Source organism: Sphaerisporangium sp. TRM90804 (assembly GCF_029846175.1).
Classification (GTDB): domain Bacteria; phylum Actinomycetota; class Actinomycetes; order Streptosporangiales; family Streptosporangiaceae; genus Sphaerisporangium.
Genome location: NZ_JARWAC010000003.1, coordinates 57,672 through 141,713 on the forward strand (window position 1 = coordinate 57,672; position 84,042 = coordinate 141,713).

Below are 84,042 nucleotides of genomic sequence, written 5' to 3' on the forward strand. Positions count from 1 at the left end.
TCCGAGGAGGAGCGCCACCGCACCGTCGTCGCGTTCAACGCGACCGACCGGCCCTTCGACGCCGAGTCCACCGTCGTGGACGGCTTCCTGCGCCAGGCGGACGCCAGGCCCGGCGCCGTCGCCGTCCGCACGGCGACCGCGTCACTGACCTACGGCGAGCTCGCCGGCCGGGCGCACCGCATCGCGGGCTGGCTGCGGGCGCACGGCGTCGGGCGCGGCGACTTCGTCCCGCTCCACCTCGACCGCCGGCCCGACGCGATCAGTGCCATGATCGGCGTCGCGCTCACCGGGGCGGCCTACGTGCCGCTGAACACCGCACTGCCCCCCATGAGGATCAACTCGGTGGTGGCCCGCCTGGCGCCCAAGGCCGTGATCACCTGCCAGGCCTGGGAGGACACGCTCTCGTTCCCGGACGCCGCCGCCGCGCCCGCGCTCCTGGTGGTCGACCCCGGGGTCGACGAGCTACCGGCCGCGCCCGCCGTCCCGGCCCGGCCGGCCGGCGACGACGTCGCCTACGTGATCTTCACTTCCGGCTCGACCGGCGAGCCCAAGGGCGTCGTCGTCGCCCACAGGCGCCTCGCCAACCTCGTCGACTGGATCAACCGGACGCAGCGGATCGGGCCCGGCGACCGCGTACTGCTCGTCACCTCCTTCAGCTTCGACCTGTCGGTGTACGACGTCTGGGGGTCGCTCACCGCCGGGGCGTCGATCCGCCTGGCCGACGAGGCGGAGCTCGCCGACCCCGAGCGGCTGGCCGACATCCTGTGCGGCGAGCCCGTCACCGTCTGGGACTCCGCCCCCGCGGCGATGCAACGGCTCACCCCGCTGCTCGCCGCGCGCGGCGACGAGCTGAAGCGCGCCGCGCTGCGGCTGGTCATGCTCTCAGGCGACTGGATTCCGGTCACCCTGCCGGCCGAGCTCAGGCGCCGCTTCGCCGACCCGGTGATCCTGGCCATGGGCGGCGCGACGGAGGCGACCATCTGGTCCAACTACCACGTCGTCGGCGAGGTCCCCGCGCGCTGGCCGAGCATCCCCTACGGCAGGCCCATGCAGAACTGCCGGTACTACGTGCTGGACGCCCACGGCGAGCCGCAGCCCACCGGGGTCCCGGGCGAGCTGTACATCGGGGGCGTGTGCGCCGCGGACGGCTACTTCGGCGACCCCGGGACCACCGCGGAGCGGTTCCTGGACGACCCGTTCGTCCCGGGCACCCGCGACCGCATGTACCGCACCGGCGACATGGTGCGGCACCTGGGCTCCGGCGAGCTGCAGTTCCTCGGCCGCGAGGACGACCAGGTCAAGATCCGGGGACACCGGATCGAGATGGGCGAGGTCGCGGTCGCCGCGCGCGCCCACCCCGCGGTGAAGGAGGCCATCGTCCGGAACGTGCGCGAGCCGGACGGCGCCAACGCCCTGGCGCTGTACTGGCTGCCGCGGTCGGCCGAGGCCAGGCTGGAGCACGCGGGGCTGCGGGCCTTCCTCGCCGACCTGCTCCCGGCGTACGCCATCCCCTCCTACTCGGTCCGGCTCGACCAGATCCCGGTCACCGCCAACGGGAAGGTCGACTACGCGAACCTGCCCGACCACCGCGCCCCGGCGGGGCCCGCCGAGGCGCCCGCCACCGCCACCGAGGCGGCCGTGGCCGCCATCTGGCAGGACCTGCTGGGACGCCCGGCCGCCGGGCTCACCGAGCAGTTCTTCACCGCGGGCGGCCACTCGCTCGCCGCCGTGCGGCTGCTTACCCGGCTGCAGTCGGAGTTCGGGTGCCGCGTCCGCATGCCCGACTTCATCGCCGACGCCACCATCAGGGGGCTCGCCGCGCTCGTCGACGCGGCGGCCGCGGCGCCCGCCAGGCCGGCGCTGCGGCGCGCCCGCCCGGCGGGACGGCCGGTCTCCCCCGGTCAGCGGCGCATGTGGTTCCTGGCCCAGATGGAGGGGCCGAGCCCGACCTACAACATCCAGCAGGCGGTGGACCTGCGCGGCGCCCTCGACCCTGGCACGCTGCGCATGGCGCTGGCCGACCTCATGCTCAGGCACGAGGTGCTGCGCACGACCTACGCCGAGTCCGACGGCGAGGTGACGCAGCACGTGGCGGGCGTCGACGAGATCCAGCCCGTCCTGGAGGTCGTCGACAGCGCCCCGGACACGGTCGGCGCCCAGGTGCTCAAGGCGTCGCGTCACCTCTTCGACCTGGCGGCCGAGCCGCCGATCCGGGCCTGGCTGTTCACGGTCGCGCCCGACCGCCACGTGCTGCTGGTGCTGACCCACCACATCGCCAGCGACGGCACGTCCGAGGGCATTCTGCTGCGGGACCTGACGGCGGCCTACGACGCTCGGGCGGCGGGCCGGGCCCCGGGCCGGCCGCCGCTGCCGGTGCAGTACGCCGACTACACGGTCTGGCAGCGCGACGTGCTCGGCTCGGCGGACGACCCCGGCAGCCAGCTCAGCCAGGAGCTGGCGTACTGGCGGCGGGCCCTCGACGGGCTGCCGTCCGCGCTCGACCTGCCGTTCGACCGGCCGCATCCGGCGGTGCCGACCCACCGCGGCGACCGGGTGACGTTCCGCCTGGACGCCGGGCGGCACCGGGCCCTGCGCCGGATCGCGCAGGACAACGAGTGCACGCTGTTCATGGTGCTGCAGGCCGCCACCGCCGCGCTGCTGCACCGCCTGGGCGCCGGGGACGACCTGCCGATCGGCACGGGCGTGGCCGGCCGCACCGACGGTGCGCTGGACGACCTGATCGGCTTCTTCATCAACACCCTGGTGCTGCGCACCGACGCGTCGGGCGACCCCTCCTTCACCGAGCTGGTGCGGCGGGCGCGCGCGACGGCCCTGGACGCCTTCGCCCACCAGGACATCCCGTTCGACCGGGTGGTCGAGGACCTGGCGCCGTCGCGCTCGCTCGCGCGCTCCCCGCTGTTCCAGGTCATGCTCATGCTGCGGACCGACGTCGTGACCTCGGTCGCGATGGCCGGGACGACCGGCACGGTCGAACCGGTCAACGCGCGCACCGCGAAGTTCGACCTGCTGATCAACGTCTCCGAGCGGTCCGAGCCGGACGGCGGCGCCCTCGGGCTCGACGTCATGCTGGAGTACGCCACCGACGTCTTCGACGCGGCCACGGTGCGGCGGATCGCCGACGGCCTGGTGCGGCTGCTCGACACCGTGATCGCCGACCCCGGCGCCCGCCTGGCCGGCATCGACCTGCTCGACGACGCCGGGCGGCGGGAGCTGGACGCGTGGAACGCCACCGCGCGGCCGGTGCCCGACGTCACGCTGCCGGAGCTGCTGCGCGCCCAGGTGGAGCGGACCCCGGACGCCGTCGCCCTGACGTCGCAGGACGGCGACCTGACCTACGCCCGGCTCGGCGAGCGGGTGAACCGGCTCGCCCGGCTGCTGGCGGCCGAGGGCGCGGGCCCCGAGCGGGTGGTGGCGCTGGCGCTGCCGCGCTCGGCCGACCTCGTCACCGCGCTCCTGGCGACGGTGCACGCCGGTGCGGCGTACCTTCCGCTGGACCAGGACCTCCCGGCCGACCGCATCGCCTACATGCTCGGCGACGCGCGCCCGGCGCTGGTGGTCACGACGGCCGAACGCGCGGGGCGGCTGCCGGGCGGGCACCGGCTGCTGGTCGTGGACGACCCGCGGGTGCGCGAGAGGCTGGCGGCCACGCCGGCCGGGCCGGTGCTCGACGACGAGCTCCTCAGCCCGCCGTCGCCCGGCCACCCGCTGTACGTGATGTACACCTCCGGCTCCACCGGCCGCCCCAAGGGCGTCGTGGTCCCGCAGCGCGGCGTCGTCAACTGGCTGACGTGGATGCAGGCCGAGTACGGCCTCACGCCCGACGACCGCGTGCTGCTGAAGACGCCCGCCGGGTTCGACGTCTCCGTGCGCGAGTTCTTCTGGCCGTTCCTGCACGGCGCCACCCTGGTCGTGGCCAAGCCCGAGGGGCACAAGGACCCGGTCTACCTGGCCGAGCTGATCCGGCGGGAACGCGTCACGACGGCGCACTTCGTGCCGTCGATGCTGGCCGTGTTCCTGCAGGAGGCCGCCGCGTCCGGCTGCACGACGCTGCGCCGGGTGCTCTGCAGCGGCGAGGCGCTGCCGGCCGACCTGGCCGGGCAGTTCCGTGCCGCCTTGGACGCCGAGCTGCACAACCTGTACGGCCCCACCGAGGCGTCGGTGGAGGTCAGCTCCTTCCGGTACGACCCCGGCGCGGAGGCGACGGCGGCGAGCGTCCCGATCGGCCGGCCGGTGTGGAACACCCGCCTGCACGTGCTGGACGCCCGGTTGCGCCCGGTGCCGGTGGGGGTCGCCGGCGAGCTGTACCTGGCGGGCGCGCAGCTCGCCCGGGGGTACGCCGGCCGCCCGGGACTGACCGCCGAGCGGTTCGTCGCCGACCCCTCCGGCGGCCCGGGAGAGCGGATGTACCGCACCGGCGACTGGGTGCGCCGGCGCGGCGACGGCTCCGTGCAGTTCCTCGGCCGCGTCGACGACCAGGTCAAGATCCGCGGGTTCCGCGTCGAGCTCGGCGAGATCGAGGCGGCGCTGCTCCAGGACGACGCCGTCGCGCAGGCGGTCGCCGTGGTGCACGAACGCCGGCCGGGGGACCCCCGGCTGGTCGCCTACGCCGTCCCCGCCGCCTCGGCCGCCGCCGACCCGGCGGACCTGCGCGCGCGCCTGCGGCGGCACCTGCCCGAGTACATGGTGCCGACCACGATCACGGTTCTCCCCGCCCTGCCCCGGACGGCGAGCGGAAAGGTGGACCGCAAGGCGCTGCCCGCCCCCGACCTGCCGTCCGAGGGCACCGGCCGGGCGCCGCGCGACCCCGGGGAGGAGACCCTGTGCTCGTTGTTCGCGGCGGTGCTGGGGCTCACGCGGGTCGGGATCGACGACGACTTCTTCGACCTCGGCGGCAACTCCCTGACCGCGATGCGCCTGGTCAGCCGGGCGCGTTCGGCGCTGGGCGTCGAGATACCGGTGCGGGCGCTGTTCGAGACCCCCACCGTCGAAGGCCTGGCTGGGCACCTGGGCGCGCGGGCGCCGCGACGCCCCGCCCTGCGGCCGATGCCGCGGCCGGAGGAGGGGCCGTGATCCCGCTGTCCAGCGCCCAGCGGCGCATGTGGTTCCTCGACAAGCTGGAACCCGGTGAGGTCTACACGATTCCGACGGTCCTGCGCCTGTCCGGCGTCCTGGACGTCGCCGCGCTGCGGGCGGCCCTGTGCGACGTGGTCGCCCGCCACGAGGTCCTGCGCACGGTGTACCCGCAGGACACGCGCGGGGTCCCCTTCCAGCGGATCATCCCCGCCGCGCGGGCGCGGCCCGAGGTCGAGTCGCGCGAGGTCGTCCCGGCGGCGCTGGACGCCGCGCTGGCCGAGTACACCGCGCGCGGCTTCGACCTGGCGGCCGACCTCCCGCTGCGCGCCGGGCTGTTCACGCTGTCGCGGACCGAGCACGTGCTGGTCCTGCTCCTGCACCACATCGCCGCGGACGGCTGGTCGATGGCGCCGCTGGCGCGCGACCTGTCCACGGCCTACGGGGCGCGCCGCGAGGGGACGGCGCCGGGGTGGCTGCCGCTGCCGGTGCAGTACGCCGACTACGCGCTGTGGGAGCGCGAGATGCTGGGCGACCCCGGCGACCCGGGCAGCGTCCACGGCCTCGCGGTCGCGTACTGGGCGAAGCGGCTGGCGGGGGTGCCGGAGCGGCTCGAACTACCCACCGGCCGCACCCGCCCGGCGAGCGCCACCGCGCGCGGTGGCGCCGTCCACTTCAGGCTGGACGCGCCCCTGCACCGGGCGCTGCTCGCACTGGCGGGCGAGAACCGGGCCAGCCTGTTCATGGTGCTGCACGCGGCCCTGGCGGCGCTGCTGTCGCGGCTGGGCGCGGGGACCGACATCCCGATCGGGACCCCGGTCGCCGGCCGCACCGACGAGGCGCTCGACGACCTGGTGGGGCTGTTCGTCAACACCCTGGTCGTGCGGGCCGACACCGGCGGGGACCCGTCGTTCCGCGAGCTGCTGGGCCGGACGAGGGCCACCGCGCTGGACGCGATGGCCCACCAGGAGCTCCCCTTCGAGCACCTGGTGGAGGCCCTCAACCCGGAGCGGTCGGCCGTGCGCAACCCGCTCTTCCAGGTGATGCTCGTCGTGCAGAACCACGCGGCGGCCCGCTTCGACCTGCCCGGCCTCACCGTGCGCCGGGAGCCCGATCGGACGAGCACCGCCAAGTTCGACCTCACCCTGTCGGTGACGGCCCCGCCGGAGCCGGACGGCCGCGCGGCGGCGCTCGACGCCGAGCTGGAGTACTCACTCGACCTGTTCGACGCGGAGGGGGCGGCGCGGATCGCCGACCGCTTCGTTCGGCTGCTGACCGCCGTCGCCGCCGATCCGGACCTCCCGCTCGGCGAGCTGGAGATCATGTCGGCGGCCGAGCGGCGCCGGGCCGCGACCGGCGGGAACGACGCCGGGCCGCCGCCACCCGCGGCCTCGCTGCCGGAGCTGTTCCGGGCCCAGGTGGAGCGCACGCCGGACGCCGTCGCCGTGTCGGGCGGCGGCGCCGAGCTGACCTACGCGCGGCTCGACGCGCGGGCCAACCAGCTCGCGCACCGGCTGCTACGGCTGGGGATCACCCCGGAGACGCCGGTCGCGGTGCTGATGGAACGCTCGGCCGACCTCGTCGTCGCCTCCCTGGCCGTCCTGAAGGCGGGCGGCTGCTACGTCCCCCTGCACCCGGGGAACCCGCCCGGCCAGCTCGCGTGGGTGACGGCCGACGCCGGGGCCCCGGTGCTGCTGACCGACCGGGCCTTCGCGGCGCGGCCGTTCCCGCACGCCGCCGAGGTGGTCGTGGTGGACGCCGACCCCTCCCTGGCACGCGAACCGGCCGGCGATCCGCGGGTGCGCGTCCTTCCCGGGCAGTTGGCGTACGTCATGTACACCTCGGGCTCGACCGGGCGGCCGAAGGGCGTCGGCGTCGAGCAGCGGGCGGTGGCCGCGTTCGCCGCCGACCGGCGCTGGCGCGGCGGCGCGCACCGGCGGGTGCTGATGCACTCGCCGTACGCCTTCGACGCCTCGACCTACGAGATGTGGGTGCCGCTGCTGGCCGGCGGCCGGGTGGTCGTGGCACCGCCCGGGGACCTGACGCCGCACGTCCTGGGCGGCCTGCTGGCCGAGCGGCGCGTCACCGGGATGTTCCTGACGGCGGGGCTGTTCAGGGTGGTCGCCGAGGAGCTTCCCGCGTGCTTCTCGGGCCTTCGCGAGGTGTGGACCGGCGGCGACGTCGTCCCGCCCGGCGCGGTGGCCCGGGTGCTGGAGGCTTGCCCGGGCACCACGGTCGTGGACGGCTACGGCCCCACGGAGACCACGACGTTCGCCACGAGCCACGCGGTGCGCACGGTCGCCGAACTGGAGGAGAGCGTGCCGATCGGCGGCCCGATCGACGCCATGCGCGCCTACGTGCTGGACGAGAGGCTGCGCCCGGTGCCCGACGGGGTCGCGGGCGAGCTGTACCTGGCGGGTGCGCAGCTCGCCCGGGGATACGCCGGCCGCCCCGGGCTGACCGCCGAGCGGTTCGTCGCCGCTCCCTTCGGCGCGCCGGGGGAACGCATGTACCGCACCGGCGACCGGGCACGCCGCCACGCCGACGGCACCCTGCGGTTCCTCGGACGCGTCGACGACCAGGTCAAGATCCGCGGGTTCCGCGTCGAGCTCGGCGAGATCGAGAACGCCCTCACCCGCCGTCCGGACGTCGGACAGGCGGTGGCCGCCGTCCACGAGCACCGTCCGGGAGACCACCGGCTGGCCGCCTACGTCGTGCCCGCCGCCGCGGCCGGGCCCGACCCGGGCGACCTGCGCGCGTACCTGCGGCGCCACCTGCCGGAGCACATGGTCCCGGCGACGATCGTGTCCCTGCCCGCCCTGCCGCTGACCGGCAACGGGAAGGTCGACCGGAGGCGGCTGCCCCGGCCCGTCCCGGCCGTCGCGGCCGGCGCGTCCCGGCGGCCGGGCACGCCCGCCGAGGCCGCCATGGCGCGGATCTTCGCCGACGTGCTGGGCGTGCCGGAGGTCGGCGTCGAGGACGACTTCTTCCGGCTGGGCGGCCACTCGCTGCTCGCCGCGACGCTGATCACCCGGGTGCGCGCGGCGACGGGCGCGCCGCTGGGCATCCGCGACCTGTTCGACGCGCCCACCGCCGCCCTCCTGGCCCGCAGGCTGGGCTCCGGGGCGGGCGGCGGCGACCCGCTGGCCGCCCTGCTGCCGCTGCGCGCCGAGGGCGACCGGGCCCCGTTGTTCTGCGTCCACCCGGCCGCGGGGATCGGCTGGGTCTACTCCGGGCTGCTGCGCCATCTCGACCCGGGCACGCCGCTGTACGCGTTGCAGTCACGCGGTCTCACCGACCCCGCCGCGCTGCGCTGGGGGATCGCGGACATCGCGGCCGACTGCGTGCGGCTGATCCAGTCGGTCCAGCCGTCGGGGCCGTACCACCTGCTCGGGTGGTCGTTCGGCGGCGGCGTGGCGCACGAGGTCGCGGTCCTGCTGCAGTCGGCGGGCGAGCGCGTCGACCTGCTCGTCGTCCTGGACGGCTACCCGGCGGTCGAGGCCGCCGGGCGCGACCGTGCCGTCTCCCCACGCGATCCCCGGGTGCTGAGCCGCCTCGCCGGGTCGCTGGGGATCGACGACGTCGGAGAGGAGCCGAGCCTGGAGGTGTTCACCGCGACGGTCCGCCGCCCGGGCAGCCCGCTGGAGAACCTGCCGCCCGAGGCGGTGACCGCGCTGACCGAGGTCTTCGCCCGGAACTGGCAGATCGCCGGGTCCGTCACCGGCGCCGCCTACCGGGGCGACCTGGTGGTCTTCGCCGCGATGAAGGAGCGGCCCCCGGACGTGCCGGACCCGGGGGTGTGGCGGCCCCACGTCGACGGGAACGTGGTCGTGCACGAGACGCCGTCGACGCACGGCGCCATGATGCGGCCGGACGCCCTGGCGCACATCGGCCCCGAGGTGGCGCGGCTGCTCACCGCGCTCCGCGAGGAGCGGCCGCTCTCCCCGCCGCGGGCCGACCGCACGCCGGCCGCCGGGCCCTGCGCCGGACCGCCGGGCGAGGCCGCCCGCCCGGCCACGAGCCGGGGCCCGCGACAGGCGCCGGCGGCCGCGCCCACCACCCACTAGCCCACTGAAGGGATCATGCGCTCCGACACCTCCTGGCGGACCCCCGACTTCCGCGCGCTGTTCACCGCGACGGTCTTCAACCAGCTCGGCACCAACATCGGCTACGTCGCCATACCGCTCATCGCGGTGTCCGCGCTGAACGCCGGCCCGGGCCAGGTCGGCGTGCTGGCCACGCTGACCACGGTCTCCTTCCTGCTCATCGGCCTGCCCGCGGGCGCCTGGGTCGACCGGATGCGCCATCGCCGCGTACTGATCACCGCCGACCTGACGCGGGCCGCGCTGTTCACCTCGGTGCCGGTGCTGTGGGCGCTGGACGCGCTCACCATCGAGTACCTCTACGTGATGGTGCTGCTGAACGGCTGCGCCACCGTCTTCCTCGAAGTGGGCTCGCAGACGATCCTGCCGCAGCTGGTCGGCCACGACGGGCTCGTGCGGGCCAACGCCTCGGTGATCAGCATCATGGCCTTCGGCAACGTGGCCGGGCGCGGCGCGGGCGGCGGGCTCGTGCAGCTTCTCGGGGCGCCGGTGGCCGTCGTCTGCACGGCCGCGAGCTACCTGGCCTCGGCGCTGCGGCTCACCGGCATCCGCGCGTCGGGGGAGCCCGCGCCGCCCGACCCCGGCCGGCCCGTCCGGCTGGGGGCGCAGATCGCCGAGGGGGTGCGGCACGTCTTCGGCGACAGGGAGCTGCGGGCGCTCGTGCTGACCGGGGCGCTGATCAACCTGGGCGTCCAGATCGTCAACACCATGCTGCCTGTGCTGTTCGTCCGGGAGATCGACCTGTCCGCGGGCGTGCTGGGCCTGTTCTGGGCGGGCGGCGGGGTCGGGCTGTTCCTCGGCTCCCGGTTCGCCCGCCCCATCGCCGGGCGGCTCGGTTTCGGCCGCAGCCTCGGCATCGTCGGGCTGTGCCTGGCCCCGGCGGGCCTGCTCGTCCCGCTCGTCGACCAGGGCCCCTGGCTGTGGGTGGCCGGGGCCGGCTGGCTGCTGGCGACGTTCAAGACGGGCATGGACAACGTGCTCGGCGTGAGCCTGCGGCAGGCGCTGACGCCGGCTCCCCTGCTCGGCCGCATGAACGCCACCTTCCGCTTCCTGCTCACCGGCGCGCACGCGGTCGGCGCCGCCCTGTCCGGCCTCATCGGCGAGCTCGTCTCGGTGCGGGCCGCGCTCTGGACGGGCGGGGTGGTGCTGTCGCTGGCGTTCCTGCCGGTGTTCCTGTCGCCGGTTCGCGCGCGCCGGGAGATGCCGCGGCAGCCGGAGGCCGAGCCCGTCCGGCGTCCTGCCTGACGCGGCGCGACGGGGTGCGGCTCGCGCGGCGCCGATGGCGCGCGGGCCGCACCCTCACCGGGCGCCGGTGTCAGGGGGCCGGGACGGTGTCCACCCAGCGGGTGGCGGAGGAGCGGTAGCCGTTGACGCGGCCCACCACGGTGGCGGGGGCCACGACCTCGTTCTTGGCGTGGTAGAACCAGTCGACCTGCTGGACGTAGCTGCGCTGCGTCGAGCTGCCGACCAGGCCGCCGCTGATGAACCACAAATTGAAGTTCACCGACTGCACGGTCTCCGGGTAGTAGATGTCACCGTGCTCGGCGAACAGCGCGCCGTCGATGTAGTACCTCATCGTGCCGCCGGAGACCTGCAGCACCAGGTCGTGCCAGCCGTCGTAGCTCGCCCTGACCTCGTTGTGGACGTTGACCGCCTGCCACGGCTCGTTGCGGTAGGTCTCCCACGAGGTGGCGTACATGATGTTGCCGGGCTCGCCCCAGCCGCCGTTGGGCAGGTACTCGAAGTCCTGCTCGCTGTAGCTCGGGTCCAGGTCGAAGGCCAGCGGGGTGATGGTGAAGAAGGTCTGGACGACGTGGTCGCCGTCGGGGCCGCTCACCGGGGCGTCGGAGAACTTGACCCGCGCGGCGTAGGTGCCCTCCAGGAACTTGCGCTGGTGCAGGAACTCGGCCTGCTGCGTGCCGGCGGCGGTGCCGTCGCTGACCGCCTTGAGCTGCATCGCCTGGTTGCCCGTGCCGATGGACGGGAAGGTGATGTTGTTCTTCGGCCAGCTCGCGCCGGGCACGCCGGGGCCGCCGGCGTTGGTGCGCACCGTCCACCGGTGGCCGGCGATGTTCGGGTCGTCGGCGCTGGTGTAGTTGAAGTCGTCGAACACCACGCCGGCGTTGCCGCCGGGCGGCGGCGTGACGGTGGGGGTGGGCGACGGCGACGGGCCGCCGCCGGCCGGCGAGGTGCCCCACACCAGGGCGCCGTCGTGGTACACGGTGACCTTGGTCCAGTCGCCGTAGGTGGTGCGGGCGGGGCCGAAGGAGTAGTCGTCGCTCTGCCTGGTCGTCTGCCAGTCGGTCCGGTGGAAGCGGAGCTGCAGGTCGCCGGTCTGCGCCCGGGGCGCCAGGGTGCCCGAGGTGAAGCCGACCTCCAGGTAGCGGTCGGCGGTGGCCGTCCCCGGCGAGATCGCGCCGAACGTGCCGGTCACCGTGGAGCAGGAGATCACCGCCCACGAGCAGGCGAAGCGGTACTGCTGCGAGGGCGAGTCGGCCTTGAAGTAGTAGCGGATCCTGACGCCGGCGAGCGGCACGGCGGTCGTGCCGTCGTTGACGAGGTTGAACCACGGCTCCACCTGGTCGGCGGTGGCGCCGGTGGCGCCGGTTCTGTACTGGAGCCGCAGCGACTGCGCGGCGCCCGCGGGCGCGGCGGTCACTCCGGCCGTGGCCGCGATCAGGGCGGCCACGAGCCCGCCGAGGAACAGCTTCCTGCGCATCTGTGATCCTTTCACTGGTGCGGGCCGCGTGGCGGGGGGTGACCACGCGGGTCGGAGAAGCCTTCAGGGGACGAGCGGCCCGATCTGGACGCCCTGGGCGGCCAGCCGGGCCAGGTGCGGGTCGAGCCGCTGGAGGAAGTCGGGGTAGTCGTTCGGCGACCCCCACGCGACCTCGGCGAACGCGCACAGCCGGGGGAAGGCCATGTACTCCACCTGCCGGGGCGTGGGCATGTACTCGGTCCAGATCTGGCACTGCACGCCGAGCACGCCCGGGTCGGGCGTGAAGCCGTACATGTCGGCGAGGGTGACGACGCCCGGCTGCGCGGGCGGCTGGCCGGGCGCGTCGGAGGGGTAGTAGTCGAGGTAGGTGCGGGTGTGCGGGGCCAGGACGATGTCGGTGCGGTCCGGCCGGGGCTGCTCGTCGCGCCACACCATGACCGTCGTGCCGGGCACGGCGGGCCTGTCGGGCTCGTCCCAGCAGATGAGCTTGCGCCCGTGCCGCTCCAGGTGCGACGCCATGCGGCCGATGAACCAGGCGCACGCCTGTGCGGGGCCCGGCAGGCCCAGCTCGGCCAGCCGGCGCAGGGCGCGCGGGCTGCGCTCCCACTCGGCCGGCGGGCACTCCTCCCCGCCGACGTGCACGTACGTGCTCGGGAACAGCTCGACGACCTCGTCGAGCACCTCCTGGCAGAACCGAACGGTCGACTCCTCCAGGTTCAGGACGTGCTCGCTGATCCCCCACTCCGACCAGACCTCCAGCCGCCGTGAGGGCTGGTTGCCCAGCTCGGGGTAGGCGGCGATCGCGGCCTGGGCGTGGCCGGGCATCTCGATCTCCGGGACCACCGTGACGAACCGCTCGGCGGCGTAGGCGACGATCTCCCCGATGTCCTCGCGCGTGTAGAACTGGCGGTCGTCGCCCGCCGACGACGGCCCCCGGCGGGCGCCGACGCCGGTCAGGCGCGGGTGGCGCAGGATCTGCAGCCGCCAGCCCTGGTCGTCGGTGAGGTGCAGGTGCAGGACGTTGAGCTTGTGCTCGGCGAGCAGGTCGATCAGCCGCAGCACGAAGTCCTTGGGCATGAAGTGCCGGGCGACGTCGAGCATGACGCCGCGCCAGCCGAACCGGGGCCGGTCCTCGATGGTGCCGTACGGCACGGCCGCGCCGAACTGCGACAGGGTCTGCAGGCCGTAGAAGCGGCCGGCCCTGCCGCCGGCGGCGAGCCGGATGCCGGCCGGGCCGACGTCCAGGCGGTAGCCCTCCTCTCCGAGGGACGGGTCCTGCGGCGCGAACCGCACGAGGTCGGGATGGAACGCGACGGAGCCCCCGAGGACGGCCAGCTCGCGCGGCCGCGGAATGATCACGTGTGGTTCTCCCCTTCTCGACTTCGGTGGTGACGGTCCCGGCTTGCGGGCGTGGGCGGTGACGGGCTCGGCCGCGTCCGGTGGCGGGGCGGCTCAGCCCTTGACGGCGCCGGCGAGCGCGCCGGTGGTGACCTTGCGCTGCAGGGCCAGGAAGATGAGCAGGACGGGCAGCATGAACAGCGCCGCGGCGGCCATGGTGGCCCCCCAGTCGGTGCCGAAGACGTTGCCGAACGACGACAGCCACACCGGCAGCGTGCGGTCGTCCTGGTTCTTGATGATCAGCGCGTTGGCGAAGGCGAACTCGTTCCAGGCGGTGATGAAGCCGAAGAGCGAGGTGGACATCAGGCCGGGTGCCAGCAGCGGCAGGACGACCCGGCGGAACGCGACGGCGCGGCTCGCGCCGTCCATCATCGCGGCCTCCTCCAGCTCCGGCGGGATCGCCGCGAGGAAGCCGCGCAGGGTCACGATGGTGAACGGCAGCGTGGCCATGAAGTACAGCAGGGTCAGCATCGAGAGTTTGTCGAGCATGCCGGTGTCGCGGGCGATGACGAACATCGAGATCAGCAGCGCCTCCCAGGGCGCCATCTGGGCGATGAAGACCATGAGGACGAAGGCCCGCCTGCCGCGCCAGCGCAGCCGGGCCACGGCGAACGCGGCGAGCAGGGCGACGGCCAGCGAGAGAAGCACCGCCGAGATCGTGACCAGCAGGCTGTTGCGCCAGAAGTGGCCGAACCCGTCGCTGGACACGGCGGTGGCGAAGTGGTCGAGCGTGGGGTGGGACGGCCAGAAGGAGGGGGTGTCGGACTGGATGTCGGCGGTGGGGGTGAAGGCGGTGACCGCCATCCAGTACACCGGGAAGACGGAGACGACGATCACCGCCAGCGCCGCCAGGTTGAGCGCGGCCCGCGCCGCCGGCCGGCGGGCCGCCGCGCGCCCGGCGCCGAGGCCGCGCCGCGCGCCGGGCCTCGGGGCTGGGCCGGAGGCCGGGCGGGAGCCGGGCCGCCGGGCGGCGCCCGGCGCCGGGCGGGAGCCGCTCACCGGACCTCCGCTTCGTGCCTGAGGATCCGGCGCAGGTGCGTGATCAGGGCCGCGACGAGGATCAGGACGGTGAGCGTGGAGATCGCCGAGCCCAGGTCGTACTTGTGCAGCGACTGGGCGACCTGGAACGCGTAGATCGGCAGGGTGGTGGTGGCGCCGTCGGGCCCGCCCTTGCTGACGGCCCAGATCTGGGCGAAGCACTTGAACACCCAGATCACCTCCAGCGAGGTGATCAGCCCGAACAGGGGCCGCAGGATCGGGAAGACGACGTGCCGGAAGGTCTGCGCGCCGCCGGCGCCGTCGATGCGCGCCGCCTCTCGCAGCTCGCCGGGGATGGTGGTGAGCCCGGCGTAGAGGGTGAGCGCCGCGAAGGGGACCGACTGCCAGACCACCAGCATGACCAGGATCGCGAACGTCGAGGTTCCGTCGGCGAACCAGGTGTGGTCGCGGAACGAGTCCAGGCCGGCCGCGACCAGCAGCCAGTTGACCACGCCGAGCCGCGACTGGAAGAGCCACTGGAAGATCGTCGTCGCCGCCAGCACCGGGGTCGCCCAGGTGAGCACCAGGGCGCTCAGCACGGCCAGCCGCATCCGCCGGCCGAGCCGGACGGCCATCAGCGCCGTGAGCGTCCCGATCACCATGATCAGCACGACGTTGACGGCCGTCCAGGCGAAGGTGCGGCGCACCACCGCCCAGAACTCGGGGCTGCCCAGCGCCTCCCGGTAGTTCTCCAGCCCGACGAACACCGCTCCGCCGCGAATCAGCTCCCCTGTCCTGAAGTGCTGGAAGGAGATGATCACGCTGCGCAGCACCGGGTAGGCCAGCAGGAACAGGGTGCCCACGACGGCCGGCGCGATCAGCAGGTACGGCCACAGCGCGGCCGACCGGCGCGGCCGCCACCGGCGCCGCCGGAGGGCTCCCGGCGGCCCGCCCCCCGGCGCCGTCCGCGCCCCGGGGGGACGGCGGCCGGCGAGGGGGGCGTCCGCGCCGGGTCCGAGGCCGGGGGCGGGCACGGGGGGCGAGACGGACACGACGGCCTCAGGACCTGGTGTTGAGGATCGTGGTGATCGTCGCTGAGGCGGCGGCGGCCTCCGTGGCCGGGTCCGCGCCGGTGAGCACCTTGGTCATGTACTCCTTGACGACGTTCTTGGCCTCGACCGCCGCCCAGTTGGGCGAGTTCGGCGTCGCGTGCCCGTTGGCGGCTCCGGCGGCCATCGCGGCCGTGCCCTCGTCGCCGTCCAGGACCGACGCCAGGGAGACGCGGTTGGGCACGTAGCTCATCTCCTCGGCCATCTCGCGCTGGAACTTCTCCCCGGCCAGCGCCTTGACCACCTCGTAGGCGGCCTCGGGGTTGCGCGACGCCTCGGGGATGATCAGGTCGGAGCCGCCGGTGAACACGGCGCCCGGCCGGTCGGCCGTCTTGCCGGGGATCGGGAAGAACCCGAGCTTGCCGGCCAGGGCGGGGTTGGCCTTCTCGATCGCGACCGCGCCGCCCGGCGTGGAGATGAGCTGGGCGACGTCGCCCTTGGCGAACACGTCGGCCTGGGGCGGGCGTGACTCGTCGGAGTCCTTCGGGCCCTCGCCCAGTGCCTGCAGCTTCTTGTAGAAGTCCATGCCGGCCAGCGCCTGCGGGGTGTCCAGGGCGCCCTTCCAGCTCTCGCCCCGCTTGACGGCGAGGTCGCCGCCCTCGTCCCAGATGAAGCCGGACAGGGTGTACCAGTTCTGGCCGGCCAGGTAGATGCCCTGGTCGCCGCCCCTGTTCAGCCGGGCGGTGACCTCCAGCCACTCCTCGCGCGTCCTGGGCGGCTCGGTGACGCCGGCCTTGGCGAACAGGTCCTTGTTGTAGATCACGACGCGGTTGGCCGCGTACCAGGGGATGCCGTACTGGCGTCCGTCGATCCTGCCCGGCTCGGCGAGGCCGGGCAGCCAGTCGGCGCCGCCGAGGTCGGCGACCTTGCCGGTCAGGTCCCTGACGCCGCCGCTGGCCGCGTACTCGGCCACCTGGGTGTTGCCGACCTCGATCACGTCGGGCGCGTCGTTGCTGGCCAGGCCGCTGGTCACCTTCTGCCCGATGCCGTCCCACTCCTGGATCTGGATGTCCAGGGTGACGCCCGGGTGCGTCCGGCGGTAGTCGGTCGTGAATCGTTCGAGCAGGGCGTCGGAGAAGCTGTCACGCATCACCCAGACGGTCAGGTTCGCGGCGGCCGAGCCGCTCCCGGCGGCGCCCGCCGGCCCGGTGGACGGTGAGGAGGAGCCGCACGCGGTCAGGCCGGCGGCGAGCGCCAGCACTCCCGTCGCGGCGAGAAGGCGGTACCTCACGGGCTCTCCCACTGGTCAGTTATTGGTAAGCAATTTCCCCCGTGGGAGCTAGAGTGGTACTTACCAGTAGGCCCGTCAACCCCTTGGCGGACCCAATCTCGGTGGCATTTGGGCGAGATTGGTAAGACGCTGGTAAGGTCGCTGGCGTGACTCTGAACATGCGGGCCGGGCTCAAGCGCGATCGCGTGCGCGACTTCCTGCTCGACTTCATCGCCGACAAGCTGCCCGGAGAGGCGATCCCGTCCGAGCGCGACCTGTGCAAGGAGCTCGGCGTGTCGCGGCCCACGCTGCGGGCGGCGATCGACGACCTGGTCAGGTCGGGGCTGCTGGTCCGCGAGCACGGGCGCGGCACCTTCACCGGGCCGCACCGGGTCACCCAGGCGCTGTCGGCGACGCCGAGCGGGTCGTTCTACGTGCCGCCGGCCGAGGGCACCTGGCTCAGCCGCATCCTGGAGTTCGGCCCGGTGCCCGCCGGTCCGCAGCTGGCGACCCGGCTGCGGCTCTCCCCCGCCGCCCCGGTCCTGCGGGTGGTCCGGCTGCGCGTCGTGGACGACGAGCCGATGGCGATCGAGCGCATCCAGCTCCCGCACGCGCTGGTCGACGGCCTGGTGCCCGCCGACATGGAGTCCGGCTCGTTCTACCGGCTGCTGCGCGAGCGGTTCGGGGTGGACGTGCGCAGCGCCGTCCAGACCATGGAGGCCACCGTCACCGACGAGACCGAGGCCCGGCTGCTGCACGTGCCCCAGCACTTCCCGGCCCTCGGCGTGGAACGCACCACCCGCGACGCCGACGGCCGCATCGTGGAGTTCGTCCGCTCGATCTACCGGGGCGACCGCTACCGGGTGACGTCCGAGCTGCACTTCGACGCGGAGTCGGGCTGAGCGGCGGTCAGCGCGGCGGCCGGCAAAGGCCTGCCCTGGAAACAGGAAATATCGATCAATGCTTGTCGATATACGGCTTTGTATTGCATTAGTGTCTCAAAACGGCAAATACAGTGTGCGTTGTCCGAGGATTCCACCACGACATGGGCCCCCGAGGTTTGCCGGGCGGGGCGTGTCTGGGAGGCAGGATGGCATCGCTGCTACGCCCGCGTTCGATCCGGGCGCGCTACACCCTCGCCGTCACCGCGTTCTCGATGATCGCGCTCTCCGTCATCGGCGGCTGTCTCGACGTGCTGGTCCGCAACCGGGTCCAGGCCGATCTCTTCGACACCACCCAGCGGGTCGCGGCCGAGTGGATCTCCACGATGCGCGGCGGCGACGTCGGGCGCGTCGCGCCCATCAGCGACGAGGTCGACCTGCTCCAGGTCGTCGACTCGGCGAACCGGGTGATCGGCGCGAACGAGCACGCGGCGGGCCGCGCTCCGCTCAGCGGCGTGCGCCCCCCGGTTCAGGACCGGATCCAGCACGTGACCGAGCGCCACCCCGACCGGCACGTCATGCTCACCGCCATCCGCCTCTCGCCCGCCGAGACCCTCAACCTGGGGCTGGACCCGCAGCGGGAGTCCCCCGTGGTCTACGCGGGCCTGGAGGTGCCCGCCATCCTGTCCACCCCGACCCTGGAGCTCTACACCGGCGCGGGCGTGCTGGCGCTCGCCGCGGCCGCGGGTGTGACGACCTGGCACGTGGTGGGCAGGACGCTGCGCCCGATGTCCATGGTCCGCGCCCGGATGTCGGAGATCACCGAGAGCGATCTCAGCCTGCGGGTGCCGGAGTCCTCCCGGCAGGACGAGATCGCGCTGCTCGCCTCCGCCGCCAACCAGACGCTGGCCCGCCTGGAGTGCGCCGTGGAGCGGCAGCGCCAGTTCGCCTCCGACACCTCCCACGAGCTGCGCACCCCGGTCGCCGGGCTGCGCACGCGGCTGGAGGAGGCGCTGCTCTACCCGGGCGAGGTCGACCCGCGCGCCACCATCGAGGCGGCGCTGTCGACCACGGGGCACCTTGAGGCGATCATCAACGACCTGCTGGAGCTGTCGAGCCTGCGCGCCGCCGCCCGCCCGGCGACGACCGAGCCCATCGACCTGGGCGCCCTGGTCAAGAGCGAGGTGGCGGCCCAGCCCTGCGGCACGCCGGTGCGCGCCCGTCTCGCGCTGGGCCTGCGGGTCGACGGCAACCGCGTCCAGCTGGTACGCGTCCTGGACAACCTGCTGGTCAACGCCCGCCGCCACGCCAAGGCACGCGTCGACGTCTCCGTCCGCCCCCTGGACGGCCACGCCGTGCTGACCGTCACCGACGACGGCGACGGCATCGCCCCCGAGGACCGCGAGCGGGTCTTCGAGCGCTTCACCCGCCTGGCCGAGGCTCGCCGCAAGGACGCGAACGGCAGCGGCCTCGGCCTGGCCATCTCCCGCGCCATCGCCGACGCCCACCGCGGGAGCCTGCGCATCGAGGACTCCCCGCGCGGCGCCCGCTTCGTCCTGCGCCTCCCGATGAGCGACGCCCCCTCCCCCGGCGGGCCCGCCGACTCGTAGGCCGTCATCCCCGGGACGGGCGCCGTCGCGAGGAGGCGCCGCGAAGGGCTCCGGGCCACGGCGGCAGGCCGCCGTCGAGGGCGGTACTCCCCGGCTGAGCTGGGATTTCCCCCTCCGGTGGGCGGGGTGGCAGCAAAGTGCCAGGGGCGGGCAGCTTGCTGCCGTCCATTCATCTGGTTCCGGGGACTCGAAAAGCGGAGAGTTGGTTGTGCGAGAAGAAAACACAACAAGCCACAGAAAAGAGACAAGAAATGAACGCCACCGCCACCTCCGCCCGTTTCTCCCTCACCGCCAAAGTCTCCGCCACCGTCGTCTCCGCGGCCGTTTCCCTCACCGCCGCGATCGGCCTCTACGCCGCGGTCGTCCCAGCCGCCGACCTCGGCTCCCCCAGCCGGATCGTGGCCGGGACCACCTGGGACACCCACTCCGACGACGACGGCACCACCTGGGACTCCGCCAAGCTGCTGGCCGACGGCGAGCTGCCCGCCGACGACGACGGCACCACCTGGGACTAATCAACAGGAGATAAACACACCAGAATTCCCTATAACCATCGAAACCAACGACTAGAAGCCGATAAAAGCCAGAACCCCGACTACGAACCACGGAAACACCCCCGGCAGAGCCGGACGCGAGCCCGTTCCACCCAGGCGTGAAGCGACACCGCCACAGGAAACGCGGCACCTCCCCACCGCCGGTCATCGCACCACCCCACCACCCACCTTCCCGGACCTTTCACGCCCTCAACCGGCCGATCACGGCCCGAACCGCTCCCCCGCCCCCGAGTCCCATCACTTTCCGCGAAAGGCGACAAACATGATCACCTCAATCGTCCGCACCGCCGAGAGCCAGGTCTTCTGGGCCGACCCCCGCCAGGAGCCGATCGACGTTCTGACGGGTGTGCTCAGCCAGCGGGAGCTGGAGCGGGCGTTGACCTACCGCCGCGACGCCGACCGGCGGCGGTTCCTCACCGGGGCCTGGCTGTTACGCACCACGGCCGCCGGACACCTGGGCATCGCGCCAGAGAAGGTGGTGGTCGACCGCCGGTGCCCCGACTGCGACAAGTACCACGGCAAGCCGGTCGTCGTGAACGCCCGCACCCCGCTGCACGTCTCGGTCTCCCACTCGGCCGACCGCGTGGTCGTCGCGCTCACCGAAGCCGGCCCCGTCGGGGTGGACGTCGAGCGGATCCCGACCGCTCCGGTGGAGGAGCTCGTCCGGATCGGTCTGGCCGCCGAGGAGCGGGAGATCGTGCTCGGCCTGCCCGAGGAGCTGCGCCACGCCGCGTTCACCCACTACTGGGGCTGCAAGGAGGCCGTGCTGAAGGCCACCGGCCACGGGCTGCGCGTCCCGCCGGCCAAGGTGCGCGTCAGCCGCCCGTTCGACGGGCCCCCGGCCCTGCTGTCCTGGCCGCTGGACCTCCCCGTGGAGAACGTGCGGCTCAGCACGCTGGAGCCCGGTGACGGCTACGCCGGCGTGGTCGCCGTCCTCACCGACCGGCCGCTCGGCGTCACCGAGACCGACGCCACCGCGCTCGACCGCATTCCGTTCCGCCTCCCGGCCGCCCAGGCCGCCTGACATTCATTGACAGAGCTTGTAAGACCCTGTTGGACTTACGGAAAGTCACGGCCGGCGTGAGCCCCGAGCCGGGCACATAACGCATCGTCGCGGGTGTCCTTCCGTAATCTTCGGGGCAATCTATAAATGAGAGGAAGCTGACCTGCCGTGAAAAATCATTTCGTCCTCATTCCGGGCCCGTGGATGGGCGCCTGGGTCTGGGAGCCGGTGACGCGGGGCCTGCGCTCGCTCGGCTACCAGGTACACGCCCTGACGTTGTCGGGCCTCGCCAGCCCCGACGCCGACATCTCGGCCGTCGACCTGGACACCCACGTCGACGACGTGCTGTCGGCGCTGGAGCGCGACGACCTGCGCGACGTCATCATCGTGGCGCACAGCTACTCGGGCATCGTGGCCGGCCAGGTCGCCGACCGGGCGCCCGACCGCGTGGCCCACACCGTGTTCGTCGAGGCGTTCCTCCCGCACGACGGCAAGTCCATGCTGCACGCCTTCCCCGAGCGCCAGCGGGCCGACGAGCTCCAGCTGATCGCCGACAACGAGGGCCGCTGGCCGATCCCCGACGCCGCCGTGGTGGCCGACGGGCAGGATCTGTCGCTGGAGCAGGCGCAATGGCTGGTGGAGCGGTTCGTCGGCCATCCCGGCCACACCCTGTCGCAGCCCGCCGTCCTGACGCGCCCGCTCGCCCAGCAGCGCGGCACCTACGTCGTCTGCGCGAAGGAGCACTTCGCGGGCAGGATCTCCCCCGACATCGCCGCCCTGCGCTCGGAGCCCAACTGGACCTTCCACACGCTCGACACCGGCCACTGGCCGATGGTCTCGGCCCCCGACAGCCTCGTGGCACTGCTCTCGGGCGTCGCCTCCGGGAGCGAATGACCGGGGGCCACGCGCCGCTCCCCGGCGCCGCCTCCCCGAGTGGGTGACCGGCGGTCACCCCGACCGAGAGCCCGGACCCGGGCCGGTGAGCACACCCGGTACCGCTCCGGACCGCAATACCTCACAAAAGCCGCAAGTCGGCAAAATGCTAACTTGATTACCCGAGTCGGCATTCTTCCCCATAGCCGACCGGCCGCGGAAACGCCGCGAATCTTTCATTACCGGCCATCCCCTTTCGGGGAACGGCTCCGGCCGCGGGACGGCGACACCGCCGAAGCACCCGCCGCCGTCAGAGCGGCCACCATCGCGGCGGCAGTCCACCCCGCGGGCGAGCCCGGCGAGGGCGGCCGTGGTCGAAGACCGACCAGAAGACGCCCGCGAAGGCCCTCGCGATCTTGATCTCCCCGACGCCGTTCGGGTGCAGCCCGTCGTAGGCGTCGCTGTAGGGCTCGTACAGGGCGGCCAGGTCGACCAGGGCGATCCTCGAACGGCGCGTCGACAGCGCCGCGAGCGCGCCGGGCAGCGACCTGTTGTACCAGGCGATGACGTCGCCCAGGTGGGGGTTGTCCGCCAGCGGCGTGCGGTGCACCACGTTGGCGAAGAGGAACTGCACGCGTGGATTGGCCTCCCGCGCCCGTGACACGAACGCGACGGCGTCCGCCAGCAGCTCCCGCGGGTCGGAGACGCCCCACGCCAGGTCGTTGAAGCCCAGCGCGACCATCAGGTAGTCCGGCCGGCAGGCCGCCACGGCGCCGCCGATGCCCTCCTTGGCCTCACGCATCAACCGGCCCCACCGCGCGTAGTGGTTGTCGTCGAACAGCACCCCCGGCTGGTAACCGCCCCGCACGGGCTCGGCGGCGAGCGCCGTGCCCGCCGGGCGGACGGGCCCGGGCCTGGATGCCGCGTGCGCGGCGCCGGCGGGTTCGGCCGGGGCGCCGACGGGGTGCCATGCGAAGCCCGCGGGCTCGGGCGCCGGGCCGGGGAGGTGACCCGGCCCGCTCTCCTCGTCGACCCAGGTGCCGTTCCACGGCCCGACGAAGCGGGCCGTGACGTCCTGCTGGGCCAGGTGCCGCGAGAGACGGTACCGCCAGGTGTAGTCGCCTTCGGCTCCCTGGCTGATCGAGTCTCCTACGATCATGATGGTGGGGATCGTCCCGGGGATGACGTGCCTCCAGTGGCTCGCGGCCGGGACGGCTCAGCCGCGCGGCGCGCTGTGCTCCGCCGCCCTGCGGGCGGCGGGGGCTCGGAGGAGCCGCAGCAGCGGGGGAACGTACAGGAAGCCCAGGACCGCCAGGCCGGCCAGGAGGATCAGGGCCGTGAAGACCCACTCGTTGGAGCCGCCAGGCCCGTAGACGTAGTTGGGGCGGCCGACGTCGAAGGCCAGCGTGCGCTGCCCCTCCCGGAGCATCTCGCGGTCGGCGCCGTAGAACGCGACGGCCGGCCGGTGGATCGTGCCGTCCTCGGAACGGAACTCGCCGTTCCAGGTGCAGCTCTCGTGCCCCGGGTGCTGGATGCAGGCCACCGACCGCGCGGTGAAGACGCCGGGCGAGCCGTCGGCGCGCGCCGCCCGCAGCACCGGGCCGACGTTGGGGACGACGATGGCCATCAGCGAGAGCGCGACGAGCGTCAGCGCCACGGTGAAGGCGGGGGAACGGCGGCGTCGCGGCCGCTCCCCCGCCGTCACGTCATACACCAGCGAGGACCGGGGCGCACGAGCAGCGCATCTTGGCGCGCTCGGCCGGGCGGGGCCGCAGGTGGTACACCATGGCGATCACCATGGGGATGAAGACGATGGCGTTGTAGAACAGGTGCAGCTCGACCCGCGGGATGAGCAGCTGCAGGATGCTCGTCGGGACCGGCTTGCCCGCCAGGTTGGCGCCCGCGAGCTTCTGGATCAGCAGGAGCAGGTGCTCGAAGTGGTGCCACACCTGGATGCCCAGCGAGATGTTCCACCACGTGCGCGACCGGCCGACGAAGCCCTTACGCAGGATGATCAGGCCGATCAGCATGACCAGCGCGTAACCGTAGTGCATCCACTCGGAGGTGACGAGCCACGGGAAGGGGATGCCCAGCACGCCGCGGGCCTCCGGGACGGTCATCCCGAGGACGTAGATCTGTACCGCCTGGGCCAGGTGCTCCGCCCAGTGGGCGATGACGATCACCATGAACGCCCCTAGCGCGGTCTTGTGATAGCGGCCGTTCAGGCCGGGTGCTTCGACTCCGCGTCCACTCGCCGACGACGCCTCGATGGCCATGCGCAACCCTCTCTCGACCCCTGCTGTTTCCTAAGCCAGCCCACTGCGCGGCGTACGGGCCTTCGCCGCCATCGGGTCGGCGATTCGCGGAACCGCGGTCCCATCGTCACTGAGCGACCCGGACGCACGCTTCTCTCACTGTGCTGACTTCAGTGGCGATTGTCACCCCCTACAAAGGAGGGGAATCCAGTTGTCGTTGGTGGAATGGGGCAATGCCTCTAAAGGGGTACATTTCCGTGCTTGCGCTGGGGTGCCGGCTTGCGCTTGTTGCGCAGCATCGCCAGCCCCCGGGCGACCGCGACCCGGGTCTGCACCGGGTCGATCACGTCGTCCACGAGCCCGCGCTCGGCCGCGTAGTGCGGGTGCACGAGCTGCTCGACGTACTCGGCGACGAGCTCGGCCCGCAGCGCGGCGGGGTCGGGGGCGGCGGCCAGCTCCCTGCGGAAGATGACGTTGACGGCGCCCTCCGCGCCCATCACGGCGATCTCGTTCGTGGGCCAGGCCAGCGACAGGTCGGTGCCGATGGTGCGCGAGTCCATCACGATGTACGCCCCGCCGTACGCCTTGCGCACGACGACGTGGATGCGTGGGACGGTGGCCTCGCAGTAGGCGTACAGCAGCTTGGCGCCGTGCCGGATGATGCCCGCGTACTCCTGGTCGGCGCCGGGCAGGAAGCCCGGGACGTCGATCATCGTCACCAGCGGGATGCTGAACGCGTCGCAGAACCGCACGAACCGGGCCGCCTTCTGGGACGCGTCGGCGTCCAGCACGCCCGCCAGCACCATGGGCTGGTTGCCGACCACGCCGACCACCTCGCCGTCGATCCTGGCGAGCACGCAGATCACGTTCGCCGCCCAGCCGGCGTGGATCTCCAGGTACTCCCCGTCGTCCACCAGCTCGGCCACGACCTGCCGCATGTCGTACGGCTTGTTGGGCTCGATCGGGACGATCTCGGCGAGCCTCGGCCGCACGTCGCTGGTCGCGTCGCAGGGCGGCTCGGCGGGCGGCAGGTCGAGGTTGTTGCTGGGCAGCATCGAGATGAGGTAGCGCACGTCCTCCAGGCAGCTCAGCTCGTCGTCGTGCACGAACGTGGCCACCCCGGACTTGCGGCCGTGGATGTCGGCCCCGCCGAGGTCGGCGTGGGAGATCTTCTGACCGCTGACCGCCTCGACGACGTCCGGCCCGGTCAGGTACATCTGGGCGGTGCCGCGCACCATGAAGGCGAAGTCGGCCAGGGCGACGGTGTAGGCCGCGCCGCCGGCGCAGGGGCCGAGCACGACGCTGATCTGCGGGATGACGCCGGAGGCCTGCACGCTGCGCTGGAAGATGCCGCCGTACCCGCTGAGCGCGACCACGCCCTCCTGGATGCGGGCGCCCCCGCTGTCGATCAGCCCGATCAGCGGGGAGCCGGTGGAGATCGCCAGATCCATCACCTTGTGGATCTTGGACGCGTGGGCGGCGCCGAGCGAGCCGCCCATCACCGTGAAGTCCTGGGCGTAGAGGAACACCCGGCGGCCGTCGATCGTGCCCGACCCGGTGACCACGCCGTCGGTGTAGGGGCGGTTCTCCTCCATGCGCATGCCGTGCGCCTGGTGGCGGCGGTACATGTCGAACTCGGTGAACGACCCCTCGTCCAGCAGCGCGTCGATGCGCTCGCGCGCGGTCCGCTTGCCGAGCGCGTGCTGCCGGTCGACCGACGCGCGGCGGCCCGCGACGATCGAGTCGCGCAGCCCGTCACGCTCCTCGCGCAGCGTCGCCATCGACCGCACCGGGCCCGCGGGCTCCTCGGTGGGACGACCGCGTGGCCCGTCCTTGCCCGGTCTGGGCACGGCGACCGGAACGAAGTCGATCTCCGGAGCGCCCGGGGGCGTCTCCTCCGTGGGGTGGTCGAGGCTCGGGCTTGTCGCGGTCCGCTCGCTCATTCGCGGCATCTCCCGTCAGTGCGCTGTTACAGACGACAGGGACGGCCGGGCACGACCCGCCTGGTGGGCGGACAGATGGCCGCTTTCGAGCAGCCAGCGCACCGTGTCCCCGAAGGTCTCGGCGAGCGGCCGCGGTTCGATTCCGTACGTACCGGCGTTCTCGGCCACCCGGGTGGCGCAGGCACAGGTGTAGATGGCCCCGTACTGGGCGGGGATGTCCCACGGCCACACCCGCTGGACGAGGTCGGCGAGCAGCCCGACGGGGATCATCGCGCGGGCGGGCAGCACGATGCCGGGCAGGGAGCGCCCGGTCACCTCGCGCAACTCCTGGACGAACCGCCGGATGGTCAGGTAGCGGTTCGGCCCGAAGTGGCGGTCGGGCCCGCCGCCGGGTGAGTCGACGATGCGCGCGTGCAGCGCCGCGGTGTCGCGCACGTCCCCGACGGGGAACCCGCCGAGCGGCCGGAACGGCATCAGGCCGCGCAGGATGTCGCGCACGCGGGTGGTCTGGTCGCCGAGGTTGGGGTCGTGCGGGCCGAGCAGGGCGGGCGGGTAGGTGATGACCACCGGCGCCCCCTCGTCCTGGTGGCGCCGGGCGACCCTCTCGGCGGCGGCCTTGGAGGCCATGTAGGTCTCCCTGGCGCGGCCGACGGGCGAGCCGGTGTGCAGCACCCGGCCCCGCGCCGGGAGCAGCGCCGCGACGCTGGAGACGTGGATCACCGTGCCGGCGCCGGCCAGCCGCGCCGCGCCGAGCACCAGCTCGGTCCCGCGCTCGTTGACCCGCCGCATCAGCTCGTGCCGCCTGCTGTCGAAGGAGTACACCGACGCGGCGTGCAGCACGGCGTCGGCGCCGCGGACGGCCCGGGTCACGGCGCCCTCGTCGGTGACGTCCCCGACCTCGAGGTCGACGGCGCCGGGTGGGACGGCGAACGGGGCCAGCGCGCGCTCCACCTTCGAGGCGTCCCGCACCAGCAGGCGGACCCGGTGGCCCATGTGCACGATCGCCGCGACTGAATGGGCGCCGACGAATCCGGTGCCGCCGGTCACACTCACCAGCATCAGACCATCTCCTCCAATTCACACCAGTCAAAAGCCTGCGGCTCCTCGCTGTCATCTCCGAGTGTGCTTCACCGGTGATCAGGCGCGACGGCGTCGGCGGGGAGGTGTCCATGGGGCGGCGGTGGCAGGAACAGGACATCCCGCGGCAGCTTGCTGACTTTCACATCCCTGGCCCGCGGCGGCGAAAAGGCGGAAAGTTGGTGATGCAGGAGAACGTCCACGACAAACGGAGAAGAGAACGACGAGAATGAGGAACCTCGGCATGCCGCCGGCCGCTTCCGGCGGGCCCTCGGGAGCGCGTGCGAGACCGCTGCCCAGCCGCGCTCAAAGCTGGAAGAAACAGGGCTTGAGCTGGAGAAACGCCTCACCTCGTGCGGCCGGAGCCGCAAGGGGGACGGAGGCCTGTCGCCATGCTTTTTGAATTGACACTGAGGAGGAGCAAGGGAGAGCTATCGATCAATTCGCCGGTCGACGGGATCAGGATATTGGCGCTGATGCCCGGGCGCTGGCGAAAGGATTTACGGCAGTCGACCGGTGACATCATCATCCGTGTTTATACCGATGACACGGTGACCAATGCACAGATTCGTGCGGAAGTGCGAGGTATTCTGACCAATCCCGAAGTCAGCCATTGGGAACTCGTGAGCTGTAACACCCTGACCGTCGGCGACCACACTCCGAAGCTGAACCAATGGGTGGCGTCACGACGACATGGACAGCGTGCCCAATGGAACTGAGCGGAAGCGGGCCGGCCCGGCCCGTGCGCGCGCCACCACGGCGGCCCGCGGCGGTCGCCGCGGGCGTCCGCCGTCAGATCCAGTTCTCCTCCTTGGCACGGAGCGCGGCCTGGAAACGGTTGACGGCGCCGAGCCGGGCCATGAGGTCGGCGACATAACGGCGGTAGGTACGCAGCGAGACGTCGATCTCGCGCGCCGCGATCTCGTCCTTGTCGGCGGTCGCCATCACCCTGAGCACCTTCTTCTCCAGCTCGGAGAGCAGGGGGGCGTTCTCGCTCGGCTGGGTGTACTCGTGGAAGTCGGTGGCGGCGTCCCACACGCCGTCGAAGTAGGTGACGAGCTGGGAGACCAGACCCGGCTCCCGCACGAGCAGCGCGCCGCGGGAGCTCTCCTTGGGATGGATCGGCACGATGGCCACGCTGCGGTCGAAGATCACCATACGGTCCATGGAGTCCTCGGTGATGTGGATCTGGCCGCCGAGCGCGGTCACGTCACGCAGGTACTGCACCATCAGCGGATCGTCGAGCGCCTTGGGGTGGTAGACGGCCTTGACCGCGAGCCCGCGGCGCAGGGACCGGGTGTCCAGCGGGAGCGCCGTCTCGATGGCGCCTCGCGACAGCGGCCCGCCGGGGTGCAGGCACAGCGTCTCCTTGTAACAGAAGAAGCCGAGGTCGTCGAGGCGCGCGCGCACGCGGTCGAGGCCCTCCACCCGCTCGATGTCGAGGTTGGAGCGGGTCTCCTCGCCGAGCTTCTGGTCCTCGACGAACATGCCGATGACGTCACGGGCGGCCAGGACGCGGCGGATCTCCGCGTTCAGCTCGTTGAGCCGCTGCTCGATGAGCCGTTCCACGCCGATGCGCGGTTCGGTGGCGGTGACCTTGTGGCGGTCCGACAGATCGAGAAGGGAGAGCCTGCCGAGGGTTTCGACGGCGGCCTCGATCGTGTCCTGGTCCATGCCGAGGGCCTGGCGCACGGCGTTGATGCCTTCTCCGCGATTGCGAAGAAAGTACCGATAGATATCAACCGCTTCGGGGGATATGCCGATGACCGAGACGTCTATGGCACACCTCCTGGCATGTCCCTCGCCCAGGGGTCGCCTCCTGGTGAGGCACCCCGCGCCCGGCTCACAGATATGCGTATTCACAAATTATCAGTGGCCGGATGGTTGGAACACCTTCCTATATGCTCCGCTTCACTCGCCGGCGAGCTTGGCGAGGATCCGGTTGAGGTGCGCGCGATCCTCGCTCGGCAGCCTGCCGATCACCCGCTCGTGCACCTCCGCCGTCACCGGATGCAGCACCTCGGCCAGCAGCGCGCGGCCCTGGGCGGTGAGCTCGACGGCGTAGGCCCGGCGGTCGGCCGGGGCGCGGGTGCGCTCGACCAGCCCGCGGTCCTCCAGCACGTCGATGATGTGCACCATGGTCGAGCGGTCGACGGCGAGCCGCCGCCCGATCTCCTGCTGGGAAAGCGGCCCGGCGGCCTCCAGCACACACAGCACGCCGTAGTCGCGCCAGCGCAGGTCGTCGCGCTTGAGTGCCTGCTCCAGCTCGACGGTGAGCTCGCGCGCGGCACCGTTGAGCAGCCAGCCGGTCGACTCGGCGAGCAGTCGCGGGGCAGGCGGGAGCTCCCGCCCGTCTTCACCCATGGCTTCGCCCTCTCTCAAGGCGCGGCCCTTGTCAGGCTCGGCCGTGGCCCTCCGCCGAGTCCGCGGCCACCACACCCACGATGCCACGGACGATGTCCCAGGTTGTACCGGCGTCACGGCCGTATCGGTGTTCGAACACGGGTCTCCTCCTACCCGAGGGAAGCGTGACGATGACCCCTCACCGGCCCCCTACTCCCCCTCACCTTCTTCATCAGCATCACAGACCATCAGCGTGCCTGTCAATCAGTGAAGCTGACGATTTATGTCACAGTGTTGCGTCACCCATGCCCGCGTGTGACACTCGTGTCCATCAATCGGCGTGCTTAACTTTGCGCATTTACCGCACTAAAACGACATGCGGCGCGTTAAGGGGATGATGTGAGCACTGAATCACCCAGTACCCATCTCCCCCCGCCGAACGGGGTCTCCAACGCCACAAGCCTGCTCATGAGCAAGGCGAACGACATGTTCGTCCAGATCCTGGAGTCGGCCGTGGAGCCGTTCGGGCTGCGCTCCAAGGACTTCATCGTGCTGACCGCCATCGACACGATGGGGCCGCAGTCGCAGCAGCAGCTCGCCAGCACGCACGGCATCGACCGCACCACCATGGTGAGCGTCGTCGACGGCCTCGAACGGCTCGGGCTGGTGCAGCGGGCGCGCAATCCCGACGACCGGCGCAAGTACGCCATCGGGCTCACCAGCGAGGGGCAGGCGCTGCTGCGCCACAAGGTCGCGCCGGCGATGCTGGACGCGCTGGACAACTTCCTCGCGCCGTTCTCCCCCGACGAGCGCGAGCTGTTCAACAAGCTCCTGTGGCGCCTGGTCTACGAGCGCGACTCCCCCGGCGAGGACGAGGCCGGCGAGCGGGCTTAGGCCACCGCGGCGGTCACGGCACCGGGCAGGGCAGCGTCGTGCCCGGCAGGATGGTGCGGTAGACGGCGGCGCCGGGGCACACGACCTTCACCGGCTCGTCCGCCGCGCCTGCCGCCACCAGCACCGGCTCGTGGCCGAACCGGCGGCAGGCGATGTCGGCCCAGCTCGGCGTCCACTCCCACCGGGCGGGCTCCTCCACCGCCGAGGGCTCGGCGTCCACGGCCGAGCGCTCCAGGTGGGCCAGGTAGTCCGACTCGCGGTGCCACACCGTGAGCCGGCGCAGCGAGTCGGCCGTCGGGAGCGTGGTCCACGGCTGGGCCCGCGCGGCGATCGCCCGCAGGAAGGCCTCGCCGACCGCGGCGCCCGCCGAGCGGGCGGCGGCCGTGGCGATGGTGGTGCCGTCACCGCTCACGCCCACCACGGCGATCGGGAAGCCCGGGCCGGGCAGGACGAAGGCCGCCACGCGCAGCCCGAGCAGCGTCACCTCCGGCACGACCCCGTCGGGGAGCAGGCGGGCGAGGTGGGCGGAGACCCGCAGCAGCGGCATGCGGGGATGCGACCACCAGCGGGTGACCACGTCGTGGGCCAGGAGGTCGGCGATGCCGCCGGAGGCGCCGTCGGGGCGGCCGTCCACCAGCCCCACCAGGGTCGGCTCCACGCGGGAGTCGCGCTCACCCGTCCAGACGACCTCGGCGGGCAGCAGGTAACGGTCCCCGCTCAGCAGGCCGACGCCGGAGACCCGCCCGCCGGTGTCGTCGGGCGGCTCGGGCATGAAGTCGGCCAGGTACAGCTCCCTGGCGCCGCCCAGCGGGCGCAGCTGCGTGCCGCCGTCGGCGATGAGGTGCAGGGCGTCGACGGCCGAGGCGCGCACCTCGGCGCGGGTGCGCGCGGCCTCGGCGGTGAAGCCGGCCGCGACGGTGACGACGCCCGAGGCCGGGCGCCGGGCGTACGCGAGGTGGACCGCGCCGCCCAGAGACTCGGCGATCCCCTCCAGCGGCACCGGGGACCACGGGGCCCCCACCTTCTGGAAGGTCTCAGGTGTGGGGGCCATCAGTCACTCCTCGCGACAGACCGGACCTGGGGAGGTCCCGTGGTGAAGCCCTTCGGGCCGCGGCCGCTCGCCGAAGGGGTCCGCCAACGGGCGGGGCCGCGAGCCGGCGTGCAGCGCCCGGGTCCTGTCGCGGTTCGCCGAAGGTGCTGACACACCATTAATGGAACACGCATGAGAAAGGGCCCGTCAACCAGGACGGGACCATTCAGCATTATCGAAGAAAAGCCCGCACCGCACGCCCGGGCGGGAAATCAGAAAACCGCTCCTCGTGATTCTTCGATATCCTCCGCCGTGGTCGGGCCGTACCGGCCGCCGTTCGCGGGGGGCGGCCGCGGCGGTGGCGGGAAAAGGGCGCGCGGGGGGGAAAGCGGCGGCGCCCGGCCGCCTTCGGGTGAATGCCGAAGACGGCCTGGCGTGTACCCCGCGTCCCGAAACCCCGGGCGCTCGGGTGCGGCCGCCAGGCCGTCGACGTCACGTTCCGGCGCGCGGCCCGCCGGAGCGCGTTCGTGGCCGATCCGCCGGGAGGGCGGTCAGGCGGCGCCGCGAGGGCTGTTCTGGTAGCCGGCGAGCTTCCACTCCCCGGCCTGCTTGACGACGACCCAGGTGGCGCGGATCGCGCGGTCGTCGGCCAGCTCGGACTGGCCGGGCGCCAGCACGCCGCCCTGCGTGATCACGATGGCGGAGTCGGAGGTGAGGAACCGCAGGTCCAGCGGCGTGCCGGTGACCTGGGTGCCCTTGTACGGGCCCTGGAAGGCACCCGCCATGAAGGCCTCGATCTCGTCGGCGCCCTTGCGGTAGAAGCCGGGAAGGATCATGGTCCCGTCCGCGGTGAAGACGTCCGCGAAGGCCTTCGCGTCGTGGTTGGCCCAGGCCGCGATGATGCGCGCCGGGACGCTGACCACAGCGGCCTTGTCGGCTTCGGTGATCTCGATGGTCGAGGTGGTTGTCGCCATGTGGGTCTCCCCTTCTCCTGAGCAGTCGTGCAGGAGATCGTGTGAAGGACGCGAACCGGACAGAAGGCCCGGATCAGATGTAGAGGGTGTTGGGCTCCTGGCCGCACAGGACGCGCCCGTACAGCTCGGCGTTGGTGTTCGGGTTCATCAGCGCGTGCAGGCTGACGGCCTGGATGTCCCGGGCGATCCGCTGGATCGGCACGTCGCTGTAGATGGACGAGCCGCCGCTGGCCGAGGCGAAGATGTCCACGGCCTCCTTGGCCAGCCGGACCACGGCGCCCATGTCGGCGCGTGCCCTGGCGCGCTCCTCCAGCGTCCACTCGCCCTCGCCGGCGGCGCGGGCGTCCACGAGGGTGGCCAGGCGGTTCCCGTGGAACTCGGCCTGGTCGAGCTTGATGCTGGCCTCGGCGACCTGGTGGTGCGTGATCGGCGCCTGGGCCTGGCTGTCGTAGCCGGTGTAGGTGATCTTGCGGTCGGGCAGGCGCTCCAGGAAGGTCTCCTTGGCGGCCCGGGCCATGCCGATGGTCGTACCGACCGACGAGGCCGAGGCGACCGGGAGCAGCGGCGCCCGGTAGATCGCGCTGCCGGCGTTCGCCTGCGAGGCGCCCTGGCCCATCAGCACCGCGGGCAGCGGCAGCACACGGGCGGAGGGGATGAACAGGTCCTGCGCGATCGTGCTGACGCTGCCGGTGCCCTTCAGGCCCGAGGTGTGCCAGTCGTCGACGATGTGCAGCTCGGAGATGGGGACCAGCGCGATGACCGGCATCGGCTGACCCTCCGGCGGCACCAGGACCGCGATGACCTCCTGCCAGTGCGCGTGGTGCGCACCGCTGATGAACGCCCACTTGCCGTTGACGACGATGCCGCCGTCCACGGGCGTGGCCATCGCCGAGGGGCTCAGCGTGCCGCAGATGCGCACGTCGGGGGTGGAGAAGACCTCGTCCTGCACCTCGTCGGGGAACTGGGACGCCATCCAGGTGGGAATGGTGTACACCGAGGCCACCCAGGAGGTGGAGCCGTCGCCCCTGCCCAGCTCGGAGGCCACCTCTACCAGGGTGCGGGTGTCGGACTCATAGCCGCCGTAGCGGAGCGGAACGCGGGTCCTGAAGATGCCGGCGTCGGCCAGGGCCTCTATCGACTCGTCGTGGATGCGCCGGTTCTCCTCCGACCACGCCGCGTTCTTCCGCAGAACGGGCACCAGCTCGGACGCCCGGCGGACGAGCTCTTCCCGCGTCGGAACATCGGTCGTCAGCACCATATCCTCCTAGAAACAAATCCACGGGAAATCGCGGAGCCGGCGAGCGCCGGATGACCGGAATACCCGGTCGGGGGCGTCATGGCGGTCCGCCGATGCCCACCATTCGACGGTCGCATCGGGCGCTGCGCACCGCATCTTCAAGAGTGCGAAGCCGCCTTCTCGCTGCGGGAGGGCCGCAACCTGAGAGATGCCGCCGACCTCGGCTGAATGTGACGATTGCGCAGAAGGCTTCCGATGCGCCCGCCCATCACCGCCGGCAGCGGGAGGTGTCGCCCACCCACCGCTTCCGGCTGCGGCCGTTGCCCGAGATTCTCCGCCGGCGTCGCGGACTTTTTCTTCGAGCGTCCCCCGGCGGACAGCCACGCTCGACAACTACCGATTCATCGAGGAGTTGAGGTGCGAGAAGAGGAAACCAGTCCGGTGACCGCCGATCGCGATTCGGCCATCGGCGTCGCCGAGGCGGAGCGGCCCAAGACCCGTCCGCTGACCGGCGACGAGTACATCGAGAGCCTGCGCGACGATCGCGAGGTCTACCTTTACGGCGAGCGGGTCAAGGACGTCACCTCGCACCCCGCGTTCCACAACCCCGTGCGCATGACGGCGCGGCTGTACAACGCCCTGCACGACCCGGAGAAGCGCGACATCCTCACCGCGCCGACCGACAGCGGCGGCGACGGCTACACCCACCGGTTCTTCACCACGCCCAAGAGCGTCGACGACCTGGTCGCCGACCAGCGCGCCATCGCCGAGTGGGCTCGCATGAGCTACGGGTGGATGGGCCGCAGCCCCGACTACAAGGCCGCGTTCCTCGGCACGCTGGGCGCCAACGCCGACTTCTACGAGCCCTTCTCCGACAACGCGCGGCGCTGGTACAAGGAGTCGCAGGAGAAGGTCCTGTACTGGAACCACGCGATCGTGCACCCGCCGGTCGACAGGAACCGGCCGCCGGACGAGGTCGCGGACGTCTTCGTCCACGTGGAGAAGGAGACCGACTCCGGTCTCATCGTGAGCGGCGCCAAGGTGGTGGCCACCGGCTCGGCGCTCACCCACTACAACTTCATCGCCCACTACGGCCTGCCCATCAAGGACAAGAAGTTCGCGCTCGTCGCGACGATCCCGATGAACGCCAAGGGCATGAAGCTCATCTGCCGCCCGTCCTACACCGCCACCTCCGCGGTGATGGGCAGCCCGTTCGACTACCCGCTCTCCTCGCGGCTGGACGAGAACGACACCATCCTGGTGCTCGACAAGGTCCTGATCCCGTGGGAGAACGTCTTCGTCTACGGCCACCTCGGCAAGGCGCTGCTGTTCACCGGACGGTCCGGCTTCTTCGAGCGGTTCACCTTCCACGGCTGCACCCGCCTGGCGGTCAAGCTGGAGTTCCTGGCCGGCCTGCTGATCAAGGCGACCGAGATCACCGGCACCAAGGACTTCCGCGGCGTGCAGACGCGCATCGGCGAGGTGCTGGCCTGGCGGAACATGTTCTGGGCCTTCTCCGACGCCGCCGCGCGCAACCCGGTGGAGTGGAAGGACGGCGCCCTGCTGCCCAACCCCGCCTACGGGCTGGCCTACCGCTGGTTCATGCAGACCGGCTACCCGCGCATCAAGGAGATCATCCAGCAGGACATCGCCAGCGGGCTGATCTACATCAACTCCAGCGCGGATGACTTCAAGAACCCCGAGATCCGCCCGTACCTCGACAAGTACGTGCGGGGCTCGGACGGCAGCGACTCGGTCCAGCGCATCAAGCTCATGAAGCTGCTCTGGGACGCGGTCGGCACCGAGTTCGGCGGCCGTCACGAGCTCTACGAGCGCAACTACGCCGGCAACCACGAGAACACCCGGGTCGAGCTGTACGCCGCCCAGATGACCAACGGGCAGGTCGACCAGTACAAGGCCTTCGTCGACGAGTGCATGAGCGAGTACGACCTGGACGGCTGGACGGTCCCGGACCTCAACTCGTTCGAGAACCTGCGCATCGGCAAGGGCAAGCTGAACCTCTGATCCCTCCTGCGAGCCCCCTCGGGAACCGCCGGCACCCCCCGCCGGCGGTTCCCTCTTCTGTGCCCGGGTCCGTCTGCCGGGAGCCCGGACAGGGAGCAGACCCGTCCGGAACGCCCGTCAGGGATGGGGACACGCACAGGACGCCCTCCCCGGGAGCACGCGGACAGGGAGCCGCATCACGGTGAGGCCTGGGGACACCGGCCGGGACGCCCGGCAAGCGGGACGACCGGCATGGAGCACCCGGGACGATCGGCATGGGCACCCGGCACGGGACCTCCGGCACGGACACCCGGCACGGGACCGCCGGCACGGGGCGCGGGCACGAGAAACGCCCACCGGTTCGGGGAACCGGTGGGCGTCGCGGTCTCGGCCGCGGTCGTTCTAGACGTCGGCGGTGACGGGCGCCTTGACGGGGGCCAGCACGCCGGGGATGCCGCCGAGGCCGGGGATCTCCCCGTCCTCCAGCAGGAGGTACGGGTCCTCCATCTCGTACCAGCCCAGGCCGGGCGGGCAGCGGTCGTAGCCGAGCAGCCGCCGCACCTCCTCGGGATAGGCCAGCACCGACTCCCTGGGCACCGCCAGGTACTGGTTCTCCTCCTGGCGGAGGTTGCCGAGGTCGAGCGCGAGCGTCATGCCGGTGCGCGGCGTGCTCGTGGTGTTGCGCCCGCCGCCGTGGTAGACGCCGCCCAGCCAGATCAGGCCGGAGCCGGCCGACATCACGGTGGGGAGGGCCTCGGATGCCTGCGGGGCGCGCTCGTCGTCCCAGTGGTGGCTTCCGGGGATCACCATGGTGCCGCCGTTCTCGGCGGTGAACTCGCTCATGGCGACCATGATCTGCACCCTGCTGGTGGCGCCGGGGTGGGTGCGCAGGTGCAGCGCGTCGTCACGGTGCAGGGGCTGCTTGCCCTGCCCCTCGTGGAGCTGGATGAGCTGGGTGCCGCTGATCTGGATGGTCGGGGTCATCTCGACCCGCGACTTGCCGATCCACATGGGCACCGGCTTCTGCATGATCTTGCGCGCCGGCCCCAGGTAGAGGGGGTGCGTCACGACCGGCGTCAGATGGGTCGTACGCGCGAACAGCGACGACACCCTGCGGGTGCGGGTGCCGTTGTACCAGTCCTCGCCATAGGCGCACGCGTCGAGGGCGGGCTGGAAGTCCGCCCACAGCGACGCCAGCGTGCCGGCGTCGACGAGATCCTCGACGATCACGCCTCCGTCACGCTCAAGGATCTCCACGACCTCGTCGAGGTCGGCGTCGGGCCTCACCCGGACCAGACCCGCCATTACGGACCACCTTCCTTCACGACGTTCCTCCAAACGGGCACGCCGCGTAACGACCGGCGCGCGTTCGCCGTGGACCACGGGTCCACGGCGGTCAGACCTTCGACGCGCTCTCGAGCTTGGACACGACCGTGCCGATGAAGGACGCCAGGTTCGGGTCGTCCTCGAAGATGTCGCCGACCTCGACCGTCACGCCGAACTCGGCCTCGACACGGGACGCGAGACGGTTGGCGGCGATGGACTCGCCGTTCAGCTCGAAGAAGGTGTCCTCCTCCTCGCCCGCGTTGACGCCGAGCACGTCCCTCCAGATCTCGGTCACCTTGGCCTCGATGGCCTCGACGCCGAGCCCCGCGATGTCGCCAGTACTCATTGGTAGTCCTCTCGCTTGCCGGGCAAGCCTTGTTGTCGGTTCACCCGTCACTCGCGGGTGGTTCAGCTCCAGTTCAAGGGGCTGTAGGGGGCCGTGACGGCACTCCGCAGCACCTCGTGGAACTCGGACGCCATGTCCTTGATGGTGTTCTCTTCGAAAAGGTTGCCGTTGAAGCCCAGCATCCCGACGATGTCCCCGGAGTGGTCGATCTCCAGGTGCCACATCGCCCCGTCGGGGATGTCCCCGCCGGCCGCCTGCGACAGGTGCCGCCTGCGGATCTCGGAGTACTCCAGGTCGCCGGCCGACTGGCGCGCCGCCAGCGGCGAGCGGAAGACCTGGAAGGCGCACACCGCGAGGTTGTCCTCGATGGAGGGGAGCATCAGCTCGGGCGCCTCCTGCAGGATGTTCGCGAACGGGATGTCGTGCGCGTAGGCGTCGATGCAGGTGGCGCGCGTGCGCTCGACCACCTCGCGGAACGACTCGCACCCCGAGAGGTCGATCCTGAGCGGGACGAAGTTGAAGAACGAGCCGACCGTGTCCTGGAAGCGCGCCTGGCCGCGGCCGGAGGTGAACGTCGGGACGACGATGTCGGTGGTCCCCGTGCGCTTGCGCAGCAGCGTGCAGTACGCGGCCAGCAGCACCATGAACGGTGAGCTGCGGGTGGTCCTGGCGATGCCCTGGACCGCGAAGGTGATCTCCGCGGGGATCCAGAAGCGGTGCCAGGAGGTCGTCTTGGGCAGGTTCGCCGACCGGGGGTGGTCGGTGGGCGTGCCGTAGATGCGCGCCCCGGCCAGCGACTCGCGCCAGAACGTCCGCGCCTCGGAGGCGGGGTCCTCGGCGGAGGTCGCGAGCTCCCAGCGCGTGTACTCCTGGTACTGCGGCACGTCGGGAAGGGGCGGGGCCTCGTGCCCGCTGCGCGCGGCGTACCGGGCGGCGAGGTCGCGCATGATGAGCCGCATGGACCACTCGTCGACGGCCGTGTGGTGGGCGATGAGCACGAGCACGGCGTCGTCGGCGCCGAAGCGTCCGAGGACGGCGCGCAGCAGCGGCAGCTCGGCCAGGCCGTACTCGCCCGACTCGACCTCCGAGAGCAGCTCCTCCGCGGCCACGTCGCGGTCCTGCGGAGCGACGTGGGTGAGGTCCTTGACCTGGAACTGCGGCGAGCTCGCCGGGCAGATCTTCTGGTAGCCGCCCTCGTCGTCACGCGTGATGATCGTGCGCAGCGTCTCGTGCCGCTCGACGACGTCGTCCAGCGCGCCGCGCAGGGCGTCGACCTGGACGGCGCCGAGCAGGCGCCAGCCGCAGATGATGTTGTACTTGGGGCCGAACGGCCCTTCTCCGTCGCCCTTGTCGAAGGCGAACAGGAATTGCTGATTGAAGGAGAGCGGAATCCGGTCTTCCACCCCGGTCGGCGCCTGCGGTGCCTCGATGATGCTCATTGTGGCCCCTATCATCCTTCCGGCCTGCATACGGGACGTCGGCACCCGGCGCGGGTGCGGAAGGTCTTCTCACGTATCAGAAACCAGAGCGGCCGCCCGGCTCGGAAATGTCGAGTTCGGCCATTTTGAATTACTCTAACCATGCCGAGCCGGGCGACCGTTCTTCTAAAATGCCGTGTTCGGCGGCCGGGCCGGCCGCGCGGTGGGCGGGGTCAGCGCAGCTCGATGTTCACGCTCTCGGCGGCCTGCAGGAAGTCACCGCGCGAGACCGCCGCGGCGACGAGCTCGATCTCGTCCGACAGGTAGCGGTCCTTGTCCAGGAACGGCACCAGCGAGCGCACGAGCTCGTAGGTCGCCTTGCTGGCCGGGCTGAGCCCGTCGTAGCGCCCGGACAGGTCGACCGCCTGCGCGGCGGCGAGGAACTCCACCGCGAGGATCTTGTTGTTGTTGCCCAGCACCCGGCGCGCGTTGCGGGCCGAGATCAGGCCCATGCTCACGACGTCCTGGTTGTCGCCGTTGGAGGGGACGCTCTGCGTGCTGGCCGGGCCGATGGTCCGGTTCTCGGCGACCAGCGCGGTCGCCGGGTACTGCGCGGGGGCGAAGCCGCTGTTCAGACCGGGGTCGCCGGCGACCAGGAACTCGGGCAGGCCGTCGCTGAGGTACCGGTTGAGCAGGCGGTTGGTGCGGCGCTCGGAGAACACGCCGAGCTGGGTGAGGGCGATGGTGACGTAGTCCATGGCGAACGCGACCGGCTGGCCGTGGAAGTTCGCGCCGTGGAAGATCTCCTGGCCCTCGAAGAACAGCGGGTTGTCGTTGGAGCTGTTCAGCTCGATCGTCACCGTGTTGCGAGCGTGGTACAGGGCGTCCCTGACCGCGCCCACGACCTGTGGGATGGCGCGCAGCGTGTACGCCTTCTGCAGGTAGACCTCGGTGCGCGACACACCGTCGTCCGAGCGCTGCTCGGCGGCCTGCCGGCGCAGGTCGGCGTGGTCCACCGCGAGCTGGGTGCCCTGCATGAGCGCGCGCATGTTGGCGGCGGTGTCCATCTGGCCCTGGTGGGGGCGGGCGAGGTCGCTGCCCTCGGCGAGGAAGGGGCTCTTGGAGCCGCGCAGTGTCTCGACGACCAGCGCGGTCACCAGCTCGGCCTGCCGCACCTGGTTGAGCGCGCGGCCGATGACCAGGGAACCCAGACCGGTCATGCCGGAGGTCCCGTTGATCATCGACAGGCCCTCCTTGAAGCGGAGCTGCAGCGGCTCGATGCCGTGCTCCCGCAGGACGGCGCCGGTCTCGGCGCGCTTGCCGTCCTTCAGGACGTAGCCCTCGCCGATGACGGTGACCGCGATGTGGGCCAGCGTGGCGAGGTCACCGCTCGCGCCGAGCGAGCCGATCTCCGGGATGGCCGGGGTGATCCCCAGGTTGAGGTAGAGCGCCAGGCGCTCCAGCAGCTCGGGGCGGACGGCCGAGTAGCCCCGGGCGAGGGCGTTGACGCGGGCGACCAGGATGGCCCTGGCCTCGTCCTCGGCGAACAGGGGGCCGACGCCTGCGCTGTGGCTGCGGACCAGGTTGGTCTGCAGTTCCACCTCCTTGGAGGTGTCCACGAGCATGTAGATCATCTCACCGTAGCCCGTGGTCACGCCGTAGACGGGAATGCCCTCGCGCACGGTGTCCTCGAACATGCGCCTGCTGTTGGCGGCCCTGGCCAGAGCGGCCGGGGCGACGCTGCACGGCGCCCAGTCCTCGGCGACCCGCCTGACGCCGGCGATGTCCAGGCTCTCACCGTCGAAGTCGACTGACAGTTCGGTCTCGACCAGAGTCACGTTTCTCACCTCGTGGTTGGGGTTACTGCATCTGTCGGTATGGCTTGGGACTCGATGAGCGTGGAGAGACCGCTCAGCGTGGGGTCGGCGAAGAACGCCCTGATCGACACCGCGACGCCGAAGCGGTCGCGAATACGGTCGAGCAGCAGAGGGATGAGCAGGGAGTGGCCGCCGGTCGAGAAGAAGGAGGCGTCGGCGTCCGACGCGCCCGGGCCCATGAGCCGGGTCCAGATCTCGGCCATGTCCTGCTCCACCGGTGTGCGCACCGTCCTGGCGGCGCGGGCGCGCGACGCGGGCGGGACCGGCAGCGCGCGCCGGTCGACCTTGCCGCCGACGTTGCGCGGCAGCTCCTCCAGGACCTTGAACGAGACGGGCAGCATCCCCTTGCCGAACCGGCGGCGCAGGGCGGCGCGCCAGGCGTCCGGGGTGGCCTGCTGCTCCGCCCCGTCCGGCGCGGGCCGGGGGACGACGAAGGCCACGAGGCGGATGACGAGCCCGTCGCGGTCGGCGACGGCGACGACGGCGCATTCGGCGACCGACTCGTGGGCGGCGAGCGCCGCCTCGATGTCGGTCAGCTCGACCCTGCTGCCGTTGAACTTGATCTGGAAGTCCCGGCGCCCGCCGAACTCCAGCAGCCCGTCCCACCGTCTGCGGCCCATGTCGCCGGTGCGGTAGGTGCGGTGCTCCTCGCCGAAGCCCGGCAGCGGCCGGAACGGCGCGGTGTCGACGGCCGCGGCCCCGACGTAGCCGGGCGTGATGTGCGGGCCGCGGATGACGAGCTGCCCGGGCACGCCGGCCGGGCAGGGCCGGTCGTGCTCGTCGACCACCAGCACCTGACGGCCGGGGATGGGCCTGCCGACCGGCACCGTCCCGTACACCGGGGCCGCGACGTCGTGCCAGGTCGCCAGGATCGACTCGGTGGGGCCGTACAGGTTGACCAGCCGGGCCGAGGGCAGCGCCGTGCGCAGGCCGTTGGCCAGCTCTCCGGGCAGCGGCTCGCCGGCCAGCAGCAGGTGGCCGAGCGCGTCCAGCTCCTCGGCCGATCCGCGGGCCTCGACCACGCCGAGGAGCTGGCGGGCGAAGCTGGGCACGGTCTGGAAGTGGGTGATCCGCTCGGCCGCCAGCCAGTCGGCCATGCGCTCGGGGTTGGCGCGGACGCGGTCGGGCACCGGGAGCAGGGTCGCGCCGGCGACGAGCGCCGCGAAGATCTCGACCAGGCTCGCGTCGTACCCGGGCGCCGCCCACTGGGCCACGCGCGAGTCGCGGCCGATGCAGAACTCGGCGCCGAACCAGGTGACGAACTGCGCCAGGCTGCCGTGGGTCTGGGCGATGCCCTTGGGCCGGCCGGTGGAGCCGGAGGTGTAGGCGACGTAGGCGCGCTCGGCCGGGCCGCGGTGCGCCGGGGCGGGCGGCGGACCGTCGTCGGGGTCCAGGAGCGCGATGTCCAGGATGCGGCCGTGCAGCTCCTCGCGGTACCACCGGGCCAGCTCGTCGCCCTCGGCGTCCCCGTCCAGCACCAGCCAGGCGGGCCGCACGTCGTCCAGGATGATCTTCCCGCGCTCGCCGGCGTCGCCGGTGCCCAGGCAGACCAGGTGCGCCCCGGCGTCCAGCACCCCGATCAGGGTGGCGACCTGGCGCGGCCCCTGCGACATGCGCACGGCCACCGGCAGGCCCTCGACGCCGCCGCCGGCGCGCAGCGCGCGGGTGACCGCCTTGGCCCGGCGCTCGACGTCGCGGTAGGAGGTGACGCCGCCGTCCCAGACCACCGCGGCGGCGGCGGGACGCTCGCGTGCGCGCAGGTGCACCAGCTCGTGGACCGGCGGCTCGCCCGTGGTCGCCTCGCCGATCAGGTCGGCCTCGCGGACGGCCGCGGCCACGCGGTCCTCGTTCTCCAGCGGCAGGGCGTCCACCGGCAGGCCGGGGTCGCGCAGCCCGGCGGCGAGCAGCGTGTGGAGCTGGGCGAGGATCTGGCGGGCGGACGCCTGGTCGAACAGCGAGGCGCGGTACTCCAGCGCCCCGGCGACCGACGGCGACACCCGGTCGACGCGCAGGGTGAGGTCGGCGACGGCGGGGCCGCCGGCCGCCTCCAGGCGCCGGACCGCGACCCGGGGCAGCCGCAGCTCCGGCTCGGGCGCGTCGCGGTAGACGAACAGCACGTCGCTCAGCGGGATCCTGTCGGGGTCCCGGTCGGGGTTGAGCGCCCGCACCAGCTCGTCGAAGGGAAGCTCGCGATGCTCGGCCGCGGCCCGCGCCGCGCCGTCGACCCTGCCGACCAGCTCGCGGAAGGAGGGCAGCCCCGACAGGTCGCCGGGGAGCACGATCTGGTTGCCGAAGCAGCCGATGAGGCCCTCGAACCCGGCCTCGGGGCGCGCCGTCACCGGGACGCCCACCGCCGCGCGGTCCTCGCCGCCGTAACGGTGCAGCAGCGTGTGGAAGGCGGCGAGCAGGACGGCGAACGGGGTGGCGCCGGTGTCCCGGCACAGCGCGCCGACCCCGCGGGTGATCTCCTCGCCCCAGTCGAAGCGCAGCGCGCCTCCGAGCGGGGAGGGCCCGGCGGGACGCGCGCGGTCGGCCGGGAGCGGCGGGGTGGCGGGCAGCGGCGTCAGCGCCGAGATCCACCAGCCGAGCAGGTCCCGGAACTCCGGGGTGGCCGCGTGCTCGCGCTGCCTCGCGGCGAAGTCGGCGTACTGAAGGGTGAGGGGTGGCAGCGCCTCCGCGAGCGGACGGCCGCCGACGGCCGCGGCGTACAGGGCGGAGATCTCCTCCACCAGGATGGCGACCGAGCCGTCGTCGGCGACCGCCTGGTGCAGGACGAACGCGACGACGTGCCGCGAGGCGCCGAGCCGGGCGACGCCGAGCCGGGCGAGCGGGCCGGCGGCGAGGTCGAACGGCGCCGAGGCCAGCTCGGCGCACCACCGGCGGGCCGCCGCCTCCGGGCCGGCCGCGGCCGCGGGCCCCGCGTCCGGGCCCGGCGCGTCCAGATGGGGATAGGACGCTCCGAGGTCGGCGAACGAGGTGGCCAGGTCGGCGAACGTGGGGACGGCCTCGTGCCCGGCGATCTCCTGGACCGGGCGGCCGGCGTCCTCGACCAGGGTGGTGCGCAGGATCTCGTGCCGGCGCACGACCTCGCGCCACGCGGCGCCGAGCGCCCCGAGGTCGAGGTCGCCGGTGACCAGGTACGCCCTGGTCACCGTGTGCGCCGGCGCACCGGGGACCAGCCTGTCCAGGAACCACGCCGCGTCCTGCGCGCGGGATGTCGCGGCTCGCCGGGGGCCGGGCCCACGGGTACGAGATGCCTCAGTCACTCATGTTCCCTTCCGGGTTCGGCGAGCTTCGCTGGCGGGCCCGGGGGTCCCGCGCCGTCGCGCGACGCGCGGGACCCCCGGACGCTCAAGCGGTGGGAACCCGGGTGGGCTCCGCCGCCGGCTGGACGTTCTGGCCGCGGAACGGGATCGCCGTGTGCTTGGACAGGCCGAGCAGGGCCAGCGCGACACGGAGCACGTACTTCGGCTTCATGAGCGTGCTGGGGTGCTCGACCTGGCCGGCGACCCGCATGTAGCCGGCCGTCACCCGGCTGTCCTTGGAGGCGGCGGTCTGGACCAGCGCCATGATGGTCTGCTCGACCTTCAGGCTCAGCGGGCGGTCGCCCTCGACCCCGGGGAAGGAGAGGTCCGCGGCGTTGGTCACGGCCCACGGGGGGTCGATGACGTTGCGGGCCAGGTCCTTGAAGTAGTCCAGCGGCACCGGGGCCGCGCCGCTGTGCAGGTGCTCGCGGATGGTGAGCGCCGACAGCGCCGCGACGGTCATGCCGCCGGCGTAGATCGGGTTGAAGGTGGTGACGGCGTCGCCGACCACCAGCAGGCCGTCGGGGAAGCGGTCCATGTCCTCGTAGCGACGGCGCAGCGTCGTCGGGAAGCGGAACGCCACCGGCTCGTCCAGCGGCTCGGCCTGGATGACCGCGTCGTAGATCTCGGGGATGCCGAGGCTCTTGACGAACTCGTACAGGCCGGCCTGGTCGGTGGGCGGGTGGTCGCCGAGGACGCCGTAGACCGTCATCTCGACGCGCGTGCCGTCGGTCCGGCTGAAGATGACGCCGCGGGGGTTCTTCGCCCAGGCGATGCCGTTGATGGACAGGTCGCCGTCGAAGGGGTCGGTACGCAGCCGGTAGTGCTGGGTGACGTAGCCGAGCCCGATCTTCTTGCGCTCCTCCTTGACCCGGGGGTAGCCGAGGTCCTCCAGCCAGACCGGGGTGCGCGAGCCGCGGCCGCTGGCGTCGACGACCAGGTCGGCGTCCAGGGTCTCCTCGACGCCCTCGCCGAGCTGGTTCTGCACGCGGACACCGGTCACCTTGCTGCGGTCCGGGCTCGTGGTGAGGCCGAGGATGTCGTGCCGCTCCAGGAAGGTCACGTTGCCGAGGGCCTGCGTGCGGTTGCGCACGTGGTACTCCAGCATCGGACGGCTGGCGCCGACGCAGAGCATGTCGGCGTTCTGCTGCTTGAGCCGCCGGCCGCGGGCGTACCAGCGCACGGTGCCGGCCAGGTCGCCGTCCGGCACGCCGTCGGCGAACAGCTCGGCCGTGATGCCCGGGTACATGCTCTCGACCGCCCGCTGACCCCGGGTCAGCAAGCCGCTGATGTGGCGTCCCTGCGGGCAGCCGCGCCGCGGCTCGCTCACCCCGACAAGCAGGTCGCGGTCGACTACGACGACTTCGTCGTAGGCGTCGGCCAGCACCCTGGCCGCGAACAGCCCGCCAAGGCTTCCACCGAGCACCACCGCTCGGGTATTGGCGTCCTTACCCATGGGTCATCTCCTCGAATTTCCGTGATCTGAACAGGCTTCGTCTGTGTGGCCGTCGGTACCGGGCATGCGCCGGCCTTGGCCTGCGGCCGCGCGGAGAAGCCGCCGCGGCGCGGACGGATTTCTCACGCCTCCGCGGAGACACGCCGGTCGTGCCGCGCCCGCCTCCCGCCGGCGTCCGGCGACGGCGTCGTCACCGTGCCCATGGATGGCGGCTCGCGGGTGGGGGGTCGGTGGAAAACGTGTATTGTCACCTCAGCGGCGGGAGTGATCCGGTCCGCGCGCCGAGTGTGGGCGATGGACTGCCCGCGTCGTTCCCGTCCGGCTTATACGGTTGGCCGGTCGCGACGCCGGCTCCGGGCACGAGGCATGGCAGGCTCCTTTCTTCACCTGTACAGCGGGAAAACGGTCGATCCGCCGATCAGCACCGCTTCATCGTCACCGCCCACCGCGCGGCGACGCATCTTGCGGAGTGCTGTGCTGACGACCGGCCCGCGGTGCCCCACGTATGACCTTGGCCGCGCGAAATGACTTCGCATTCCTAGAGATGTGGCGCATCTAGTGCGAATGTGACCCTGGCGACATGGCTGAGTTCGAAGGTAAGACGGTACTGATCACCGGCGGTGGCAGCGGCATGGGGCTGGCCACCGCGCAGCGGCTCGTGAGCGCCGGGGCGAGCGTCGTGCTCGTCGGCCGCGACGCGGACCGCCTCGACAAGGCGGCGAAGGACCTCGACGCGGGCGACCGCGTCCTGACCGTGTCCGCCGACGTCTCCAGCGCGGCCGACCTCGACCGGGTCGTCTCCGAGGCCGGGGCGCGGTTCGGCTCGCTCGACGGCGTCTTCGCCAACGCGGGGACCATCGCGTTCGGCCGGACCACCGACGTCACCGAGGAGGCCTTCGACCAGGTCGTCGGCACGAACTTCAAGGGCGTCTTCTTCACCATCGCCAAGTCGCTGCCGATCCTGAACGACGGCGCCTCCATCGTCGTCAACGGCTCGTGGCTCGCCCACAAGGGCCTGGCCTTCACCGCGATCTACGCCGCCACCAAGGCCGCCGTCATCAACCTGACCCGCACCCTGTCGCCCGACCTCGCGCCGCGCGGCATCCGGGTCAACGCGGTCAGCCCCGGCTACATCGTGACCGACATGTTCACGGCCATCTCCAGCACCGAAGAGGCGCAGGCTGAGAACCGCAGCCACGTGTCGCTCGGCCGCCTCGGCGAGGCCCACGACGTCGCCGACGCCGTCCTGTTCCTGCTCTCCCCCCGGTCGTCGTACATCACCGGCCAGGAGCTCGTCGTGGACGGCGGCCTCACCACCTCCGTCCCCCTCGGCTGACAAGCCCGGGAATCCTCCCCCAGGCCCACCGGAGCCCGCCCCACCCGGGACCGCCCCCGGCACACGCCGCACGGTACGGCGAAGTCGGCGCCCTGTGCGCGGCGGCCGGCGCTCAGGCGGGGTGGGTCAGGTGGCCGTGCAGGTCACGGTGGAGGGGACGCGGTTGGTGCCGGTCCAGGACGCGTTGAAGCCGGCGGTGGCCGTGGCGTTCACGGCCAGGGAGCCGTTCCACGTGGTGTTGCGCATGGTCACGGCCGCGCCCGACTGGGTGACGCCGGCGTTCCACGCCTGGGTGACCCGCTGCCCGTCGGGGAAGGTCCAGGCGACCGTCCACGAGGAGATGGCCGACGTGCCCGTGTTGCGCACCACCACCTCGCCTGAGAACCCGCCGTTCCACTGGTTGGCCACGCGGTAGGTGGCTCCGCAGGCCCGCGCGCCCGGCGTGGGCGTGACCGTCGGGGTCACCGTCGGGGTCGGGGTGACGGTCGGCGTCACCGTCGGGGTGGGCGTCGGGCTGGAGCCGCCCGTCGGCGGGACGCGGATGATGCGGTCGTCGTTCCCGGCGGGGGTGCCGCGGCCGTCGCGGTTGCTGGTGCCCACCCACAGCCATCCGTCGGGCCCGACGGCGACGGCGCGCAGCCGCCCGTACGCGCCCTGGAACTCGGCGACCGGCGTGCCGGCCGAGCCGTCGGCGTTCAGCGGCACCGTCCACAGGCGTGTGCCGCGCAGCGCCGCGGCGAAGAGGGTGCCGTTGGCGTACGCCAGGCCGCTCGGCGACGCCTCGGCCGTGGTCCACACGACGATCGGGTCGCGGAAGGAGGAGTTCCCGCACCTTCCCTCGCACGTGGGCCAGCCGTAGTTGCCGCCCGCGACGATGCGGTTGACCTCGTCGTAGGTGTTCTGGCCGAACTCGGTGGCGTACAGGCGGCCCTGGTCGTCCCAGGCGAGGCCCTGCACGTTGCGGTGGCCGTAGCTGTAGACCAGCGAGTTGGAGAACGGGTTGCCGGACGGCACCCCGCCGGCCGGCAGCACGCGCAGGATCTTCCCGCCCAGGCTGCTCAGGTTCTGCGCGTTGGCGGTGACGCCTCCGTCGCCGGTGGCCACGTACAGCATGCCGTCGGGGCCGAACGCGATGCGCCCGCCGTCGTGGAAGTTCGCCCGCGGGATGCCGCTCACCACCACCTGCTGGGTGCCGGGCGCGCTGAGCCGGAAGCGGGTCACCCGGTTGTCGCCGCTCGTGGTGTAGTACACGTACACCCACTGGTCGGAGGCGTACGTCGGCGAGACGGCGATGCCCAGCAGGCCGCTCTCGCCGGACGCCGACACGCCCGCGATCGTGGCGACCGCCGAGGGGGTCTGGCCGGGGCGCACCTGCATGACCCGCGCGGTGTTCCGCTCGGTGACCAGCGCGCTGCCGTCGGGCAGGAAGGCGATGCCCCAAGGCACCTGGAGCCCGGTGACGGAGACCTGGGCCCGCGAGAAGTCGAACCCGCCGATCGCCTGCGCCCCCACGGGGGCCGACTGCCCCACCACGAGCGTGAGGGCCGCGACGGCCGCGACGACGGCCGTGGTCACGGCCGAGACGAAACGCCTGGTCGTCATAACGGACTCCTCGGCGGTGCGTAAGGTGCGCTGTCAGACCGGATGTCCGCACCGTATCCGGCATTCCGCCTGATCCGCAACGACACTTCGGGCATCGAAATGTTTCGGGCGGGTTGACCAGGTATTTCCGAACAATGTGCTCGGAGACGTGCGCCAAGCCCCCGAGAAACTTTCAGCGCCCCGGGCCTGGACGCACGGAGGGCCCGCACCGGCGGCGCGGGCCCTCCCCTCATGGTGACTCAGCCGGCGATACCCGTCAGCGAACCGCCCTTGACTCCTCCCCGGAAGGCCTCCCAGGCGGCTCCACCGAAGCGCACCACGGGGCCGCCGGGGTTCTTGCTGTCGCGCACCGCCGTGACGTCACCCCCCAACCAGGCGATCTCGACACAGTTGCCGCCGTTACCGCCGGAGTACGAGGACTTCACCCACGTCGCTCTGCTCAAGTCATCCATTTCCGCATCCACTCCTCGACCTTGTCTCGCGACGCGTCCTGCGGAAGCGCATGGGCACGTATCGCGTCATATCTTATTTGGAGTTTCTGGACGACCTCCGGCGTGGCGGTCACCACGCCCGTGCCGGCGGTTTCGAGGTATGCCATCTCATGCCCCTGAACCTGAGCCAACACGAACGCTCCCAGCAATCCTGCGGTGCAACCCGATACCAATGGAACGATCTGGAGCGTAATACGCGGATTGTCGGAAATAGCCAGGAGGTGGGCTAGTTGTCCTCTCATGACGGCGGGGCTCCCCACCGGTCGTTGGAGCACGACCTCGTCCAGCACGACCCACATCATAGGAGGATCCTCGCGCTGGAAGATGGCTTGTCGCTCAATTCGCGAAGCCACGGAAGCGTCTACGTGCGACCGCGGCATCCCCGGCTCGGCCGTGAACAGCGCCCGGGCGTACTCGGGGGTCTGCAGCAGGCCCGGCACCAGCGAGGGCTCCCACGTGTGCAGCGTCGTGGCGTTCTGCTCGGCCTCCAGCCAGGGCAGGAACCAGCGCTGCGCGCCGTCTGACCGGCAGATCTCCCATAAGTGGAACAATGCACCGTCCAGCCGCAGGTAATCATCGCATTTTCTTGCGAAATCCCCCTTAGGCAGACGAATCCCCCGCTCAACCATGCTCACCATGGCGCCGGTGTACTGGACGACATCGGCCAGAGCCTCTTGCGTCAGATGGGCCTGCTCGCGATATTTGCGTAGGTGATAGCCGAAGCGGGCAGCCGGGGAGGATTCGGGGTTGAGCTCGCGCCTCGGGGACATCCGGCCTCCATTGAACCGAACTTAACTACGAATCAACGGAAAACATTCTATGTTCGTTGTCAACGTTCTCTTACGCTCCGTAGGCGTTGACAGGCAACCTGGGAAGACCGGAAAGAAATCTGTCGACCGATGGGCGAGGGCCATGACCGAAGGACCTGTGGAGACAATCAGCTATCTGGGGAAACGGCCACATCCGGGGCGTCCCTCCGATCCAGCCCTAAGAGCGGCACTGTTTCTCAAACAGGAGCTTGCCGGGTACGGCATCCCCGTCGACGTCAATGCCATCCCCGGCGCCGCGTTCATATCGGTCTGGATCGAATTGGTGGTGTGGACGGACGGCAGGAGCTACGCCTGGTGTTCGGGACGCAGGTCCGCCGGCGGGCGGCCCCTGTCGTGCGTGGGGCCCGTGAACGACATCGTGACCGCCGGCCGGCGGATCGCCAGGCGGTACGCCGAGCTGCGCGAGGGCCATCCCCTGTCCGAGAAGGTCGTCGACCTGCTCACCACGGTGCCCGAAGGGTGGTTGGTGCCCGCCCTGGAGACGCTCACGCTCCCCCCTGACCACCCCCCTCCCTCCCCCGGCTCGCGACTGAGCACGGGGCGGCCGTGTACATCCTGAACTACAAGCCAGAGGAGCTTCCCCCGGCCCAGCGCCGGGCGAACCTCGAGACCGCGCGACGGGCCGCCGAGGTGGTCCGGGGTGTGCTGGAAGAGGAGCGCCGCGCCTCCCGCCTCGCCGCCCAGTCGCGCCTGTGGGACCTGACCTTGGAGGAGTCCAACGAGGCGGCACAGTCGCTCGGCGAACCTCCCCTCTCCGAAGAAGAATGGCGGCTCATCCATGATCTCCACCCGGCCGGTCTCCGAGAAGAAGGCGAACGACGACGCGCTGCTGCTCGGTGAGCTGCTGGAAGCTCTGAGCCGCATGGGCGTGGCCGGGACGGTCGTCCTGCACCGCCGGTTGCGGCTCGGCGGCGCCGACATCCCGCCCCGTGCCGCCTTCCACCCCACCGAGTTGCTGGTGTTCGGCCCGACCGGCTCCCCGCGCGCGAGGGTCACCGTCCGCGAGCGGATCGTCGGGGCGGTGTACTGGGTCACCCCCACCGACCCGCACCCCGAGTGGCGGTTCCCGCTCAACCAGCTCTGCGAGGCCGCCGCCTACCTGCGCCTGCTCGCCCGCTACCAGCCGGTGCCCGTGCCCTGAGCGTTCCGCCGGCCCGCGGCCCGATGCGCCGCGACGTATGCAGTAAACGGCATTTCCGGCTCTTCGACAGCCCAGTCTGATTTGAGCGCATTAACGATCGCCTTTCCGTTTCACAGCACGCTATTTGCCGCAATGTGGATCGTCTTCACGCGTCGCCTCACGCGCGTGCGGGTATTCCTGGTTCGCGCTGAAGTGATCAAGCGCACGGCAGGAAGTCCGCTTTCCCGGCGGCGCGCGCAGAGGAAATCGAGTGATCGTTCGCAGCTGGACCACGAACCCACGCCGGCTCCGCCAGGCCGCCGGAGACCGTGACGCGATTCCGCCGCCCCGCCTGTCGCGGGTCACGCAGATCATGGGGCCCGCGTTCGTCGCCGCGATCGCCTACGTGGACCCCGGGAACGTCGCCACCAACCTGACGGCGGGCGCCACCTCGGGCTACCTGCTGGTCTGGGTGGTCGTGGCGGCCAGCGTCGTCGCGATGCTCGTGCAGTTCCAGGCCGCCAAGCTGGGGATGGCCACGGGGAAGAGCCTGCCGCGGCTGTGCCGCGAGCGGTTCCCGCGCTGGGGCAGCCGCCTGCTGTGGGTGCAGGCCGAGATCGTCGTGCTCGCGACCGACCTGGCGGAGTTCGTGGGCGCCGCCATCGGCATGCGACTGCTGTTCGGGATGCCCGTCGCCCTCTCCGCGGTGGTGACCGCCGCGGCGTCGCTGCTGCTTCTGGAGCTGCGGCGGCGTGGCCGCACCCGCCGGTTCGAGCTGATGAGCGCCGCCGCCGTGCTGCTCGTCGGCGCGGGCATCGGGTACGACATCCTCGTCGTCGGGCACCAGTCCGCCGCCGGCCTCGCCGGAGGGCTGCTGCCCACGTTCGACGGCCACGCGTCGCTCGTGCTCGCCATGGGCATCGTCGGCGCCACGGTCATGCCGCACGCCGTCTACCTGCACTCGGCGCTCGTGCAGGGCCGGCACACCTCGGCCGACATGGCGTGGCGGCAGCCGTCGCTCATCCGCCGCGCCCTCCGGCTCGACTGCGCGCTCGCCCTGGGCACCGCCGCGGTCGTCAACGTCTCGATGATCGCCCTGGGCGCCGGCCTGGGCGCGGCGACGGCCGGGGCGTGGGACGGCGACCTGCTGGAGGCGCACGCCGAGCTGGCCGCCCGCGTCGGCGGCGGCGCGGCGCTGGCCTTCGCCGTCGCGCTGCTGTCGTCGGGCGTCTCCTCGGCCGGCGTCGGCACCCTGGCGGGCGACATCGTGATGCGCGGCTTCCTCGGACGCCGCGTGCCGGTGCACCTGCGGCGCGTCGTGACGATGGCGCCCGCCGTGGCCGCGCTGGTCTGCGGCGTCCCCCTGACCGGCCTGCTGGTCATGAGCCAGGTCGTCATCTCGCTCGGCGTGCCGGTCGCCCTGTTCCTGCTGGTCTACTTCTGCCGCGACCCGGCGGTGATGGGCCCGCTGGTCAACGCCCCGGCGACCACCCGCGTCGCCGGCGTCACCGGAACGGTGGTCGCCGTCCTGGCCGCCTGCCTGCCCTTCGCGTTCCTGTTCTGACGCCACCTCGCCCGCCGCCCCTCCGACGGCCCCCGGCTCACCCCGCACTCTGCACCCTGGAGGAATTCCATGAACGGCTCCGACTCCGGCAACGTTCCCCAGCCGCAGATCGACGGGAGGGGCGGCGTCGACACCGGGCCGCGGAACGTCATGCTCGACCTGCAGAACCCCGACCTGCTGACCCCGCCGCCGACCGACCACGGCACCCTGCCCAACATGAAGTTCTCCTTCTCCATGGCGCACACCCGCATGGAGGAGGGCGGGTGGACCCGGGAGGTCACCCAGCGGGAGCTGCCGATCGCCACCACGCTCGCGGGCGTCGACATGCACCTGAACCCGGGCGCCTACCGCGAGCTGCACTGGCACAAGGAGGCCGAGTGGGCCTACGTCCTGGAGGGGAGCTGCCGCATCGGCGCCGTCGACCAGGACGGACGCAACTTCCTCGACGACGTGCGCAAGGGCGACCTGTGGTTCTTCCCCAAGGGCGTGCCGCACTACATCCAGGCGCTGGAGGAGGGGGTCGAGTTCCTGCTGGTCTTCGACGACGGCTCCTTCTCGGAGAACTCCACCTTCATGATCAGCGACTTCTTCGCCCACACGCCGAGGAACGTGCTCGCCAAGAACCTCGGCTGGACGCCGGAGCAGCTTGAGCGAATGCCGGAGCGGGAGAAGTACATCTTCTCGGGCCAGGTGCCTCCCCCGCTGGAGTCGGACCGGGTGGTCAGCCCGGCCGGCGACGTCCCGCGCACCTTCTCGCACAGGATGCACGCGCAGGAGCCGCTGCGCTTCGACGGCGGCACCGTCCGCATCACCGACTCCACCAACTTCGCCGCCTCGACCACCATCTCGGCCGCCCTGGTGGAGTTGGAGCCCGGCGGCCTGCGCGAGCTGCACTGGCACCCGACCAACGACGAATGGCAGTACTACATCTCCGGCTTCGGCCGCATGGGGGTGTTCGGCAGCTCCACCCTGGCCCGCACGTTCAACTTCCAGGCGGGCGACGTCGGCTACGTCCCGTTCGCCTACGGCCACTACATCGAGAACCTCGGCAACGAGCCCCTGGTCTTCCTGGAGATGTTCCGCGACCCCCGCTTCGCCGACATCTCCGCCACCCAGTGGATGGCCAACACCCCGCCCCAGGTAACCGCCGACACCCTCAACGTCCCCCGCGACCTCGTCGAGTCCCTCCCCAAGACCAAACGCCCCGTCCTGCGCTGACGCCGATCGCGAAAGCCGGCCCGCCGTCCGCCCCCGGAGCCGGCGGGCCGGCGTCCTACGCGACGCCCCTGGTGGGCGCCGGCCCTTTGGGGGGAAGAGCGTACGGATAGGGCATGCCGTCGGGGTGGAACTCGTGCTTGGCGAGCAGACGACGCCGGTGCTCTCGGCGACGGACCCACACGAACGCCCCCCAGAGTGCCCAGACCGCGGCTCTCGCCATCAGGCTGGCAACGTCGTGATCGCTGCCGTACGTCAGTGTGAGCGGGACGTAGATCGTGATCCATGAGAACAGAAACAGGCGCAGGACGAAGTACCGGCCGCGGATGTCGTCTCGGACCCACCAGCGGTACGCGTACGGCACCCGCTTCCCGAACAGGCGGAACAGCAGCCAATGCCAGAGCGGCGGGCGCTCGCGCAGGCGAAGCAGCCACCCGCCCCGCAGGACGTCCACCACCGTCGCCACGCTCGGCCGCGACCTGCCGGGCTCCGCCAGGTCGAGCAGGGTGCCGACCACCTCCCCGCCCCTCGTCTCCCAAAAGCGCGGCGGGTACGCCAGCCGCACCAGCCGTTCGCAGTGGCGCTCATAGGCGATCGCGGCGGACTCGCCGTCCCCCCGCTGGGCCGCGTGCCCGTCAGGGGTGTCATCCGGCGGCCCTCCCCTTCGGGCTGGACCGCCGAGGGCGTCGCGCTCGTGCTCGGCCATCACGTCCCCCATCCCGGCTGCAGCTTCAGCCGCTGGTGTGCGGTAACCGCCAACCGGCTCAGGCGCGCGGTCTCCTCCACCAGCACGCCGCGTCCCTGCCCGGTCAGGTCGTAGTAGCGGCGGTGCCGCCCGCCGACGACCTCCTCCTTGACCACGGCGACCAGGCCCTCCCCCGCCAGCCGGTCCAGCGCCCCGTACAGGGTGCCCGGTCCGAGCTTGACGCGCCCCTCGGAGATCTCGGCCACGGCCTTGATCACCCCATAGCCGTGCAGCGGCCCGTCGGACAGTGCCAGCAGGATCAGGTAACTCTGCTCGCGTAGCATAAAACGATATATATCGCTGAACGTAGTAACAGTCAATGCCCTCCGCCGCCTGGAACCGGCATGGAGTCGACCGGCCATCCGGCCGCCCGATGCTGCGCCCAGGCCTCGCCCGGCACCGCCGGTACGGGGTCCGTCGACGGGGCGCGTGGAAGACTGGGGGCATGGCGCATTCGCATGAGCATGACGCCCACGGGCACGAGACCGACCCGGCCTGCGCGGTCGCGCACGGGGAGGCCGAGGAGGCCGCCGCCGAGCGCACCCTGGTGGCCGTGTTCGCCTCACCGGTCGCCGACCACCTGCTGCGCTACGCGAGCGACCTCGGGTACCGCGCCATCCTGGTGGAACCCGACCCCGAGCGCTTCCACGAGGCCGCCGCCGCGGCGGTCGGCGTGCACGTCGTCACCGAGCCCCCGGCCGACCTCGACGCCACCGCCGACGTCGTGCTGACCGACCACGACCGCCCCGAGCTCGGCCCCGTGCTGCGCGACCTGCTCGCGGGCAAGGCCCGCTGGATCGGCGTGATGGGCAGCCCCCGCCACACCGCCCCCCACCTCACGGCCCTGGCCGAGCTGGGCGTCCCCGACGAGGACATCGCCCGCGTCCACCGCCCGATCGGCCTGAACATCGGCTCCCGCACCCCGCCCGAGATCGCCGTCTCCACCCTCGCCGGCCTCCTGGCCGACCGCAACAACCGCCCCGGCGGCTTCACCTTCTGAGCCAACGGCGTACCCCGGCATCGGTCGAAGCGCCTTGAGGGGCCTCAAGCATACCCGTCGCGCTCACCCGCTTCCGGCCGGTCGACCGGCCCCCTGCCACCGTCCCTCGAACAACCCGAGGGCAGACACCGCGCGACGGCGCAGGGCAGGGCCGGGCCGGGGTCGCCCCCTTGGAAAGGGCGCGCCGAAGGCACCGTTTCGGGGACGGCGCCCGGTTGGGGGCAGCCGCCCGGTGATGCGGTGCCGCCCGGGGCCGGGGCCGGTCGCCGCAGGTGGGCGCCGGGGGCTTACGGGCCGGAGGGAGGCCGGGGTCAGAGGGCGGTGGTGTTCAGCATGGTGTCTGCCTGGAAGAGGGCGGTGGGGTCCACCCTGCGGCGGACGGCGTCGGCGGCCTCTACCTGGGCCTGGGTGAGGTGGCGCTGGGGCTGGTCCTGGCTCTCCACGAAGGTGGGGGCGGTGCGGCCGGTGTCCCAGGGGGTGAGGGCCTCGCGGACCCGCGCGCAGTGGGCCTTGATGTCCTCGGTGGTGAGGTCGCCGCCGGGGACGCCCGCGCCGGAGTAGGCGAACGCGGCGTCGAAGTGGGTGAGGGCGCCGCCGCCGGGGTGGGGCGCCGCGTAGGCGCCGCCGAGCTGACGGAGGCCGGCGGTGATGAGGGGCGAGCCGGAGCCCTCGCCGATGACGCGCAGCAGCTCGTCGACACCGTCGTCACCGATCTCGCTCAGCAGCAGGTGGTCGCCGATGATGGCGACCGGGTCGGAGGGGTCCATGTGGGCTTCCAGGACGCCGGAGGTGGCGGTGAGCTGCCAGGTGTCCATCACCGGGTCGGCCAGCGCGCGCAGCGGGGCGAGCAGGTCGTCGGCCTGGGCGCGCCCGGCCGGGACGTCGCCTTCGGTCTCGATGAGCACCACGCCGTCCACGCACAGCACCGGGCCCGCGGCCAGGACGGGCGGGACCTCGGGCAGCGGCGGCAGGTTCATGATCCGGGCGGACGTGGCGACCTCCCACGGCGCGTCCTCGGTCCACCGCCGCCAGGTCTTCAGCAGCCGGGAGGCGTGGGCGGCGGGCCAGAACGCCGCGCCGGTCACCACCCTGGCCACCGGGAACAGGTCGACCTCGATGGCGGTGACCACGCCGAAGCCGCCCCCGCCGCCGCGCAGCGCCCAGAACAGGTCGGGCTCGGTGACCGCGTCGGCCCGCAGCAGCTCGCCGTCGGCGGTCACCAGCTCCACCGCGCGCACGCCGTTGACGGCCAGGCCGACCTTGCGGCTGTAGAAGCTCATGCCGCCGCGAAGCAGGTAGCCGACGACGCCGACGTCCGGCGACGACCCGTGCGGCGGGGTCAGGCCGTGCGCGGCAGCCGCCTCGACGACCGCGCCCCAGCGGGTCCCGGCCGGGACGCGGGCGACGCGGCGGGCGGCGTCGATCTCGACGGCGCCGCCCAGGTCGGTGCGGATGAGCAGCGAGCCGCGCATGGGCCGGGAGGCCGCCGAACCGTGCCCGGTCGTGTGCACCCGCACCGGCAGCCCCTCGGCGCGGGCGTGCGCGACGGCGGCCCGGACCTCCTCGACGGTGCGCGCGGTCAGCGCCGCCGCCGGCTCGGCGGGCGCGGCCAGGTTGAACACGTGCGTCGCGGCCGCGAAGGCGGGGTCGCCCGGGAGCGCGACGCTGGTGTACCGGTCGTCGACTGTGGTCATGGGCGGCTTGCCTCCAGCTCGGGGTACGACTGCGACGACGCCCCCGCTCGGGGGCCCCTGACGGCCGAACGCCCGACGACGCCCCGCCGGGGGGTGGCGGGGCGTCGACGGGCTAGGGGGTCAGAGCTTCTGGGCGGTGATGAAGAGGAAGGTGCCCGGGTTGGACTCCTGGATCACCGTCATGCCCGCGTTCGAGAGCCAGCGGCCGACCTCGTCGCGGTCGAACAGGAGCTGGCCGGCGGGGCGGCTGGGGAAGAAGTGGGACGCCTGGAAGTGGCGGACGATCAGGTCGGTGTCGAACAGGAACGTCATCATCGTGAACGTGCCGCCGGGGCGCAGGATACGGCCGATCTCGGAGATCGCGCGCTCGGCGTCGTCGGGGAAGGCCTGCAGGGCGTTCCAGCAGTTGACCGCGCCCAGGGACTCGTCCGCGAAGGGCACGTCCAGGGCGCTGGCCCGCACGGCGGGCACCTCGGGCAGCCGGCCGCGCAGCACGGTGAGCATCGGCAGGCCCATGTCGAGGGCGATCAGCCGCTCGGTGCCGACCGTCTGCGCCACCACGGCCGTCCAGCGGCCGGCGCCGGCGGCGAGGTCGAGGATGGGGCCGCCGTTCGGGCGGATGTGCCGGGTGAGGTAGCCGTCCTCCTCGGCGGGGGTGACGGCCCCGCCCCAGTTGGCGCCCGCGATGCGCAGGTACGCGGGCCGCAGCACGGACTCGTAGTAGACGCCCATGCTCGGCAGCTCGGCGAGCTTCTGGGACAGGGCGGCGGTGGCCTCGTGGACGTCGGCCCCGTCGTCCTCGTTGATGCCCTCGGCGAGGTCGAGGATGCCGCGCGCGAGCGGGTAGGTGATCGAGCAGGCGGCGCAGCGCACGCTCGACTCCTGGAAGTCCAGGGCGCCGTGGCAGGCCGGGCAGCGCAGCTGCTCGGCGTACTGGCCGAAGGTGGCGACGTCGAGGTCGCCCGCGGGGTTGCGCACCGGGTCGGCGGGGGTGGCCTGGTCGGTGAGGTCGACGGGCATGCCGTGCCGCACGGCCCAGTACGCCATGGCGCCCGCGTACCCGAAGACCATCCGGGTGTCGTTCTGCCAGTTCGTGAGGGTCTGCTCGGGGGTGAGCGCGCCGATCCACTCGCGGTCGAACTCGCGCTCCTCGTCGGTCAGCTTCCACACCGACGGCGACGGCCACATGCGGCCGAGGTCGGGCTCGGCGGGGTCCAGGTCGGCGAGGGCGCGCTCCAGCCTCGTCTGCTCGGGCGCGTCCAGGCCGAGGGGCGCGGCGGTGGCGAGGATGCGGTCGCGGTCGGCGGGCAGGTGCGAGAGCAGGTAGAGCAGGGCCAACGTGAGCGGCTGGTCCTTGTGGGCACCGGCGAGGATGCCGAGGTAGGTGTCGAGGCCCTCGCGCACGGCCGCCGTGACCGGGCCGTCGGTGGCGGGGTACTCGGCCTCGGCGAGCAGGCCGAGGAGGATGGCGAGATAGCCCTTGCGGTCGTCGCCCACCCGGTCGAGCTCGGCGATCAGCACGGGCACCGCCGACTGCGACAGGTCCGTCAGCTCGCCACCGCTCCACAGGGTGGTGCCGTCCCACACCGCGGCGACGAGTCGCTGCCACTCCTCGTCGACGCGGTCGGGCGTCGCGTCGGAGAAGGCTTTCAACAGATCCGCGACGGTCGCGTGCGTAGTGGAAACACTCATTGCGCGTCCTTTCATGAAGTGAGACGGCTGAACTCCGCACGGCTTCATCGGCCGGTGCGCGTCGACACCGCCTCAGGTGCGCAGCCGGATGGCACTAACGCGGCGGTTCGCCCGGGCTCGCCCGGCAATATCGGCTGATTGAATCGTCGCACCGGCGCCTTTCCAAGTCTTCTCCGAGCGTGCTTACCGGCCGTGACGGACGACATAAGGGCCGCTCGCGGCGGTGGAAGGGCCGGCGGCACAGCAACCATAGAGATGCGTCGGGCACGCGCGGGACGCGACCATGGCGGGACAGCGAGTTCTCCACCTCCGGTGGCGGACCGGACGGCTGGTTCGTCGAATTCCGCACGAGAAACCGTATTCCGGGAGACGCCTCCCGTCTCTCCGGCGGATTCTCCCCTGACACGGCCGCCGGCCTTCCCGGTTCGACGCGGCCTGTGATGCCACTCGATTGGAGTGACGATTCATGACTAGGGAATTGATCGACCCAGCCGACATCGGCACACACTACGACGAAGGCTCCCCCATCGGAGACGAGCTCCGCGACGGCCAGATCCACATGTGGTACTGGTACGACAACGACGACGAGGCCACGCTGCCGGAGGCCGTCCAGCGCACCAGCATCAAGGTCACCGACACGCTGGGGCTGCGGGCGGGCGAGCGGGTGCTCGACGCGGGCTGCGGGCCCGGCCAGACGGCGGTGTACCTCGCGCAGCGGTTCGGGGTGCACGTCACCGGCGTCACGGTGAGCAACTACGAGATCGAGCGGGCCAACGAGCGCGCCGCCGCCGAGGGCGTCTCCGGCCAGACGAGCTTCCTGTACGACGACTTCATGGACCTGTCGTTCCCCGACGACTCCTTCGACGCCGTGCTGGCGCTGGAGTCGCTGCAGAACGCCCCCGACCTGCCCCAGGTGCTGAGCGAGCTGTTCCGGGTGCTGCGGCCGGGCGGGCGCCTCTCGTTCTCGGACTTCAGCCTGGAGTCCGACTCCGACCCCGACCGGGTGGCCACGTTCATGGACACCCTCAAGCTGCGCGAGCTGCCCACGCTCACGCAGTGGCTGGAGTACACCAGGGCCGCCGGCTTCCAGGTCGAGGAGTACACGCAGTGCGGCCCGCGGGTGTTCGGCAAGAAGGGCAAGTACCTCAAGGAGGCCATGGGCCAGCGCGAGACGGTGGCCGCCAAGTTCGGCGAGGAGGCCCTCACCGAGTTCTCCCGCAGGCACATGGGCTTCTTCGCTCCCAGGAAGCACCAGATCGGCTACGTCATCCTCGCGGCCCGCAAGCCGTCCCGCTGACGGCCGCGCGACCCGAGAGCCGCGCCCTCCCGCTCACGGCCGTCCGGCTCCCCAGCCGGGCGGCCTCGTGACGTGTGGCCCCGGGCCGCGGACGTCCCCCCGGGCCGGCGGACGGCGAGGACAGGCGCGCCGCGGAGGCACGCGGACGGCGGGGAACAGATGAACGGTCCGGGAGCCGCGCCGCCGGTGAGACGAGAAAGGCGCCGCGGTCGCGGCGCCTTTCTGGCAATGCCGCCGGCCCGTGCCGGCGTTCTCTGCCGGCCGTGTCCAGCATCGTCGGTGGACACGGCCAGCAGGGCTCTGGGGCCTGGACGGCTAGTGGGGCGCGTCCTGGATGCCGAAGCGGGCCTTGGCGTACTGACGCTTGGCGATGGTGGACAGGAAGACGGCGAATCCGGCGTGGCTGTGGAACATGGACATGTCCCGCCAGACGCGCTCGATCCGCTGGCCCTGGCGCACCGCGCTGGAGCCGGCCGTCGGGAACAGGTAGTTCTCGACCGCGTGCCAGCACAGGTTGACCACCTGGTGGCAGATCGAGGCGAGCCGCATCTCCTGCTCGTTGGTGACCGCGTGCGCGCCTTCGGTGCAGATGTCGATCCACTGCTGGATGGCGTTGAGCACGGCGGCCTCGCCCGTGCCGATCATGCTGGCGGCCTCGCCGTACCAGTACTGGTAGTCGGCGTCCTCGGCGCGCGGGACCTGCGGCGGGAACAGGGTGCTCCTGGTGCGCATCAGCTCCTCGTAGGCGTCCAGGGCGCAGCGCGCCATGCCGACGGCGAGGGCGGCGTCCTCGATCACCATGAAGCTGAGCTGGCCGCCGCCGTACTCGGGGTTGCCGTGGATCTCGCGGCCGAGGGTGCCCTCGGTGACCGACACCTGGCTGACGTGGGTGTTGAGCGTGTAGCGGGCCGGGACGCGGGCGCCGTCCATGGTGATGCTGTGCGAGCCGCTGCCCTTGAGGCCGAGCTGGCCGCCCCAGTCGCTCAGGCGGCTCCACTCGCTGCGCGGCGCGACGAACATGACGGGCTCCGGCGGCTGCCCCTCCTCGTGCGACACCAGCGTGTGGCCGAGGAAGTGGGTGGCGTACGGCGAGCCGGAGCAGTAGTTCCAGGTGCCGCTGAGCACGTAGTCGCCCTCGGGGGTGCGCTCGTTGGTGCCGCTCGGCGCGACGGTGGCGGGGCAGATGAACTCGCCGCTCGCGAACAGCTCGGCCTGCGTCTCGTCGTCGAACAGCGAGGCGACGATCAGCGCGTGCGCCGACCCGAGGCAGTACATCCAGCCGGTCGAGGGGCAGCCGCGGGTCAGCGCCATCGTGACCCGCATGAACGTGTCGATGCCGAACTCGTAGCCGCCGTACCGCCGCGGGACGAGGATCCGGTAGAAGCCGGCCCGCCGGAACTCCTCGTGGGTGTCCTCGGCGTAGAAGGTGCGCTGCTCGGTCTCCGCCTGGCGCGCGACGAGCGTCGGTGCGATGGCCTCCGCCCTGGCGACGATCTCCGCCGGCGTCAGCCCGGGCTCGGGCGGGGACACGACTGCGTACTCGGGAACGTTCGTGGCTACAGACATTGCCGCGCAGGTCCTATCTCGAATGGTTGGTTGGATGCCATCGGCACGGCCTTAACCGTCGCATTCGGCCATGCAGACCAGCGTCACCCGTCCGCGCCGCGCGAGGCATCTTTCGTATTGCGCTGTAGCAAGACCCTTATCTTCGCCGGCGTTCCCCCTGGAAACCGCGCACTCCGCACAGGACCGCATTCTCGGACAAGCATGTCCGCCGCCGAGCTGCCATCGTCGTGTCCTGCCGCTTGATGAAAGGCGACCGCCTTGACCAGGTGCAAGACATGGACCGGTCCGCCGCCTGTTCGAGCAGTGAACCGGCCAGAACGTAAGAAGGTGCGTCAATGGTGCAATTAGCTACTCCCGTCAGTACGGGACCGGTCGCCCTGCCATCCCGTCTGCCGTCGTTAACGGGAATGCGGTTCATCTCCGCAGCAATGGTCTTCCTCACCCACGCCCTCAGCGCCAGCCTCTTCGCCTCGATGGAGGCGCAGGTGGCGTTCATGAACGTCGTGCTACAGGGTGGGTGGGCAGCGGTCTCCTACTTCTTCGTCCTGAGTGGCTTCGTGCTGACCTACGCGCAGCGCGCCACGGACACGCCGAAGACGTTCTGGCGCCGCCGCTTCCTGAAGATCTACCCGAACTACCTGGTCACGCTCATCGCCGCGGTCCTGCTGACGATGTTCGTGGCCAACATGGCGTTCGACGGCGGGACGACGGCCCTGCACGCGCTGCTGCTGCAGGCGTACTCGCCCAGCCTGGCCGTCAGGACGGCGCTGAACACCCCGGCGTGGTCGCTGTCGTGTGAGGCGCTCTTCTACCTGTGCTTCCCGCTGCTGGCGTGGGCGGTCAACCGCATCCGGCCCCAGCGGCTGTGGCTGTGGACGGGGATCGTGGTCGCGGCCATCTTCGCCATGCCGCTCGTGGCCAAGCTGCTGCCCGCGCAGCCCCCCATCCCCGGCTTCGGCCTCACCGAGCTGGAGATGTGGTTCATCATGCAGTTCCCGCCGGTGCGGATGCTGGAGTTCGTCTTCGGCATGGTGCTGGCCAGGATCGTCATGACCCGCAGGAGGGTCCCGCTCGGCCTCGGCGGCGCCCTCGCGTTCTCCATCGCCGTGTACGTGCTGGCGCAGTTCCTCCCGATGCACTACCGGGTCGTCGCCATCTCCGTCATCCCGGTCGGCCTGGTCGTCATGGCCGGCGCCGTGCGCGACACCCAGGGGACGACCAACTGGCTGGGCAACAAGGTCTTCACCTGGCTCGGTGAGACGTCCTACGCGTTCTACATGTGGCACTTCCTGGTGCTGATCTACATCCGCCAGCTGTTCGGCTCGCCGACCGGCTGGAGCACGCCCGCCGCGTACGGGATGATGGCGCTCCTGTTCGGCATCACCGTGCTGCTGTCGTGGGCGCTGTACGCCCTGGTGGAACGCCCGGTCATGCAGAAGTTCGCCTACTCGCGCCGCCGCCCCCGCCCCGGCGCCGGGTCCACCTCCGGGGGCCCCGGCGCGGGAACGCCACAACCCGCCGCCACCCCCGAGCCGGCCGCGGCCGGAGCCGCCACCCCGGCGAGCTGAACCACCCCGAGGACGCCTCCCGGCCTACCGGCCGCGGGGCGTCTTCGGCGTTCCGCCCCCGAGACACCGCGGATCTCAGCACTTCACGGCCTTCTTCGGGGGGTGGCGAGAAAACCATGACATTTCACAGGTGAGATTAATCGGCCCCCCGTCGTTCCTACACGGTGAGAAGGGGGGTTGTGCCTTGATGAAGTGCGCGGGAAGCACGGACACGTCTTCACCGCTTCGCGGCCCCGGCCCCCCGCTCGGACATCCACTCACTGTCGAAGGGAGCCCGTGGTTCATGAGGCTCTTACGCGGACTATCGCGGAGTGCGCGCGAGCACCAGGAGAAGGGTTGGACATAAGCGCGGGTGACGATGCCATCAGGAGCAGTTCGCCCCGCAGCGGCAACGACGTCGACTTCGCCGCCTTCTACCTTGAGGTGTCGCCGCGGCTCTACCGGTACGCGCTGACGCACTGCAACGGAGACAAGGACAGGGCGAAGGACATGGTTCAGAAGACCATGGTGAAGCTCTGGTGCGCGTGGCCCACGCGCGAGAGGTGGTTCGGCAAGAGGGTCGCCTACGCGATGAAGGCGATCTCGAACATGGCCGTGGACATGTCGCGCTCCCGCGCCCAGAAGCAGGAGGTGCCGGTCGGCGCGGCCCGCGAGCTGGACCAGTTCCTCGGCGACGGATATCCGCTCGACGACGACCTCTCCGAACATGGGGCGGCGGCGGTGCGGGCGATGCTGAAGCTGCCGCGGCGACTGCGGGACGCTGTTTTCCTGGTGTGCTACGAAGGCTATTCGAGAACGGAAACGGCGGAACTGATGGGGGTATCCGTAAACGCGGTATACAACTATCTGAACCGAGGACTAACCCAGCTCCGCACATCTCTAGAAAGGATCGACAATACGGCAACATACGTACGGGAGGGGCGACATGGGCAATGAGGATGGTCTTCGACGGTGCGTCGACGACTTCGCCCGGTACGCCTCGGATTTCGATCGCCACGCCGCGCTGATGGATTTCTACTCCGAGCTTCCTCATGAGCTCGGCCACCAGCGGCGGAGCGAGCAGCGGGCCGCCCACGGGGTAAGCACCCCGTGGGCCGGCCCCGGCCTCACCGACGGGGCCCCGCCGGTTCCTCCTGGATACGACGTCGAGCAGGAACTGGACGACCTTCTGGCGTCCTACATCATCTCGCACGAAGACGCGGACATGGAGTGGGCCGGAGACATAGCCCTGCGGATCGCGGAGATCTTCGACACGCAGGGTTCGAGAGACGACGCTCTGGCCTGGTGGATCGAGTCCGCGGGAAAGGGGAACGAAAGCGCCAGGGAGTACCTGACGGCGGAGGCCGAGGCGGTGGAGAGATGGCTGATCACCTTCTACTTCTCGGAGAACTGCCTCGGCAGGCCGAACCCCGCCTTCGAACCGGGAGGCCCGGGGCCGAACGACCCTCAGCCGCCCTATTCGTGGCCCGTGGTGCGGTGGCTTCCTCCGGAGGTCCGCCGCGGCTACCAGGGAACGCAGCCGGTCTCCGGCGCATGCCCTCCGGGCCGCCAGCACAGGAGGACGGAGCAGGCGTCGGGACGGCACAGGAAGGCTCCCGAACAACGGTACGCGCGATATTCCAGCGAAACGTCCAGCATCAAGTCACTCGACGATCCGTCACGCGGATTTCCTCGTGGGGAGGAAACATGAACGGGAAAGGCGCCGGACGGCCGGGCGCGGCGGCCGTCGCGCACGGCGAACTCCGGCGGAGGATCTCGTGATTCGACCTCCGCTCGGAACCTTCACGACCTGACCGGCCTCGCGACCGGCCGGACGACAGAACGGCGGAGCGGCGTCCCGGGGGGATGCCGACGCCCTTCCGGGAGAGCCTCACGTCTCATCCGACGGGAGGCTCTCCCTCACACGCGCCCTCGTGGTTGGCGATCCGCACGACCTGGTCGCCGTCGAGCGCCCCCGAGGCGATCGCCGTGCTGTGCACGGTCGCCCGCGCGACCTGGGCGTGCGCCGTTGCCAGCAGCGGGTTGTCGCGCACGTCGCCGTGCGCCCTCACCTTCACCCTCGCGTCGGCGTGGGAGTTGACCAGGGCGGGCCAGCAGAGCAGGGCGAGACAGACGCCCCCCGCGACCAGGCCGGCCACGGTCACGCCGAACCCGAAGGCGAGGGACTGCGACGGGGACGCCCCGATCACGAACCTCGCGAACGACGCGGCGCTCACGCCCATCGGCGGTGGGACGGAGAGCGTCGCGGAAAGCCAGGCGACGGGGCTCGGCTTCCTGCTCCTGGGCATGCGAAAGCTCCTTACCAGGCGGTGGGATCAGCGTTCTGCCCGCTGGAGGCGGAGGGACCGCCGGCGACCGGAACCCGGTGGGACCGATCGGGTGGCTCACCCCTTCGTCTCTTCTAACGAAGCGGGCCGCCAAGATCTCACCGTGGGCGAACGCGTGATCACCAAGCGCGGGACGCCACGACCGTCGGCGAGGCGCGGAAAGCCGCGAGACGGCCCCCGGGGCAGGGGCCGTCTCGCGGCCGTCGCTTTCGGCGTCGTTCACTCCACCGCGTGTACGGGCATGACGGAGTAGCCGTGGATGGCCAGGCTCGCCCTGCGGGTCGGGGGGGCCGCCAGGCTGAGGTCGGCGAAGCGGCGCAGCAGGGTGGGGAAGGCGACCTTCGCCTCCAGGCGGGCCAGGTGGGCGCCGAGGCAGAAGTGGACGCCGTGGCCCAGCGTCAGATGCGGGTTCGGGCGGCGGTGCAGGTCGAGGCGGCCGGGGTCGGGGAAGACCTCGGGATCGTGGTTGGCCGCCGCGAGGAACAGGGTGACGTGCGTGCGCGCCGGGACGCGGTACCCGTCGACCTCCACGTCCTCGGTGGCCACGCGGGTGGTGAACGGGAAGGGGGCGTCGAAGCGGAGCAGCTCCTCCACGGCCGAGCGTGCCAGCCCGGGCGTCGAGCGCAGTTCGCGCGCCCGGTCCGGGTGGTCGCACAGCGCCTTCATGCCGTTGGCGAGCAGGTTGGTGGTGGTGTCGAAGCCCGCCACGTAGAGCGAGGCCACCATGCCGATGAGGTCGCCCGGGGAGAGGCGGTCGCCGTCGGCCGAGCCGCGGATCAGCTCCGACAGCAGGTCGTCCCCCGGGTGCGCCCGCCGGTCGGCGATCAGGTCGCCGAGGTAGCCCCACAGCCCGACCGCGGCCGCGTCGGCCAGGGCGACCTCCTCCTCGGTGACCGTCGGCTCGAACACCCGCAGCCACTCCCGCATCGTCCGCCGGAGCCGCTCGTGCTCGGTCCTCGGCACGCCGAGCAGGTCGCCGATGACCAGCACCGGCAGGGGGTCGGCCAGGCAGGCCATGAAGTCGACGGGCTGCCCGCCTGCGGCGCGGCGCGCCATGTCGCCGACCAGCTCGTCGACGAGCTCCTGGATGGTGTCCTCCATCAGCTCGACCCTGCGCGGGGTGAAGGCGTCCATCGCCAGCTTGCGCAGCCGGGTGTGCTCGGGCGGGTTCATGCCGAACATCCCGCCGTAGCCGGTGACGTACGCCGGGTGCACCCGCCAGTCGGGCCGCACCTCGTTGAGGATCTCCGGGCCGAGCGCGCTGAACGCGCGCCCGCGCAGCACCTGCTCGCAGCCGGAGTGGCTGACGACGACGCACCCGCCCTCGGGGGTGAAGTGCACCGGTGCGGCCTCCAGCAGGCTCGCGTAGTGCCGGTAGAGGTTCTCCTGCTCACCCGGGGAGTAGACCAGGCTCAGCAGTTCCTCGCTGCTCCGGAGACCAGCGGACATGACCACGCTCCTCGCCGACGATGCCGATGTCCCGGAGATCCTCCGTGATCCCGGCCCTCGCGCGCCGACCACAATGCCCGAGAATCAGCCCCGAACCGGTACGGCCCGGTTCGGCGGACGGCCTCATCCGGGAGGAAAACCCTGGGGGGTGAGGCTGGGGGTATCCCTGACGACTCCCCCGCCCATTCCCGCGATGCTCTGCTCTGGCGGACGACGACGTATCGCGGGAAGGGCACACCGTGCGGCATCCAGAACCCCTCAACCTCCCGGTCATGCTCGACCCCGGCAGTCGCACGCCCTACCGCGAGCAGCTGGAGCGCCAGATCCGCGGCGCGATCAGGGGCGGGGCGCTGGAGCCGGGCGACCGGCTGCCCTCCACGCGCGTGTTCGCGGAGGTCCTCGGCATCTCGCGGTCGGTGACGCTGGCCGCGTTCGACGACCTGCTGCGCAGCGGCGTGCTGGAGTCCCGGCCCGGGTCGGGCACGTACGTCGCCGGGCCCGCGGCCCCCGCGCACGGCGGCCCGCGGCCCGGCTCGCCCGCCGCGGAGCCGGGACGGGGCGCGCCGGCCGCCGCGCAGCGCGACCGCGCGCCCCGCGAGGCGCCGCGGCGCCTCGTGCCGGTCGCGGAGCCCCGGCGGGCCAGGCCGGTCACCGACCTGCGGCCCGGGCAGTCGTCGCTGGGGAGCTTCCCGGTCCGCGCCTGGCGGTCGGTGTGCCACCAGGCCAGTCACCGGCCCACCCCGCCCGCCGAGTTCGTCGCGACCGGCTCGGCCGAGCTGCGGCGGGAGATCTGCCGCTACCTGCGCGGGAGCAGAGGGCTCGTCTGCTCGCCGGAGGAGGTGATCGTCACCTGGTCGGCGGAGCACGCCGTCGACGTGCTCGCCAGGAGCGTCCTGCCGCCCGGGACGGTCGTGGCGGTGGAGGAGCCGGGGCCGATCCGGCTCGACCGCTCGCTCACCGGGCGCGGCGCCCGGCTGTTCCCCGTCCCGGCCGACGAGCTGGGCGTGCTGCCCGAGGAACTGCCCGGCGACGCCGCGTGCGCGGTGCTGTCCCCCCGGCACCAGATGCCGCTCGGCGGCACGCTGCCGATGGCGCGGCGCCTGGCGGCCGTGCGGTGGCGGCGGCGCACGGGGGCGGTGCTGGTCGAGGTGGACGACGGCGCGGAGTTCGGGCAGAACGGCACGCCGATGCCGGCCCTGTACTCGCTCGACCCGGACGGCCGGACGGTGTACGTGGGCTCGTTCGAGGGACTGTTCGCGCCCGAGCTGCGGCTCGGGTACCTCGTGGCCGGGCGGTGGCCCGCCGGCGCGGTGCGGCGGCTGCTGGACGAGACCGGCGAGTCGGTGCCCGCGCTCGTGCAGTCGACGATGACCGAGCTGCTGCGGAGCGGGCAGGCGGCCCGGCACGTCCGCAGGACCGGGGCGCGGATCCGCGCGGCCCGCCGGGTCATCGGCGAGGTGGTGGCCGACCGGCTGCCGTCGGTGCGCCTGCTCGGGACCGGCGCCGGGGCGCACGCCGTCCTGCGGCTCCCCGACGGCGCGGACGACGTGGCGCTGGCCGCCCGGCTGCGGTCGGCGGGCGTGCGGGTGGCCACGCTGGCCGACTACCACCGCCTGCCCGGCCCGCGAAGGACTGGGCTGGTCATCGGCTACGCGCACCTGGACGAGCACGCCCTGCGCGCGGCGCTCGCGACCATCGCCGGGGTCATCGCAACCGGCGAGCGTTAGACGGCCCCGGCCAGACGGCCGGGGCCGGTTCATCCGTGACGAGGAAGGAGTGGCTGATGTATGCGACGAAGCTGCGTCTGGCCGGTTTGAGCGTGGGAGTGGCGGCGCTGGTGGGGGCGGGGACGGTGGCCTCGGCCGACGTGCCAGGCGGCCCGGCGTGCGCCGGGCCCGGGCCCGACCCGATCTGCGCGGAGCCGGCGGCGGTGCGCGAGGCGTATGAGGTGGTCAGGGCGCTGGCCTGGCATCCCCGGGCGAGGCAGGCCACGCTGCTCGGCTACCCGGCCCGCGACGGCGCGTCCCTGCGCGTGGCGTTCGGCCCGGCCGACCGCGACGTGGCGCGGGCGCTGAAGGAGCGGCTGGGCCGCCGGGTGTCGCTGGAGGAGAAGGCGCCCGCGCGGCTGAAGGGCTCGCTGACGGGCGCGCGCGCCGGCGACGCGTCCCCGCACTGGGGCGGCGCGGAGATCCAGGTGGCCACCACCACCTGCACGTCGGGCTTCACGGTGCTCCTGCCCGGCGGGGCGCGGGGCTCGGTGTCCGCCGGGCACTGCTTCGACGACGGTGACGGCCTGGCCTCCGGCCCGCACTACTTCGGCACCGCCCAGGGCGAGAACGGCTATCCCGCCTTCGACATGATCGCCGTCGCGGGCGGCGGCGCGTACACCAACAAGATCTACACCGATCCGGGCAGCCCGATCTCCCGGACGGTCACCGGAAAGGCCGACCCGGCGCTCGGCGCCTCGGTCTGCACGAGCGGCCGGCTGACGAAGGCCAAGTGCGGCGGCGTCGTCACCAGCACCGTCGGCTTCTACCTGCAGGGCGGCGGCATGACGACGAACCTGCTGGTCATCAGCAAGCCGGGGTCGCTCATCGGCCAGATCGGCGACTCCGGCGGGCCCGTCTACACACCGTCGGCGTCCGGCAGCGGGGCGACGATCAACGGCATGATCATCGGCGGGTACCCGGCCGGGGACACCGTCTTCGCCCACAAGGTCTCGACCGTCGAGTCGCACCTCGGCGTCACCGTGGCCACCACACCGTGAGGCCCCCCCGGGCTCAGGCGTCGGCGACGGCGGGGACGACCTTCTTGCCGATGAGCTCCACCTGGCGGACGGGGTCGGGGCCGGACACGATGCCCAGGGCGGTCTGGACGCCGGCCTCGGCGAGCGAGCGCAGGTGGGTGACGAGGTCGGCGGCGCCGGCGCCGTCGGGGCCGACGTCGAAGGGGAAGATGACGGTCTTCTCGATCGCGTCGTAGTCGCGGCCCTCGTCCACGCAGTGCGCGCGCAGGACGTCGAGCTTGGCGGGCAGGTCGGGGCCCGGGTAGAGGTTGCAGGCGTCGGCGTACTTGGCGACCAGGCGCAGCGTCTTCTTCTCGCCGCCGCCGCCGATCATGATCGGGGGGTGCGGCCGGGTGATGTTCTGCGGGTTGTTCAGCGGCCGCTGGAGCTGGTAGTGCGCACCCTCGAACGGGCGCTGGTCGCCCTGCTCGCCGTCCCACAGGCGGTGGCAGATCTGCACCGTCTCTTCGAGCATCTCGAAGCGCGCGGCCAGCGACGGGTAGCCGATGCCCATGCCGACGGCCTCGTCCTCGTACCAGCCGACGCCGAGGCCCAGCATGGCCCGGCCCTTGGACAGCACGTCCAGGCTCGTCACCGTCTTGGCGAGCAGCCCCGGCTGCCGGAAGTGGACGCCCGCCACGACCGGGGCCAGCCGGACCCTGCGGGTGTGGGCGGCGAGCACGGAGAGGGCGGTGAAGCACTCGAGGAAGGGCGACTCCGGGCCGCCGGCGTGCGGGCCCTGCCAGAGGTGGTCGCCGGCGCCGATCAGCGAGAACCCGGCGTCGTCGGCCGACTGGCCGATCTCCACCAGCGTGTCGGCGATGCGGGCGGGGCCCCCCTGCCAGGCGTAGTCCCCGATTACCAAGCCAACCTTCACGCCAGCCTCCGATGGGCTCTGTGACCGGACCAGTACGAGGTTTCAATCATCACACCGGGGACTTCGCGCCACATCTTTCGTGTTGCGCGGTCACGCCGGGACGCGGGCACGGCCGTCGCGCGGCCGGCCGCTCACGCCGGGCGGTAGTACAGGATGCAGACGCCGGGTTCGAACACCCGGGTCCGCACGAGTTCGAGGTCGACGCGGTCCTCGAAGTCCTCGAACAGGGGCTTGCCCTTGCCGAGGATCACCGGGTGCACCCACATGCGGTACTCGTCGATGAGGCCGAGCCGCATGAGGTCGCGCGAGAGGGCCGCGCTGCCGTAGATCAGCATGTCCTTGCCGGGCGCGGCCTTGAGCGCGGCGATCTCGGCGGCGAGGTCGGGGCCCGCCTGCCGGGAGTTGTTCCAGTCGAGCGTGCGGGGCGTCCGGGAGAACACGACCTTGGCGATGGCGTTCATCTTGCCGGCGACGTCGCCCTCCTCCCGCGGCCAGGCGTCGGCGAAGAGGTCGTAGGTGACCCGGCCGAGCAGCAGGGTGTCGACCTCGTCGAGCTGCTCGCCCGCGTAGCGCTCCATCTCCTCGTCGAAGACGTCGATGTTCCAGCCGTTCTGGCCTTCGGGCCCCTCGATGAGGCCGTCGAGCGTCACGAACGTCGACAGGATGACTTTCCTCACTGCGTCTCCACGTGATCGTTGACCGGTACGCACAGGGACACGCCGGCCGCCGGCTCGCGTGGTACGCCGTGGCGCGCGGCGTCCGGAGAGACGAACAGGTGGACCGGGCGGGCCCGGTCCACCTGTTCCATGACGAGGATCGGAGGTGCCGGGCGTTCAGCCACCATCACACGCGAGCCGCGCGCCCGGCACCTTCGGAAATGCGATGTGACGGTCAGTGAGCCTCGGCGGGCACCCGCGCGGTCAGCCGGACGGGCAGCTCGCGGTGGCCGTTCATGATGAAGGTGGGCAGCGGCTGGAGCTCCTCGGCCGGCACGGCCAGGCTGATCTCCGGGAACCGCTCGAACAGCGTGGACAGGCCGATCGAGCCGACCAGGCGGGCGATGCCCGCGCCCAGGCAGTAGTGCGGGCCGTAGCCGAAGGAGATGTGCTCCTTGTCGGCGCGGGCCACGTCGAACTCGCAGGCGCTGGCGCCGTGCACCTCGGGGTCGCGGCCGACGGCGGTGTAGTTGACCAGGATGGGGTCGCCCTTGCGGATGGTGACGCCGTCCAGCTCGATGTCGTCGGCGGCGAAGCGCAGCGGCAGGCTGGCCAGCGGGGCCTGTACGCGCAGCACCTCCTCCAGGACGCTGTCCCACGACAGGGTGCCCGCGATGACCTGCTCAAGCTGGTCGCGGTTGCTGAGCAGCTGGGTCACGGCGTTGGACAGGAAGTTGATCGTGGTCTCGGAGCCCGCGCCGAGGATGGCGAAGATGGTGTCGGTCAGCTCGCCCTCGGTCAGACGGGAGCCGTCCTCGTCGTCGCGCGCGGCGATGAGGTCGCTGGTGATGTCCTCGCCCGGGTTGGCGCGCTTGGAGGCGATGAAGTCGATCATCGCCTCGCGCCAGCCGGTGAGGATCGAGTGGGCCGTCTCGGGGCTGACGGTGGTGTCCACCATCATGTTGATGACGACGGCCGTCTTCTCCAGCACGCTGTGGTCCATGCCGATGATGTCGGCGACCAGCTTGGCGGGCAGCGGGTAGGCGAAGCGCTGGCGCAGGTCGACGACCTCGCCGGGCTCGGCGGTGGCGAGCCCGTCCAGGAGCTGGTTGGTCAGCTCGACGATGCGCGGCTTGATCGCCTCGATGCGGCGCGGGGTGAAGGCCTTGCCGACCAGCCTGCGCAGCCGGAGGTGGTCCTTGCCCCAGGAGGTCGAGATGTTGTCCATCGCGACCCAGCTGATGAGCTCCCAGTCCGGCGGGATCTCACCGTTGGTGAACGCCGGCCAGTGGGCGCGGGCGCTCTTGGTGACGCGCGGGTCGGTCAGCACCTTGCGGACGACCGAGTTGCTGGTGAGCATCCACGCCTTGACGCCGCCGGGGAGCTCGACCTGGACCGCGGGGCCCAGGGCGCGCACGCGCTCGGCCTCCGCGTGGATGTCCGTGCCGGTGACGTCCAGGACGACGGGGCAGCCGTTCTCCATGTGTTTCTCCAAGATCTTGTCGGTAGAGCTGGCCGGCGTTCCCGCGTACCAGCGAAAACTGAGAAGGGGTGTGGATACGGATCGGGAAGGCCGGGTGGGACACCGCCGCGACGTTCGGGGCGGCACCGCGACGGCGGTACGCCGCGGGGTCGGGGCGCTACTGCGGGGGCTGGATCGACAGGACGTGGCGGAACACGTTGCGCGGGTCGTAGCGCTTCTTGATCTGCTGCAGGCGCGGGTAGTTGCCCTTGTAGTAGAGGTCGTGCCACGGGACGCCGGAGGTGTTGAGCGCCGGGTCCGCCAGGTCGGCGTCGGGGTAGTTGATGTAGGCGCCGTCGGTCTGGTCGTTCGGCACGGGCGCGCCGCCGGTCTCGGCGTAGATGTCGGCGTACAGCTCGCGGATGCGGTCGATGTAGGCCTCGTCGTCGGCCGCCGAGGCCCAGGCGCCCTGGTAGGCGGCCTTGAAGATCGAGTCGCGCTGCGCGGTCGCCGTGGCGTCCGGGGCCACGGTGTTCACCTTGCCGCCGTACCCGACCAGCAGGAGCGAGGCCGGGTTGAACACCTCGCCCTTCATATGACGGTAGATGGCCGCGATCTGCTGGTCGTTGTAGCCCTTGCGGTGGTACGCGGCCTTGAGCTTGAAGCGGCGCGTCTGCGGGTCGCCCGGGTCGCCGTAGTTGGGGTAGGCCGCGGTGTACAGCCAGGGCGTGACGTCCTGCAGGGAGACGAACGGGTCGGCGCCGATCCCCTCGCCCACCGCGGACAGGAAGGCGGCCATCTTCTCCTCGGCGCCGGGCACGCCGTCGTCGATGAGCGCGCCGACCATGCAGCCCGGCGGCAGGGTGTGGTGGGCGACGTGCATGAAGGGGAACAGCGGCGCGAACGGCGAGTCCGCGTCGTTGTTGCGCTCGCACCAGTCGCCGAAGTTGCGCATCAGCCTGCGGAAGCCGTCCTCGCCGATGGAGTCCCACGACCAGATGGCCGCCCCGTTGCGGGTCGCGGCCGGGGCCTTGGGCAGCAGCTCGGCCGGGTCGGCCGAGGTGGCGTCCGGGGTGCGCACCCAGTAGCGGGTGACGATGCCGAAGTTGCCGCCGCCGCCGCCGGTGTGCGCCCACCACAGGTCGTGGTTGGGGTCGTCCGGCTCGCGGGTGCCGACCACGACCCTGGCCTTGCCGTCCTCGCCGACCACCACGACCTCGACGGCGTAGAGGTAGTCGACGACCGCGCCGTGGGTGCGCGACAGGGGGCCGAAGCCGCCGCCGGCGAAGTGGCCTCCGACGCCGACCTCCGGGCACATCCCGCCGGGGATGGTGACGCCCCAGCCCTTGAACAGCACGCGGTAGACGTGGCCGAGCGTGGCGCCGGACTCGATGGCGAAGGCGCGGCGCGAGGCGTCGTAGCTGACGCCGGTCATCTCCGAGATGTCGAGCAGGACCTTGACCTCGGGGTTGGCGATGAAGTTCTCCTGCCCGTGCCCGCCGCTGCGCACGGCGAGCCGCTTGCCGGCGGCCACCGCCTCGTCCAGGGCTTCGACGACCTGCCGGGTCGTGCTGACCACACGCACGTAGTCGGGGCTGCCGACGAACCGGTGGTTGGTGCCGCGCAGCAGGCTGTCGTAGCGGGGGTCGTCGCGGGTGATGGTCGAAGCGCCGAAAAACGTCCCGTGGCTCGCCGTGGAGGCGCCGGCGACGGCCGCCGCACCGTTCGGAGAGCCGTGGTTCTGTACTTCGGTCATATTCGTTCCTCCAACGGCCGGTCGGCGACGTGGGCCACCGCCCGACTCGGTCATGGTCCGCTCGGCTATCACCAGCCTGAGCGCGCGCCGACCTGGGTGCATCTCCCCATGTGCTCTTCATCGGCTCGCCGGGGCCGCTCCCCTCGGCCCCCTGCGGCGCCCCCCTTCCCCGTGGCCGGGCGCGGGGAGACAGCAAGCGTAAAGATGCGCGCGGACGGCGAAGGTGGCGACGATGGGCGTTGAGAAAGTGGACGGCCCCGCGTCTCGCGCCCGGCCGCCGGGAACGCGACCAGGCGATTCAGGCCGCTTCTAGGCCGCCATGGGCCCCGGCTTGCCTTCACGAAAGGATGCGCACGTGAGTGAGGCGAACCACTCCGACCGGATCGTCATCGACGCCCTGTTCTCGGGGTACACCTTCCCCAACTTCCTCGACCCGATCAAGCAGCGGGCCAGGGAGTTCGAGGAGCTGCATCCGCGATACCGCGTCAACGTGGGAAGCTTCTACTTCCAGAACCTCGCCGAGGAGATCTCCAAGGCGACCCTGGACGGCCGCCCGCCGACGATCGCGTCCTACTACAGCGGAGCCACCCAGCTCGCGCTCGACACCCTGACCCCCGACGGCAGGCCGCTGTGGACCTCCGTGGAGACGGCGATCGCCGGGCGCACCGAGATCCTCGGCCACCCGGTGGTGCTCGGCGACATCGTCGCCGCCGGCCGGGAGTTCTACACGATCGACGGCTCGTTCCGCGCCATGCCGGTGACGCTGTCGACGATGCACCTGTACACCAACATGACGATGCTGCGGCGGGTGGGCATCACCGAGGTGCCGACCACCTGGCAGGGCATCGAGGAGGCGTGCAAGCTGCTGAAGGAGCTTCCCGACGGCCCCTCGCACGGCATCAGCTGGGCCAACGACGGCAAGTTCTTCCAGCAGGCGATGGCCCACCAGGGCGCCCTGCTGGCCGGCAACGTCAACGGCCGCAACGGCCGCGCGACCACCGTCGACCTGGCCTCGCCCGAGATGCTCGCCTACGTCACCTGGTGGGCGCGGATGCACCGGGAGGGCCACTACCTCTACACCGGGAAGCTGGAGGACTGGGCGGGCTCGTCCAAGGCGTTCTCCGACCAGCAGGTCGCCTTCCGGCTGAGCTCGTCGTTCGAGGCGCCGTACATGGCCAAGGCGGGCGAGGAGAACGGCTTCGAGGCCGTGGCGACGCCGACGCCGTACAACGCCGACATCCCCTTCGCGGGCAACTGGATCGGCGGGGACGCCATCTGGATCGCCGACGGGCTGGACAAGGAGACCGAGGACGGCGCGCTGGCCTTCATGCAGTACCTCAACAACCCGCGCAACGCCGCCGAGTGGCACAGGGTGTACGGCTCGGCGCCGGTCACCAACGCGGCGGCCGAGCTGCTGGAGCGTGAGGGCTGGTACGAGGTGCACCCCTACCACCGGGTGGCGACCACGCAGCTCGACATGATCGACGGCTCGCCCGGTTCCAAGGGCGCGATCGTCGGCCACTTCGCGCAGATCCAGCACGCCATGATGTACGCGATGGAGGACATCATGGGCCGCGGCGCCGACCCGATCGAGCGCTTCAAGGCCGCCGCCGCCGAGGCGGAGCGGCTGCTGGACGACTACGGCACCAACTGCACCGGCACGGGCCCCCGCGCCGCGCACTGCCTGCTCATCGACAGCTGAGGCCGCGGCGCCCGCCCCGCGGGCGCCCTGCCCGGCCCCCGCGCCTCCGTGCTCTTCCCACCGGTGGTACCGCCGCCCGCGCGGCGGTGCCACCGGTTTCTCATGTGCCGCCCCGCCGCGGCCGGGCACGGCGGGCAGGGTGCGGCCCGGGAGACGGTGCTGCGGGCAGGGCGCGGCCGGGGAACGGTGCGGCCGGGGTCGTTCCGTGCGCGGCGCCGGCGGACCGGGCGGCGCCCGGCCGGCGCGGCCGGGCGCGGGCATGGCGAAGCCGCGTGGCCGGCAGGGGTGCCTGCCGGCCACGCGGCGGGGGTCGCGCGTGGCGGTCGTCCGGTCAGACGTTGACCGACTTGCCGGCGGGGACCTCGAGCTTGCGCCCGGCGGTGCGGTACAGCCACCACTGGACGACCATGAGGTTGCCCACCCAGCCGACCCAGCGGGCGGCTTCGAGCAGGTAGGTGAAGCTGACCTCGAACGGCATCCGCATCAGCACGTTGGTGATGACGGTGCCGACGACGTTGTTCATCACGATGGCGAAGCTGTAGAGCATGAAGCGGCGGTGCTGCGCGTACAGCCCCTTGCGGGCGTACACGAAGCCGGTCACGGTGAAGCCGATCCAGGACAACGTGGCGAAGGCCACGCCGATCTGGCCGATCGGCGGCGCGAACGGCACGAGGATGAGGCCGATGACTCCGCCGATCATCGCCGACACCACGTACACCCGGCCGCTGACCCGGTGCACCTTGGGGTAGCGCTTGCGCAGCTTCGGCCACACCTGCAGGACGACGGTGATCATCGCCAGGGTGCCGACGAACATGTGCACCGCCAGCAGCGGGTAGTACATCGGGAAGTGGTCGTGCGGGGGAAGCGGCGCGGTCTCCTCGGGCACGTAGATCATTGCCTCGTAGACCAGGAACGCCAGGACGACCAGCGCGAGCGGAATGATCCAGGGGCGACGCCAGAACGGCTTCGGCGCGCGGGGCCCGCTCGCCGGCCGCGCCGTCTCCACCGGGCGCTCTGGCGCCCCCACGTTCTGTGTATCTACTGTCACGGTTGTTCCTCCTGCTCGACGAGGCCCGGCATCGAGCCGTTCGTGTCACCGTCGCGGGTGACGTACCGCCGCCCCGTCAAGGGGCGACCTGCTGGGGTGGCGGAACGCCCGGGGAGGCGTTGTCACGTTCCTTGATCGGGACGTCCCGCCCGCGGTCTCCGCGACGCGCCTTCGGGCCGCGGGGCCCTGTGTGAAGCTGGTGGCCCGGTCGGTCAGGGACGCAGGATGTAGCTCAGGTCGGGAGGCAGCTTTCCGGCCAGCACGGAGCCGAACACCTCGGCGATCGCCTCGGGACCCTGGGCCTGGCGGATCGTGAGCCACGACTCCGTGCTCTCCAGGAAGCGGTCCTCCGACTTGGTGTAGCGGCCGTAGTAGGAGTCGGCGCCCTCCTCCTCGACGGCCTGCCACTCGACCGCCGGGGTGAAGAAGCCCTCGGCCTCCGGCCCGCCCAGCCCGGGGGGCGGGAAGACGGCGGCTTCGGGATGGGTGAAACCGATCAGCGTGGTGTTGAGCAGGTCGTCGGCGAATCGCTGGCTGACGTTGATCCGCACCTTGGCGTCGCCGGTGACGTCCACGAACACCGAAGGCCCTGCGGCCTCGACCGTCGCGAGCTCGTCGTAGGAGGCGACCGTGTCGTACAGGTCGAGCGCCCGGACGAACTCGACGTGCCGGGCGGCCGTCAGGCCGACGGCGGCCAGGCCGGAGTCGCGCGCGGCCAGCTCCTCGACCAGGCCGATGGACACCTTGCTTGAGGCACTGGTGACGATCACCGACCGGGCGCCGCGCTCGGCCTGCCGCGTGATCATGTCGGCGAGGCTGTAGGCGGCCGGGTAGACCGGGTGGATGAGCGCACGCCGGTCGTCCAGGCCGTCGGGCGCGCCGGCCCGCTCGAAGTTCCAGTACCAGGGGTGCAGGAACTGGCGCTGCGGGGTCGTGTCGGCGAACCCGCGCGGCGTGATCTCCGGAGCCACGACGTGGTGGGTGGACATCGGCATGTAGCCGAAGAAGCGGTCGCCGACGGCGATGTCGGGGTGCAGGGACTCCTCCACCAGGGCGTAACCCCAGATGGGCACCCGCCCATAGCCTTCGGGGCCGGGGAACGCGTCGAAGAACGGGATCTCGGACTCGCCGAAGCGCGCGTAGGTGGCGTTGTTGGTCGTCAGCCCGAACTTCTCGACGGCCAGCCGCACCTGACCCGGCTCCAGTCGGGGGCAGGACACGGCGCGGATCTCGCTGACCGTCAGATCGTCGCGCTTGATCAACAGGTCCCATCTGTCCGGCTGGGGCATGGTCTTCTCCTTCGGTGCTGCGTGCGAGAGTCGACTCACACCGCCAAATCGTTGCCCTTGCGCACGGTCCGTCGCATCTCCAGGAATGCGCACATAGAGGTCGATGCCATATGGCTGGGGGGCCGCATCGGCCCGCGCCGGCCGGGGCCCGCGCACCGCCGGCCCGGGCGAACGGGCCGCCGGCCTCACACACCGGCGCGGGCGCGGCGCGGCGGCGGCCGATCAACTCCGCAATACGGAATATGTGGCGAGAGGCGTGAAACGCCACGCTTGATGCACGGGCTCATTGGTTGGCGGGCGCCCGAAAGTGGTGTGCCCGTGCATCTGACCGCTTGATCGAGTTCCCGGGAGCCCGACCTTGGAAAGGCACGTCACATGGTGAACACGCCGACAACAGCCGAGCCCGATCCGGCGACTCCGAAGCCCCAGCTACCGTCACTGACGGGCCTGCGTTTCCTGGCGGCGATCAGCGTATTCGCGTTCCACGCGGTGTTAACGCCGTTGTTCGCCTCGCAGGCGTGGCAGATGCTGCCCGCCCGCGGCGAGGTGGCGAGCGTGTTCTGGCAGAGCGCCTGGCTCGGCGTCAGCTTCTTCTTCATCCTCAGCGGCTTCGTCCTCACCTGGTCGATGCGCCCCGGGGATCGTCTGGGGTCGTTCTGGCGGCGTCGTGCGCTGAAGATCTGGCCGAACCACCTGCTGACCTTCGTCGCCGCGGCGGTCCTGTTCGTCGGGGTGTTCAAGACGCCCTTCGACGGCGGGAACGCCATGCTGAACGTGCTGCTGCTGCAGGCGTACTTCCCGCCCCAGGAGATCTGGACGAGCTTCAACTCCGTGTCCTGGTCGCTGTCGGCCGAGGCGCTGTTCTACCTGTGCTTCCCGCTGCTCGCGTTCCTGGTCCACAAGATCCGGCCGCAGCGCCTGTGGCTGTGGGCGGGGGTCGTCGTGACGGCGATCCTCCTGGTCCCGCTGGTGGCTTCCGCGCTGGCGACGGGCCCGTGGCTGCCGCTGCCGCAGTCCACGCACTTCGAGTTCTGGTTCACCTCCAAGTTCCCGCCGGTGCGCATGCTGGAGTTCCTCTTCGGCATCATCCTGGCCAGGATCGTGATGACCGGCCGGAGGGTGCCGCTCGGCGTCGGCGGGTCGGCGGCGCTGTGCGTCGCGGCCTACGTCGTGGCGCCGTCGTTCCCGCTGTCGTACCCGCAGGTGGCCGTGATGGTGGTGCCGATCGGCCTGCTCATCGCCAACGCGGCCGTGGCGGACGTCGAGCGGAGGCGGAGCTGGGCGAGCAGCCGGGTCATGGTGTGGCTCGGCGAGGTCTCCTTCGCCTTCTACATGGTCCACCTGCTCGTGATGCTGTACATCCCCTACCTGCTGGGCAACCGGAGCTACAGCACTCCGGTGGCCCTGGCCGTGGTCGCGCTGATCCTCGCCGTGTCGCTGGGGATCGCCGCGCTCATGTACCACCTGGTGGAGCGCCCGATCATGCGCCGCTTCGCCTACTCCCGCCGCCGCCCGCGCATGTCCACCGTCGAGGCGATCGCCGAACCCCCGTTCGCCGAGGCCCCCGCCGAGGCGCGGGCGCCCGCGACGGCCGGCGCCGCGCAGGCCGACCCCGCACCACCCGCCCGCTGACCCCCCGCCCCGCCGGGCCGCCGGCGGGCTGAGCCCTTCCTCGAACCACCGGCGCGACGCCCTGCCGAACAGGCAGGCGACCCGCCCTGAAGACCACCGGCAGGAACCGACCGCTCCCCCCATCGGGGTTCCGCCGGCGGAAAGCCCGGCCAGGTCGGCCGTGGACCCCATTCCACTCCCCGACCTGGCCGGGCACCATCATGTCTGCGGACGTTCCGATCGCCGGTGCTCAGCCGGGCGCCCGGCAACGTCGAGCGGCTCCTCGACGGCGTCCTCGACGCCGCGCGGCTCCTCCCCCGTCACCCAGGCACGCGTGCCGGCCAGGCTCCCAGGCGCCGTGTCGTCCAGCGGTCACCGCCGCGGTGAGGCGGGGCCCGGGAAACCGAAAAGCGCACCGTCGCGGCGAGCTGGGGGCTCGCTTCACGACGATGCGCCGGGGTGCCGGCCGCGCGCGGCGGCCGTGGGCGTACTCGGTCTCAGCCGAAGATCGGGCGGACCTCGACGCCGCCACGCCAGGTGGCGGGGCTGAGCTTGGCGATCTCCACGGCGTGGTCGATGTCACGAGCCTCGATCACGCTGAAGCCGCCCAGTACTTCCTTGGAGTCGACGAACGGGCCGTCGCTGACGGCGCCGTTGGCGCGCACCGACTTGGCGGTGGTGCTCGGCTGGAGGGCCTGCGCGCTGACGGTGCTGCCACCGAGCTCCTCGATCTGGCCCCCGTAGACGCCGTGCGCCTCGAGCTCGTCCGCCGGGACGTCCGTCCAGTCGGCGGGCGCGGGAGCGTAGACCAGAATCGCGAACTGAGCCATCAGGCTTTCCTTCCGTTGGTGTTGGTGTCTCACTACGTCGAGCCGTCTCACGGTTGATCCTCGCGACGATCGTACGGCTCGGGCCTTCCCGGACGCCTGCCCCTGACGGAATTCTCGATGTCTTCCGATCATGGGACAGGGGTCCGGTAGGGGTAGGGGTGGGCGGCGGTCAGCCCTCGCGGGCGGCCACCGGCTCGGGGGTGGGAGCGGCCTCCTCGGGCGCCTCCGGCGGGGCCGGGGGCTGCGACTGGCCGGGCGACGGCAGGTCCTTGAGCACGATGGCGTTCATGATGGCCACCCCGATCAGCAGGATGCCGCCGACGGCGGCCACGACGTGCAGGCCGTTGGTGAACGCCTCACGGGCGACGCCGAGCAGCGCCGAGCCGATCTGCTCGGGCAGGCTCCCGGCCACCGCGGTGGCTCCGGCGACGCTCTCGCCGGCGGCCGCCGCGCCCTGTGCCGGCAGACCGGCCGGAAGGGTGTCGGCGATCTGCGTGCGGTACACCAGGGTGCCGATCGTGCCGAGGGTGGCGATGCCGATCGCGTAGCCGAACTCGTTGGCGACCTGGGTCAGCGACGACGCCGTGCCCGCCTTCTCCGGCGGGACGAAGCCGACCACCAGGCCGGTGCCCAGCGTGAGCAGGGGGCCGCCGCCCAAGCTGCACAGCGCGAACCCGATCATGAGCCCGACCGGGCCGGCCGTGGCGCTCACCTGGGTGAGCACCAGCAGGCCCGCGGAGGTGATCAGCAGGCCGCCGGCGATGAGGTGGGACGTCTTGAACCTGCCGGCGAGGTGCGGGGCCACGAGCACGCTGATGATACCCCCGGTCATGCCGGGGAGCAGGCCGAGACCGGCCGTGAGCGGGTCCATTCCCGCGACCGACTGGTAGTACCCGGTGATGAACAGGATGCTCGTGCCGGTGACGGCGCTGACGAGGAGCATGCTGGTCAGGGTGCTGTTGAAGATGCGGCTCTTGAAGAGGCTGAGGTCCATCAGCGGGTGCGCCAGCACGCGCTGACGACGCAGGAACAGGTAGCCGATGACCAGGCCGGCGACGACGGAGATGACCGGCGCCGCGCCCCAGCCGTGCTTGGCCAGCTCCTTGACGCCCCAGATGAACGGCAGGATCGCCGCCAGTGACAGGGCCACGCTCGCCAGGTCGACGCGCCCGGCGCCCTCGTTGCGGTACTCGGGCAGGAAGGCACGGCCCCCCGCGAGAAGCACCACCATCGCCGGCACGCCCAGCAGGAAGACCGAGCCCCACCAGAAGTGCTGCAGCATCACGCCGCCGATGATGGGGCCGACGATCGCGCCGACGGAGAAGCAGGCGGCCCAGATGCCGATGGCGACGCCGCGCTCCTTGTCGTCGCGGAACATGTTGCTGATGAGCGAGAGCGAGGACGGGCCGAGCGTGGCGCCAGCGACGCCGAGCACCGCCCGGGCCGCGATCAGCATCCCGGCGCTGGTGGAGTAGGCCGCCACCACGGAGGCGACGCCGAACGCCGCCGCGCCGATGAGAAGCAGCTTCCGGCGCCCGATGCGGTCACCGAGGGTGCCCATCGTGATGAGGAAGCCCGCGACCATGAACCCGTAGATGTCCACGATCCAGAGCTGGTCGGTGCTGCTGAGACCGAGCTCGGTGGTCATGTGCGGCAGTGCTAGGAGCAGCACGAACATGTCGAACGAGACGAGCAGCGTTGGGACGGCGAGCATCGCCAGCCCCACCCACTCCTTTCGCCCAGCTTTGACCTGCACATCGCCAGTCAAATTCCTGTTCCTCTCTACGTCGGCCGTACTTACTGCGGTTTGGCCATTACTGCGCGAGTGGTGCGATTTACATGGATGTGCTCAATATCAAGCCGGATTGTCCGGATTTGCGATATGGGGTAAACCCGCCATCGACTTCCGGCAGCGGCGCTCGCCTCTAGACATCCACCGTCAGGGCGCCAACGGCGCCCGGGAGATGCGGGAGACTTCGACGAGCGGAGCAACCAACAATCGCCAGGAACGATTTCGACAGCAGCACAGAGCCGAGGCTCCGCGCTCTTCGCGTCGGGGGACGACAAGGAGCGGGAGTTGAGGCGAGCCACGTCGACGAGGCCGGGAACCGGTCAGAGCCAGCTACGAAACGACACACCGACACGGGTCGACAGGCTGATGCGTGGATTCTTCCGCCGGAACGCATCGCGGGCCGCGATGCCGCCGAAGGCCTCATACCAGACGATTCACCTGTCATGCCGGTCGGCACGCTCCTTTCCGCCGCGGTGGCCGGGCCACGACCATCAGTCGAAATGCTTGCCCCAACATTGTCTCGACCGGACGCCCTGGGGTTCTTCTTTGAAAGTGCGCTCTCTGTTTCCAGTTTGTCAGGACCGCCGGTCAAGCCGCCGCGGTGAGCGTCCGCTCTTCCGTCTCCGCCCGCCGGGACGCCCCGACGATGTGCTCGCGGCCGATGTTGCCGCGGGTGAGCAGATCGGCCAGCGCGTCGTGCCGGGCGCCCTTGCCGCCCCGCAGCGCGGAGGCGGCGCGGGTGAGGTCGCGCACGACGGCGTCCAGCACGTCGGCGACCGACTCGGCGTTCTGGTCGAGGATGTCGACCCACAGGCCGGGAGCGCCGTTGGCGATCCGGGTGGTGTCGCGCAGCCCCGTGCCCACCAGCGACAGCGCCGTCTGGTCGGCGCCGGCGAACCGCGCCGCGAGCGCGGCGGAGATGACGTGCGGGGCGTGCGAGGTGGCCGCGACGGCCCGGTCGTGGGCGTCGGGGGCGAGCACGGTGGACTCCGCGCCGCACACCGCGACCAGCTCGGCGACCAGGCGGACGGCCTCGGGGGTGGTGTCCGGGTGCGGGCACAGCGCCCACGGCCGGCCCTCGAACAGCTCGGCGCGCCCGGCGGCGGGGCCGGAGATCTCGCGGCCGGCCATCGGGTGGCCGGGGACGAAGGTCGTGAGGTCGCACCCGGCCCGCTCGACGTCGGCGAGGACGCCTCCCTTGGTGCTGGCCACGTCGGTGTAGACGGCGCCGAGGCCGCGGGCCTGGGCGTCGCGCAGCACGGCGGCGATGGTGGACGGCGGGGTGGCGATGACGACCACGTCGGCGGCCGGCGCGCCGGGGGCCAGGGCGACGCCCGCCCCCATGAGCTGCGCCTGCGCCAGCGAGGCGGTGTCGCGGTCGGCCAGGGCGACGTGGACGCCGGCGCGCCGCAGCCCGAGGGCGATGGAGGTGCCGATGACACCGGTGCCGATGACGGTGACGCGGCGGATCCTCAACGACTTCATCATGCTCTCCCGTATCTCCCTGGACCCGATGCCTCAGCCGGCCACGAGCTCGCGCCGCGTGGCGGGCGTGCGCCCGGAGAACTCGGCCAGGTGCCGGATCGAGCGGGCCAGCTCGTGCAGGTCGTCCTCGACCAGGGCCTGCGGGCCGTCGCACAGGGCGATCTCGGGCTGGGGGTGGACGTCGATGATGACGCCGTCGGCGCCGACGGCGATCGCGGCGCGGGTGAGCGGCAGCACCA

67 protein-coding genes and 1 pseudogene (1 of these 68 cut by a window edge) are annotated in these 84,042 nt (G+C 71.8%); 26 read left to right on the forward strand and 42 right to left on the reverse strand.

What is annotated here, in order from left to right; translation table 11 throughout:
- The 3 genes in view from PYR91_RS03445 to PYR91_RS03455 are tightly spaced (at most 15 nt apart) and all read left to right on the forward strand, a layout consistent with a single transcriptional unit that may run on beyond the window.
- Positions 1-5,091 carry the 3' portion of a non-ribosomal peptide synthetase gene (locus PYR91_RS03445; protein WP_279777437.1) on the forward strand. The gene continues 1,125 nt to the left of window position 1, outside the view, so the window shows 5,091 of its 6,216 coding nt (coding positions 1,126-6,216); its start codon lies beyond the left edge, outside the window; its stop codon occupies positions 5,089-5,091.
- The gene (locus PYR91_RS03450; RefSeq protein ID WP_279777438.1) at positions 5,088-9,158 is read left to right on the forward strand and encodes an amino acid adenylation domain-containing protein; all 4,071 of its coding nucleotides are present in this window, start codon (positions 5,088-5,090) and stop codon (positions 9,156-9,158) included. Before PYR91_RS03445 ends, PYR91_RS03450 begins: the two co-directional genes overlap by 4 nt.
- Positions 9,159-9,173: 15 nt before the next feature.
- Entirely contained in the window at positions 9,174-10,439 is a 1,266-nt protein-coding gene (locus tag PYR91_RS03455) for an MFS transporter (RefSeq protein ID WP_279777439.1), read from the forward strand.
- Between the two features lie 70 nt (positions 10,440-10,509).
- Here the strand turns inward: PYR91_RS03455 and PYR91_RS03460 are convergent, their stop codons facing one another.
- From PYR91_RS03460 to PYR91_RS03480, 5 genes are all read right to left on the reverse strand, one after another.
- Positions 10,510-11,913: a cellulose binding domain-containing protein gene (locus PYR91_RS03460; RefSeq protein ID WP_279777440.1), complete on the reverse strand. Its 1,404-nt coding sequence runs from the start codon at positions 11,911-11,913 to the stop codon at positions 10,510-10,512.
- Between the two features lie 63 nt (positions 11,914-11,976).
- On the reverse strand, positions 11,977-13,272 hold the full coding sequence (locus PYR91_RS03465; RefSeq protein WP_279777441.1) for a beta-N-acetylhexosaminidase: 1,296 nt from the start codon (positions 13,270-13,272) through the stop codon (positions 11,977-11,979).
- A 93-nt stretch (positions 13,273-13,365) separates the two neighbouring features.
- Positions 13,366-14,310, reverse strand: coding sequence for a carbohydrate ABC transporter permease (locus PYR91_RS03470; protein WP_279777442.1), 945 nt, complete (start codon positions 14,308-14,310; stop codon positions 13,366-13,368).
- On the reverse strand, positions 14,307-15,341 hold the full coding sequence (locus PYR91_RS03475; protein WP_279777443.1) for a sugar ABC transporter permease: 1,035 nt from the start codon (positions 15,339-15,341) through the stop codon (positions 14,307-14,309). Before PYR91_RS03475 ends, PYR91_RS03470 begins: the two co-directional genes overlap by 4 nt.
- Before the next feature lie 7 nt (positions 15,342-15,348).
- Positions 15,349-16,629: an extracellular solute-binding protein gene (locus PYR91_RS03480; protein ID WP_279777444.1), complete on the reverse strand. Its 1,281-nt coding sequence runs from the start codon at positions 16,627-16,629 to the stop codon at positions 15,349-15,351.
- A gap of 146 nt (positions 16,630-16,775) precedes the next feature.
- Here PYR91_RS03480 and PYR91_RS03485 point away from each other — a divergent pair, with 146 nt between their 5' ends.
- The 5 genes from PYR91_RS03485 to PYR91_RS03505 all read left to right on the forward strand — a co-directional run bounded on the left by PYR91_RS03485 (position 16,776) and on the right by PYR91_RS03505 (position 21,550).
- Positions 16,776-17,510 carry a GntR family transcriptional regulator gene (locus PYR91_RS03485; protein WP_279777445.1) on the forward strand — a complete coding sequence of 245 codons (735 nt, stop codon included), beginning with the start codon at positions 16,776-16,778 and terminating at the stop codon, positions 17,508-17,510.
- 188 nt (positions 17,511-17,698) lie between these two features.
- The gene (locus tag PYR91_RS03490) at positions 17,699-19,099 is read left to right on the forward strand and encodes a HAMP domain-containing sensor histidine kinase (RefSeq protein ID WP_279777446.1); all 1,401 of its coding nucleotides are present in this window, start codon (positions 17,699-17,701) and stop codon (positions 19,097-19,099) included.
- 251 nt (positions 19,100-19,350) lie between these two features.
- The gene (locus PYR91_RS03495) at positions 19,351-19,614 is read left to right on the forward strand and encodes a hypothetical protein (RefSeq protein WP_279777447.1); all 264 of its coding nucleotides are present in this window, start codon (positions 19,351-19,353) and stop codon (positions 19,612-19,614) included.
- Between the two features lie 301 nt (positions 19,615-19,915).
- Positions 19,916-20,677: a 4'-phosphopantetheinyl transferase superfamily protein gene (locus PYR91_RS03500; protein WP_279777448.1), complete on the forward strand. Its 762-nt coding sequence runs from the start codon at positions 19,916-19,918 to the stop codon at positions 20,675-20,677.
- 147 nt (positions 20,678-20,824) lie between these two features.
- Positions 20,825-21,550, forward strand: coding sequence for an alpha/beta hydrolase (locus PYR91_RS03505; RefSeq protein ID WP_279777449.1), 726 nt, complete (start codon positions 20,825-20,827; stop codon positions 21,548-21,550).
- A 289-nt stretch (positions 21,551-21,839) separates the two neighbouring features.
- Here the strand turns inward: PYR91_RS03505 and PYR91_RS03510 are convergent, their stop codons facing one another.
- The 5 genes from PYR91_RS03510 to PYR91_RS03530 all read right to left on the reverse strand — a co-directional run bounded on the left by PYR91_RS03510 (position 21,840) and on the right by PYR91_RS03530 (position 26,786).
- On the reverse strand, positions 21,840-22,688 hold the full coding sequence (locus PYR91_RS03510) for a GDSL-type esterase/lipase family protein (protein WP_279777450.1): 849 nt from the start codon (positions 22,686-22,688) through the stop codon (positions 21,840-21,842).
- A gap of 57 nt (positions 22,689-22,745) precedes the next feature.
- Entirely contained in the window at positions 22,746-23,243 is a 498-nt protein-coding gene (locus PYR91_RS03515) for a hypothetical protein (protein WP_279777451.1), read from the reverse strand.
- Positions 23,236-23,715 carry a hypothetical protein gene (locus PYR91_RS03520; protein WP_279777452.1) on the reverse strand — a complete coding sequence of 160 codons (480 nt, stop codon included), beginning with the start codon at positions 23,713-23,715 and terminating at the stop codon, positions 23,236-23,238. The genes PYR91_RS03515 and PYR91_RS03520 overlap by 8 nt, the downstream gene beginning before the upstream one ends.
- A 308-nt stretch (positions 23,716-24,023) precedes the next feature.
- Positions 24,024-25,727 (reverse strand): acyl-CoA carboxylase subunit beta, encoded by a 1,704-nt coding sequence (locus tag PYR91_RS03525; protein WP_279777453.1) that lies wholly within the window; start codon positions 25,725-25,727, stop codon positions 24,024-24,026.
- 15 nt (positions 25,728-25,742) lie between these two features.
- On the reverse strand, positions 25,743-26,786 hold the full coding sequence (locus PYR91_RS03530; RefSeq protein ID WP_279777454.1) for an NAD-dependent epimerase/dehydratase family protein: 1,044 nt from the start codon (positions 26,784-26,786) through the stop codon (positions 25,743-25,745).
- A gap of 410 nt (positions 26,787-27,196) precedes the next feature.
- Here PYR91_RS03530 and PYR91_RS03535 point away from each other — a divergent pair, with 410 nt between their 5' ends.
- Complete coding sequence (locus tag PYR91_RS03535) at positions 27,197-27,523, forward strand: hypothetical protein (RefSeq protein WP_279777455.1); 327 nt, start codon at positions 27,197-27,199, stop codon at positions 27,521-27,523.
- A 73-nt stretch (positions 27,524-27,596) separates the two neighbouring features.
- Here PYR91_RS03535 and PYR91_RS03540 read toward each other — a convergent pair whose 3' ends face one another.
- On the reverse strand, positions 27,597-28,496 hold the full coding sequence (locus tag PYR91_RS03540; protein WP_279777456.1) for a hypothetical protein: 900 nt from the start codon (positions 28,494-28,496) through the stop codon (positions 27,597-27,599).
- Positions 28,497-28,715: 219 nt separating this feature from the next.
- Positions 28,716-29,168, reverse strand: a complete 453-nt coding sequence (locus PYR91_RS03545; RefSeq protein WP_279777457.1) for a MarR family transcriptional regulator — start codon at positions 29,166-29,168, stop codon at positions 28,716-28,718.
- A 447-nt stretch (positions 29,169-29,615) separates the two neighbouring features.
- Between PYR91_RS03545 and PYR91_RS03550 the strand changes: the two genes are divergently transcribed.
- Complete coding sequence (locus PYR91_RS03550; protein WP_279777458.1) at positions 29,616-30,041, forward strand: MarR family transcriptional regulator; 426 nt, start codon at positions 29,616-29,618, stop codon at positions 30,039-30,041.
- Positions 30,042-30,054: 13 nt separating this feature from the next.
- Here the strand turns inward: PYR91_RS03550 and PYR91_RS03555 are convergent, their stop codons facing one another.
- The 3 genes from PYR91_RS03555 to PYR91_RS03565 all read right to left on the reverse strand — a co-directional run bounded on the left by PYR91_RS03555 (position 30,055) and on the right by PYR91_RS03565 (position 33,300).
- Positions 30,055-31,092, reverse strand: a complete 1,038-nt coding sequence (locus tag PYR91_RS03555) for a hypothetical protein (protein ID WP_279777459.1) — start codon at positions 31,090-31,092, stop codon at positions 30,055-30,057.
- A gap of 530 nt (positions 31,093-31,622) precedes the next feature.
- A complete protein-coding gene (locus PYR91_RS03560; protein ID WP_279777460.1) occupies positions 31,623-32,045 on the reverse strand; it encodes an SgcJ/EcaC family oxidoreductase in 423 nt (140 codons plus the stop codon).
- Between the two features lie 73 nt (positions 32,046-32,118).
- Positions 32,119-33,300 carry an acyl-CoA dehydrogenase family protein gene (locus PYR91_RS03565; protein ID WP_279777461.1) on the reverse strand — a complete coding sequence of 394 codons (1,182 nt, stop codon included), beginning with the start codon at positions 33,298-33,300 and terminating at the stop codon, positions 32,119-32,121.
- 399 nt (positions 33,301-33,699) lie between these two features.
- Here PYR91_RS03565 and PYR91_RS03570 point away from each other — a divergent pair, with 399 nt between their 5' ends.
- Positions 33,700-35,307, forward strand: coding sequence for a 4-hydroxyphenylacetate 3-hydroxylase N-terminal domain-containing protein (locus tag PYR91_RS03570; protein WP_279777462.1), 1,608 nt, complete (start codon positions 33,700-33,702; stop codon positions 35,305-35,307).
- A gap of 381 nt (positions 35,308-35,688) precedes the next feature.
- On the opposite strand, the gene PYR91_RS03575 is transcribed toward PYR91_RS03570, so the two are convergent.
- The 6 genes from PYR91_RS03575 to PYR91_RS03600 form a co-directional block, all read right to left on the reverse strand.
- Positions 35,689-36,591, reverse strand: a complete 903-nt coding sequence (locus PYR91_RS03575; RefSeq protein WP_279777463.1) for a phytanoyl-CoA dioxygenase family protein — start codon at positions 36,589-36,591, stop codon at positions 35,689-35,691.
- A 91-nt stretch (positions 36,592-36,682) separates the two neighbouring features.
- A complete protein-coding gene (locus tag PYR91_RS03580) occupies positions 36,683-36,958 on the reverse strand; it encodes a phosphopantetheine-binding protein (protein WP_279777464.1) in 276 nt (91 codons plus the stop codon).
- Between the two features lie 62 nt (positions 36,959-37,020).
- Positions 37,021-38,397 (reverse strand): condensation domain-containing protein, encoded by a 1,377-nt coding sequence (locus tag PYR91_RS03585; RefSeq protein ID WP_279777465.1) that lies wholly within the window; start codon positions 38,395-38,397, stop codon positions 37,021-37,023.
- A 212-nt stretch (positions 38,398-38,609) separates the two neighbouring features.
- Positions 38,610-40,214 carry a tyrosine 2,3-aminomutase gene (gene cmdF, locus PYR91_RS03590; protein WP_279777466.1) on the reverse strand — a complete coding sequence of 535 codons (1,605 nt, stop codon included), beginning with the start codon at positions 40,212-40,214 and terminating at the stop codon, positions 38,610-38,612.
- A gap of 5 nt (positions 40,215-40,219) precedes the next feature.
- Positions 40,220-43,519: an amino acid adenylation domain-containing protein gene (locus PYR91_RS03595; protein WP_279777467.1), complete on the reverse strand. Its 3,300-nt coding sequence runs from the start codon at positions 43,517-43,519 to the stop codon at positions 40,220-40,222.
- Between the two features lie 85 nt (positions 43,520-43,604).
- Positions 43,605-45,014: an FAD-dependent monooxygenase gene (locus PYR91_RS03600; RefSeq protein WP_279777468.1), complete on the reverse strand. Its 1,410-nt coding sequence runs from the start codon at positions 45,012-45,014 to the stop codon at positions 43,605-43,607.
- Between the two features lie 580 nt (positions 45,015-45,594).
- On the opposite strand from PYR91_RS03600, the gene PYR91_RS03605 reads away from it, so the two are divergent.
- A complete protein-coding gene (locus tag PYR91_RS03605; RefSeq protein WP_279777469.1) occupies positions 45,595-46,350 on the forward strand; it encodes a glucose 1-dehydrogenase in 756 nt (251 codons plus the stop codon).
- Positions 46,351-46,476: 126 nt separating this feature from the next.
- On the opposite strand, the gene PYR91_RS03610 is transcribed toward PYR91_RS03605, so the two are convergent.
- The 3 genes from PYR91_RS03610 to PYR91_RS03620 all read right to left on the reverse strand — a co-directional run bounded on the left by PYR91_RS03610 (position 46,477) and on the right by PYR91_RS03620 (position 49,213).
- Positions 46,477-47,952 carry a PQQ-dependent sugar dehydrogenase gene (locus PYR91_RS03610; RefSeq protein ID WP_279777470.1) on the reverse strand — a complete coding sequence of 492 codons (1,476 nt, stop codon included), beginning with the start codon at positions 47,950-47,952 and terminating at the stop codon, positions 46,477-46,479.
- 239 nt (positions 47,953-48,191) lie between these two features.
- A complete protein-coding gene (locus tag PYR91_RS03615; RefSeq protein ID WP_279777471.1) occupies positions 48,192-48,404 on the reverse strand; it encodes a DUF397 domain-containing protein in 213 nt (70 codons plus the stop codon).
- Entirely contained in the window at positions 48,392-49,213 is an 822-nt protein-coding gene (locus PYR91_RS03620; protein WP_279777472.1) for a helix-turn-helix transcriptional regulator, read from the reverse strand. Before PYR91_RS03620 ends, PYR91_RS03615 begins: the two co-directional genes overlap by 13 nt.
- Positions 49,214-49,619: 406 nt before the next feature.
- Between PYR91_RS03620 and PYR91_RS03625 the strand changes: the two genes are divergently transcribed.
- The 5 genes from PYR91_RS03625 to PYR91_RS03645 all read left to right on the forward strand — a co-directional run bounded on the left by PYR91_RS03625 (position 49,620) and on the right by PYR91_RS03645 (position 53,175).
- Entirely contained in the window at positions 49,620-49,832 is a 213-nt protein-coding gene (locus PYR91_RS03625) for a hypothetical protein (RefSeq protein WP_279777473.1), read from the forward strand.
- The gene (locus PYR91_RS03630; RefSeq protein ID WP_279777474.1) at positions 49,820-50,113 is read left to right on the forward strand and encodes a hypothetical protein; all 294 of its coding nucleotides are present in this window, start codon (positions 49,820-49,822) and stop codon (positions 50,111-50,113) included. Before PYR91_RS03625 ends, PYR91_RS03630 begins: the two co-directional genes overlap by 13 nt.
- Positions 50,052-50,414: a hypothetical protein gene (locus tag PYR91_RS03635; protein ID WP_279777475.1), complete on the forward strand. Its 363-nt coding sequence runs from the start codon at positions 50,052-50,054 to the stop codon at positions 50,412-50,414. The genes PYR91_RS03630 and PYR91_RS03635 overlap by 62 nt, the downstream gene beginning before the upstream one ends.
- Before the next feature lie 250 nt (positions 50,415-50,664).
- Positions 50,665-51,957 (forward strand): Nramp family divalent metal transporter, encoded by a 1,293-nt coding sequence (locus PYR91_RS03640; RefSeq protein WP_279777476.1) that lies wholly within the window; start codon positions 50,665-50,667, stop codon positions 51,955-51,957.
- A gap of 69 nt (positions 51,958-52,026) precedes the next feature.
- Positions 52,027-53,175, forward strand: a complete 1,149-nt coding sequence (locus tag PYR91_RS03645; protein WP_279777477.1) for an oxalate decarboxylase family bicupin — start codon at positions 52,027-52,029, stop codon at positions 53,173-53,175.
- A gap of 55 nt (positions 53,176-53,230) precedes the next feature.
- On the opposite strand, the gene PYR91_RS03650 is transcribed toward PYR91_RS03645, so the two are convergent.
- Positions 53,231-53,878, reverse strand: a complete 648-nt coding sequence (locus PYR91_RS03650; RefSeq protein ID WP_279777478.1) for a hypothetical protein — start codon at positions 53,876-53,878, stop codon at positions 53,231-53,233.
- Positions 53,878-54,201, reverse strand: a complete 324-nt coding sequence (locus PYR91_RS03655) for a helix-turn-helix transcriptional regulator (RefSeq protein WP_279777479.1) — start codon at positions 54,199-54,201, stop codon at positions 53,878-53,880. Before PYR91_RS03655 ends, PYR91_RS03650 begins: the two co-directional genes overlap by 1 nt.
- A gap of 161 nt (positions 54,202-54,362) precedes the next feature.
- Between PYR91_RS03655 and PYR91_RS03660 the strand changes: the two genes are divergently transcribed.
- Positions 54,363-54,917 (forward strand): XdhC family protein, encoded by a 555-nt coding sequence (locus PYR91_RS03660; RefSeq protein WP_279777480.1) that lies wholly within the window; start codon positions 54,363-54,365, stop codon positions 54,915-54,917.
- Between the two features lie 311 nt (positions 54,918-55,228).
- Here PYR91_RS03660 and PYR91_RS03665 read toward each other — a convergent pair whose 3' ends face one another.
- A complete protein-coding gene (locus tag PYR91_RS03665) occupies positions 55,229-56,611 on the reverse strand; it encodes an FAD-binding protein (protein WP_279777481.1) in 1,383 nt (460 codons plus the stop codon).
- A gap of 120 nt (positions 56,612-56,731) precedes the next feature.
- The gene (locus tag PYR91_RS03670) at positions 56,732-58,303 is read right to left on the reverse strand and encodes a class I SAM-dependent methyltransferase (RefSeq protein WP_279777482.1); all 1,572 of its coding nucleotides are present in this window, start codon (positions 58,301-58,303) and stop codon (positions 56,732-56,734) included.
- A gap of 466 nt (positions 58,304-58,769) precedes the next feature.
- On the opposite strand from PYR91_RS03670, the gene PYR91_RS03675 reads away from it, so the two are divergent.
- The gene (locus tag PYR91_RS03675) at positions 58,770-59,600 is read left to right on the forward strand and encodes a class I SAM-dependent methyltransferase (protein WP_279777483.1); all 831 of its coding nucleotides are present in this window, start codon (positions 58,770-58,772) and stop codon (positions 59,598-59,600) included.
- A gap of 315 nt (positions 59,601-59,915) precedes the next feature.
- Here the strand turns inward: PYR91_RS03675 and PYR91_RS03680 are convergent, their stop codons facing one another.
- Positions 59,916-61,166 (reverse strand): acyl-CoA dehydrogenase family protein, encoded by a 1,251-nt coding sequence (locus PYR91_RS03680; RefSeq protein ID WP_279777484.1) that lies wholly within the window; start codon positions 61,164-61,166, stop codon positions 59,916-59,918.
- A 407-nt stretch (positions 61,167-61,573) separates the two neighbouring features.
- Between PYR91_RS03680 and PYR91_RS03685 the strand changes: the two genes are divergently transcribed.
- From PYR91_RS03685 to PYR91_RS03695, 3 genes are all read left to right on the forward strand, one after another.
- Positions 61,574-62,734, forward strand: a complete 1,161-nt coding sequence (locus PYR91_RS03685; RefSeq protein ID WP_347942856.1) for an acyltransferase — start codon at positions 61,574-61,576, stop codon at positions 62,732-62,734.
- 336 nt (positions 62,735-63,070) lie between these two features.
- On the forward strand, positions 63,071-63,670 hold the full coding sequence (locus tag PYR91_RS03690) for an RNA polymerase sigma factor (RefSeq protein WP_279777486.1): 600 nt from the start codon (positions 63,071-63,073) through the stop codon (positions 63,668-63,670).
- Positions 63,660-64,424 (forward strand): hypothetical protein, encoded by a 765-nt coding sequence (locus PYR91_RS03695; RefSeq protein WP_279777487.1) that lies wholly within the window; start codon positions 63,660-63,662, stop codon positions 64,422-64,424. Before PYR91_RS03690 ends, PYR91_RS03695 begins: the two co-directional genes overlap by 11 nt.
- 187 nt (positions 64,425-64,611) lie before the next feature.
- Here PYR91_RS03695 and PYR91_RS03700 read toward each other — a convergent pair whose 3' ends face one another.
- Both PYR91_RS03700 and PYR91_RS03705 read right to left on the reverse strand, forming a co-directional pair.
- A complete protein-coding gene (locus PYR91_RS03700; protein ID WP_279777488.1) occupies positions 64,612-65,022 on the reverse strand; it encodes a hypothetical protein in 411 nt (136 codons plus the stop codon).
- Between the two features lie 258 nt (positions 65,023-65,280).
- A complete protein-coding gene (locus PYR91_RS03705) occupies positions 65,281-66,510 on the reverse strand; it encodes a cytochrome P450 (RefSeq protein WP_279777489.1) in 1,230 nt (409 codons plus the stop codon).
- A 239-nt stretch (positions 66,511-66,749) separates the two neighbouring features.
- Here PYR91_RS03705 and PYR91_RS03710 point away from each other — a divergent pair, with 239 nt between their 5' ends.
- Together PYR91_RS03710 and PYR91_RS03715 are read left to right on the forward strand one after the other, a co-directional pair.
- Positions 66,750-68,237: a PLP-dependent aminotransferase family protein gene (locus PYR91_RS03710; protein ID WP_279777490.1), complete on the forward strand. Its 1,488-nt coding sequence runs from the start codon at positions 66,750-66,752 to the stop codon at positions 68,235-68,237.
- A 56-nt stretch (positions 68,238-68,293) separates the two neighbouring features.
- Complete coding sequence (locus PYR91_RS03715) at positions 68,294-69,277, forward strand: hypothetical protein (RefSeq protein ID WP_279777491.1); 984 nt, start codon at positions 68,294-68,296, stop codon at positions 69,275-69,277.
- Positions 69,278-69,290: 13 nt separating this feature from the next.
- Here the strand turns inward: PYR91_RS03715 and PYR91_RS03720 are convergent, their stop codons facing one another.
- The 5 genes from PYR91_RS03720 to PYR91_RS03740 form a co-directional block, all read right to left on the reverse strand.
- Positions 69,291-70,172 (reverse strand): LLM class F420-dependent oxidoreductase, encoded by an 882-nt coding sequence (locus PYR91_RS03720; RefSeq protein ID WP_279777492.1) that lies wholly within the window; start codon positions 70,170-70,172, stop codon positions 69,291-69,293.
- 131 nt (positions 70,173-70,303) lie between these two features.
- Positions 70,304-70,849, reverse strand: a complete 546-nt coding sequence (locus PYR91_RS03725) for a dihydrofolate reductase family protein (protein WP_279777493.1) — start codon at positions 70,847-70,849, stop codon at positions 70,304-70,306.
- Entirely contained in the window at positions 70,846-70,980 is a 135-nt protein-coding gene (locus PYR91_RS03730) for a hypothetical protein (protein WP_279777494.1), read from the reverse strand. Before PYR91_RS03730 ends, PYR91_RS03725 begins: the two co-directional genes overlap by 4 nt.
- Positions 70,981-71,063: 83 nt before the next feature.
- Entirely contained in the window at positions 71,064-72,323 is a 1,260-nt protein-coding gene (locus PYR91_RS03735) for a cytochrome P450 (RefSeq protein WP_279777495.1), read from the reverse strand.
- A gap of 145 nt (positions 72,324-72,468) precedes the next feature.
- Positions 72,469-74,046 (reverse strand): BBE domain-containing protein, encoded by a 1,578-nt coding sequence (locus tag PYR91_RS03740; RefSeq protein WP_279777496.1) that lies wholly within the window; start codon positions 74,044-74,046, stop codon positions 72,469-72,471.
- A gap of 355 nt (positions 74,047-74,401) precedes the next feature.
- Between PYR91_RS03740 and PYR91_RS03745 the strand changes: the two genes are divergently transcribed.
- A complete protein-coding gene (locus tag PYR91_RS03745; protein ID WP_279777497.1) occupies positions 74,402-75,748 on the forward strand; it encodes an extracellular solute-binding protein in 1,347 nt (448 codons plus the stop codon).
- Between the two features lie 331 nt (positions 75,749-76,079).
- Here PYR91_RS03745 and PYR91_RS03750 read toward each other — a convergent pair whose 3' ends face one another.
- Both PYR91_RS03750 and PYR91_RS03755 read right to left on the reverse strand, forming a co-directional pair.
- Positions 76,080-76,796, reverse strand: coding sequence for a DUF2306 domain-containing protein (locus PYR91_RS03750; protein WP_279777498.1), 717 nt, complete (start codon positions 76,794-76,796; stop codon positions 76,080-76,082).
- Positions 76,797-77,008: 212 nt separating this feature from the next.
- Positions 77,009-78,085 carry a DUF2855 family protein gene (locus tag PYR91_RS03755; RefSeq protein ID WP_279777499.1) on the reverse strand — a complete coding sequence of 359 codons (1,077 nt, stop codon included), beginning with the start codon at positions 78,083-78,085 and terminating at the stop codon, positions 77,009-77,011.
- 375 nt (positions 78,086-78,460) lie between these two features.
- Between PYR91_RS03755 and PYR91_RS03760 the strand changes: the two genes are divergently transcribed.
- On the forward strand, positions 78,461-79,717 hold the full coding sequence (locus tag PYR91_RS03760) for an acyltransferase (RefSeq protein ID WP_279777500.1): 1,257 nt from the start codon (positions 78,461-78,463) through the stop codon (positions 79,715-79,717).
- A 476-nt stretch (positions 79,718-80,193) separates the two neighbouring features.
- Here the strand turns inward: PYR91_RS03760 and PYR91_RS03765 are convergent, their stop codons facing one another.
- From PYR91_RS03765 to PYR91_RS03780, 4 genes and pseudogenes are all read right to left on the reverse strand, one after another.
- The gene (locus tag PYR91_RS03765; protein ID WP_279777501.1) at positions 80,194-80,526 is read right to left on the reverse strand and encodes a YciI family protein; all 333 of its coding nucleotides are present in this window, start codon (positions 80,524-80,526) and stop codon (positions 80,194-80,196) included.
- Between the two features lie 169 nt (positions 80,527-80,695).
- Positions 80,696-82,252 (reverse strand): MFS transporter, encoded by a 1,557-nt coding sequence (locus PYR91_RS03770; protein WP_279777502.1) that lies wholly within the window; start codon positions 82,250-82,252, stop codon positions 80,696-80,698.
- 654 nt (positions 82,253-82,906) lie between these two features.
- Positions 82,907-83,803 (reverse strand): prephenate dehydrogenase, encoded by an 897-nt coding sequence (locus PYR91_RS03775; protein ID WP_279777503.1) that lies wholly within the window; start codon positions 83,801-83,803, stop codon positions 82,907-82,909.
- A 33-nt stretch (positions 83,804-83,836) separates the two neighbouring features.
- A pseudogene (locus PYR91_RS03780) lies at positions 83,837-84,042 on the reverse strand (3-deoxy-7-phosphoheptulonate synthase); the annotation flags it as partial.

Bases quoted from the DNA above. Each gene is read 5' to 3' on its own strand.
- PYR91_RS03670 (WP_279777482.1), bottom strand. From the start codon at position 58,303: ATGAGTGTTTCCACTACGCACGCGACCGTCGCGGATCTGTTGAAAGCC.
- PYR91_RS03605 (WP_279777469.1), top strand. From the start codon at position 45,595: ATGGCTGAGTTCGAAGGTAAGACGGTACTGATCACCGGCGGTGGCAGC.
- PYR91_RS03585 (WP_279777465.1), bottom strand. From the start codon at position 38,397: ATGAGCATCATCGAGGCACCGCAGGCGCCGACCGGGGTGGAAGACCGG.
- PYR91_RS03610 (WP_279777470.1), bottom strand. From the start codon at position 47,952: ATGACGACCAGGCGTTTCGTCTCGGCCGTGACCACGGCCGTCGTCGCG.
- PYR91_RS03520 (WP_279777452.1), bottom strand. From the start codon at position 23,715: ATGGTGATCGTCATCGCCCACTGGGCGGAGCACCTGGCCCAGGCGGTA.
- PYR91_RS03715 (WP_279777491.1), top strand. From the start codon at position 68,294: ATGTATGCGACGAAGCTGCGTCTGGCCGGTTTGAGCGTGGGAGTGGCG.
- PYR91_RS03760 (WP_279777500.1), top strand. From the start codon at position 78,461: ATGGTGAACACGCCGACAACAGCCGAGCCCGATCCGGCGACTCCGAAG.
- PYR91_RS03765 (WP_279777501.1), bottom strand. From the start codon at position 80,526: ATGGCTCAGTTCGCGATTCTGGTCTACGCTCCCGCGCCCGCCGACTGG.
- PYR91_RS03455 (WP_279777439.1), top strand. From the start codon at position 9,174: ATGCGCTCCGACACCTCCTGGCGGACCCCCGACTTCCGCGCGCTGTTC.
- PYR91_RS03700 (WP_279777488.1), bottom strand. From the start codon at position 65,022: ATGCCCAGGAGCAGGAAGCCGAGCCCCGTCGCCTGGCTTTCCGCGACG.
- PYR91_RS03580 (WP_279777464.1), bottom strand. From the start codon at position 36,958: ATGAGTACTGGCGACATCGCGGGGCTCGGCGTCGAGGCCATCGAGGCC.
- PYR91_RS03705 (WP_279777489.1), bottom strand. From the start codon at position 66,510: ATGTCCGCTGGTCTCCGGAGCAGCGAGGAACTGCTGAGCCTGGTCTAC.
- PYR91_RS03655 (WP_279777479.1), bottom strand. From the start codon at position 54,201: ATGCTACGCGAGCAGAGTTACCTGATCCTGCTGGCACTGTCCGACGGG.
- PYR91_RS03695 (WP_279777487.1), top strand. From the start codon at position 63,660: ATGGGCAATGAGGATGGTCTTCGACGGTGCGTCGACGACTTCGCCCGG.
- PYR91_RS03530 (WP_279777454.1), bottom strand. From the start codon at position 26,786: ATGCTGGTGAGTGTGACCGGCGGCACCGGATTCGTCGGCGCCCATTCA.
- PYR91_RS03555 (WP_279777459.1), bottom strand. From the start codon at position 31,092: ATGGCCCCCACACCTGAGACCTTCCAGAAGGTGGGGGCCCCGTGGTCC.
- PYR91_RS03525 (WP_279777453.1), bottom strand. From the start codon at position 25,727: ATGAGCGAGCGGACCGCGACAAGCCCGAGCCTCGACCACCCCACGGAG.
- PYR91_RS03775 (WP_279777503.1), bottom strand. From the start codon at position 83,803: ATGAAGTCGTTGAGGATCCGCCGCGTCACCGTCATCGGCACCGGTGTC.
- PYR91_RS03635 (WP_279777475.1), top strand. From the start codon at position 50,052: ATGATCTCCACCCGGCCGGTCTCCGAGAAGAAGGCGAACGACGACGCG.
- PYR91_RS03660 (WP_279777480.1), top strand. From the start codon at position 54,363: ATGGCGCATTCGCATGAGCATGACGCCCACGGGCACGAGACCGACCCG.
- PYR91_RS03535 (WP_279777455.1), top strand. From the start codon at position 27,197: ATGCTTTTTGAATTGACACTGAGGAGGAGCAAGGGAGAGCTATCGATC.
- PYR91_RS03755 (WP_279777499.1), bottom strand. From the start codon at position 78,085: ATGCCCCAGCCGGACAGATGGGACCTGTTGATCAAGCGCGACGATCTG.
- PYR91_RS03645 (WP_279777477.1), top strand. From the start codon at position 52,027: ATGAACGGCTCCGACTCCGGCAACGTTCCCCAGCCGCAGATCGACGGG.
- PYR91_RS03575 (WP_279777463.1), bottom strand. From the start codon at position 36,591: ATGGCGGGTCTGGTCCGGGTGAGGCCCGACGCCGACCTCGACGAGGTC.
- PYR91_RS03615 (WP_279777471.1), bottom strand. From the start codon at position 48,404: ATGGATGACTTGAGCAGAGCGACGTGGGTGAAGTCCTCGTACTCCGGC.
- PYR91_RS03495 (WP_279777447.1), top strand. From the start codon at position 19,351: ATGAACGCCACCGCCACCTCCGCCCGTTTCTCCCTCACCGCCAAAGTC.
- PYR91_RS03500 (WP_279777448.1), top strand. From the start codon at position 19,916: ATGATCACCTCAATCGTCCGCACCGCCGAGAGCCAGGTCTTCTGGGCC.
- PYR91_RS03550 (WP_279777458.1), top strand. From the start codon at position 29,616: ATGAGCAAGGCGAACGACATGTTCGTCCAGATCCTGGAGTCGGCCGTG.
- PYR91_RS03490 (WP_279777446.1), top strand. From the start codon at position 17,699: ATGGCATCGCTGCTACGCCCGCGTTCGATCCGGGCGCGCTACACCCTC.
- PYR91_RS03560 (WP_279777460.1), bottom strand. From the start codon at position 32,045: ATGGCGACAACCACCTCGACCATCGAGATCACCGAAGCCGACAAGGCC.
- PYR91_RS03740 (WP_279777496.1), bottom strand. From the start codon at position 74,046: ATGACCGAAGTACAGAACCACGGCTCTCCGAACGGTGCGGCGGCCGTC.
- PYR91_RS03545 (WP_279777457.1), bottom strand. From the start codon at position 29,168: ATGGGTGAAGACGGGCGGGAGCTCCCGCCTGCCCCGCGACTGCTCGCC.
- PYR91_RS03620 (WP_279777472.1), bottom strand. From the start codon at position 49,213: ATGTCCCCGAGGCGCGAGCTCAACCCCGAATCCTCCCCGGCTGCCCGC.
- PYR91_RS03460 (WP_279777440.1), bottom strand. From the start codon at position 11,913: ATGCGCAGGAAGCTGTTCCTCGGCGGGCTCGTGGCCGCCCTGATCGCG.
- PYR91_RS03650 (WP_279777478.1), bottom strand. From the start codon at position 53,878: ATGGCCGAGCACGAGCGCGACGCCCTCGGCGGTCCAGCCCGAAGGGGA.
- PYR91_RS03600 (WP_279777468.1), bottom strand. From the start codon at position 45,014: ATGGGTAAGGACGCCAATACCCGAGCGGTGGTGCTCGGTGGAAGCCTT.
- PYR91_RS03685 (WP_347942856.1), top strand. From the start codon at position 61,574: ATGCGGTTCATCTCCGCAGCAATGGTCTTCCTCACCCACGCCCTCAGC.
- PYR91_RS03510 (WP_279777450.1), bottom strand. From the start codon at position 22,688: ATGATCGTAGGAGACTCGATCAGCCAGGGAGCCGAAGGCGACTACACC.
- PYR91_RS03675 (WP_279777483.1), top strand. From the start codon at position 58,770: ATGACTAGGGAATTGATCGACCCAGCCGACATCGGCACACACTACGAC.
- PYR91_RS03680 (WP_279777484.1), bottom strand. From the start codon at position 61,166: ATGTCTGTAGCCACGAACGTTCCCGAGTACGCAGTCGTGTCCCCGCCC.
- PYR91_RS03730 (WP_279777494.1), bottom strand. From the start codon at position 70,980: ATGGAACAGGTGGACCGGGCCCGCCCGGTCCACCTGTTCGTCTCTCCG.
- PYR91_RS03665 (WP_279777481.1), bottom strand. From the start codon at position 56,611: ATGACCACAGTCGACGACCGGTACACCAGCGTCGCGCTCCCGGGCGAC.